This window comes from Streptomyces sp. NPDC097981 (assembly GCF_040302565.1).
In the GTDB taxonomy this organism is placed as follows: Bacteria; Actinomycetota; Actinomycetes; order Streptomycetales; family Streptomycetaceae; genus Streptomyces.
The window spans coordinates 56,465-167,318 of the sequence record NZ_JBEORW010000012.1; the positions used below are offsets into that span (position 1 = coordinate 56,465).

The 110,854-nt window shown below is 70.7% G+C and carries 115 protein-coding genes, 1 tRNA gene and 1 pseudogene; 47 read left to right on the plus strand and 70 right to left on the minus strand.

Annotated elements, in window-relative coordinates; all coding sequences use genetic code 11:
• The first annotated feature begins 150 nt into the window (after window positions 1-150).
• The 6 genes from ABTY04_RS14260 to ABTY04_RS14285 all read left to right on the plus strand — a co-directional run bounded on the left by ABTY04_RS14260 (window position 151) and on the right by ABTY04_RS14285 (window position 10,151).
• Window positions 151-348, plus strand: coding sequence for a hypothetical protein (locus tag ABTY04_RS14260; protein ID WP_352213656.1), 198 nt, complete (start codon window positions 151-153; stop codon window positions 346-348).
• 269 nt (window positions 349-617) lie between these two features.
• On the plus strand, window positions 618-3,449 hold the full coding sequence (topA, locus tag ABTY04_RS14265; protein WP_352213657.1) for a type I DNA topoisomerase: 2,832 nt from the start codon (window positions 618-620) through the stop codon (window positions 3,447-3,449).
• A gap of 247 nt (window positions 3,450-3,696) precedes the next feature.
• Window positions 3,697-6,921, plus strand: a complete 3,225-nt coding sequence (gene tmk, locus ABTY04_RS14270; RefSeq protein ID WP_352213658.1) for a dTMP kinase — start codon at window positions 3,697-3,699, stop codon at window positions 6,919-6,921.
• Between the two features lie 115 nt (window positions 6,922-7,036).
• Window positions 7,037-8,248, plus strand: coding sequence for a DNA polymerase III subunit delta' (locus ABTY04_RS14275; protein ID WP_352213659.1), 1,212 nt, complete (start codon window positions 7,037-7,039; stop codon window positions 8,246-8,248).
• A gap of 143 nt (window positions 8,249-8,391) precedes the next feature.
• On the plus strand, window positions 8,392-9,960 hold the full coding sequence (locus tag ABTY04_RS14280) for an alpha/beta hydrolase (RefSeq protein ID WP_352213660.1): 1,569 nt from the start codon (window positions 8,392-8,394) through the stop codon (window positions 9,958-9,960).
• A 117-nt stretch (window positions 9,961-10,077) separates the two neighbouring features.
• Window positions 10,078-10,151: transfer RNA gene (locus ABTY04_RS14285), tRNA-Thr, on the plus strand.
• 44 nt (window positions 10,152-10,195) lie between these two features.
• Here ABTY04_RS14285 and ABTY04_RS14290 read toward each other — a convergent pair.
• The 9 genes from ABTY04_RS14290 to ABTY04_RS14330 form a co-directional block, all read right to left on the minus strand.
• Window positions 10,196-11,818, minus strand: coding sequence for a tyrosine-type recombinase/integrase (locus tag ABTY04_RS14290; protein ID WP_352213661.1), 1,623 nt, complete (start codon window positions 11,816-11,818; stop codon window positions 10,196-10,198).
• Window positions 11,815-12,549, minus strand: a complete 735-nt coding sequence (locus ABTY04_RS14295) for a helix-turn-helix domain-containing protein (protein ID WP_352213662.1) — start codon at window positions 12,547-12,549, stop codon at window positions 11,815-11,817. Before ABTY04_RS14295 ends, ABTY04_RS14290 begins: the two co-directional genes overlap by 4 nt.
• Window positions 12,550-12,978: 429 nt before the next feature.
• Window positions 12,979-13,779, minus strand: a complete 801-nt coding sequence (locus ABTY04_RS14300) for a phosphotransferase family protein (protein ID WP_352213792.1) — start codon at window positions 13,777-13,779, stop codon at window positions 12,979-12,981.
• Between the two features lie 82 nt (window positions 13,780-13,861).
• The gene (locus ABTY04_RS14305) at window positions 13,862-13,993 is read right to left on the minus strand and encodes a hypothetical protein (RefSeq protein WP_352213663.1); all 132 of its coding nucleotides are present in this window, start codon (window positions 13,991-13,993) and stop codon (window positions 13,862-13,864) included.
• A 14-nt stretch (window positions 13,994-14,007) separates the two neighbouring features.
• Window positions 14,008-15,123, minus strand: a complete 1,116-nt coding sequence (locus ABTY04_RS14310; protein WP_352213664.1) for a radical SAM protein — start codon at window positions 15,121-15,123, stop codon at window positions 14,008-14,010.
• Window positions 15,104-15,919, minus strand: a complete 816-nt coding sequence (locus tag ABTY04_RS14315) for a DNA glycosylase family protein (RefSeq protein ID WP_352213665.1) — start codon at window positions 15,917-15,919, stop codon at window positions 15,104-15,106. Before ABTY04_RS14315 ends, ABTY04_RS14310 begins: the two co-directional genes overlap by 20 nt.
• Window positions 15,916-16,332 (minus strand): hypothetical protein, encoded by a 417-nt coding sequence (locus ABTY04_RS14320; RefSeq protein ID WP_352213666.1) that lies wholly within the window; start codon window positions 16,330-16,332, stop codon window positions 15,916-15,918. The genes ABTY04_RS14315 and ABTY04_RS14320 overlap by 4 nt, the downstream gene beginning before the upstream one ends.
• Window positions 16,333-16,591: 259 nt before the next feature.
• Complete coding sequence (locus ABTY04_RS14325) at window positions 16,592-16,792, minus strand: DUF397 domain-containing protein (protein WP_352213667.1); 201 nt, start codon at window positions 16,790-16,792, stop codon at window positions 16,592-16,594.
• A 10-nt stretch (window positions 16,793-16,802) separates the two neighbouring features.
• Window positions 16,803-17,612, minus strand: coding sequence for a helix-turn-helix domain-containing protein (locus tag ABTY04_RS14330; RefSeq protein WP_352213668.1), 810 nt, complete (start codon window positions 17,610-17,612; stop codon window positions 16,803-16,805).
• 287 nt (window positions 17,613-17,899) lie between these two features.
• On the opposite strand from ABTY04_RS14330, the gene ABTY04_RS14335 reads away from it, so the two are divergent.
• Together ABTY04_RS14335 and ABTY04_RS14340 are read left to right on the plus strand one after the other, a co-directional pair.
• Window positions 17,900-18,337, plus strand: coding sequence for an ATP-binding protein (locus ABTY04_RS14335; protein ID WP_352213669.1), 438 nt, complete (start codon window positions 17,900-17,902; stop codon window positions 18,335-18,337).
• The gene (locus ABTY04_RS14340) at window positions 18,334-18,534 is read left to right on the plus strand and encodes a hypothetical protein (RefSeq protein ID WP_352213670.1); all 201 of its coding nucleotides are present in this window, start codon (window positions 18,334-18,336) and stop codon (window positions 18,532-18,534) included. The genes ABTY04_RS14335 and ABTY04_RS14340 overlap by 4 nt, the downstream gene beginning before the upstream one ends.
• A 557-nt stretch (window positions 18,535-19,091) precedes the next feature.
• On the opposite strand, the gene ABTY04_RS14345 is transcribed toward ABTY04_RS14340, so the two are convergent.
• From ABTY04_RS14345 to ABTY04_RS14430, 18 genes are all read right to left on the minus strand, one after another.
• Window positions 19,092-19,346 carry a hypothetical protein gene (locus ABTY04_RS14345; RefSeq protein ID WP_352213671.1) on the minus strand — a complete coding sequence of 85 codons (255 nt, stop codon included), beginning with the start codon at window positions 19,344-19,346 and terminating at the stop codon, window positions 19,092-19,094.
• The gene (locus ABTY04_RS14350) at window positions 19,343-19,606 is read right to left on the minus strand and encodes a hypothetical protein (RefSeq protein ID WP_352213672.1); all 264 of its coding nucleotides are present in this window, start codon (window positions 19,604-19,606) and stop codon (window positions 19,343-19,345) included. The genes ABTY04_RS14345 and ABTY04_RS14350 overlap by 4 nt, the downstream gene beginning before the upstream one ends.
• 75 nt (window positions 19,607-19,681) lie before the next feature.
• Window positions 19,682-20,473: a peptidoglycan-binding protein gene (locus ABTY04_RS14355; protein WP_352213673.1), complete on the minus strand. Its 792-nt coding sequence runs from the start codon at window positions 20,471-20,473 to the stop codon at window positions 19,682-19,684.
• A 70-nt stretch (window positions 20,474-20,543) separates the two neighbouring features.
• Window positions 20,544-20,789, minus strand: a complete 246-nt coding sequence (locus ABTY04_RS14360) for a hypothetical protein (protein ID WP_352213674.1) — start codon at window positions 20,787-20,789, stop codon at window positions 20,544-20,546.
• A gap of 21 nt (window positions 20,790-20,810) precedes the next feature.
• Window positions 20,811-22,355: a collagen-like domain-containing protein gene (locus tag ABTY04_RS14365; protein WP_352213675.1), complete on the minus strand. Its 1,545-nt coding sequence runs from the start codon at window positions 22,353-22,355 to the stop codon at window positions 20,811-20,813.
• Between the two features lie 35 nt (window positions 22,356-22,390).
• Window positions 22,391-23,377, minus strand: a complete 987-nt coding sequence (locus ABTY04_RS14370) for a hypothetical protein (protein ID WP_352213676.1) — start codon at window positions 23,375-23,377, stop codon at window positions 22,391-22,393.
• The gene (locus ABTY04_RS14375; protein WP_352213677.1) at window positions 23,377-24,414 is read right to left on the minus strand and encodes a hypothetical protein; all 1,038 of its coding nucleotides are present in this window, start codon (window positions 24,412-24,414) and stop codon (window positions 23,377-23,379) included. Before ABTY04_RS14375 ends, ABTY04_RS14370 begins: the two co-directional genes overlap by 1 nt.
• A gap of 103 nt (window positions 24,415-24,517) precedes the next feature.
• A complete protein-coding gene (locus ABTY04_RS14380) occupies window positions 24,518-25,351 on the minus strand; it encodes a phage distal tail protein (protein ID WP_352213678.1) in 834 nt (277 codons plus the stop codon).
• A gap of 3 nt (window positions 25,352-25,354) precedes the next feature.
• Window positions 25,355-27,766, minus strand: a complete 2,412-nt coding sequence (locus ABTY04_RS14385) for a phage tail tape measure protein (protein ID WP_352213793.1) — start codon at window positions 27,764-27,766, stop codon at window positions 25,355-25,357.
• Window positions 27,767-27,999: 233 nt separating this feature from the next.
• The gene (locus ABTY04_RS14390) at window positions 28,000-28,488 is read right to left on the minus strand and encodes a DUF7426 family protein (protein WP_352213679.1); all 489 of its coding nucleotides are present in this window, start codon (window positions 28,486-28,488) and stop codon (window positions 28,000-28,002) included.
• Window positions 28,488-29,009 carry a phage tail tube protein gene (locus ABTY04_RS14395; protein WP_352213680.1) on the minus strand — a complete coding sequence of 174 codons (522 nt, stop codon included), beginning with the start codon at window positions 29,007-29,009 and terminating at the stop codon, window positions 28,488-28,490. Before ABTY04_RS14395 ends, ABTY04_RS14390 begins: the two co-directional genes overlap by 1 nt.
• 12 nt (window positions 29,010-29,021) lie before the next feature.
• Window positions 29,022-29,453, minus strand: a complete 432-nt coding sequence (locus tag ABTY04_RS14400) for a minor capsid protein (protein WP_352213681.1) — start codon at window positions 29,451-29,453, stop codon at window positions 29,022-29,024.
• Window positions 29,450-29,797, minus strand: a complete 348-nt coding sequence (locus tag ABTY04_RS14405) for a hypothetical protein (RefSeq protein WP_352213682.1) — start codon at window positions 29,795-29,797, stop codon at window positions 29,450-29,452. The genes ABTY04_RS14400 and ABTY04_RS14405 overlap by 4 nt, the downstream gene beginning before the upstream one ends.
• The gene (locus ABTY04_RS14410; RefSeq protein ID WP_352213683.1) at window positions 29,794-30,117 is read right to left on the minus strand and encodes a hypothetical protein; all 324 of its coding nucleotides are present in this window, start codon (window positions 30,115-30,117) and stop codon (window positions 29,794-29,796) included. Before ABTY04_RS14410 ends, ABTY04_RS14405 begins: the two co-directional genes overlap by 4 nt.
• Window positions 30,111-30,506 carry a hypothetical protein gene (locus ABTY04_RS14415; RefSeq protein WP_352213684.1) on the minus strand — a complete coding sequence of 132 codons (396 nt, stop codon included), beginning with the start codon at window positions 30,504-30,506 and terminating at the stop codon, window positions 30,111-30,113. The genes ABTY04_RS14410 and ABTY04_RS14415 overlap by 7 nt, the downstream gene beginning before the upstream one ends.
• A gap of 2 nt (window positions 30,507-30,508) precedes the next feature.
• Window positions 30,509-30,760, minus strand: a complete 252-nt coding sequence (locus tag ABTY04_RS14420; protein ID WP_352213685.1) for a hypothetical protein — start codon at window positions 30,758-30,760, stop codon at window positions 30,509-30,511.
• On the minus strand, window positions 30,760-31,770 hold the full coding sequence (locus ABTY04_RS14425; protein WP_352213686.1) for a major capsid protein: 1,011 nt from the start codon (window positions 31,768-31,770) through the stop codon (window positions 30,760-30,762). Before ABTY04_RS14425 ends, ABTY04_RS14420 begins: the two co-directional genes overlap by 1 nt.
• A 17-nt stretch (window positions 31,771-31,787) precedes the next feature.
• Window positions 31,788-32,477 carry a hypothetical protein gene (locus tag ABTY04_RS14430; RefSeq protein ID WP_352213687.1) on the minus strand — a complete coding sequence of 230 codons (690 nt, stop codon included), beginning with the start codon at window positions 32,475-32,477 and terminating at the stop codon, window positions 31,788-31,790.
• A gap of 256 nt (window positions 32,478-32,733) precedes the next feature.
• Between ABTY04_RS14430 and ABTY04_RS14435 the strand changes: the two genes are divergently transcribed.
• The gene (locus ABTY04_RS14435; protein WP_352213688.1) at window positions 32,734-33,225 is read left to right on the plus strand and encodes a hypothetical protein; all 492 of its coding nucleotides are present in this window, start codon (window positions 32,734-32,736) and stop codon (window positions 33,223-33,225) included.
• A 451-nt stretch (window positions 33,226-33,676) separates the two neighbouring features.
• On the opposite strand, the gene ABTY04_RS14440 is transcribed toward ABTY04_RS14435, so the two are convergent.
• Window positions 33,677-35,932 carry a phage minor capsid protein gene (locus ABTY04_RS14440; protein WP_352213689.1) on the minus strand — a complete coding sequence of 752 codons (2,256 nt, stop codon included), beginning with the start codon at window positions 35,930-35,932 and terminating at the stop codon, window positions 33,677-33,679.
• 616 nt (window positions 35,933-36,548) lie between these two features.
• Between ABTY04_RS14440 and ABTY04_RS14445 the strand changes: the two genes are divergently transcribed.
• Window positions 36,549-37,001 carry a hypothetical protein gene (locus ABTY04_RS14445; RefSeq protein ID WP_352213690.1) on the plus strand — a complete coding sequence of 151 codons (453 nt, stop codon included), beginning with the start codon at window positions 36,549-36,551 and terminating at the stop codon, window positions 36,999-37,001.
• A gap of 4 nt (window positions 37,002-37,005) precedes the next feature.
• Here the strand turns inward: ABTY04_RS14445 and ABTY04_RS14450 are convergent, their stop codons facing one another.
• The 4 genes from ABTY04_RS14450 to ABTY04_RS14465 all read right to left on the minus strand — a co-directional run bounded on the left by ABTY04_RS14450 (window position 37,006) and on the right by ABTY04_RS14465 (window position 40,658).
• Window positions 37,006-38,481: a phage portal protein gene (locus ABTY04_RS14450; RefSeq protein ID WP_352213691.1), complete on the minus strand. Its 1,476-nt coding sequence runs from the start codon at window positions 38,479-38,481 to the stop codon at window positions 37,006-37,008.
• On the minus strand, window positions 38,468-38,911 hold the full coding sequence (locus ABTY04_RS14455; protein ID WP_352213692.1) for an HNH endonuclease signature motif containing protein: 444 nt from the start codon (window positions 38,909-38,911) through the stop codon (window positions 38,468-38,470). The genes ABTY04_RS14450 and ABTY04_RS14455 overlap by 14 nt, the downstream gene beginning before the upstream one ends.
• A gap of 68 nt (window positions 38,912-38,979) precedes the next feature.
• On the minus strand, window positions 38,980-40,212 hold the full coding sequence (locus tag ABTY04_RS14460; RefSeq protein ID WP_352213693.1) for a PBSX family phage terminase large subunit: 1,233 nt from the start codon (window positions 40,210-40,212) through the stop codon (window positions 38,980-38,982).
• Entirely contained in the window at window positions 40,212-40,658 is a 447-nt protein-coding gene (locus ABTY04_RS14465; RefSeq protein WP_352213694.1) for a helix-turn-helix domain-containing protein, read from the minus strand. Before ABTY04_RS14465 ends, ABTY04_RS14460 begins: the two co-directional genes overlap by 1 nt.
• A gap of 61 nt (window positions 40,659-40,719) precedes the next feature.
• Between ABTY04_RS14465 and ABTY04_RS14470 the strand changes: the two genes are divergently transcribed.
• The gene (locus ABTY04_RS14470; RefSeq protein WP_352213695.1) at window positions 40,720-41,319 is read left to right on the plus strand and encodes a hypothetical protein; all 600 of its coding nucleotides are present in this window, start codon (window positions 40,720-40,722) and stop codon (window positions 41,317-41,319) included.
• An 82-nt stretch (window positions 41,320-41,401) separates the two neighbouring features.
• Here ABTY04_RS14470 and ABTY04_RS14475 read toward each other — a convergent pair whose 3' ends face one another.
• The 9 genes from ABTY04_RS14475 to ABTY04_RS14515 form a co-directional block, all read right to left on the minus strand.
• On the minus strand, window positions 41,402-42,574 hold the full coding sequence (locus ABTY04_RS14475) for an HNH endonuclease (protein ID WP_352213696.1): 1,173 nt from the start codon (window positions 42,572-42,574) through the stop codon (window positions 41,402-41,404).
• A 210-nt stretch (window positions 42,575-42,784) separates the two neighbouring features.
• Complete coding sequence (locus ABTY04_RS14480; RefSeq protein WP_352213697.1) at window positions 42,785-42,940, minus strand: hypothetical protein; 156 nt, start codon at window positions 42,938-42,940, stop codon at window positions 42,785-42,787.
• A 226-nt stretch (window positions 42,941-43,166) separates the two neighbouring features.
• Window positions 43,167-43,949: a hypothetical protein gene (locus ABTY04_RS14485; RefSeq protein ID WP_352213698.1), complete on the minus strand. Its 783-nt coding sequence runs from the start codon at window positions 43,947-43,949 to the stop codon at window positions 43,167-43,169.
• Complete coding sequence (locus ABTY04_RS14490) at window positions 43,946-44,293, minus strand: hypothetical protein (protein WP_352213699.1); 348 nt, start codon at window positions 44,291-44,293, stop codon at window positions 43,946-43,948. Before ABTY04_RS14490 ends, ABTY04_RS14485 begins: the two co-directional genes overlap by 4 nt.
• Window positions 44,290-44,478 (minus strand): hypothetical protein, encoded by a 189-nt coding sequence (locus ABTY04_RS14495; RefSeq protein WP_030383592.1) that lies wholly within the window; start codon window positions 44,476-44,478, stop codon window positions 44,290-44,292. Before ABTY04_RS14495 ends, ABTY04_RS14490 begins: the two co-directional genes overlap by 4 nt.
• The gene (locus ABTY04_RS14500) at window positions 44,475-44,768 is read right to left on the minus strand and encodes a hypothetical protein (protein WP_352213700.1); all 294 of its coding nucleotides are present in this window, start codon (window positions 44,766-44,768) and stop codon (window positions 44,475-44,477) included. The genes ABTY04_RS14495 and ABTY04_RS14500 overlap by 4 nt, the downstream gene beginning before the upstream one ends.
• Entirely contained in the window at window positions 44,765-45,586 is an 822-nt protein-coding gene (locus ABTY04_RS14505; RefSeq protein WP_352213701.1) for a zinc finger domain-containing protein, read from the minus strand. Before ABTY04_RS14505 ends, ABTY04_RS14500 begins: the two co-directional genes overlap by 4 nt.
• Window positions 45,583-46,359 carry a hypothetical protein gene (locus ABTY04_RS14510; RefSeq protein ID WP_352213702.1) on the minus strand — a complete coding sequence of 259 codons (777 nt, stop codon included), beginning with the start codon at window positions 46,357-46,359 and terminating at the stop codon, window positions 45,583-45,585. The genes ABTY04_RS14505 and ABTY04_RS14510 overlap by 4 nt, the downstream gene beginning before the upstream one ends.
• A gap of 152 nt (window positions 46,360-46,511) precedes the next feature.
• Window positions 46,512-46,796, minus strand: coding sequence for a hypothetical protein (locus ABTY04_RS14515; RefSeq protein WP_352213703.1), 285 nt, complete (start codon window positions 46,794-46,796; stop codon window positions 46,512-46,514).
• Between the two features lie 218 nt (window positions 46,797-47,014).
• On the opposite strand from ABTY04_RS14515, the gene ABTY04_RS14520 reads away from it, so the two are divergent.
• Window positions 47,015-47,422: a hypothetical protein gene (locus ABTY04_RS14520; protein ID WP_352213704.1), complete on the plus strand. Its 408-nt coding sequence runs from the start codon at window positions 47,015-47,017 to the stop codon at window positions 47,420-47,422.
• A 7-nt stretch (window positions 47,423-47,429) separates the two neighbouring features.
• Here the strand turns inward: ABTY04_RS14520 and ABTY04_RS14525 are convergent, their stop codons facing one another.
• Window positions 47,430-48,365 (minus strand): LuxR C-terminal-related transcriptional regulator, encoded by a 936-nt coding sequence (locus tag ABTY04_RS14525; RefSeq protein WP_352213705.1) that lies wholly within the window; start codon window positions 48,363-48,365, stop codon window positions 47,430-47,432.
• A 1,242-nt stretch (window positions 48,366-49,607) separates the two neighbouring features.
• Here ABTY04_RS14525 and ABTY04_RS14530 point away from each other — a divergent pair.
• Both ABTY04_RS14530 and ABTY04_RS14535 read left to right on the plus strand, forming a co-directional pair.
• Complete coding sequence (locus ABTY04_RS14530) at window positions 49,608-50,231, plus strand: TetR/AcrR family transcriptional regulator (protein WP_352213706.1); 624 nt, start codon at window positions 49,608-49,610, stop codon at window positions 50,229-50,231.
• Between the two features lie 51 nt (window positions 50,232-50,282).
• Window positions 50,283-51,788, plus strand: a complete 1,506-nt coding sequence (locus ABTY04_RS14535) for an MFS transporter (RefSeq protein WP_352213707.1) — start codon at window positions 50,283-50,285, stop codon at window positions 51,786-51,788.
• Between the two features lie 121 nt (window positions 51,789-51,909).
• Here ABTY04_RS14535 and ABTY04_RS14540 read toward each other — a convergent pair whose 3' ends face one another.
• The gene (locus ABTY04_RS14540) at window positions 51,910-52,320 is read right to left on the minus strand and encodes a zinc-binding dehydrogenase (RefSeq protein ID WP_352213708.1); all 411 of its coding nucleotides are present in this window, start codon (window positions 52,318-52,320) and stop codon (window positions 51,910-51,912) included.
• Between ABTY04_RS14540 and ABTY04_RS14545 the strand changes: the two genes are divergently transcribed.
• The gene (locus ABTY04_RS14545) at window positions 52,313-52,468 is read left to right on the plus strand and encodes a hypothetical protein (protein ID WP_352213709.1); all 156 of its coding nucleotides are present in this window, start codon (window positions 52,313-52,315) and stop codon (window positions 52,466-52,468) included. The two genes, ABTY04_RS14540 and ABTY04_RS14545, sit on opposite strands and share 8 nt — an antisense overlap.
• Window positions 52,469-52,935: 467 nt before the next feature.
• Window positions 52,936-54,159 carry a serine hydrolase domain-containing protein gene (locus tag ABTY04_RS14555; protein WP_352213710.1) on the plus strand — a complete coding sequence of 408 codons (1,224 nt, stop codon included), beginning with the start codon at window positions 52,936-52,938 and terminating at the stop codon, window positions 54,157-54,159.
• Between the two features lie 136 nt (window positions 54,160-54,295).
• Here the strand turns inward: ABTY04_RS14555 and ABTY04_RS14560 are convergent, their stop codons facing one another.
• On the minus strand, window positions 54,296-55,984 hold the full coding sequence (locus ABTY04_RS14560) for a bifunctional 3'-5' exonuclease/DNA polymerase (protein ID WP_352213711.1): 1,689 nt from the start codon (window positions 55,982-55,984) through the stop codon (window positions 54,296-54,298).
• A 241-nt stretch (window positions 55,985-56,225) separates the two neighbouring features.
• On the opposite strand from ABTY04_RS14560, the gene ABTY04_RS14565 reads away from it, so the two are divergent.
• Window positions 56,226-57,395: a DUF2786 domain-containing protein gene (locus ABTY04_RS14565; RefSeq protein ID WP_352213712.1), complete on the plus strand. Its 1,170-nt coding sequence runs from the start codon at window positions 56,226-56,228 to the stop codon at window positions 57,393-57,395.
• Window positions 57,396-57,426: 31 nt separating this feature from the next.
• On the opposite strand, the gene tatA is transcribed toward ABTY04_RS14565, so the two are convergent.
• Window positions 57,427-57,594, minus strand: coding sequence for a Sec-independent protein translocase subunit TatA (gene tatA / locus ABTY04_RS14570; protein ID WP_352213713.1), 168 nt, complete (start codon window positions 57,592-57,594; stop codon window positions 57,427-57,429).
• 358 nt (window positions 57,595-57,952) lie between these two features.
• Here tatA and ABTY04_RS14575 point away from each other — a divergent pair, with 358 nt between their 5' ends.
• Window positions 57,953-58,189, plus strand: coding sequence for a DUF397 domain-containing protein (locus tag ABTY04_RS14575; RefSeq protein WP_352213714.1), 237 nt, complete (start codon window positions 57,953-57,955; stop codon window positions 58,187-58,189).
• Window positions 58,190-58,320: 131 nt separating this feature from the next.
• On the opposite strand, the gene ABTY04_RS14580 is transcribed toward ABTY04_RS14575, so the two are convergent.
• Window positions 58,321-58,839, minus strand: coding sequence for an ATP-binding protein (locus ABTY04_RS14580; protein WP_352213715.1), 519 nt, complete (start codon window positions 58,837-58,839; stop codon window positions 58,321-58,323).
• A gap of 340 nt (window positions 58,840-59,179) precedes the next feature.
• Between ABTY04_RS14580 and ABTY04_RS14585 the strand changes: the two genes are divergently transcribed.
• The 6 genes and pseudogenes from ABTY04_RS14585 (at window position 59,180) to ABTY04_RS14610 (ending at window position 66,103) form a co-directional block, all read left to right on the plus strand.
• Complete coding sequence (locus tag ABTY04_RS14585; RefSeq protein ID WP_352213794.1) at window positions 59,180-60,058, plus strand: Sco1979 family transcriptional regulator; 879 nt, start codon at window positions 59,180-59,182, stop codon at window positions 60,056-60,058.
• 89 nt (window positions 60,059-60,147) lie between these two features.
• Window positions 60,148-61,605, plus strand: a complete 1,458-nt coding sequence (locus ABTY04_RS14590; protein ID WP_352213716.1) for an aldehyde dehydrogenase family protein — start codon at window positions 60,148-60,150, stop codon at window positions 61,603-61,605.
• A gap of 141 nt (window positions 61,606-61,746) precedes the next feature.
• Window positions 61,747-63,819 (plus strand): annotated as a pseudogene (mrdA, locus tag ABTY04_RS14595) (penicillin-binding protein 2); the annotation flags it as partial.
• A 104-nt stretch (window positions 63,820-63,923) separates the two neighbouring features.
• Complete coding sequence (locus ABTY04_RS14600; protein ID WP_352213718.1) at window positions 63,924-64,436, plus strand: DinB family protein; 513 nt, start codon at window positions 63,924-63,926, stop codon at window positions 64,434-64,436.
• Between the two features lie 84 nt (window positions 64,437-64,520).
• Window positions 64,521-65,279 (plus strand): MerR family transcriptional regulator, encoded by a 759-nt coding sequence (locus ABTY04_RS14605; protein WP_352213719.1) that lies wholly within the window; start codon window positions 64,521-64,523, stop codon window positions 65,277-65,279.
• 146 nt (window positions 65,280-65,425) lie between these two features.
• Window positions 65,426-66,103: a DedA family protein gene (locus tag ABTY04_RS14610; RefSeq protein WP_352213720.1), complete on the plus strand. Its 678-nt coding sequence runs from the start codon at window positions 65,426-65,428 to the stop codon at window positions 66,101-66,103.
• Between the two features lie 90 nt (window positions 66,104-66,193).
• On the opposite strand, the gene ABTY04_RS14615 is transcribed toward ABTY04_RS14610, so the two are convergent.
• On the minus strand, window positions 66,194-67,843 hold the full coding sequence (locus tag ABTY04_RS14615) for a threonine/serine exporter family protein (RefSeq protein WP_352213721.1): 1,650 nt from the start codon (window positions 67,841-67,843) through the stop codon (window positions 66,194-66,196).
• Window positions 67,844-68,037: 194 nt separating this feature from the next.
• Complete coding sequence (locus ABTY04_RS14620) at window positions 68,038-68,532, minus strand: inorganic diphosphatase (RefSeq protein WP_030031597.1); 495 nt, start codon at window positions 68,530-68,532, stop codon at window positions 68,038-68,040.
• A 158-nt stretch (window positions 68,533-68,690) separates the two neighbouring features.
• Here ABTY04_RS14620 and dacB point away from each other — a divergent pair, with 158 nt between their 5' ends.
• The 6 genes from dacB to folE all read left to right on the plus strand — a co-directional run bounded on the left by dacB (window position 68,691) and on the right by folE (window position 76,281).
• A complete protein-coding gene (gene dacB / locus ABTY04_RS14625) occupies window positions 68,691-70,139 on the plus strand; it encodes a D-alanyl-D-alanine carboxypeptidase/D-alanyl-D-alanine endopeptidase (protein WP_352213722.1) in 1,449 nt (482 codons plus the stop codon).
• A gap of 48 nt (window positions 70,140-70,187) precedes the next feature.
• Window positions 70,188-71,315: an Rv3626c family coenzyme F420 biosynthesis-associated protein gene (locus ABTY04_RS14630; RefSeq protein WP_352213723.1), complete on the plus strand. Its 1,128-nt coding sequence runs from the start codon at window positions 70,188-70,190 to the stop codon at window positions 71,313-71,315.
• A gap of 322 nt (window positions 71,316-71,637) precedes the next feature.
• Window positions 71,638-72,717, plus strand: coding sequence for a tRNA lysidine(34) synthetase TilS (gene tilS, locus ABTY04_RS14635; protein ID WP_352213724.1), 1,080 nt, complete (start codon window positions 71,638-71,640; stop codon window positions 72,715-72,717).
• Between the two features lie 65 nt (window positions 72,718-72,782).
• A complete protein-coding gene (hpt, locus tag ABTY04_RS14640) occupies window positions 72,783-73,343 on the plus strand; it encodes a hypoxanthine phosphoribosyltransferase (protein WP_030158549.1) in 561 nt (186 codons plus the stop codon).
• A 197-nt stretch (window positions 73,344-73,540) separates the two neighbouring features.
• Window positions 73,541-75,562: an ATP-dependent zinc metalloprotease FtsH gene (ftsH, locus tag ABTY04_RS14645; protein WP_352213725.1), complete on the plus strand. Its 2,022-nt coding sequence runs from the start codon at window positions 73,541-73,543 to the stop codon at window positions 75,560-75,562.
• 110 nt (window positions 75,563-75,672) lie between these two features.
• Window positions 75,673-76,281 (plus strand): GTP cyclohydrolase I FolE, encoded by a 609-nt coding sequence (gene folE / locus ABTY04_RS14650; protein WP_352213726.1) that lies wholly within the window; start codon window positions 75,673-75,675, stop codon window positions 76,279-76,281.
• 388 nt (window positions 76,282-76,669) lie between these two features.
• Here folE and ABTY04_RS14655 read toward each other — a convergent pair whose 3' ends face one another.
• The 6 genes from ABTY04_RS14655 to ABTY04_RS14680 form a co-directional block, all read right to left on the minus strand.
• Window positions 76,670-77,158 (minus strand): DUF3180 domain-containing protein, encoded by a 489-nt coding sequence (locus ABTY04_RS14655; RefSeq protein ID WP_352213727.1) that lies wholly within the window; start codon window positions 77,156-77,158, stop codon window positions 76,670-76,672.
• Between the two features lie 76 nt (window positions 77,159-77,234).
• Entirely contained in the window at window positions 77,235-77,843 is a 609-nt protein-coding gene (gene folK, locus ABTY04_RS14660; protein WP_352213728.1) for a 2-amino-4-hydroxy-6-hydroxymethyldihydropteridine diphosphokinase, read from the minus strand.
• Window positions 77,840-78,199 (minus strand): dihydroneopterin aldolase, encoded by a 360-nt coding sequence (gene folB / locus ABTY04_RS14665; RefSeq protein WP_030158540.1) that lies wholly within the window; start codon window positions 78,197-78,199, stop codon window positions 77,840-77,842. Before folB ends, folK begins: the two co-directional genes overlap by 4 nt.
• A gap of 130 nt (window positions 78,200-78,329) precedes the next feature.
• The gene (locus tag ABTY04_RS14670; protein ID WP_352213729.1) at window positions 78,330-78,773 is read right to left on the minus strand and encodes a nuclear transport factor 2 family protein; all 444 of its coding nucleotides are present in this window, start codon (window positions 78,771-78,773) and stop codon (window positions 78,330-78,332) included.
• 46 nt (window positions 78,774-78,819) lie between these two features.
• Window positions 78,820-79,692 carry a dihydropteroate synthase gene (gene folP, locus ABTY04_RS14675; RefSeq protein WP_352213730.1) on the minus strand — a complete coding sequence of 291 codons (873 nt, stop codon included), beginning with the start codon at window positions 79,690-79,692 and terminating at the stop codon, window positions 78,820-78,822.
• Window positions 79,693-79,871: 179 nt separating this feature from the next.
• Entirely contained in the window at window positions 79,872-81,731 is a 1,860-nt protein-coding gene (locus ABTY04_RS14680) for a phosphatidylglycerol lysyltransferase domain-containing protein (RefSeq protein WP_352213731.1), read from the minus strand.
• A gap of 152 nt (window positions 81,732-81,883) precedes the next feature.
• On the opposite strand from ABTY04_RS14680, the gene ABTY04_RS14685 reads away from it, so the two are divergent.
• Window positions 81,884-82,993, plus strand: a complete 1,110-nt coding sequence (locus ABTY04_RS14685; protein ID WP_352213732.1) for an alpha/beta hydrolase — start codon at window positions 81,884-81,886, stop codon at window positions 82,991-82,993.
• A gap of 96 nt (window positions 82,994-83,089) precedes the next feature.
• Here ABTY04_RS14685 and ABTY04_RS14690 read toward each other — a convergent pair whose 3' ends face one another.
• A complete protein-coding gene (locus ABTY04_RS14690; protein ID WP_352213733.1) occupies window positions 83,090-84,052 on the minus strand; it encodes an ABC transporter ATP-binding protein in 963 nt (320 codons plus the stop codon).
• Between the two features lie 152 nt (window positions 84,053-84,204).
• On the opposite strand from ABTY04_RS14690, the gene ABTY04_RS14695 reads away from it, so the two are divergent.
• From ABTY04_RS14695 to ABTY04_RS14710, 4 genes are all read left to right on the plus strand, one after another.
• Window positions 84,205-84,909, plus strand: a complete 705-nt coding sequence (locus ABTY04_RS14695) for an ABC transporter permease (RefSeq protein WP_352213734.1) — start codon at window positions 84,205-84,207, stop codon at window positions 84,907-84,909.
• A gap of 4 nt (window positions 84,910-84,913) precedes the next feature.
• Window positions 84,914-85,579 (plus strand): ABC transporter permease, encoded by a 666-nt coding sequence (locus tag ABTY04_RS14700; protein ID WP_352213795.1) that lies wholly within the window; start codon window positions 84,914-84,916, stop codon window positions 85,577-85,579.
• 68 nt (window positions 85,580-85,647) lie between these two features.
• A complete protein-coding gene (locus tag ABTY04_RS14705; protein WP_352213735.1) occupies window positions 85,648-86,628 on the plus strand; it encodes an ABC transporter substrate-binding protein in 981 nt (326 codons plus the stop codon).
• Window positions 86,629-86,727: 99 nt separating this feature from the next.
• Window positions 86,728-87,786 (plus strand): hypothetical protein, encoded by a 1,059-nt coding sequence (locus ABTY04_RS14710; RefSeq protein ID WP_352213736.1) that lies wholly within the window; start codon window positions 86,728-86,730, stop codon window positions 87,784-87,786.
• A 169-nt stretch (window positions 87,787-87,955) separates the two neighbouring features.
• Here the strand turns inward: ABTY04_RS14710 and ABTY04_RS14715 are convergent, their stop codons facing one another.
• A complete protein-coding gene (locus ABTY04_RS14715) occupies window positions 87,956-88,171 on the minus strand; it encodes a hypothetical protein (protein ID WP_352213737.1) in 216 nt (71 codons plus the stop codon).
• Window positions 88,172-88,283: 112 nt separating this feature from the next.
• On the opposite strand from ABTY04_RS14715, the gene ABTY04_RS14720 reads away from it, so the two are divergent.
• Complete coding sequence (locus ABTY04_RS14720) at window positions 88,284-88,610, plus strand: hypothetical protein (protein ID WP_352213738.1); 327 nt, start codon at window positions 88,284-88,286, stop codon at window positions 88,608-88,610.
• Here the strand turns inward: ABTY04_RS14720 and ABTY04_RS14725 are convergent.
• The 3 genes from ABTY04_RS14725 to ABTY04_RS14735 all read right to left on the minus strand — a co-directional run bounded on the left by ABTY04_RS14725 (window position 88,607) and on the right by ABTY04_RS14735 (window position 91,426).
• Window positions 88,607-89,212 carry a hypothetical protein gene (locus ABTY04_RS14725; RefSeq protein ID WP_352213739.1) on the minus strand — a complete coding sequence of 202 codons (606 nt, stop codon included), beginning with the start codon at window positions 89,210-89,212 and terminating at the stop codon, window positions 88,607-88,609. The two genes, ABTY04_RS14720 and ABTY04_RS14725, sit on opposite strands and share 4 nt — an antisense overlap.
• Before the next feature lie 166 nt (window positions 89,213-89,378).
• Complete coding sequence (locus tag ABTY04_RS14730) at window positions 89,379-90,236, minus strand: arylamine N-acetyltransferase family protein (RefSeq protein WP_352213740.1); 858 nt, start codon at window positions 90,234-90,236, stop codon at window positions 89,379-89,381.
• 47 nt (window positions 90,237-90,283) lie between these two features.
• Complete coding sequence (locus ABTY04_RS14735; protein WP_352213741.1) at window positions 90,284-91,426, minus strand: NADH-quinone oxidoreductase subunit D; 1,143 nt, start codon at window positions 91,424-91,426, stop codon at window positions 90,284-90,286.
• A 37-nt stretch (window positions 91,427-91,463) separates the two neighbouring features.
• On the opposite strand from ABTY04_RS14735, the gene ABTY04_RS14740 reads away from it, so the two are divergent.
• Window positions 91,464-91,949, plus strand: a complete 486-nt coding sequence (locus ABTY04_RS14740; protein WP_502996639.1) for a PH domain-containing protein — start codon at window positions 91,464-91,466, stop codon at window positions 91,947-91,949.
• Entirely contained in the window at window positions 91,946-93,313 is a 1,368-nt protein-coding gene (locus ABTY04_RS14745; RefSeq protein WP_502996637.1) for a PH domain-containing protein, read from the plus strand. The genes ABTY04_RS14740 and ABTY04_RS14745 overlap by 4 nt, the downstream gene beginning before the upstream one ends.
• Before the next feature lie 45 nt (window positions 93,314-93,358).
• On the opposite strand, the gene ABTY04_RS14750 is transcribed toward ABTY04_RS14745, so the two are convergent.
• Together ABTY04_RS14750 and ABTY04_RS14755 are read right to left on the minus strand one after the other, a co-directional pair.
• Window positions 93,359-94,027, minus strand: coding sequence for a response regulator (locus ABTY04_RS14750; protein ID WP_352213743.1), 669 nt, complete (start codon window positions 94,025-94,027; stop codon window positions 93,359-93,361).
• 17 nt (window positions 94,028-94,044) lie between these two features.
• Window positions 94,045-95,247 carry a sensor histidine kinase gene (locus ABTY04_RS14755; RefSeq protein WP_352213744.1) on the minus strand — a complete coding sequence of 401 codons (1,203 nt, stop codon included), beginning with the start codon at window positions 95,245-95,247 and terminating at the stop codon, window positions 94,045-94,047.
• A 107-nt stretch (window positions 95,248-95,354) separates the two neighbouring features.
• On the opposite strand from ABTY04_RS14755, the gene ABTY04_RS14760 reads away from it, so the two are divergent.
• Entirely contained in the window at window positions 95,355-96,332 is a 978-nt protein-coding gene (locus tag ABTY04_RS14760) for an SAM-dependent methyltransferase (protein WP_352213745.1), read from the plus strand.
• 68 nt (window positions 96,333-96,400) lie between these two features.
• Here the strand turns inward: ABTY04_RS14760 and ABTY04_RS14765 are convergent, their stop codons facing one another.
• Together ABTY04_RS14765 and ABTY04_RS14770 are read right to left on the minus strand one after the other, a co-directional pair.
• Entirely contained in the window at window positions 96,401-97,954 is a 1,554-nt protein-coding gene (locus tag ABTY04_RS14765) for a M28 family metallopeptidase (RefSeq protein WP_352213746.1), read from the minus strand.
• Window positions 97,955-98,141: 187 nt separating this feature from the next.
• On the minus strand, window positions 98,142-99,263 hold the full coding sequence (locus ABTY04_RS14770) for a DUF5937 family protein (RefSeq protein WP_352213747.1): 1,122 nt from the start codon (window positions 99,261-99,263) through the stop codon (window positions 98,142-98,144).
• Between the two features lie 108 nt (window positions 99,264-99,371).
• Here ABTY04_RS14770 and ABTY04_RS14775 point away from each other — a divergent pair, with 108 nt between their 5' ends.
• Window positions 99,372-99,596: a hypothetical protein gene (locus tag ABTY04_RS14775; protein ID WP_352213748.1), complete on the plus strand. Its 225-nt coding sequence runs from the start codon at window positions 99,372-99,374 to the stop codon at window positions 99,594-99,596.
• A 16-nt stretch (window positions 99,597-99,612) separates the two neighbouring features.
• Here ABTY04_RS14775 and ABTY04_RS14780 read toward each other — a convergent pair whose 3' ends face one another.
• The 6 genes from ABTY04_RS14780 to ABTY04_RS14805 all read right to left on the minus strand — a co-directional run bounded on the left by ABTY04_RS14780 (window position 99,613) and on the right by ABTY04_RS14805 (window position 106,012).
• On the minus strand, window positions 99,613-100,350 hold the full coding sequence (locus ABTY04_RS14780) for a GntR family transcriptional regulator (protein ID WP_352213749.1): 738 nt from the start codon (window positions 100,348-100,350) through the stop codon (window positions 99,613-99,615).
• Between the two features lie 176 nt (window positions 100,351-100,526).
• Entirely contained in the window at window positions 100,527-101,336 is an 810-nt protein-coding gene (locus ABTY04_RS14785) for a type III pantothenate kinase (RefSeq protein WP_352213750.1), read from the minus strand.
• Window positions 101,336-102,334, minus strand: coding sequence for a carboxylating nicotinate-nucleotide diphosphorylase (gene nadC / locus ABTY04_RS14790; protein ID WP_352213751.1), 999 nt, complete (start codon window positions 102,332-102,334; stop codon window positions 101,336-101,338). The genes ABTY04_RS14785 and nadC overlap by 1 nt, the downstream gene beginning before the upstream one ends.
• A complete protein-coding gene (locus tag ABTY04_RS14795; protein WP_352213752.1) occupies window positions 102,331-104,064 on the minus strand; it encodes an L-aspartate oxidase in 1,734 nt (577 codons plus the stop codon). The genes nadC and ABTY04_RS14795 overlap by 4 nt, the downstream gene beginning before the upstream one ends.
• Window positions 104,061-105,065 carry a pantoate--beta-alanine ligase gene (gene panC, locus ABTY04_RS14800; RefSeq protein ID WP_352213753.1) on the minus strand — a complete coding sequence of 335 codons (1,005 nt, stop codon included), beginning with the start codon at window positions 105,063-105,065 and terminating at the stop codon, window positions 104,061-104,063. Before panC ends, ABTY04_RS14795 begins: the two co-directional genes overlap by 4 nt.
• A complete protein-coding gene (locus ABTY04_RS14805; RefSeq protein WP_352213754.1) occupies window positions 105,062-106,012 on the minus strand; it encodes a Rossmann-like and DUF2520 domain-containing protein in 951 nt (316 codons plus the stop codon). The genes panC and ABTY04_RS14805 overlap by 4 nt, the downstream gene beginning before the upstream one ends.
• A gap of 98 nt (window positions 106,013-106,110) precedes the next feature.
• On the opposite strand from ABTY04_RS14805, the gene ABTY04_RS14810 reads away from it, so the two are divergent.
• From ABTY04_RS14810 to ABTY04_RS14840, 7 genes are all read left to right on the plus strand, one after another.
• Window positions 106,111-107,226, plus strand: coding sequence for a threonine aldolase family protein (locus ABTY04_RS14810; RefSeq protein WP_352213755.1), 1,116 nt, complete (start codon window positions 106,111-106,113; stop codon window positions 107,224-107,226).
• A gap of 156 nt (window positions 107,227-107,382) precedes the next feature.
• Window positions 107,383-107,568, plus strand: a complete 186-nt coding sequence (locus ABTY04_RS14815; RefSeq protein WP_327284698.1) for a DUF397 domain-containing protein — start codon at window positions 107,383-107,385, stop codon at window positions 107,566-107,568.
• A gap of 100 nt (window positions 107,569-107,668) precedes the next feature.
• The gene (locus ABTY04_RS14820; protein WP_352213756.1) at window positions 107,669-108,322 is read left to right on the plus strand and encodes a hypothetical protein; all 654 of its coding nucleotides are present in this window, start codon (window positions 107,669-107,671) and stop codon (window positions 108,320-108,322) included.
• A gap of 13 nt (window positions 108,323-108,335) precedes the next feature.
• On the plus strand, window positions 108,336-108,509 hold the full coding sequence (locus tag ABTY04_RS14825; protein WP_352213757.1) for a hypothetical protein: 174 nt from the start codon (window positions 108,336-108,338) through the stop codon (window positions 108,507-108,509).
• A gap of 113 nt (window positions 108,510-108,622) precedes the next feature.
• Window positions 108,623-109,102, plus strand: a complete 480-nt coding sequence (locus ABTY04_RS14830; RefSeq protein WP_352213758.1) for a BlaI/MecI/CopY family transcriptional regulator — start codon at window positions 108,623-108,625, stop codon at window positions 109,100-109,102.
• A gap of 9 nt (window positions 109,103-109,111) precedes the next feature.
• Window positions 109,112-109,642 carry an amino-acid N-acetyltransferase gene (locus ABTY04_RS14835; protein ID WP_352213759.1) on the plus strand — a complete coding sequence of 177 codons (531 nt, stop codon included), beginning with the start codon at window positions 109,112-109,114 and terminating at the stop codon, window positions 109,640-109,642.
• Between the two features lie 165 nt (window positions 109,643-109,807).
• The gene (locus ABTY04_RS14840) at window positions 109,808-110,143 is read left to right on the plus strand and encodes a histone-like nucleoid-structuring protein Lsr2 (protein ID WP_352213760.1); all 336 of its coding nucleotides are present in this window, start codon (window positions 109,808-109,810) and stop codon (window positions 110,141-110,143) included.
• Here ABTY04_RS14840 and ABTY04_RS14845 read toward each other — a convergent pair.
• The gene (locus tag ABTY04_RS14845; protein ID WP_352213761.1) at window positions 110,125-110,772 is read right to left on the minus strand and encodes an SCO3374 family protein; all 648 of its coding nucleotides are present in this window, start codon (window positions 110,770-110,772) and stop codon (window positions 110,125-110,127) included. The genes ABTY04_RS14840 and ABTY04_RS14845 overlap by 19 nt on opposite strands.
• Window positions 110,773-110,854 lie beyond the last annotated feature (82 nt).

The window sequence follows — 110,854 nt, forward strand, 5'->3', positions numbered from 1 at the left end:
TGGCCGAATCCGTTGTGTAACCCGGGGTTCGCGCGCCGTTTCCCTTCGGCTGGCAGGCTCCCGTGCGGGGGGACGGCCAGGGGCCGCCACGAGGATCCGGGGGGATCCGCGCGGGCCCCGGGAGCGGCCCGAGGGTAAAGGGGGAACGGCATGGAGAACGGTCCGGCGATCTTCGCAGCGACCGTGTTCCTGCTGTTCGGAGCCGCTCTGCTGGGCTGGACGGGGGCGCGCGCCCTGCACCGCGCGCCGGTGGCCGAGGATGTGCGCCCCGTCGTGGCCGTTCCGCTGGCGCTGCTCGCCTCCGTGGTGTCCCTGGCGCTCGGGGTGTGGTGCCTCGCCCGGCTCTGATCCACCTGCCCGCCCGCTGGTGTCGATCTTCGCCGGAAACAGGACGTCAGGCGGGGTGCGAGGGCGCGGCCAGACGGCCCCCTGGCCACTCGGCCTGGTGATCGCGACGGGTCCGGCGCGGCATCCGGGCGGCAGAAACGGCACTTGTCGGGTTACCGTTCGAGTGGCCGTTGCGGGCTTCCGCCGTTTGACACGGGGGCGGGTTGTACCGTCACACTCCGCAGCGTCGCCGTACTGCGACCGAGTGCCGACCGGAGAGAAGAGCCAAGTTGTCCCCGACTAGCGAGACCGCAAAGGGCGGCCGCCGACTCGTCATCGTCGAGTCCCCTGCCAAGGCGAAGACCATCAAGGGCTACCTCGGCCCGGGATACGTCGTCGAGGCGAGCGTCGGGCACATTCGCGACCTCCCGAACGGCGCCGCCGAGGTCCCCGACAAGTACACGGGCGAGGTCCGCCGCCTCGGCGTGGACGTCGAACACGACTTCCAGCCGATCTACGTCGTCAACGCCGACAAGAAGGCGCAGGTCAGGAAGCTCAAGGAGCTGCTGGCCGACTCCGACGAACTCTTCCTCGCCACCGATGAGGACCGCGAGGGCGAAGCCATCGCGTGGCACCTGCAGGAAGTCCTCAAGCCCAAGGTCCCCGTCCACCGGATGGTCTTCCACGAGATCACCAAGGACGCGATCCGCGACGCCGTCGCCAACCCGCGCGAGCTGAACCAGCGCATGGTCGACGCCCAGGAGACCCGCCGCATCCTCGACCGCCTCTACGGCTACGAGGTCTCGCCGGTCCTGTGGAAGAAGGTCATGCCGCGGCTGTCGGCCGGCCGCGTCCAGTCCGTGGCCACCCGGCTCGTCGTCGAGCGGGAGCGCGAGCGCATCGCCTTCCGCTCCGCCGAGTACTGGGACCTGACCGGAACCTTCTCCACCGGCCGCGCCGGTGACGCCTCCGACCCGTCGACCCTGGTCGCCCGCCTGAACACGGTGGACGGCAAGCGGATCGCGCAGGGCCGCGACTTCGGCTCGAACGGGCAGCTCAAGAGCGAGGTCCTGCACCTCGACGAGGCGAACGCGCGGGCGCTCGCCGCCGCGCTGGCGGACACCTCGTTCGCCGTCCGCTCGGTCGAGTCCAAGCCGTACCGCCGCTCCCCGTACGCCCCGTTCCGCACGACCACGCTCCAGCAGGAGGCCTCGCGCAAGCTCGGCTTCGGCGCGAAGGCGACGATGCAGGTGGCGCAGAAGCTGTACGAGAACGGCTTCATCACCTACATGCGTACGGACTCCACCACGCTCTCCGACACCGCGGTGTCGGCGGCGCGGGCGCAGGTCACGCAGCTCTACGGGGCCGACTACCTGCCGGAGAAGCCGCGCGTCTACGCCGGCAAGGTCAAGAACGCGCAGGAGGCGCACGAGGCGATTCGCCCTTCGGGTGATCGTTTCCGCACCCCGGCCGAGACGGGCCTGACCGGCGACCAGTTCCGCCTGTACGAGCTGATCTGGAAGCGGACCGTCGCCTCTCAGATGAAGGACGCGGTAGGGAACTCGGTCACGGTCAAGATCGGCGGCCGGGCGTCGGACGGCCGGGACGCCGAGTTCTCGGCCTCCGGCAAGACGATCACCTTCCATGGGTTCATGAAGGCGTACGTCGAGGGCGCGGACGACCCGAACGCCGAGCTCGACGACCGCGAGCGGCGTCTTCCGCAGGTCGCCGAGGGCGACGCGCTGTCGGCCGAGGAGATCACGGCGGACGGCCACGCGACCAAGCCGCCGGCCCGCTACACCGAGGCCTCGCTGGTCAAGGAGCTGGAAGAGCGGGAGATCGGCCGCCCGTCGACGTACGCGTCGATCATCGGAACGATCCTGGACCGCGGGTACGTCTTCAAGAAGGGCACGGCGCTCGTGCCGTCCTTCCTGTCGTTCGCCGTGGTCAACCTGCTGGAGACGCACTTCGGACGCCTCGTCGACTACGACTTCACGGCCAAGATGGAGGACGACCTCGACCGCATCGCGCGGGGCGAGGCCCAGTCCGTGCCGTGGCTGAAGCGGTTCTACTTCGGCTCCGAGGACGCGTCGGAGGTCGTACCGGCCGGCGGCGACCACCTCGGTGGCCTGAAGGAGCTGGTCACGGACCTGGGCGCGATCGACGCCCGGGAGATCTCCTCCTTCCCCGTCGGCGAGGGCATCGTGCTGCGGGTCGGCCGCTACGGGCCGTACGTGGAGCGTGGTGAGAAGGACGCCGAGGGCCACCAGCGGGCCGACGTACCGGACGACCTTGCTCCGGACGAGCTGACGATCGCGTACGCGGAGGAGCTGTTCGCGAAGCCGAGCGGCGAGTTCGCGCTGGGCGCGGACCCGGTCAGCGGCAACCAGATCGTCGCCAAGGACGGCCGCTACGGGCCGTACGTGACGGAGATCCTGCCCGAGGGCACGCCGAAGACCGGCAAGAACGCGGTGAAGCCGCGGACGGCGTCGCTGTTCAAGTCGATGTCGCTCGACACGGTGACCCTGGACGACGCGCTGAAGCTGATGTCCCTCCCCCGGGTCGTGGGCGCGGACGCGGAGGGCGTGGAGATCACGGCCCAGAACGGCCGCTACGGCCCGTACCTGAAGAAGGGCACGGACTCGCGGTCGCTGGAGACCGAGGACCAGCTGTTCACGATCACGCTGGACGAGGCCCTCGCGATCTACGCGCAGCCGAAGCAGCGCGGCCGGGCGGCGGCCAAGCCGCCGCTGAAGGAACTGGGCACGGACCCGGTCAGCGAGAAGCCGGTCGTCGTCAAGGACGGGCGCTTCGGGCCGTACGTGACGGACGGCGAGACGAACGCGACGCTGCGGCGGGACGACGACGTCGAGACCATCACGCCGGAGCGGGGCTACGAGCTGCTCGCGGAGAAGCGCGCGAAGGGCCCCGCCAAGAAGACGGCGAAGAAGGCCCCGGCCAAGAAGGCGCCCGCGAAGAAGGCTCCGGCCAAGAAGGCGACGACGGCCGCCAAGACGGCGGCGAAGAAGACGACGGCCGCGAAGACGACGGCCGCGAAGAAGACGGTCGCGAAGAAGGCGGCGGCCAAGAAGGCGACGGCCGCCCCGGCGTCGGACGAGTAGGCATCGCCAGGGCCCCGTGCGCACCGCGCACGGGGCCCTGCCGTTTCCCCGTGGGGCCGGTGCGCCCGCCGCCGGGGGCCGGATCTCCAGGAACGGGCGGCGCTCGCCTGTGCACAGCGGCCTCCGCGCCCCGAAGGGCCCCGGAAAGTCCTCTCCCGGCCGCAGGCCGCGGAGGTGCGGGCGGGGTCACACCCGGCGTTGTCCACAGGGCTCCGCAGCTGCCAAGCGCAGCGGATAGGCTGGGCGGATGACGCGAGCCGAGCAGCCAACGGTCGTGACCGCCCCCGCGAACCCCACCTACGACGAAGCCCTCGCCGCGGATTCCCGCGAGCGAGCGGTGCGCGCCCTGCTGCGCACACCCAGGCTGCGCCGGCTGTGGAGCGCGCAGCTGGTCAGTGGCATCGGAGATGCCCTCGCCCTGCTGGTGCTGGTGCTGCTGGCCTTCCAGACAGCCGTCTCCGAGGAGACCTTCGGCAGCGGGTACCAGGGCTGGGCCCTCACCGTCGCCGCCGTCTTCGGGGTCCGGATCCTCGCCACCCTGCTCTTCGGTGCCGTGCTGCTCGGGCCGCTGGCCAAGCTGCTCGCGCCGAAGGAGGCCGGCGGCAGGCTGGACCGCCGCTGGACGATGATCGGCGCCGACGGGGTCCGGCTCGGCCTGTTCGTCGTCGCCCCGCTCTGGCTCGACTGGATCCCGGCCCACGCGCTGACCGCGCTGCTGGCCACCGTCTTCGTCTCCGGCGTCGCCGAGCGTCTGTGGACCCTGGCCAAGGAGAGCGCGGCTCCCGCCCTGCTGCCCGCGCCGCCGCCGGAGGGGGCGACCGTACGCCCGCTGCCGGACCACCTCGACGCGCTGCGCCGGCTGACCCTGCGCACGTCGTTCGCCGCCATGCCCGTCGCCGCCGCGGTGCTGCTCGCCGCGACCCTCGTCGGCAAGGCCCTCGGCCTCGGCGTGGCCTGGTTCGCCGAGAACCAGGCCGCCCTGGGCTCGTACGTGGCCTCCGGCCTCTTCGCGGCGTCCGTCTCGCTGCTGCTCCCGCTGGTGCTGCCGACGGCGAAGACCCCGCGCCCGCGTTCCCCGCTGGAGGGCCTGCCGGCCCCCAAGGCGGGGGACCGCCCGGAGAAGGGCCGTACGGGGGCCATCCCGCTGCTCGTCCTGGCCTGCGCAGCCGTAGCCGGAGCCGTGTCCAGTGCGGCCGCCGTGGCCGTCCTGCACGCCTACGACCTGGGCGGCGGCCCCGCCACCTTCGCCCTGCTCGTGCTGGCCCTGCTCGGCGGCGCCGCCGCGGGCATCCGCGCCACCCAGGCCGGCAAGGTGCTGCCCGCGCTCTCGCGGCGCCGCCTGCTGGCCCTGGCCATCGCGGTGGCCGGGCTCGCGCTGCTGCTGACCGGGCTGGTCCCGGACACGGCGACCGTGCTGTTCCTCTCGCTGCTCGCCGGCACCGCCGCGGGCGTGGCCGCCAACAATGGGCACACCCTGCTGGACCAGGAGACCGAGGAGTTCCGCCGGGCCCGGGTCACCGAGCACCTGCAGGCCGTTGTACGGGTGGCCGTCGGCATCGGCGCCGTCCTCGCCCCGGTCCTGGCCGCGGCGATCGGCCCGCACCGGCTGGCCGGCGGGGACGTCGTCTTCGAGCACGGCGGGGCCGCCTTCACCCTGACGCTGGTCGGCGCCCTGCTGCTGCCCGTCGCCGTCGTGGTGCTCGCCAAGGCCGACGACCGCAGCGGCGTACCGCTGCGCCGGGACCTGCGCGAGGCGCTGCGCGGCGGGGAGCCGGTACAGGCGGCGTCCGACGCAGGGTTCTTCATCGCCCTGGAGGGCGGCGACGGAGCCGGCAAGTCCACCCAGGTCGAGGCGCTGGCCGCCTGGATACGGGGCAAGGGCCACGAGGTCGTCGTAACGCGCGAGCCGGGGGCCACCCCGGTCGGCAAGCGCCTCCGCTCGATCCTGCTCGACGTCTCCTCGGCCGGGCTGTCCAACCGGGCCGAGGCCCTCCTGTACGCCGCCGACCGCGCGGAGCACGTGGACACCGTCGTCCGGCCCGCCCTGGAGCGCGGCGCGGTCGTCATCTCCGACCGCTACATCGACTCCTCGGTGGCGTACCAGGGCGCCGGCCGGGACCTGTCGCCGACCGAGATCGCCCGGATCTCCCGCTGGGCCACCGACGGGCTCGTCCCGAACCTGACCGTGCTGCTCGACGTGTCGCCGGAGGCGGCCCGCGAGCGCTTCACGGAGGCCCCGGACCGGCTGGAGTCCGAGCCGGCCGAGTTCCACCAGCGGGTGCGGGCCGGCTTCCTGACGCTGGCCGCGGCCGACCCGGGGCGCTACTTGGTGGTCGACGCCGGCCAGGACCCGGAGTCCGTGACCACCGTCGTACGCCACCGCCTGGACCGGATGCTCCCGCTCTCGGAGGCCGAGGTGGCCGCCCAGGCCGAGGCGCGGCGCAAGGCCGAGGAGGAGGCCCGGCGCCGGGCCGAGGAAGAGGCCGCCCGCAAGGCGGAGGAGGAGCGGCTGCGCGCCGAGGAGGAGGCCCGCGCCCGGGCCGAGGCCGAAGCCGCCCGGATCAAGGCCGAGGCCGAGGCCGCCCGCAAGGCGGAAGAGGAGCGGCTGCGCGCCGAGGAGGAGGCCCGCGCCCGGGCCGAGGCGGAGCGGCTGCGTGCGGAGGCCGAGGCGAAGGCCCTCGCTGCGGAGCAGGAGCGGCTGCGCAAGCAGGCGGAGGAGGAGGCCCGGCTGCGCGCCGAGGCCGAGGAACGGCGGCTGGAGAAGCAGCGGCGGGCCGAGGAGGCCCTGCTGAGGGCCGAGGAGGCGCGCCGGCTGGCGGAGGCCTCGGCGGCTGCGGCGGCTGCCCAGGCCGCAGCGGCGGCTGCGGCGGCTGCGGCCCCCGCGCCTGCCCCGGCTCCCGAACCGGCTGCTCCGGCTCCCGCGGCACCCGCCCCCAAGGTCGCGATGACCAAGGAGCCGCTCCCGGACGATGCCGTGACGGTGGAAACCCCGCTGGTCAAGCGGGTCGTCCAGCCGGACGACGTGACGCAGACGGTCCCGGTGCCGAAGATCGACCCGGCGGCGGAGACCTCGGTGCTGCCGGCCGTTCCGGCGGCCGGCCCGGCCGACGAGACGGCGGTCCTGCCGCCCGTACGCCCGTCCCGTACGAGCCCCCCTGCCGGCCAGGCCCGCTCCGCCGTCCGCCCGACGGCCCGGCGTCCGCAGGAGAGCCCGGCCGACCGGGTGCCGCCGGGCATCTTCCGGGACTCCGGCAACGACGAGACCCGCGAGCTCCCGGTCTTCGGCGGCGACGACCGCCCCGGCGGGCAGGACCAGGAGAACCGGCAGAACCGGCCCGCGCGGCCGAGCAGGCCGCGGCCCGCCTGGGCCGAGGAGACCCCGCTGGACGATCTGCCGACCCTGGCGGACGAGCTGCTCGGCCCCCGCCGGGACGACGAGGACGAAGAGGGCGGTCCGCGCCGCGGCCGCTGACGGGCTGCGGGCTGACGGGGATTGTCAGTGGCGCACGCCACACTGGGGCGGGCACGAGCAGGACGAGCGGCACGGACGGCCAAGGGAAGACGGCCGGTGAAAGGCGGTGGGCGGGATGCCCGTATGGGACGAGCTGGTGGGCCAGGAGCGGGTGCAGGCGCAGCTGGCCGCCGCCGCCCGTGACGCCGACGCCCTGGTCACCGCCGTCGACGCCGGGTCGCCGCCGCCCGCCGCGTCCAAGATGACCCACGCCTGGCTGTTCACCGGGCCGCCCGGCTCCGGACGGTCCACCGTCGCCCGGGCCTTCGCGGCCGCCCTCCAGTGCACCAGCCCCGACCGCGCCCTCGGGGGCGAGCCGGGCTGCGGGTTCTGCGACGGCTGCCACACCACCCTGGTCGGCACCCACGCCGATGTGGAGATCGTCCGCACCGATCTGCTGTCCATCGGCGTGAAGGAGACCCGCGACCTGGTCCGCCGGGCGCAGCTCTCCCCGGCCGTGGGCCGCTGGCAGGTCATCGTCCTGGAGGACGCCGACCGGCTGACCGAAGGCGCGGGCAATGTGCTCCTCAAGGCCGTGGAGGAGCCCGCTCCGCGGACCGTGTGGCTGCTGTGCGCCCCCTCGCTGGAGGACGTGCTGCCCACCATCCGCTCCCGCTGCCGCCACCTGACCCTGCGCACCCCGCCCGTCGCCGCGGTCGCCGACGTCCTGGTCCGGCGCGACGGCATCGATCCCGCCGTCGCCGCGGCCGCCGCGCGCGCCACCCAGGGGCACATCGGCCGAGCCCGCCGGCTCGCGCAGGACGAGGCCGCCCGGGCCCGCCGTGCCGCGGTGCTGAGGCTCCCGCTCCGGATCGACGACGTGGGTGCCTGCCTCAAGGCCGCCCAGGAGCTCGTCGACGCCGCCGCGGAGGACGCCAAGCAGGTCGCGGAGGAGGTCGACACCAAGGAGACCGAGGATCTGCGGGCCGCGCTCGGCGCCGGGGCCGGCACCGGCGGCCGGATGCCGCGCGGCACGGCGGGAGTGATGAAGGAGCTCGAAGACCGGCAGAAGCGCCGCCGCACCCGTACCCAGCGGGACACCCTCGACCTGGCGCTGACCGACCTCACCGGCTTCTACCGGGACGTGCTGGCCCTCCAGCTCGGCTCTTCGGTGGCCATCGCGAACGAGGAGATACGGGCCGACCTCGACCGGATCGCCCGCGCGTCCGGACCGGAGCGCACGCTGCGCCGGATCGAGGCGATCATCGCCTGCCGCGAAGCCCTGGACCGCAACGTGGCCCCGCTCCTCGCGGTCGAGGCGATGACGATGTCGCTGCGCGCGGGCTGAGCGCTTCACCCGTACGAGCGGTCGGGCGGCGTCGGGCCGGGTACGGCGGGTCCGTGGGGGGCACGGCGCACCCCCGGGCGGCGGGCAGCCGGTCGGCGTGCGCACGCCCGGCCGGGGCGCCCGCCAGGACGTAGGCTCCGAGAATGGACACCACTCGCCTGCTGCGCACCACCGGAACCGTGATCGCAGCTGCCGGGCTGCTGCTTTCCGGGTGCACCTCGGCCGGGTCGGGGGGACTGCGGGCCGCCGCGTCCTCCTCCGGGCGCGCCCCGCAGCAGGCCGCACCGGCCGCGGTCTCGGCCGCGCTGCGCCCGTACTACGAGCAGAAACTGAGCTGGCGCGACTGCGGCGTCCCCGGGTTCCAGTGCGCCACGATGAAGGCCCCGCTGGACTACGCGCACCCGGAGTCGGGCCAGGACGTCGACATCGCCGTGGCCCGTCGCCAGGCCACCGGCCCGGGCAAGCGGCTGGGCTCGCTCGTGGTCAACCCGGGGGGACCGGGCGGCTCCGGCATCGGGTACCTCCAGGCGTACGCGGGCATCGGCTACCCGGCACCCGTCCGCGCCCGGTACGACATGGTCTCCTTCGACCCGCGAGGGGTGGACCGCAGCAGCCCGGTGCAGTGCCTGACCGGGCCGGAGATGGACAAGTTCACGCAGGTGGACCAGACGCCGGACAACGCGGAGGAGCGGGCCGAGCTGGTGACCGCCTTCAAGGAGTTCGCCGCCGGCTGCCAGACGCGCTCGCAGCGGATCCTGCCGCACGTCTCCACCGTCGAGGCCGCCCGGGACATGGACTTGCTCCGCGCGGTGCTGGGCGACGAGAAGCTGACGTACGTCGGGGCCTCGTACGGCACCCTCCTCGGGGCGACGTACGCGGAGCTCTTCCCCGGCCGGGTCGGCCGGCTCGTGCTGGACGGCGCGATGGACCCCTCCCGTCCGGCGCTCGAACTGAACCGGGACCAGACCGGGGGCTTCGAGACGGCCCTGCGCTCCTTCGCCAAGGACTGCGCGAAGCAGCCCGACTGCCCGCTCGGCAAGGGCAGCCCGGAGTCGACGGCCGACCGGCTCACGGAGTTCTTCCGCAAGGTCGACGCGCAGCCCGTGCCCAGCGGCGATCCCGACCGCCCGCTCGGCGAGTCCCTCGCCACGACCGGGGTGATCGCCGCGCTGTACGACGAGAGCGCATGGCCGCAGCTGCGCGAGGGGCTGGCGTCTGCGATGAACGGCGACGGGTCCGGCCTGCTCGGCCTCGCCGACAGCTATTACGAGCGCGAGCCGGACGGCAAGTACGCGAACCTGATGTTCGCGAACGCCGCCGTCAACTGCCTGGACCAGCCGCCGGCCTTCGCCGGGCCGGAGGCGGTCGAGGCGGCCCTGCCGTCCTTCGAGAAGGCCTCACCCGTCTTCGGCGCCGGCCTTGCCTGGGCCTCGCTGAACTGCGCGTACTGGCCGGTCAAGGCCACTGGCGCGGCCGGCGCCCTGGCGGCGAAGGGCGCTGCGCCGATCGTGGTGGTCGGCACCGTCCGGGACCCGGCGACCCCGTACAAGTGGGCCCAGGCGCTGGCGCAGCAGCTCGACTCGGGTGTCCTGCTCACGTACGACGGCGACGGGCACACGGCGTACGGGCGCGGCAGCTCCTGCATCGACACGGCGATCAACACGTACCTGCTCGACGGAACCCCGCCGAAGGCCGGCAAGAAGTGCAGCTAGCGCCCCCGGCGCCCACCCCCGCACAGCGTGGTTCGGGGCACCCCGTTCGAGCCTGTAGACTTGGCGCCGCTGCTGATGAGAGCTCCCCTCCGAGGGAATACTTGTCTGACCAGCGGTGCCGCCTTAGCTCAGTTGGCCAGAGCAACGCACTCGTAATGCGTAGGTCTCGGGTTCGAATCCCGAAGGCGGCTCTAGAAGAACCCTAGGACTCACTCGCCGTGACCTGGGGTTTTTCTTATGCCCCGACCAATCGGGGGCGGAACGCGATGATCTTCGCTCCCTCATGTGATGCCGACGTGATGCCGTCCTGCTCGTTGACTGCCTCGACGGCCTTCTGCTTGGGCAATCGGGCTGCTCCGCGCGGGACCATGGCGGCGGTCGCCTCGGCGGCCTCGGCGGCGGCCTTCGGCATGACCGACTGATAGATGTCCCGAGTGATCCGGGAGTCGGAGTGCCCGAGGGTCTCGGACACGATCTTGACGTCGACTCCGGCGGCGAGCATGAGCGAGGCGGCGACGTGCCGCAGATCGTGCAGGCGGATCGGCGGCAGACCCGAGAGCTCGACGAGCCGCTCGAACTGGTCGGTCAGCCACCCGGGGTGAATCCGCTCGCCGTCCTCCTGGGTGAACATCCGGCCCGACTCGATCCACGCCGGCCCCCACTGGCAGCGCTCGGCCGCCTGCTTGGTCTGGTGGGCGTCGAGCACCTCGGCGGTGTACTCGTCGATCGAGAACACCCGCTCGCCGCTGTCAGTCTTCGGCAGGCTCTCGATGACCTCCCAACCGTCCTGCACGAGCTGCGTCGCAATGGTCATCGAGCGCGCCGCTATGGAGTAGTCGGCCCACCGGACGCCGCACGCCTCGCCCCGCCGCAGACCTCGGAACGTGATCAGATGGAACAGGGGCAGCAGCCGGTGCTCTGTGTCGGCGAGGTAGTCGAGGAATTCGCCGGCCTGCTCGGGTGTCCACACCATGACCGCCGAGGGCCGCTCGCCGGTCCGCAGCCACGCCTCGACCCGCTCATCAGTCCACACCATCGCCTTCGGCCGCTTCGCCGCCGTCAACTCGACGTACGACGCGGGGTTGAAGGTGATCGCCCCGCGAGCGATGGCGGTGTTCAGCGCGGCCCGCAGCGTGTCGCGGATGTGCTTCTGTGTCGACGGGCCGGTGATACGGCGGAAGGGCCCCATCTCCTCAATGGCTGCTTTCAGGAACTTCCGGCGGCCTCGGTTCTCTATCCCCTTCCACGGGATCGTTTTCAGCTCGTCGAGGGCGGCGCGGCGCTGCAAGTTGGCGTCGTGAATCTCGGCATTGGTCTCGGCGATGCCCGCGAACATCTCGTCGAGGTGCTGCACGGTGAGCCTGTCGAGGCGGACGTGCCCGATCCGCGGTTTCAGGTGGCACCTGATGTCGACCTCATACCGGGTTTCACCACTCTTGCGGAGCGCCTTCTTACCGGCGAGCCACGTGTCGAGCCACTCGGCGACGGTCATGTGCTGAGTGAGTGACTGCCCGGTCGCGAACCGGCGCTTCGTCTCGTCGTAGTCCGGGATGCTCTCTCCGCTCGTCGAGACCATTTCGAGCAGGTCAGCGATGCGGCGGCGCCCGTCGGGGTCCGACCTCCTGTCGGCGATGTCGAGCAGGGCGGCGAGGGCGTTCGCGTCGGTCTGCGCCTTTGCCTTGGTCTCGTAGCCGCTGCGGAAGAACCGGCGACGGCTCTCGTCCTCGCGGGGCGGCAACGGGTGAACCAGCTTCCACACGCCGTGGGTGCGCTGAGTGAGCTTCTTGCAGGAAGCGCCGAGCTGCTTGTCGGTCTGCGGGTCGCGGCACCCGCAGCGCTTTGTGATTGTGGCGGTCATTCATCACCTCTCGTTTGGATGTGGTCGGGGTCGTCGAGCATGTCGAGCCCCTTCATGTCCTCGATCAGGTCCGGCCGCAGCTGGGGGATCTGTAGGCCGGCGAGGGTCATGTCGTTGATGTGCCGGGCGAGTTCTTCGAGGCGGTGCAGGTAGTCGGTCTGTGCGGATACGTGTCCCTCCTTGTCGGTCTTGCGCTTGTCGTGCGCGGTCTCGGCGCGTAGGTAGGCCCGGTGGACCGCGTCGCGCCGGCGCTCGAACTCGGGGTACATGGACGCCGGATAGGCCGCTGACGCCCAAGCCGCGGCCCATTTCGGCCCGTTCTCGCCGATGGGTTGCGACTCGGCGATGTAGCGGCCGTCGATCGGGCCGCCGAGCGTCGGTGTCTCCTCACCGGTCCACCAGCGCCACACGGTGTACGGGTCGCGAGGATCGCGGTTCGGCACGGTGGGCACTGCCTGCTCGCTCCCGAGCGGAAGCATCAGCAGCAGCGGGGGCACGGCGAGGGCGAGACCGAGCACGAGTAGCTCGTCGACGGCCACGGGGCGACGGACCTTCTTTCCGTCCTTACCCGTGCGGCCGGTCTCGATGGTGGTGAGCACCGCAAAGGTGAGATCGGGGCGCCCAAGCCTCGCGCACTCGGCGGCGAGGTCGTGGCGGTTCATGCCGAGTCGTTCTCGGTGCCGGCGGATCTGCTCGGCGATCAGGTCGCCCGTCGTCTGGTGGCTGTGCATATTGCAAACCTAGCGTTGTCGATTGCAATACGCCAGTGTTGATCGGTACGTTGCTGATCTCGCACTACTCGGCATCAAGCGGCCGGCGTGCACACCGATGTCACAGGGGGCAGATGATGAGCAGCACTGAGCAGGGGATGACACACGACGAGTTGATGACGCTTCCCGTCGCTGTTCCGCTGGAGACCGCTAATAGGGCGCTGCACCTCGGCCGGACGACCGGGTATCACCTCGCGCGGACCGACCGGTATCCGGTGCGGGTCCTGCGCCATGGGCGCGCATACAAGGTGTCACGCTACGACTTGCACCGGCACCTCGGCGTAGTGGCGGAACCACGGCCCGATACCGCCGAGTGAGCAGCAGCCGGCCGCCGCCTCCGCGAGGCGGCTGCCGGCGGCTGCGTCCAGGTGCCGTTTCTGGCTTCCCCTGTCACTGTCGGCGGTAGCTGGACCACTGCTCCGCGGCTGCGGCGAGGGCTTGTTTCCATGCGACCTCGGGCGCGTCGGCCGCGATGCTGGCCCATAGGCGCTTCTGCGCCGAGGCGAAGACGTCGAGCGCGCGGGCGGGCGCTGTGGCCCATGCGGGGGTCTTGGCTGCCCACAGCTCGGCGTCTGCGGGCGTGTGGCCGGCGGACACGAGCCAGACGACCCAACAGGCTGCGTCGATCCATGCGGCGCCGCGGGTGGGCCAAGCCCAGTCAATGACGCGGGCGGTGTCGTTGACGATCAGGACATTGTCGGGTGTCCAGTCGGTATGCAGCAGTGTGTCGCCCCGCAGCAGCGCGGCGTCGTCGGGGTCGTCGACGTAGCCCGCGAGCCGCTGCTCGATCTGCTTGAGCTCGACGTCGGCGGGGGCGCGCACGGTGGAGAGGGTGATGATCGCCTCGGCGACGAGTGGGAGGTCGTTCGTTCCGGGGCGGTAGTCGGCGGGGCGGCCGTCGAGGTGCTCGAACCCGAGCAGGTTCCACTCGTCGACTTCGATGGTCCAGAGCAGGCGGGGCGCGAGTGGGGCGACGTACGGATTAATGGTGGCTTCGCGCTTCTGTGTCCACACGCGAGGGTGATCGCGGCGCAGCCCCTTGACGAAGATGCGGCCGGCGCGGGTGTCGAGGGTGGCGGCGATCTCGCTGTTCAGTCCGCTGTCGGCGGTCGAGGCCGCATAGATCGGCCCGGTGCGGGCGGCGACAGCGTCGCGGGTGGCGGTCGGTAGGTCTTCCCAATGCATTCTCATGGTCACCACGGCGGGAGTGTAGGACTGAAACGGTGCCGGGGCCGCCCGCGCAGTGCGGGCGGCCCCGGTGTGGTGTGGCGGCCTAGTACGGGTTGTCTTCCCCGCAGCCGCGCATCACCTCGTTACCGGCGACGGCGTCGAGGTCGGCGACGAATTCGATCTCCTCGTCGATGGCCGGCCGCGTGGTGATCTGTACGGCGACAGCAATGCTCATGGGTTCACCTCCTTTCAGGCGTGTTGGCAGTAGCGGTCCAGAGACGAGCCGGCCTTGCGGTACAGCTTCACGAGCGGCATACAGGTGGTGCAGCTCTTTTGGAGGCTGCACCCGGTGCAGCCGCCCTGACGCTGTAGTGCTTGGTCGGCGATGCCTCCGAGCCGGGACAGACCCGCGACCCCGTCCCGCAGGAGCGGAATCGTCTGGTCGCGGGAGATTTTGCAGACGCTCGCCATGCCGAACGGGGACACGTTCAAGGACGTGTGGCCGGCGTCGCATCCGGTGAAGGGGGTACGGGCGTGCAGGTATTCGGGGGCCTGCTGCGCGAGGGGCTCGACGTCGCCGGCGAAGCTCGGCGACATGTGGCTGTACTCGCGGACGCGGGGCGCGTACTGAGCGGCGAGTCGGCGCATGGCGGGGGCCTCGTGCGCGTTCTCCTGCGTGATGACCACGCTGAGGGACAGCGGCAGACCAGCCTCGCGCGCTGCGAACAGTCCCCGCATGAACTTCTTGAACGCGCCGCGGCGCCGGGTGAATCCGTCGAACGTTGCTTCGGTGGCCCCGTAGACGCTCATGGTGATGCGGTACGGGCGACGAGTGGTGAGCAGGTCGAGCATGTGCGGCCGGAACAGGGTCGAGCCGTTGGTGAGGATCTCCACCATCATGCCGAGGTCGTAGGCGAGCTCGTATGTCTCGGGAAAGTGGCGGTCGATGGTGCACTCGCCGCCGCCGAGCTCGATCCACAGCACGCCCGCGTCGCGCAGGATGTGCAGCAGCTTCTGCCGCGGCTCCCAGGGCAGACCCTCGTGCCTCTTGTCGCCGTAGATGCAGTGAGGACACGCCCAGTTGCATCCGTTGTTGACCTCGTACGAGGCGCGGCCGTGCCCGTGGGGGGAGTAGTCGCGCACGAGTAGGGCGCTGCTCGACAGCTTTCCGTCGAGGTCGAGGCCCCACTGCCTACGCGCGGCGGTGTGCAGCCATGTGGGGATCGGGCTGTTGTCCTCGGCGCTCTGGCGCAGTTCGAGGTAGTGGTGCCCCTTGATCTTGACGCCTCTCGCGTCCCCTGGGCGTAAGACGAGGAACTGATCGAGGAACGTGGCGACGATCAGTTCATGAGTAGGTAACGGCATGGGCCCCCCACGTGAGAGTGAACAGGGTCAGGGTGTGCAGCTCGACGCGGTCCGGCGCCCATGAGCGCCAGAGGGCGACGAATGCGGCGTCGTCCTTGGGCAGGTCGAGATCAGGCTGTGCACGGAGGGCTCGGGTACGTAGCGCGCGGTCGGCGTGGGGGTACAGGGAGAAATCGCCGGTGTAGTCGGCGACAGCCGCGGCGGCCGTCCACTCGCCGAGCCGGCGCACCTCGCATAGCGCCTTGAACAGGCGGTCGGGTTCGAGGGCCTGCCACTCCTCGGCATTGTCGACGTACGCCCGAGCTGCTGCTCGCAATAGCGGCTTGTAGAACCGGAGACGGATCGCGTCGAACCCCTCGTCGCTGAGATGTAGGACCGTGGCGGCTGTGGGGGGCATGGCCAGGGGGCCGGCGAACGTGTCGTGCGAGCGGCCGAACGTCGCGCACCACCTGCGGTAGAGGGCAGCGCCCTGCCTGGCTCGTCCGAAGTGATGGAAGATCGCCGAGGTGATCGAGTCCCACAGGTCCGGCGTGGTGAGTCGGGCGACTGTGCCGAGCTGCGCGAGGGCGTGCGCGAGGCGGTCCTGCTCGCGTTGGCGGGGAAGCATGATCGCGGATGTGTACGTGATCGTGGGGGCCTCGGCGTCATCAGTCCCGAGGGGGCGCAGTACGAGGCCGACGCCCTGCCAGTGGGCGAGCCAGGGAACACCCTTGTACTCGACGACTCGCAGCGCTTCCCCGTTGAGGCCCTGGGGCATCACCCACGCCGGGTGATCAGTTACGAGGGTGGTGCTCAACGGCGTAATTCCCTACGTGCGGTGGGGTGCTGTTGGGGGGACTCGGTCGGCGTGGCGACGTACACGTTCACGGGGCGTATGACCCATTCGAGGTACTCGCCCTGCGGGAGTTTCACCCTGAAACCGCACGGCTCATTCCGCGCAAGGGCGCCGATGGCGTGCACCCATCCGTCTTCCAACCACGCCGCGGCTCGGGCGAGTTCGTTGATGTCGAGGCCGAACGGTGCGTTCTGCCGTAGCTGTAGGCGCAGCAGGCGTATCGCGGACATCGGATCGGGCAGCAGGCTCAACGACCGCGGGTCGGGAGGCAGATCCGCGTCGGAGTGGTGCAGCAGGGCCTCGCACCAATAGCCGCGTTCGGCGGCGAGCACGAGAGCGGTCTGCCGTTCCGGTCTTGCGAGTTGAGCGAACACGGCTTGCCTCCTCCGCAGCGATGGGACCCCCCTAGCGCCGCGGAGCAGCGGGGCGATAGAGGGCCCGTCCAACGCTCCCTAACCGGCGCACGGCAAGGGAGAGTTGTCACCGATGGCGCACATGCAGTCACCGGTGCAACATCGGGACCGTAGCGCCATTGGGACGCGCGTCGCAATGGTGCGCCGTCCCAAAGTTGCACCGGCATATGCCAAGCGCCCCTCACCTGTGTCGGTGAGGGGCGCTGGCCGTCGAAACTCGTCAGATCAGGTGGTCGAACTCCCCTGCCTTCACGCCGAGGATGAACGCGCGGAGCTTCTCGACGGACGTCGTGACGATCACGTTCGGATCGTCGCTCTCCCGCATCGCGATCCCGCCGGCGACAGGGGCCAGCTCGACGCAGCTCTGATTGTCATCGGCTCCCGAGAACGAGCTCTTCTGCCAGTTGATTGGGTCGGTCATGCGCCTTGACTCACATTTCCTGAGCGATGCGGTGAATGAATTTACTCGACTCCTCAGGCCCGAGTGAGATTGACTCGATTGATTCGAGCAACTCTCGGTACCTGGTGAGCTGAGGTTCTGCGTCCAGAAATCCGCTATCGAAAGCGCTGTCAATCTGGACTGTGTCGAGCGCCGGGATATCGGCTCCTGCGTAGAGTACAGAATGTACTGATCCGGTAATCTGGCGATCGAAAGGAATGACGCGGATAGTCACAGATTTCCACTCTGCGGCTTCGCAGAGAAATTCGAGCTGTTCGCGCATGGTCGCGGCGTCGCAGTACCGCATACGTAGGGCCGCCTCGTGAATGAACGCTTCGAACGGGGTGGGGTTGGGCCGGTCGAAGACGATGCGGCGTCGCATCCGGTGCTCTACGCGAGTGCTCACTTCGCTTGCCGCAAGGTCAGAAACGCCGCTGCGAATGAGACCTCGCGCGTACGCTTCCGTCTGGAATTGGCCAGGGACGTGAAGCATCTGAATGACACGGATGTATGTCGCGTAGAATTCGAGTTCGGAGACGTCCAAGAACCCTGGAGAGAGTATTCCGCGGTAGTCGTCCCACCAGCCTTTGGAGCGCTCCTCTGCCATTCTCGCGAGCGCATCGATAAGGTGACGGTCCGTGGCTGCGTAGTGCGCTGCGAGTCGGCGAACGCGTTCGTCGCTCACGCCGTATCGGCCGGATTCGATATGGCTGATCTGGGCGCGCTCTCCGCCCAGGAAGGCGGCGGCAGTGGCTCCGTTCATGCCGGCTCGCTCGCGCAGTTTGCGCAGCTCGGCGCCCAACCTCTTCTGTCGGGCGGTTGGGTAACTCCTTGGCGGCATGGCCCCTCCCTCTCTTCCGCGTATGAGTGTGCCGTCCCGACGGCATCCCGGTCCACCCGTCTTGATGCGACGGCCGTCCCACTGTTGCGCCGTCCCTATGTTGTGCCCTAGCTTCGAGGTGGCGCCTCACTGCGTGTGGCGGTCCGAAGTGCAGCCACCTGTACGCCCGTTGAGGGTGCCCCGGGGATGGTGGCCAGGGACACGGACCGTTGCCCTTACGCGCCCCGACCGCGTTGGGAGACGACGAAATGACGACTAGCGCTTTACCCTCCGTGCCCCCGCCCGAGCTGGGCGTTAGCTACAGACTGGCCGCCCCCCGAGCCGCGACGACACCGAAGATCGTCCGTGAGCTCGTGGCCGTACTGCTCACTGCGTTTGGGCACGAGGACATCGTCGAACAGGCGAAGTTGTGCGTGTCCGAGGTGGTCACAAACGCCTACCTCCACACACGCACCAACCTGATCACGGTCGACGTGTCGCTTTCCTCGGACTGCTTCACCGTGTGGGTGAACGATGACCGCCCCGAGTGGCTGCCCAGGGTGCCGCGGACCGCCCCGCCCTGGCGAGAAGAGAACGGCCGAGGGCTGTTTCTCGTATCGAGGGTGGCTGATCGGTGGGACGTTGCCACCAACAGCGCTGGCGCGAAGCGTTTCGGGTTCAGCATCGGCTACCAGGGGGCGGCGTGAAGAGCGAACCGAACATCGGGGCCGTATACCGTCCCTCCGTCGCTGGCGCGCCGCGTGCCGTATGGCTGCTCGACCGCAATCGCACCCCGATCTGCGAGGTGCCCGAGGGCGATGCCCGCGGACTTGCCTTCGAACTAGCCGAGCTGCTCGGTCTGTTCGTCTGCGACCGCGGCGCAGTGAGCGAGGCGGCCGAATGAACCTCGGTCCCGTGCTCGTCGGCGCGATCTCGATCGGCGTAAGCCTCGCTCTGCTTGCCCTCATGGCGGTGTGGGCCTCATTGCCGAGCGCGAAGCGGGCAGTCACGCCGGCGCCGGACCGCCCCGGAATGCGGTATCGCTGCTACTGCTGGAAAGAGCCTGTCGTCGTATTCGTCGAGGCGCCGCCCGCTCCGACGGTCGAGGCGCCACCGGCCCCGATGGTCGCGGCGCCGCCCGCTCCGATGGTCGCGGCGCCACCCGCCCCGGGGTACGGGGCGCCGCCCGCCCCGAGGATTCCGGCACCAGCGCCGCGCGGGTGCCATGCCAAACCGCGCGGCACAGTCCACGCTGCCCGCCCGGATAGCGCCTCCCTCGCGGGGGCGGGCGGCCGTGGAAGGGGAGCACCTCCCGTGTCGGCGGTCGTGTAGATCGCGCACACGGTGACGCCGCGGCAGGGGCCCTCGACGAGTGCACCGTCGAGGGCCCCCTCGCCTGTCTCCAAAACGAAAAGGGCGCCCCCGCCACCGGCACGAGGCTGGGGCGGGGGCGCACTGCGTTCAGTGGGCGGCGGTCTGCCAGAGGGTGAGGGCGAGGCCGATCACGGCGACCAGGGCGAGGACGCTTGGGAGCGGCCACCGGGTCTTTTCGAGCGCGTCGAGGCGGGCCTCGTGGTCGGCGAGCTGCCTGTCGACTTGGTCGGATCGCTGCACGAGCAGCGCGAGCGAGCCGTCGATGCGGGCGAAACCCGCCTCGACGACGCCGCGCAGCCGTTCCAGTTCGAGGGCGACGTCGGACGGGGAAGGGTCGGTCACGGGCGCCCGCCGGTCTTCCGGTCGAGGGCGAGCAGCTCGGCGTCGGCGCTCGGGGCGGCGCGCAGCCACTGCGGTAGCAGGGCCTCGACCACCGGCAGCGCCATGACGCGAGTTACGCCACCTGCGACGGCGAGGGCGAGGCCGACGCCGGCGGCAGTCTGCGGGATGCCCGCGGCATCGATGATCAGGGGCAGGCCGGCGGCGAGGGCGAGCACGGTCTGCACGACGGTGCGCACGGTGCGGCGGGTCGCGTCGGTCATGGGCGGTTCCTCTTTCTTCGGGGTGGGAGACAGGGGCGTCCCGCCCGCGGTCGCGGGCGGGGCGTAGGGGGAGGGTCAGACCTTGGGGACCCGGAGAGCTGCCCATGACGTCGGGCCGGGCCATCCGTCGGCGTCGGCGCCGGAGTAGCCGAGGTGTCGCTGCCACCGGGCGTAGCTCTGCCGGTCGGCCTCGGTCCACTGAGGACCGGGGCCCTCCCGGTAGGCGGAGCAGCCTTCGGCGACGAGGCGGCGCCCCATGGCCGTTACGACGGCCGATCGCGGCTCGCTGCGGAACCACTGGGCACCGGGGAACGGCTCGAACTGCTGCGACGGGGTACCACCCCCGCCACCAGGACGCGGGGCGCCGCGCTGCACCCATGCGTACAGCGGGCCGCCGGGGCACTCGGTCGCGTAGCCGTCGCGGTGGCCGCGGATCTCGTCGCCGGCGTCTCCGTCCTCGCAGAGCCACTCGATCGCGTCGCGAAGTCCGTTGAGCTGCACGTCGGTCGGCTCGGTGAGTCCCTCGTCGCCGACCATGGCGCAAACCGCGTAGTGGGCACTGTTCAGCGCCGAGGTGCCGTTCGCACCGGTCTTGCGGTGGGCGCCGCGGCCCTCGAACACCGCACCGTGCGGGCAGACGAGAGCGTTGTACGCGATGTCGGAGTAGTTCTCTTCCCGGTTGGCGAGGTGGCTCGCCTGAATCGCACGGGCGCGGCCGGAGCACTGCCCGTGGTTCTCGGGGCGAGCCAGGGAAGCGGGGACCGGCGATCCCTCGTAGTGGATCTTCACGCCTCGGGTGCTGCCGATGTACGCGAGGTCGTAGCGGGAGGGGCGGGCGCCCCACTGGGCGCGGGTGACGAACTGCAAGAGCGGGTCTCCTTGGGCATGAAAAAACCCCGGGCCGGATGGCTCGGGGTGGAGGCAGGGCGGGCGGGGTTCAGCGGCGGGCGACCTCGGTCACGGTCTCGGTGATCAAGTCGCCGGATGCCTGCACGAAGCGGGCAGGGAGCGCGGCGACGGCGGCGGAGAGTGCCGCGGTGAGCAAGGACTCGCGCTCGGCGTCGGTCAGCCCGTCGTACGGGTCGAGCCCGACGCGGTCGGTCACGCGCAGCTCGACGTACGCGGCGATCTTGGTCGGGTCGCTGTTGCGGGAGCAGTTGAGGGCGGCGGAAGTGATGGTCATCTGCGGTGTCTCCTTTGATGGCTAGCTGACTGCGGCCCATAGGGCGTTTGCGTCGTAGGTCAGGGCGGATGCGGGGGCGAACGAGGCGGGCAGGCTGGTCTGCCCGGTCGCGGTGAGGCGGGCCGCCCGGCGGAATCCGCCGGGCATGGCGGCGGCGCCTGCTGGGGAACTGCCGAGGTTGGCGCCCCGGGCCAGGACGGGGCCGTTGTAGGGGCTCGCTGTCTGTCCGTTGGTGACGATGGCGACCCAGTAGTTCCCGGCGGGCGCCGAGTAGGCCGCCGTCAGCGGGCAGACAACGGTCGCGCCTTCGTTCGGGGTGAAGATGCCGGAGAGCGCGGCGGTGACACCGACGCGGATCCCGGCGGCGGTGTAGAGGCCGGCGAAGCTGTTCGCGTTGAGGGCGCCACCCCCGTACCCGCACGAGTAGAAGACGACGCCGTTGACCGTGGTCGCCGTCCGCAGGTTGATCCCGCACAGGTAGACGTATCCGGCGAGCAGGTTCTGCCCGCTTCCGGTCAGGGCAGGGTCGAACGTCCAGCCTGCGAACCCGAGGTCGGAGGGGAGCCACGATCCTCCGCCGAGCCCGTCGACGTAGCTCTTGCGGGTGAGGTGGGTATCGGCGGTCGGGGCAGCCGAGGCCGAGGGCGCGGTGCTGAACGTCTTGGCGCCGGCGACGGTCTGCGTCCCGGTGAGCAGAATGGCGGTTCCGGTCGGCTGTGCGCCGACGTCGGCCGCCGCAAGGGTGATCGCGGTTCCGGACTTGCCGTTGACGCTGATCGTCACGTCGGGGCCCGGGGAGCCGTTGACGGTGTTGACCGAGCCTGCTCCGGGGTCGCCCTTGGGGCCCTGTAAACCCTGTGATCCTTGCGGGCCGGCCGGGCCCCGCAGGTTCCCCCTGGCTGTTCCCCACCCGGTCCCGGAGTGCTGGAAGAAGTCGCCGGTATCGCTGCGCAGCAAAAGGTCGCCAGCGCGCAGTCCTGCGCTCGGGGTGCTGCCCGTGTTGACGTACCAGGCCGCGCCCCGCAGATCGCCGCCGAGCTGCGCCCATGCGCCGCCGGTCCGCTGCCACGTCGAGACAGTGGTCGAGGTGACGCCGAGGACGGTCGTTGTCTCGTACCGCATGTACACGTCGCCGTCGAGGCCGAGGGCAGCGCCCGGGGCCGCCGAGCCGGAGTAGATCCGGGAGCCGGGGGCGCCGGCCGCCCCTTGCGGGCCGGTCGGTCCGACGACCCCGACGTAATTGGGCTTGCTCGGGTCCGTGGGGGCGATGTCGGCGAGGTCGACCTCGGCCTGCGCCCGCGGCAACAGGACGTTGTACGAGCGGCCCACGGGGATTCCCGAGAGCTGCTCGGTCACGATGTATGCCCAACCACTCGGGTCCATGTCGGGGGCGTCGGTGGCGGGCAGGGTGACCTCGATCGCGCCCTGCGCGTCGAGGGGGACGGTCACGGGGCCGCCGAGGATGACGTCGGCCGCCGAAAAGGTGAGCTGGCCGGGGGCTCGGAAGACGAGCGCCCCCGACAGCGGAATGCCATCGGGGGCGAGGAATCGGGCGCGCACGGTCACGGTAGGTATGGACGGGGGCAGCAGGGCGAGCCTCCTTAGTCGTCGATGGTGCGCAGCCCCGGGCGTGCCTCGGGCGGGGGGTCTGCTGCGGCCGGCGGAGACTGCGTGAACGGGGAAGTCGTGGCGCCGGTGGATGGTGCGGGGGTGGGGTCTGCGATGCCGTGGAGTGGGCCGGGGTCGGTGGGCGCGCTCGAACGGCGGGCGGCGACGGTCTGTGACGGACGCGGATCGGGGACCTCGTCCCGGGAGACGGTTCGGCGGGTATGGCCGCCCAGAAAGTTGACCGTCACCCCGTTGCTGCCGGACCGCTGTCGGATCTGAACGCGAACGAAACAGGTCAGCAGCCACTGCGCGCGGTCGAGAGGGAACGTCACCCAACGGGTGTCCCACTTGGCCACGGTCGGCGGTGCCGTGACCGAGTAGGTTCCGATGTCGGTGAACCCCGTCTCATCGGTGGTGCGGTACTGCACAGTGACGTCCGCCGTCGAGCCGCCACCGGCCCCGACCTCCAGGAGGATCGATGCGACGGGCTGTTGCGCGGGGAAGGTGCCGAACCATCGGTTCGTGTATTCGCTGCTCGACACGATCGGGTCGAGGCCGACAGGATGCAGCGCGAGCGGCAGGTATGGAGTGCCCACGCCCCATCCGGTCGTGGTCTCATCGCTCAACACGATGTTTCCCGCTCGGTCCCACAGGCTGATTGCCTGAGATCCGGCGCCGCCAAGGTCGCCCGATCGGTCCGCCCAAATCGAGAAGGCAACCGATCCGTCCTCACGGGACATGACGACGCCCTGCTGTGGCGAGCCATCGGGGTGAGTGAACTCTGGGCCGAAGTCACCCACCCCGAACAGGTTGACGCCGTTGGGTGCGTACACGTCGAGCGTGCCGCCCTCGGCGATCCGTACGTGCCCGTGCGTGATCTCGTCGAGCGCCGGCCGGATGTTGGCTCGACCAGTGAGCTCGCGCACCTTCCGCTCAAGTTCACGGATGCGGTCGAGCAGGTCGAGGGGGATTGCTGCCACTAGGCGGCCTCCAGGTAGAGCTTTGCTGTCTCGGGTCGCCCGCGCAGGGGCGGACTGATCGCGACGCCCACCAGCCGGTACCGCATGTCGAGCCCCTCGGCCCACCACAGATCACGGATGCGCACACGCACGGTCGCGCCGAGAAGCGCGGGTGAGAGCGGGACTTGAGCGAGTGCGAGGGTCAGCTCGGGAATCGTGCGCGGGGCGGTGGCGGCCGCGAGGTCTGCGCGAGCGTGGGTGGCGAGGGTGCCCCGGTCGGTAACGGTGGTGTAGTCGGATGTCCCGTCCAGTCGTGGCCACCCGCTCGCGAGCTGTGCCTCGTCGACGAGCAGCTCGGTCATGATCGGCAGGGACTCGGCCGTCTGGTTCTTGTTGTCGGACGCACCGCGGGACTGCCAGGAGTTGGCGCGCACGGTCGCGTCGAGGGGCCAGTCGTAGGAGAGGATCGGGCCGGGATGGTCGAGGACGATGTCAGACTGACCGGTGTGGATCACGGGGGACCCGAGTTGTAGCTGCTTGATCCGCCGGCCGGTTGCAGGGTCTCGGACACTGGCGATGCGCCATTCGAACCCGTTCTCGACGCTGCCGAGCTGGTCGATCAGCTCGCGAATCCGGGGTTGGTCGTAACGTCGATAAGTGCGGTCGCGGCGGATACCGGACATCTGCGCTGCGTCGTACTCGATGCCGATGTCGCCGCCGGCGAGGTTCGCCGAGTAGGCGATCAGGCCCCGCACGATGTCGAACTGATCAACAGCGGTGGCCTGCTGCGTGTGGAACACGGCCCGGTGATCCAGATAGGACGCCCAACCGCCAGCCTGAACTTTCAGACCGAGATTCCCCCTGCTGTCGCTGGTGATGTTGGCTGTCCAAGGGATACCGCCCCACCAGATGTCAGGGCCCCGCTCGATCCACATCGCGGTACGGCCGAGATCGAGGGCCGCGCGGGCACGGGCGGCGAGCTGCCGATTCGGCAGGGGGATCGTTACGGTGGCCGTGCCGATCTTGCCAAGGTAGTCATCGAGCGACACGTCGCTCACGGGCAGAGCGTCGCGTACCTGGTCGGTGCGCAGGTCGCAGAGAACGATGCGATACGACGGGGCGGGCAGGTGATCACCTCCTCGTGGGACGGCGCGGATTGGCCTACCAGTACGCTGCGCGCCACCGAACCGATACCGATGCTCTGGGGTCGGCGGCGCCCGGTGCTGTGCGGAAGAGGAGAGAGGACGGGCCCGGGGGCAGGGTGTAGAGCTGCTCCAGCGCCGAGCGGGCCGTCGCCGTGTTTAGGGCACTCGCGTTGCCGTTGAGTGTGACCGTGCCCGCGGCGGTGTCGACGAGCAGTGTGTCGGCGGCGCCGAGGTCGATGTCGTACTCGATCACCTGACCCGTTCCCGTGTTGGTCAGCGATGGCAGGGAAAGAGGGCCGCGGACGGTGATGACGGGGTGCGATGGCGCGTCACCCGCGTTGACCGCGTGCAGCGGTGAGGGCAGGCCAGACGACGGCAGGCGCGTCTCGGCCTGCTGCTCGATCAGGCTGTACCGGCGGGGGTCGGTCGCCTCGAACTGGAGCGCCGCCCCCTGCACGACGCCGATCGCGTACCCGCCTACTCCGACGGGGATCGAGCGGCGCAGGCAGCGCGCGAAGCACAGCAGCGGCGGCTCGTCGTCGAGCATCACGACGAGCGGCTGCTCGTCCTCGCGCAGCGCGGTCGCCGCGCGCAGGGAGCGCACGGCGGTGCCCATCCGGCGAGGCTCGGTACGGATCACGATGTCGTCGAGGGTGATCGTCCGTGGCTGTGCGAGCAGCCGTCCGGGGTAGGCGCCGTGAGCGTCAGACCGGGGGACGGTGCCCGAGTCGACGCCGGGGGAGTCCTCCCACCCGGTGAGGTTCTTCCACCGGTAGGCGGTGTAGGGGCCGAGCAGCAGCTCGCCGAACTGGACGTGCCCGGGGGCGGTGACGCGATCACCCGCGGCCATCGGTCACCCCCTGCCCTTGGCGTGCCAGGCGAGCGCCGTCGCGGTCTGATCCGCGGTCGCCGTACCGGCGTTCCAGTTCTCGATATGGACTGCCGGGCCGCCCCAACCCCCGCCCGCACTGCCGCTGTTGGTGGGGGCGCCGGCGGTGGCGAACTGCGGTCCGGAGGGTACCGAGACGAGGCTGCGCATGGTGCGGTCGATCGCGGGGGCGCCCGCTTTGATGCCCTCGACGATGCCCGCCGGAATGAACTTGCCGATCTTGTCTCGCATGAGACGCGACGGAGAATGGATTCCGAGTGCCTTTGCGATCGGCCCCGGAATCAAATTCTTGGCCCAAGACATGAGGGTTGAACGCAGCCAACTACCCATGCCCCTGATGCCGTTCCACAGCCCGTAGATCAGATCACGGCCGCTGTCGTAGAGCATCGAGCCGAAATTGCCGAAGTAGCCCGCGATCATTCCCGGCAGGCCCCGGACCCAATCCAGCATTTCCCCGGCCTTGCGCACGGTGCCTGACTTGATCGAATCCCAATGCTTGATGATCAGCCCGACGAGCGTCCAGTTCAGGAAGAAGTCGACGATCCGGCCCGGGATACCGCGCACCCATTCGACGGTTGCATTCCATGCGGATACGGTCCCGCTCTTGATGGAATCCCAGTGCTTGATAATCAGGCCGACGAGCGTCCAGTTCAGGAAGAAATCGAGGATCGCCTGACCGGCCCACTTGATCTTGTCCCACACCCAATCCCAAGCGGCCGATGTCGCCGAAACGATTGTGTCCCAGTTGGCGACGACTAGCGCGACGATGCCGACTACGGCGGCGATGATGAGCCCTACCGGGCCCATGGCGAGAAGCCAGGCAGCAGCCATCCGGGCGCCCTGAATCAGGGACTGTGTGCCCATGAGAACCCATGCCCCGACCACCCGCAGGGCGGCGGCGCCGGCGCTCACGCCCTGCGCCACCCAACCCGCCAACATCATGGAGTTGACCAGCACAAACCTGGCTGCAGCGGCTACGCCGGCCGCGGTCTGAGTGGCCCAACCGGTGACAACGGCCGTGGTCGTCGTCCATGCAGTGATGCCGAGCGCGACGAGCGTCGGCAGCATCAGGAGCGTGATCACGCCGGCGGCAATCGAGAGTGCCGTCGAATGCTCGGAGATCCACCCGACGGACGCGCGCAGCGCGCCGCCGAGGCCACCCTCGCCGATCCAGTCGGCAGCCTTTTCGAGGGCGGGTACAACGTTGTTTCCAAGGACGGTGACGACTTTGTCTATCGCCGCCCGCTTGAATGCCTCGAACTTGGTCGCGGCATTGTTGCGCATTGCGTCGCCCGCTGCGTCTGTCGCGCCCTTGACGTTGCCGAGAGCGGCCACAGCGGTTTTCGGGTCGAGCTTGAAAAGGGCCTGCTGTAGATCCTCGGCCTTGGTTCCGAAAAGGGCGACCGCGGTCGCATTCCGCTCGGCAGGGTCCTTGATTGCCTTGATTCGGGTAAGCACTTCCCCGAGGGCTTTCGATGCTTCCGGTCCACCCTTGGTGAACGTCGCCGCCATCTTGTCGGCGTTGAGTCCGATCGACGTGAAAGCGTCAATGGACGTCTTACTCATGTCCTTTGAGCGAATCGCGAATTCCTTCAGGGTATCCGCGACGGTATCGGCGTCTCGGGCACCCCCTTGCAGACCCTGCTGCATAAGGCCCATCGCGGTCTGTGCGTCGAGCCCCAAGTCGCGGAACTGCGTGGGGTATTCACTGAAGGTGTCGAGGAGATCCTCGGCCGCGTTCGTTCCGTTCTGGCTGCCCTTTACAAGGACGTCCATCGCCTCTTCGGCGTTCTTCGCGATGCCGGATTTCAGCATCACGCCGACCGCGCGCGAGACCTTCCCGACGTCCTCGCCCAGGACCGAGGCCGTATCGGCGACCTGCGTCGCCATGGTCTTGATCTGGCCCTGCGTCGCCTCGGGCGGCAACAGACCCTGCTGCGCGATCCCCTTCAGGATTTCGGCGCCGTCGGCGACCGACTCGACGATCGCGCCCGAGTAGAGCTGTCCGGCAACCGCGCCGTACTCCTTGGCCACCGGGCCCGAAGCGCCCAACTGTGCCTGGAGTTTGCCGGCGACCTTGCCCCGGTCCATGGCTTCGGCGATGCCGCCCATGAGCGCGGTACCGATCGCGCCGCCCACTGCCGCGGCGGCGAAACCTTTCAGCGCCGTTCCCATGCCGCCGGCCGCGCGCTCGCCACCGTCGGCGGCGCCCTCGGCGAGACCGTCGCCGAGGGCATCGCCCGCTTCCTGCCCGGCCTGATCCGCGGCGGCGGCGATCTGATCGCCGCCCGCCTGTACCGCGGCGCGGGCACGGGCCATTCCGGCATCTGCGCCGGAGTCGTCGATCGTGATCGTTGCGGCGAGCTCGCCCACCATGAGGGCCACGGGTGGTCACCTCCTGGCGGGTGCACCTCCCGCGGGGGAGGAGTCGGGCGGAGGTGTGAGCACCCGGGCGAGGCGAGACTCGGCCGAGAGAAGGGCGAGGATGCGCACGCGCAGCCATCGCCAGGAACGGGCTTGCAGCAGCCCGGGGTCGCCTACGTCGATGCCGTAGACCTCGTGCAGATCAGCCTCGACGAGCGGCCACTCGGCGAGGATCGCCGCCCACGTCAGTGACGCTTGCGGCCCTTCTTGCCCGCGCCGCAGGCGGGCGCCGGGCGGGTACTCGTACCACTCGTAGAGCCCCGAGACGGGGTCGAGCTCGCCGCACCCGACTGGCTGCGGCGGGCCGCCCGGTTCGGGGCCAGTCGAGAAGGGTCGCCGGCCGCGGTCCAATAGCGCTCGGCCGCGGCCTTGTCCTGCGCGATCCACACCATGGCGGTGATCGCCGAATGTTTGAGGGTTGGCCACTTCACGCCGTCGGCGATCATCTCGTCGTGGGCGGGCCCGAGTACGTCGCGGTAGAGGTCGCGCTCGGCGGCGTCGCCGAGCACCTGCTCGTCGGCGCGTCCACCATCGGCGGCGACCGCGGCGGCGTGGATGAGCGCCTGTGTCCGCAGGCCGATCTCGGCCGACGGCGCGGGCACGGTGTAGAGGCGGCCAGCGACGGGCAGCTCGATCGACTCGTCGAGCAGTTCGCCGAGTTCCTCGAACGCCACTAGCTGTCACCCCCGCTCTTGGCGAACGTTCCGCCACCGGCCGCGGGGTTGGTGATCTCGACGAGCGGACCGGACCCGGTAAGCGTGACCTTGATCGTGTCGACCTCGTCGGGGCCCCCGCCGTCCGGCTCCCACGTGACGAGGGCGGAACCTTCCTGCGCGTCCGGGGCGCCGTTGCGGTCGTAGTACCGCACGCGGACATAGGACTTGGCGCCGAACGAGCGCGACGCGCGGCGCAGCGCTTCCTGCGCGGCGTTGAAAATGCCGGTCGTGGGGTGGGCGCGGTGCGCGATCGTCGTCTCGATCGACCACGCGAGCATGGTCACAGCCTGCTCACTCCACCCCTCGGCGTCGTAGGTCGTCACCTCCTGCTGCGTCGGTTCGATCTTCGGCGTGAACTCTGTGACCCCGGGGACGAGCGTCCATATCGGGGTTCCGGGCGTCGTGCCCATGTCCAGCTCAAGGCGGTACCGGCGGGCGAGCGCGGTTACGGTCTCGGCCGGGGGCGTCGGGGTACTCAAGTGGGCGCCTCCTTATTCGAGGTGGGGGTGCGCCCGATGGGCGCGGGCGTAGTAGTTCGCGGACCGCTCCCAGCGGCCGGCCGAGTCCGCTCCGATCGGGGCGGCCGAGACGCGAAAGACGAGCTGCACCGGCACGGCGCCGAAGCGGTGCGGGCCGCTGCCGTGCAGCACCTCGTGCACCTGGTCGTCGAGGGCGTCGACCTCGCGGGGGTCGGCCCCCGCGCGGGTGCGCGCCTGAATCCCGGTGGTCGTGTCGGTGAGCACGGGGGAGTCGGTGACCGGGTAGGCGGCGAGGCAGATCACGCGGTCGGGGACGGGGGGAAGAGCAGCGATCGTGATCGCGGTCTCGCCCGCGGCGTACACACCGTCAGGGCGGTAGATGCCGACGCCCTGCTCGTGCAGCAGGCGGGCGAGACCGTCGAGCAGGTCGACGGTGTAGGTCATCGCAGCGCGCGCCGGATCTGCGCTGCGATGAGCGCCTGCACCTCGCCCGCGGTCTCGGGCAGAACTGCCTCGACATACTTCGCAGTTCGGCCGGGGGAGTGCCGGGCGGTCATGTCCTCGTGAACGCGCGCCGCGTACGGGGTGTCGTAGCTGACGGCGGCCGTCATGGTGGTCTCGTCGACCGAGGTCGCGCCGGACCGTTCGAGGGTGCCCTCGGCGATCGGTACGCGCTGCCTGCTGGCGGTGAGGACATGTTCGGCGCTGAGCAGCAGTCCGCGGGTGGCGGCCTGCTTGATCGCGGCGGTGGCAGCGTCGCCGGTCCAGCGCAGGCGGGCGCGGCTCATTCGCACATCACCTCCGAGCAGGCCGGGACCGGTAGGCCGGGGGCGGTGTGGCGGGTGATCGAGAGCGCGGTCGTCACGCGGCCGTCGTGCAGGGTGACGCGCGATCCGGGCGGACAGTCGATGTCGGGGGCGGCGATGATCTGCGCGCTGCTGGTGACCTCGCGTCCGTCGGGGGTACGGACCATGCGGACGGACGGGGAGACGAGCGCGGGCACCTCGGGGGCGAGGGCGCCGTAGCGCGGGCCGTATGCGGACTCGCCGATGTAGGGCTCGATCCGGATGCGGTGGCGCAGCAGCACCTCGGGGACGCGGGTCACCATCCGATCACCCGCCCCGGGGTCAGACCCGCGCGGCGCAGCGCCCGGTCGGCGCGCGGAGCGAGTTCGACGCCGGCCGCCGCGGTGCGTGAGCTGCGCCCCGACAAGCTCACGGGGCCGATGCTGACCGAGTCCCACTGTCCGCCCGCGCCGGTTCCGTCGTCGCCGCTGGCGAGTTGGTGCTCGACCTGCGCACAGGTGGCGTTGGCGAGGGCGGCGCGCACCTCGGGGTCGAGGGGGTCGCCGTCCTCGTCGACGGGGTAGATCGCGGTGAGTAGGGCCGAGTCGATGTCCTCGCCGGCCCGTGCGAGGAGTCGCTCGGCGTCGGCGGGGGCGGGTTGTCCGGTCCATGCGGCGAGCTGCTCGGGAGTCGCGTAGGGCTGGCGGGCCACGATCACCCCCTCTTGCTGTGGGGAGCAGAACGGCCCGTCGACGTGGTGTCGGCCGGGCCGTCCTGCTCGCTGCTCTGCTCGGTATCCGGCGGTTCGTCGCCGAGGGGCTCGACTGCGTAGCCGGCGCCTTGGCAGTAGCCGATGACGGCCGGATCACTGGTGGTGGCGGTGCCCTCGGTGAACTGGACGCCGCCGGGCCCCTCGCCGGTGAAGTCGGTGACCGGGGCCGTGATGCGCACGGGAGACATGGGCATCACGCGCTCTTGATGTTGCGGAACACGGCGGCGGCCTTGGTCGCCTTGAGGACGGGGGCAACCGGGCCCATTTCGACTTCACCGGTCTTGACGGCGCCGGACCGGTCGAACTCAGGGAGCCAGGTGTTCACCAGCGGGGAGCCGCCCCCGACCGATGCGCCGTGGAAGCCATCGAGGCCGTACCGGACGGCGTACAGGTCGCCGAGGCCGGTCACGTTGCCGCCCCCGCCGGCGCCGTCCGGGTCGCGGGTCACGAGACTGATCACGTCGGTGTTGCTGCCGGCCTTCGACTTGAGGTCGACGAGCGGGATTCCGTTGTATGCGGTGACCGGGCGGCCGAACGCGTCGGTGCTCTTGTCGATCTGGTCTGTCCATGCTGCGATCCGCTTGAAGAGACTGAGGGTCTTGCGGTTGCCGTAGATGACATCCGGGGCGTCATCCATGGATGAGAGCCAGTTGTCGATGTGAGTCTGCGCTGCGAGCGCCGCGGCCTTGTCGTTGACCGCAGTCCAGTCGACGAAACCGGCCGTGACGCCGTTGTTCAGGGGCAGGTACTCGGTCGAGCTGCCGGTGAGGATCTTCGAGAGACCATCGAACCCGGTCGTCTCGACGGCCTTGTCTCCGTTGATCACGGCATCGGCGAACCGTGCGCGGCTCGCCTTGATGAGCTGCTGCATGTTGAGGGTGACGGCGCCCGAGGCGGCCGGACCGATGCGGGCGATCACCCGGTCGATCTGGAAGCTTCCGCCGAGCGGCACGAGGTCGACCGTGTACCGCTGCGTCTGCACCTCGGCCGGGGTGTACTCGGTGTTCAGCGCGCGGAAGTCGGCCGACCGCTGCGTGATCAGTCGCCGGTATCCGTAGGTGAGGGTGTCGCCGCCGGTCGGCGAGACGGTGTTGTCGAACGTGAGGCGGTCGAGGATGTCGCTCGACTTCCGGAACTCGTCGATCACCTGCACGTCGACGTCGTCCTGCGCGTTGTTGCGCGCCTCGGCAAGGGAGGTAGGCAAAACGGTTCTCCTGTGGGTTAGGCACCGCTCATGCGGGCGGCGACGGCGTCGTGCAGGGACGCGGGGCGGCGCTCGTCGGCCGGGGCGCCGTGGAACTCGGCGCCGCCGCGGGGCGGCCCTGCGGGTCCGGTGCGGTAGAGGTCGGGGTCGGCGTCGACCGCGACTTTGATCGCGGTGGTGAGCGCATCGTCGAAACCGGCGTCGGCGGGGTCGAGATCGGCGACCGAGGTAAGGAAGCTGCGGGAGTTGAGCAGGCGGTCGCCGCGTGCGCCCTGGTCGGCAGCGGCGCGGGCGACGGCGAGCTCAACCCGGGCGCCACGAAGAGCGGTTGCGTTCTCGGTGAGCAGCCGGTCGCGTTCGGCGACGGCGGCGGTGAGGGCGGCGGGGTCCTGCTCGACCTCGCCACCGTTGGGGTTGAGCGCGCGGGTCACGGCGTCCAGTGCGGCGCGCAGCTCGTCGCGCTCAGCGGCGGCCTGCTCGGCGCGGGCGATGGCGTCGGCGAGCTGCTGCTCGGCGGCGGGGTCGGCGGCCGGCGGTGCGGGCGGCGCGGGGTTCGGGTCACCAGACGGCGGACGGGGCGGGCCGGCGGGGTCGCCGCCCTCCCCCGAGCCGCCCTTGACGGGCCAGAACAGACGACCAGTCTTGGGGGAGCGATAAACGGCGCGCTGTCCGGTGCTCGGGTGCACCGGCAGACTTGTTTCGAGCATGCGTGATCAATTCTCCGAAGAAAAGGGTAAGTGGCCTTTGTGGCGACTCAGGGCCTCGTGCAGAGCGCCGGGGACGCTCTGCACGACTGGCCCGAGTGGTGACGCGCCGAGCCAAGAGGCATGCTTGAAATGTCACGTGGCGTCGTGCGTCAGCATAAATAGTCGTGTGCGACCTAGTCGCTCAAACAGGTGATGGAGTTGCTAGTAATTTCCCGTCCCGTTGGGCGCAGTCGTAATCCCCTGAAGATGGTGCCTGATGACCGCTCCGGTTGATCCCTCGCGCGAGTATATTGAGCTGGCCTGGAAAACGGCAATGAAGTATCTCGCTGAACAGAATGCAACAATCGGAAACCTGCGGAATAGGGCCAGCGGACTATCTGTCATTTCAGCGTTCATCGTGACATTCGCATCGACTGTCGGGCTGCTGGGGAGAGATGCCGCTTCGGCGTTTCCCTGGCCGGTGTCTATCGCGCTCTGGGCTGTAGTTACAGTTCAGTTGACTTTGGTCATGGCCATAATGTGGCCCGTGACTGTTTTCTATGGGCCGGACTTGAGGGACATGCTTAACGCTGACCGCTGGAATGCGGGAAGGCGTGCCATAGATGAACCCTCAGTGCGAGCGCTCTTTGAACGCATCCAGGGGAATGGGCGCAAGGTGTACAAGTTTAAGGTCTTGTACGTAGCTGCCGTCACTTGCCTATTTGTCGAGGTCTCCATCATTCTGGGGACGGTTGTCGCGAAGGGGTAATTATGTGCACTGGAGGTGACCCGCTCGGGGGTGTCTGGAGTGCTGAAATCTACGTCGCTGCACCGGAGCTTCATGAACTGACTCAGGGCGAGATATATCTAAATAATGCGCTTAAGGAACTTGGAACGAGGGGTGCCAGGGTGAAAGGGATCAGCGGTGATCAAGGGCGCCAGTGGAGAGTGCAAACGATAGGAAGGGGGAAAGACATTGTCGACATCATTCAGGCTCTGCGGGGGAGCCTGCAAAGTGGCTCGATTTCAGTCCATGTCACTTGGAAATTCGAGCCCGACGGCAAATAGTTCGGCAGCGACATAGCCGCGGAGCCACGCGGCCTTGAGCCTTGGGTCGGGGTAGCGCGGGGCGTCGGTTGGTGGCCGGCCAGCGCGTGCGGCGGTGGCGCCCTCCCGGCGGGCGCGCAGCGCCTGCTCGCGGAATCCCAACGGATCACCCCCTAGAACTTGCGGCGATGGTCCTCGCGCGCGTTGCGGGCGATTTCGCCGGCGCCGGTCCTCACGCCGGTTACCTGCTCGGTGAACTCGGCGAGCGTGATCCGGGGCGAAACGTCTTCCCAAAACCTGATCAGGTCTTCGCTCGCGCGGGCGTATGCGACGTGTGCCGGGCCCTTGAACAGCATCCCCGGGGCGACGCCGGCGGCCCGTGCCTTGCGGTTGAGCAGGTTTCCGCGGGTGTAGTCCTCGGCGGCGAGCCACTGCACATAAATGTGCTCCTGGTACATCTCGCGTATCTCGGCGCGGCTGTACGCCCCGCGCGCCGAACGGGCTTCGAGCTCGCGCTCGTACACCCATCGTTCGGTGGCGGACATGTGCTCGGTACCGTCCGGGCCGCGCTCGACGTTGGCGCCGTACGCCCCCCACTCGTCGGGGTTCACGGGCGGCGGATCTTCGAGGCTGATCGGGTGCATGGCGTCGTCGAGGGCGTCTCGGGCGGCGAGGGTGTCGGCGACCCGTGCGCCCGCGGGGGCGGGCGGGGGCGGGGCGGGGTACCGGCGGTCGATTTCGGCGGCGATCCGTTCGGCGTCCTCGGGGTAGGCGTAGCGCACGCCCCACACGAGCAGGTCGTCGCCGAGGTCGGCGAGGTCGCCGGAGAGGCGGCCGGCCGAGGACAGCTCGGCGAGTGAGCGGCGGCGATGGATCTCGGCGCCGACCGCCGCCCGGTCGCCCTCGACGTTGCGGGCGCGGGTGGCGAGGTCGCGCTCGGACATGCCGACGAGGTCGCCGCGGATGCCGGGCATGGCGGCGTCGATGTCGCGCCGGTCCACCTCGCCCATGACCCGCAGCATGTCGTCGTCGCCCAGGTGGACGGCGACGGCGGCGAGCTCGTCATCGGAGAACTCGGCGAGATTGTCGGCGAGCTTGCCGTTCGGGCGGATGCGGTCGAGCAGCACCTGCTCGTCGCGTCGCTCGGCCTCGCCGCGGATGCGGTCGATGTCCCGCTGATCGAGCACCCCCGGGCGGATCGCGGCGCCGAACTGCTCGTCGGTCATCTCGGGCAGGGTGCGCTCGTCACCGGAGCGCACGCGCGCGGCCTCGAACGCGTCCTGCGGCGGGCGCGGCGCCGTGCTCGGGAGGTTGCCCGCCCCGGGCTGCTCGCGCTCGCGGCGCCGGATGAGTTCGGGGTGATCGGCGAGGTGGGCGCGCTGCTTGGCCTGCCACTTCCGCACCTGCGCCTCGGCCGCCCGACGTGCCTCGGGGGTCGTCGCTGCGGCGGCGCGGTTCTTCCAACGGCGAATGCCGCGCTCGATCGCGCGCTGCCGCTGTGTGGCCTCGTACCCGTCGGGGTCTTCGGAGTGCTCGACCGGGGCCCGGGTCACGCCGGGGAGGAACGCGGAAAGGGAGTGTCGGCAATTGGGGTGTTGGAAACCGCGCTGCCGCGCCTCCTCGACGCTGCCCGCGATCTCTACGCGGACGGTGCGCCCGTCCTCAACGGCGTGCTCGACCTCGACCGTGCGGGCGCCGCCCGGTCCGTCGAGCGACAGCACCTTGCCCTCGAACGGCTTGCAGAGCGGGCACTCGTGCGGGGCGTTGCTGACGATCACGAGGTCGAGGCCGGCGGCGCGCAGCTTGTCGCCGTGCGCCTCGACCGCGGCCCGCCCGGTCGCGGTCCGTACGGCCATCTCGGCATAGCTCGTCATCTGCCACGCGCGCCCGCCGCGGTCGACGAACGTCCGCAGACCCCGATCGGCAAACCGCGACATCGCGGCTTGGGTGGCTTGGCGGCGGGTGTCGACGCCGAGTAGGGGAGTCGCAGACACCTCGGCGATCACCTGCCGGTACCCGTCCTCGACGCCGCGGAGAATCCCACGGTGCGTGGCTGTGACGAGATCAACGGTCTCGGCGGCGAGGCGATCGACGGCGCGCGTGTTCGGTGTGGTCTCGGCGATCCGGCACAGGTCGTCGTCGTGCAGAGCCCCGAGCTCGGCGAGACCGGATCGGGCGCCGACGTTGTACGCCTCGCCGACGGCGTCGAACACATCCAGCCGCACCGCGTCGGCGAGGGCGTCGACGACACCCTGCGCACCGCGGCGCAGAGCCTGCACGTCCCTGAGTTTGTTGGTTGCCCACCCTGGGGCCTCGAACCCGTCGGCCAACTGGCGGGCGACGATGCCAAGCAGTCGCTGCTCGGCGTCCGCGTAGAGGTCTCGAACGCCAGCGGACAGGTCCTCGACGAGACCCGGGTGAATAGGCATCCCCACCCCCCGATGTCGGCCGCGGCGTTTAGACGTTCACAAGATCGCATCCGAAAGAGATCATGAAAAGAGAGACCTTCGCCTTCGGCGAGAGGAAATCGGTAGGGCGGTGTAGGCTCGAAATGGCAGAGTTAGGAGGTCATGCGATGAGCCGTGCGGACACGCTCGCCAAAGAAATCGACCTACTGCGCTTGAGTATGGGAAATGGAAAGATTAATAATCAACCCGCTCGTGAATTGTGGAAGCAAAGCGCCCCTTCCATCTCGGGTGAAGCGGTCGCTGCGATCTTCGGGCCTTACCTACTTCACTACACGCTCACGTTGTTCTTGCATGATATTATTAGAGATGAAAGGATCGGGCTTCTAGGTCGGGGAGTGTGGCTAACTCCATCGCCGTACGGAGCGTGTGTTGCCCCTTACAATTTGGGCCTCAGTACAGGTCGAGATCTCTGCATAACGGTTTTGGCCAAAGAGATCACAGAGCTATGGGGTCCAGGTAAATCAGGGGCGGGTATCGAGCCCTGGCCTGGTGGAGCGATTGAATTCTATTCCCCGGTCCCCTTGCCTCTGTCGAGAGGAAGCACATACCACACGCTTGAATCCTGTGGAGATCTGTGATGCCTGAAAATGAATTGATAGAGGCAGCGGAACGTGCGCTGAATGAAGCAACGGTGGGGATCGTCGAGAGGCACCCTGAATTGCAAAAGCCGATTGCCGGGTGGGATGGTGAGCGCCGTACGTGGGTCCTCAGCTATCACGAATCAGGAGGCCATCTCTATGGCGAGGTTGTCGCCTCCATAGTTACTGCGCCTTACATCAGCTACGACGCGGGACTTTTCAGATTGGATGTATCTGCGCGAGGATGGTCTGACCGACATCGAAGGACTCCGATGGAGGTTCCAGTTTTTAGCGTAGTGATATCCGACGCGGATGACGTTCCATCCGTCGAGGTCCTAGACGCTCGCCTTGATCGCGGTTTGGGTATTGCGAGCGAGCTAGCGAGCAAGGTAGAGGTAGAATGCAAAGAACGGCAAAATCTCGTTTCAAATCTGCCTATTAAACGCGCCTAGCTAATTACGGGAGTTCGCCGGTCTGCATGGGGTCGGGCACTGCCTGCCCGGTCTCGGTGAGGATGCGGCCGACCTCGGCCTGCACTGCGTCCTCGTCCCACTCGGGGTGGATCATCCGCACCTTTGTGTCGACGCTGACGGCCTGCGCCTGCTGGTACAGGGAAAGGGTCTGCCCGAGGGCGGTCGGGTCCTCGCTCACGGTGCCCCCGAACGCGATCCGGGGACGCTCGGGCACGATGCCGCGGCCGAACATGATCCGGTCGAGCAGCAGCATGACGTGCAGCATCTCGCCGAGGGGCGGTGACCAATACCTGATCTTCTTGCCTCGGGTGGTGAGGCTGCGACGCTCCTTCGCCTTGACCTCGGTCGCGGTGATCGCGGCGCCCTGGTCGTCGATGCCGAAGGTCTGCGCGGCGTAGCCGGCGGACCGGGCGGCTTGCCGGGTCGCGGCCTCGGCGCTCCTCTCGTGCTCCTCGACCCGGATCGCGAACTGACTCAAGGTGATGCCGCCCTGCTCGGTGGGCGGGATGTTCAGGAGCTGCCAGATTTCCCGGTCGTCGTCGAACGAGGCGCCGCGGCCGGGGCCGTGGTCACGCAGGTAGGCGTCGGGGATGATCAGGCGGGCGCGGGCGAGGCGGATGTCGCGAATCCACGAAGTCCATGTCGTGTCGAGCGCGTCGAGCAAGTCGTACAACGGGGCGGCGTAGTCGGAGCGGCCGAGGTCCGAGCCGCGGTGCTTGCGGTTGGGCCCGATGTTGCGGACGTAGGCGGCGGTCAACCGGTCGATGCCGGTCTCGATCGACTCGCCGTCGGGGCCGAGCGCTTCGGCGAGCGGTGCGACCGCGGGGTGCTCGGTCAGCGGTATGCGCCGGCCGAGGTTGTCGGCGGTTCCTTGGTACAGCGCGTGCAGGATGCGACCGCGCTCGTGCCGCTCCAGGTGGCGGAGCACGCTCGCGCCGTCCGAGGCGAGCTCGTGCCAGAAGGTCACGGCCCGCAGCAGGCCGAACGAGAACTCGGGCACGGCACAGTCGGCGTGCACCGTGGTGAGCAGCGGCCGGTCGACGAGCGAGTGATCCCACGTGATGCGCAGGTACACGCCCCCGAGGGCGGCGGAGACCTCGGCGCCTTCGAGCAGTGTGTTCGCGATGCCGTCGGCGTCGGTCAGCTCGTCGAGCCGATCCTGCGTCGCGCGGTCCGTCACGGTGAAGACGGGCGGCTCACTGAACAGCAGATCAGCGGAAGCGGTGGCGATGTCGCCAGCGAGGGGGATGTGCAGGCGGGCGTCGCGCTTGCCGGGCTGCGGCGCGCGGCGGCGCCCCCACAGGCGGGAAGTACCGTTCTTCCGGGTCGGGTTGTTGGCGTATACGGCGGTCAGCTTCGCGGCGTCGCCGGAGTACCAAGCGTCGTCGACGCGCATCTCGGCGAGGGTCTTCGCGAGGTGCGGCGGGGGCCAAGGGGCGTTGTTGTCAGGCAGCGGCACAACTCACCCCCGGTTTCTTCCGGGCGCGGGCGCGGGTGCGCGCGGCCGTGCGGCAGGTGCGGCACTTGCGGGTGCCGTTGCTTGCTCGGTAGGTGTTGGCCTCGTCGAACGGGTGGCCGTGGATGCACTCGGTCTGTCGGGCGCGGGCGGCGACGTGCGACTCGCCCCTCAGGACGTTGACCCGCTGCGTGACCGGTTCCAGGTGGGCGGGGTTGACGCACCCCCGGTTGCGGCACAGGTGGTCGATCACGAGCCCGTCGGGTATCGGCTCGACGAGGGCCTCGTACGCGGCGCGGTGTGCGTACTGCTGCTCGCCGCCGATGCGGAAGCGGGCGTATCCGTTGGGCGTGAGGTAGCCGGTCCACTGCCAGCAGCCGGCCGGGGTGTCGGTGACCTGTGCGAGAAATCGGTCGGTCCAGTAGCTAGGCAAAGTGGCCCCCCTCGGGCATGGCAAAGCCCCCGTGCCAACTCGGGCAGCGGGCGCCGTGGTTGGTCGGGTTATGCGGCTTGGGCCAGCAGGGGACGCCACTCGTGCGCCGTCGAATGGATCACGTAGCGCAGCGCGTCGGCCGAGTGATCGTCCTTCTTCACTGGCTTGTCTTCACCGTGGGCTGCGGCCTCTTCCGACCACACGTAGTTGGGCAGCTCGCCGAGCAGCCCCGCGCATGAGCGATGGATGCGCAGCACGTCGGACGCGAGGGCGACCGATACGGACCGGATGCCGTCGATCACGTCGTTCACTGCGCGGGTCACGCCGGGGTGTCCGTCAGCCCATAGCTGTGTGGAGTAGCTCGCGGCGCTCGGGTCGATGAACGTCCACTCGGGGACGACGTCCATCTCGGCGAGCCACTTGCGGACGGAACGGCTGTACTGCGCGTCGGTCATCTGGCGGTGTGCGATGCGGGAGTCGTGGCGCCACTCGCTCACCACGTACAGCCGGTCGTCGTCGCCGAGGCCGAGCAGGACGGCCGAGAAAGGATTCGCGGTGCCGTAGTCGATGCCGACCCAATGGCGGCGCATCGTGGGCAGCTCGTCGACGACGTGCTGCGCCTCGTCGTAAGCGTCGTAGATCGCGCCCTCGGCGACGACCCACTCGCCCAGGATCATGCGGCGGCGCCAAAGGCCGGTGAACTCGGCGGCGAGCGCGGCGACGTACGCCTCGGAAAGGCTCGGGTTGTCGGCGAGGCGGAAGTGAAAGGCGGCGAGGTCGAGCTCGCCGGCGCGGTCGAGGTAGTCGGTACGCAGCCAATGCCGGGGGCTGTCGGGGTTCGTGGTCCCGATCAGCTTCGCCCCGGGCGCCGACAGGCGGGCAAGGAGCTGCCGGAAGAACGGGGCCGGCAGCAGCGTGACCTCGTCGCAGTAGGCGAGCGAGGCGGTCATACCGCGCAGGCGTCCCTCGGCGCGCGCGTCCGAGGCGCCGACGAGGTGTACGACGCGCCCCAGAATCACGGCGGTGGTGGCGCCGCGGGTGTGGTGGACCTCGGCGGCGACCTCGCCGAACAGCGTCGGGTCGGCGAGGACGTCGAGACAGTTCCGCTCGATGGTCTGGAGCGACCTGCCGCAGATGACGATCAGGCCCGACGCGGGGGCGCGGCGGACCATGAGGAGGAAGCAGACGAGCGAGGCAATCGTCTTCCCGGACCTGACACTGCCGTGCCAGAGGTTGATACGCCGGGTGGCGCCTCGGATCGAGTCGACTTGCTTCGCGGAGAGGGGGAGAGGGGCGGTCACTACACCCCCTCGCGGTCACCTCCGGCCGGCCCGATCAGGACATCGGCGAGGCGGTCGAGCATCGCGCCGCCGCTGCTCCCGTTGCTGCTGTGGCGGGCGAGCTCGGCGACGCGGGCGTGTACTTCGGTGAGGGCGCGGGCGGCGGTGGCGTGATCGCGGGCATCGCGCGCCGACTCGGCCGCGGCCGTGCGGGCGACTTGCCCGAGGGCGCCGTCGAGGGCCTCGTCGGCGAGCTGCTCGCGGCGTGCGGCGGCGTCTGCTCGTCGGGCCTCGGTCGCGGCGGCGACGCGGGCGCCTCCTGCGAAGGTGAGCCCCTCGGCCTTTGCGATCTTGCTTACGGTCGCGGCGCTGCGCCCGATGGCCCGGGCGATGGCGTTGCGGGACTTGCCCTCGGCGTGCAGCCGGCAAACCGCCTCGCGGTCGCGGTCATGGATGGGTTGAGCCACCGCTGCTCACCTCCTTGACCGGGATGCGTTTGCGCATGGTGGTGCTGCGCATACTGCTCGCGTGAACACATTTTCGGATCTCGCGATGAGAGCTGCGACCGGCGCTCTGGGCGGTGCCGTCGTCGTCTACTTCCTGGCGTCACGTGTGGCTCAGCAGCAGGAGATCGGTAAGGCACGCGCTGCGGCGCAATTGGCGCTGCGCGCCGAAGTGGTAAAACTGCGCGCCCACTTGTCGTACCACTGGCGTCACCACCAGGTGCACAAGAAGTATCCGGGTAGCTTCCTCGCCGCCGCGGCGCAGGCGCGTTTCGTGTGCGACATGGTGGCGAACGCCTCGGAGCTCCAACCGAAACTCTGGAACAAGGTTCGTCGGCATCTTGTGCAGATCTTCGGTGAGCTGAACGTTCGCGCAGCCGAAGAGCTATCGAGGGTTCCAATGAAGGATGGTTTTCATCCCGCGAACGACAGCGACATATGGCAGGCGGCGCTACTGGCTGACTTCGGCGAGGTGGAGGAACTGGGGCTAAATGCGGAAGGCAGCCTGCGAGACTTCGCCGACAATCAACTTAGTGAGGACAAGTACAACCAAGTTCAGTCGGACTTGGAGGACTTGCTGCGCGTGGCCAACGGAAGGAAACGACTCGCTCCTGTGGGGTGGTGACATTTCCGGGCACGCCGGAGGCACCCCCGACAATAGGTCACGGAAGGGTAACGGTGCAAGTTGGATCCGCGACTCGTCAGGATCACGCGGAACGGCTGGTGCGGTTCAGCCACTCCTTGTACCGCCAGGCGAGTGCGTCCCGGTGTGGGGGGCGGGGGAGGTCGAGCCGCGGGTGGATGACGCCGAGCTCGTCGAGGCTCGGGCCTTCCGGGCGGACCTCAACGGCCAGCGTCTCGGGGTGAATCGCGAAGAGGTGAGCATCGAACGCTCGGTGGAGGGCGGCGTTCATCGGTAGGCCGTTGCGAGCATCGGAGCTTCCGCCGTCTGCGTCGCCACGTAGATGGGCAGCTTCTATCATCTGCGGCACTGCGATGCCGGAGAGGGGGCAGCGAGGCCCATAGCGGCGGAACACTTCAAGCTTGAATCGAGCCTGATCGGGTCGGACGGTCATGGAGGAAGTGCGCTTCCGGCTACGGTTGCCCTCTAGCGAGAACGGCTCGTCGTCTGAGCAATCCCTGTCGATGATTCGCTCGGGGGCCTTGTCGCCGAACTCGACGAGGAACAGACTGCTCTCGTCCTCCCAACCTTCAACCCAGGCAAGTTGAACGGTGCGGTGATCGCCCACTTCGGCGATCACGAACACAGGAAGCTTGAGTTCGGCCGCGGCCTTTGTGGCGTTGACCTCGGAGAGGTCGCGCCCTCGGGCCTTGGTTACCGGGTAGTGGTAGAGCACCCCGGTCTCGCTGAGGTCATCGGGATAGTGCTGGCCCGTGTGTTTGAGCCCCATGGTCACGCCGTCGGGATGCACCTTCTTCGTACGCGACAGGTCCGCCCAGATGCCTCGGAAGTTGCCATATGCGCCGACATCCCGAACAGCATCAGCGGTAAGTAGTCCGTTGTCGTCTCGGCGGTCGACAAGGTTGGCCCACACCGCGAGTCGCCAAGCACGTTCCAGTTCCACCGTCTGAGAGTGGCTATCCAGCACCGTGAACCCCAGCCTGCGCAGTACCTTGTTGGTCGCTGCCTCTCCGCCGTCGAACTGATCGTTCGCGAGCGCGCCGGCGTCCGGGTGTTGATGTCCGTGGGCCACACCTGCGATGGCTTTTGCGTCGTAGAGCCGGCCGGCGTGGCTGACGTAGTAGCGGGTCGAGGCGCCGAAGTCGTACCGCTTCCGGAACGCGATCCCGCCGAGGTCGTCAAACTCGGCAAGGGTCGCCTTCACGGCCTCGGCATCGGTCAAGTCTTGGATCTTCACTGGCACCCCTCAGTCATCTGTGTCGAGTTGAGCGTAGACAACAGGACTGACAGAGCTTGTCGAGCTCTTGCCGGAGCGGTGGCCGTCCGATACCGGGCTCCCCGCACCGCGGGGAGCCCGGTGTCTACGATCGCCTGGATCTGTGGTCGACCACCCGTGTCGAGGCGGTTAATAAAACTGCATCACCGGGGTGATGCATCATTCCGGGCCCTACAGCAGGTTGACGTACCGCGCGGCGACGAGGGCGCCGACCGCGAGGGCGAGGCAGGTCATTGCGGTCCGGGTGAGGGCTTGCAGACGCAGTGTGCCGTCGCCGCTTTGGAGTGCCTCGCGAATGATTTGAAGAAAGTTCTTACGCGCCGACATTTTCTTTGTCTCCTCCGATGCTAGTTGTTGCACTACACCTAGTTATTTAGGTGTAGCAACCATCTAAATTTCGCTCAAAGAAAAATAGATGCGCTGCTTCGGGGAGACTCTCACCCCAAGGGAAGGGCCAGAAAGTCACTTTGACGAATCGTTATCTAGCTGAGTGCTGGAGGAGACAGCAAAGGGCGCCAAGCAAGCTGAAGTTGCTTGGCCCCCTTGCCTCCGCCTACGCCGCAGCGGCGATGTCCACCCCGAGCGCGGCGATCAGCTCGGGGAGGTCGTCCCACTCCCACACCCGCGCCCGTTCCATGCGGTCGAGGGGGACAGGCGCCGAGCAGGCCCGCCCGCCCGAGCAGGTCACGGCTGGCGGCCCGTCGGGGGCACTGTGCAGGGTGAGTTCGCCCTCGCACCACGGGCACGGCTCGGGCAGCGGGGTCTCGCGCTGGTCGAGGCCGAGGGCGCGCAGCACCCGGGCCTCGGCGATACGCGCGGTACGGCGTGCCTCGTGCAGCAGGTGCAGCGGCAGAACTTCGTACGGGGGCGGGGTGAGGGCGCCGTCGAGTTCGCGCTCGGGCTCGGTGTCCTCATCATGCACGCGCCCCTCGATCCACACGCACGCCCAATGCAGACCGTGCGCCCGCGATCCGGCTGCGCGCCGACTGTCAGGTGCGCTCGGGTTGGGGGACAGCCAGGCTCGGGGGTCGCCCTGCTCGGTGCGCTGCACTGCGGCGGCGAGGGTGTCGGCGAGGTCGAACACGAGCTGCTCGACCGCGCGCGCCGTGTCGAGCGCGCCGAGGTTGAGCGGGGCGGGGTGCTCGCGAAGCACGAGCGGCGCCCGGTCCTCGACGGCGAGCTGCTCGTCGTCGCCCTCGCGCATGGTGTGCGCGAGCTGCCTCGGTGGCCAGTGATCCGCCGGCGGCGTCTCGATCGCGAGCAGCACGTCGGCCCACCGGCCCCGGATCGTTCGCAGTGCGCGCACGGTCTCGTGCACAGCCTGTGCGTAACTCATGCGCGCACCGCCTTGGCGCCCGTGCGCAGCGCCTCGACCTCGGCGGCGTACTGGTCGCGCTCGGCCTCGGCCTCGACGATGGCCTGCTCGGCGGCGGCGACTCGGTGCGTCAGTCGCAGCGCCGCGGCCTGCTGCCCGCTGGCCGAGCGGCGGAACGCGTCGCCGTCGGCGATCTCGGCCTCGACGAGCTGCCGCAGCTTCACCGTGTCTTCGGGGCTGAGCACGCCTCGGTCGGCGCGGGCGAGTAGGACTCGGATCGCTGCGCGTCGGGCGTCGCGGACGGCCTCGCGGGCGTCGCTCCGGCCGTGCCGAGACCGGGTGCGGGTGGTGGTGTGCAGGTTCATGGTGTGGTCTCTCCGTTCTCGGCTCGGCGAGTCGTCGAGCAGGTGGTGCAGGTGGTCGGGCACGGCCGGCGGCCGAGGCGGCGTAGCTCGCGGTCGAGGCGGTCGTCGATCCGGACCGCGTAGGCGAGGGTGGCGCCGAGGGCGAGCGCGAGCGTCACGGCGAGGGCGAGCAGAGCGGCGCTCATGGGGTCGTCTCTCCGTTCGTTCGGGTATGGCGTAGCAGCCGGTCGAGGGCGCGCCGAGCGCCGCGGGTTTCCCGCGCGCGAGGCGCGACCGGTCGCGCGGGTTCGTCTGCGGAACCGTGGTGAACACCGACACCATGAACACCACCCGGGTAGCTGTCGGTCATGTGCCATCCCTCGATGGCGAGGCGGTCGGCGAGGGCAGCAACGACGACAGTCGCGCGGTTCGGCGGCACGTCGAGCTCGTCGGTCAGGTGCGCGGCGATAACGGCGCGCGCGGCGGCGGGGATCATCGGGCCTCGCCCCCGCCGCTGGTGTGCCGAGCGCGAGCATCTCGTCGAGGCGCCGGCGGTTGGCACATGATCCGAGCGAGGCGCACCTGCTCGTCGTCGGCCTGCTCGCCGTTGCCGAGGTGGGCGAGCAGCGCCTCGACACGCGAGGGGTGCACGCCAGTGAGCGGGCGCCGGCCCTTCCCACGGTTGCGGAAGCTGCTCCGGCACTGCTCGTCGACGGCGGCGAGGCAGTACGGGCACCGGACGCCGAGCGGGTCGGGGAGACCCTCGGCGACGAGCTGCTCGCGGTGGGCGCGGGCCGGCCGGAACTGCCGGAGTTCGGCGGCGACGTGCGCGGGCATGTACCGGCGCGGGCCGGCGCCGACTCCGGACATGAGCGCGGCGAGACGTTTCTGCCCTGCTGCGTTGATCTCGGCCCGGTACTGCGCGGGCGCGGCGTGCCCGCGGGCGACCGCGGCGCGGGTGCCGAGCAGTTCCTCGCACCATGCCTGCGGGTTGTCCGGGTCGGCGGCCGGCACCGGGTCGGTGTGACGGTTCATGAGCTCGGCCCGGTGAGGCCCCCACGCGGCGAGCAGGTCGTGCGGCTCGATCGGCCGGTACTGCGAGCTCTTGTTCCCTCCCTGCTGCTCGTAGTAGCGGCGGGTAGCGCGGGCGGCGTCCCATCCTGTTTCGGGCATGGTCGCCGGCACGTCGGCGACGGCGGCGGTCCACTCCGAGATGGTGCGGGCGGACTGCTGCGGGTCGGCGAGGGCTCGGCGCACGCGGCTGTCGAGGGTTCCGGCGAACGCGAGCAGGGCGGCGATCTGTTCGGGCTTCATGGGGTGCCCTCCTTTTGGGCGAGCAGGGCGAGGCCGGCGGCGAGGTTGTCGGCGTAGCTCGCGGTCGAGGCGGGCGCCCGCGGCGGCGCGCTCGGCGCCGGCCGGTCGAGGTCGCTCCAGACCTTGAGCCAGTAGCGGGCCGCTTTCGGGGCCTCGCCCGGATTGGTGCGGCGCGCGGTGAGGTCGACCAGGGCCTCGACGCCGTGCGCCTGTACGAGCCGATAGACGTCGCGCTGGTCGCCGAGGCCGAGCGACCACCGGACGGCGATCGAGGCGGCGACGAGAGCGGCGTCGAGCGGACGCAGTTCGGGAATCAGCGCTGCCGCGGTATTCGTCGCGCGCGGCTGCTGCTGTTCTTGAGGTGAGTAGCTTCTTTTGTTCTGGGGGCCGGTAGCCGGCCCCCCGGGGGCCGATCTCCGGCCCTCCCCCGGGCCGGTAGTCGGTCTCCCCGGGGCCGATGTTCGGCCCGGGTCGGATATCGGCCCGGGCCGCTCACCGGTCCCCCTCGCACCGAGCAGGGGGAAGCGGTAAACCGTTTCTCCGCCCGGGCCGAGTTCGCCCTCGACGACGGCGAGCTCGCCCGAGGCGAGCAGGGCGTCGACGGCGTCGCGGACCGTCGACCGGGCGGCGCGGGTGCGGCGGATGAGCGAGGCGGTACCGGCGTAGGCGACGCCGTAGGCGTCGGCCCGATCAGCGATCGCGAGCAGCACCAGACGAGCGGCGCCTCGGCTGTCGGACTGGGACCAGACCCAATCCGTCGCGGCGAGGCTCAACGGAGCGTCTCCTTAGGGGAATCGGCGAGCCCGGAGGTTCGGGGCGGCCAGCGAGCGCGGCGGGCGTGTGGGCGGGGCACCGGGTGCCGACGATGTAGCGGCGGGTACCGATGGCGTGGAGGTGCCGGCGGCGTCATCCCAGAAATCGCAGATCAAGCCGCAGACTCGGCGCCCCCGACGTACCGGGCGTAGACGCGGTATTCGGTCACGGCGCCCTCGCTCACGCTGCGGGCGACCGCTTCGAAGCTGCCCGCCGGCGCGTATGCAGGCAGACGGGCGTCCCGGATGGCTCGGGCGGCGGACGATGCGCTGTCGAGGCTGCTCGGCCTGCGCACAACTCCCCACACCTGCGGGTGTGCTCGCAGCTCTCGGGCAATCCGTGCGTGCTTGGTGTTGCGCTGCTTGGGCGGCGGACCCATGTACTCAACGGTGCTCATGACCTAGCCCCCTCTGTAAACAGACGTGAACGACCCTGGTCACGGCACGGCAAAACCGGCAGGTAGGGTGTTCACGTTCATGAACATTGACGACCCTAGGTCGGCCAAAAGTGCACGTCAACGGGATTGAGGGTTGTGCATTCCGGGATGCTGGCTGATTAGATGGCCACGACTGTTCACGTTTGATTACAGGAACGGGAGGTGTGGGGGAAGTGGGCGTGATAGACGAACCCGAGCTCGACCGCGAGCTCGGTACACCCTTCGCGGACCTGGTCCGAAAGACTCTGGCGCGGCGAAAGCTGTCGTACCGGGGGTTCGAGGCTCTGGCCGTCGACCCCAAGACGGGGTACGCACCCCCTCACACGCTGGTGTGGAAGATCGACAAGGGCCAACCCGTCAAGATCTCGCCCGCCCTATGCCGGGCGGTGGCCGTCGTGGCCGAGCGCCCGGTGCGCGAGGTGCAGATCGCAGCCGCGGCCGAATACATCGGGCTCGTCGCTGACGATCCGTTCGGTGAGTCGGTCGGGGACGCGAAGCGCAGCGTTGCGCACGTCCCCGGACTCACGGCGGACGACATGCCTCTCGTGCGTGACCTGCTCCGCAAGCTGGAGGGTGGGGCGGCGTAGCGGCGAGCTAGTCCTGCTCGGCAGCTCGTTCGGCGATCGCGTCCGGGCTCATCCACCATGCGACGAGCTGATACACCGTGGTCAAGCCGAGCTTGGCCCGAAGATCACCCAGAGCGATATTGATCGTCTTCGAGCTGTAGCCCACCTTCTTGGCGATCTGCTGCTGATCCTGCCCTGCGCACAACGCGCGCAGGATCGCCCGCTGTAGCGGCGTGGTGATCGTCGGCTGCTGCGGGGGCTCACTGCCGTGCCAGTCGAGGGCGTTCTGCCAGTCAAGGTCAAAGGCCGCGGCAAAGTATCCGCACGTTGCGCGGTCGCGCACGAGGTACGCGCCGTCAAAACTCGGGCGGCCGTCGGCGTGATCCTCGATGATCGCGAACTCTCTGTCGACCAGGACCAGGCGCATGAACGGGCGCGTGAGCGTGCGGAAGTGCGCGCCAAGCGCCGTCAACAGGTTCACTCGGTCGACCGCCCCGGGGTTCGAGCGGCTGCTCGTGCTGTAGAGCGTCCGCATGGCGACGCCGCGCTCAACCGCCGAGCGGTCGCGGTCCGTTGACAGGTCAATGACCTTCCGCGGGCGTGGCCCCGGCTGCGCCGTCAGCAACTCGTGCCGTGCGCCGTCGACAGCGACCGCGAGCGCGGCGTTCACAGCCTCCTTCCCCTCGATCCAGGTAGACGCCGTGCCCGCACTGCGGGGTTGCTCCGATCGGCACGAGCGAAGCTGTGCGACGAAGGATGGAATCTCGGCAAGCTGCCGCGACGTGGCTTCGAGCTGCTGCTGCACCGAGTCGCGCAGCCGGCCCTCGATCTCGTCGAGGTCGACGGCGGCGTACCTGCTCGGCTGGAATCCATCGGGGATGATCAGGCCAGCGCCGAGCAGCCGCTGAACGGTCCGGCGGTCGCTGGCCTGGATGGGCTTGCCTTCGGCGATCAGGCCGTACACGCGCAGCTCAGTCTCGGACAGCCTTGGAGATCCCGGCACGCGCCCCCCTGCACTTCGGATCTTGGAACTTCCTATGTCTGACCTGGGGAAAGCCTGTTCGATCCCCCCAGAGTCGGTCAGGGTATCGGGTAGTGGAATCTATGTCGCCGGTGTATCTAGGCGGCATATTCAACATTTCGGAGGGGACTCGCAAATGATCATGAAGGGGATTCGCTGTGGGCTCGCCACGGCCCTAGCCGTCGGTGCGCTCGCGGGCGCCATCGTCGCCGTCCACGCGGACACCCCAAGCCCCGTGCGGGCTGACAGCTCGTGGAACGTCGCGCCGCTGCCGACGGAACCGCCCGCCGAGCCGGCGCCTGCCGAGCCGACGGCGGCACCCCTCGATAGCTCGTGGAACTAGCGGACGGACAGCGCAACAAGATCGACGAAATGGGGAGCGCCCCCACGAAGGGCGCGACCGCGGGGGGCGGTAATGATCTCTGTAATCCGGACGCCGCTCGATAACGGTGTGTGGGCTGTCGCCACCGCGACAAAGGGCACCACGTACATCGCTGTCGACGCTCAACACATCACGCCGACGGGAGCGCGCGCCCTCGAACGCGTGCTGAACGAGATGATCGAGGATGACCCCGGGGGCGCGGGCGCCGCCCCCCGGGCCGCATGACGAAAGGGCCGCACGGCACGAGCCGTGCGGCCCCTTGGGTGAGTCTTCGGCATCACGAGGGGTGCGCGCCCCCCTTTGGTTCGATCCTTCCTGGCAGGCGGCGATCGTGCTGGGTGGGCTGCTGATGTGGTGCCAACGTGATGCCGGACTGCTCTGGAGTAGTCGGCACCGGTCGACACTCGAACAAGCAGTAAGGCGCTCTGACCTGCATGTTCTGACACTCGCCGGTACCGACTAGAACCCCCTAGTATGAACGATCTTGAGCTCGTAATGCGTAGGTCTCGGGTTCGAATCCCGAAGGCGGCTCCAGCGAAGCCCCAGGACTCACTCGCCGTGACCTGGGGCTTTTGCTTTTCCCGGCGGAGGGCTCGGCCCCGTCGTTGCGCCGCACGTGTCGTGCGGGATCGCCAGGCGCCCCGGTTCGAGGGGTGGTGCCGCGCGCCTTCGGTTGGCAGGTCCCTGTCAGGCGTGGTGTGTGCGCCGCTGTTCCGTGCGGCGAAACGAACACCCGCCGGAGAGGGCCGGCATGTGCACGGTTCAATACACCGTGTATTAAATACGTGTTGTATCGTTCCCGCGTGGCCCCATCGAAGACTGCTTCCACTGATTCCGGACGGCCGCCCCGCCGTCGTGTGCACACCCGCGAGCGGCTGCTCGACGCCGCAGGGCGGGTGCTCGTCGATCGGGGGTACGCGAAGACCACCATCGAGGACGTGTGTGCGGCGGCCGGATACACCCGGGGAGCCTTCTACTCCAGCTTCGAGAGCAAGCAGGAGCTCGTCCTGGCGCTGTTCGACCGTCACTCCGCATACCGGCTCGACCAGTTGGAGGCTCTGCTGCGCGCTCCGGAGCCCGGGGCGGCCCGGCGGATCGGGGAACTGCTCCTGGCGGTCGATCCGGACGAGCGGGGCTGGATCTTGCTCTTCCTGGAGTTCCGGCTCGACGCGGCCCGCAATCCGGAACTCAGCGCGCGGCTCCACGAGCACGACAAGGCGGTCACCGGTGCCCTCGCGCACCTGCTGGAGCGCAACGGCGCAAGCGTCGCCGCCCAGAGCCTCGCCACGTTCCTGCTCGCGTCCCGCGAAGGCATTCTCGCCCGGACCGCCACCGACGGACCCGGCAGCCATGAAGCGCTGGGCGCCGCCGTCGACGTACTCGCCGAACTGCTGCCCACCCTGCTGCCCTCGCTGAAACAGCCCTGAACAGCCCTGGAACAGCCTGCCACCCGGCTGCCCGGTCAACCGAGAGACGTCATGCACGCAACCACTCAGTCAGACCCACGGCGCTGGAAAGCGCTGATATTCATCGGCATCGCCCAGTTAATGGTCGTGCTCGACACGACCATCGTGAACATCGCCCTGCCCTCGGCCCAGCAGGACCTCGGCATCTCCGACGGCAACCGGCAGTGGGTGATCACCGCATACTCGCTGGCATTCGGCAGCCTGCTGCTCTTCGGCGGCCGCATCGCCGACCTCACCGGCCGCAGGCGCGCGTTCATCATCGGGCTGCTCGGCTTCGCGGGCGCGTCCGCGCTCGGCGGCCTCGCCGTCGATCCCGGGATGCTGCTCGGAGCCCGGGCCCTGCAGGGTGTGTTCGGCGCGCTGCTCGCCCCGGCCGCGCTCTCGCTGCTCGCGGTCACCTTCACCGAACCCGCCGAGCGGGCGAAGGCGTTCGGAATCTACGGCGCGATCTCCGGTGCCGGAGGCGCCGTCGGTCTGATCATGGGCGGTGCGCTGACCGAGTACCTGAACTGGCGCTGGGCGCTGTTCGTCAACATTCCGTTCGCCGTCGCGGCCGTGATCGGCGCCGTCACCGTGGTCCGCGAGCCGGCGGGCGCCCGCAACGGCGCCCGCCTGGACCTCCCCGGTGTCGTCCTGGCCACCGCCGGACTGCTGTCACTGGTGTACGGGTTCACCCGCGCCGAGTCCGACGGATGGACCGCCCCTGTCACCGTCGGCCTCTTCATCGCCTCGGCGGCCCTGCTCGGCACTTTCGTCTTCGTCGAGGACAAGGTTTCCGCCCCCCTGCTGCCGCTGCGGGTGGTGACCGAGCGCAACCGCGGCGGCATCTACCTCTCCCTGGGCCTGGCCGTCATCGGCATGTTCGGCCTCTTCCTGTTCCTCACCTGCTACCTGCAGGTCGTGAAGGGGTACACGCCGGTCGTCACCGGTTTCGCATTCCTGCCCATGATCGTCGGGATGGTGGCCGGATCGACCCAGATCGGCACCCGCCTGATGACCCGGCTGCCGCCGAGGCTCCTCATGGGGCCCGGCTTCCTCACCTCGGCCCTCGGGATCGCGCTGCTCACCCAGATCAGGGTCGACAGCTCTTACGCCGGTCTGATCCTGCCCGCGCAGATCCTCCTCGGCCTGGGGATGGGTACGGCGTTCATGCCCGCGATGAGTCTGGCCACCCGCAGCGTGCAGCAGCAGGACGCCGGTGTGGCCTCCGCCATGGTCAGCACCTCGCAGCAGGTCGGCGGCTCCATCGGCACCGCCCTGCTGAACACCATCGCGGCCGGAGCCACCACCAACTGGCTCGCCGCACACACCCGTCCCGGCGCCGACCCGGCCGGCCTGGCCGGCCAGGCCGCCGTGCACGGCTACGCCACCGCGATCTGGTGGGCGGTCGGTATCCTCGTCGTGGCCGCGGGCGTCGCCTTCCTCCTCATCAACGCCCCTCGGCAGAACGGTGGTTCCGGTGTGGTCGGGGCCGGACCGGAGAAGGCCGACGCCGTCCCGGCGGCAGCCGCCCACTGAACGCCGGCACACGTGAGGAGCCGCCGGACGGAATCCGGCGGCTCCTCACGCGCAACACCTCACGCGCAACACCTCACGCGCAACACCTCACGCGCAACACCTCAGGCGTTGCCCCCCACGCCTACGGGTTCGTGAGGACCGCCTTCATCACCGAGCCTTCCGCCACGGCCGCGAGCGCGACCTTGTGATCGTCCAGCGGGTAGGACGACACCAGGCGCCCCAGGTCGAAACGGGCCGCCAGCGCGGGCAGCAGGCGTACGTACTCGACGAGGTGCGCCCCGGTGAACGCCCGGGATCCGACGACGTCGAGCTGCCGGTACACGATCTGGTGCGGGTTGAGCAGGGTGTCGGCGGCGTCCGTGTACTGGCCGATGACCAGGTAGGAACCGCCACGGTGGGCCAGAGTGAGGCCCTGGGCGACGGCCGTGGGCACACCCGCGCACTCGATGACGAGGTCGGCCCCGGCGCCCCCGGTCTCGGCCCGGACCCGGTCCAGGACGGCCGCGGTGCCGCCGGGCGCGGTGGTGCACACCGGTCAGCTGCTCGGTGAGGTCGGCAACTCCGGCAACAGCAGCGAACCGCATCTGCACATCCACGCCGAACGCGAAGGCGTCGGACTCGACCTCCGGTTCACCGGCATCACCGGGACGCTGCACCGCGGGCGCGCCCTGCGCACCTGACCACACTCCGGCTCCGCCCCGGCTCCGGCTCCGCTCCGGTTCCGTCGCCATCGGGCTCCTCCACGTCATGCACTCCAGGACACCTTCGCCATGGCCGCTTCCCAGAAGGGCATTCCGTGTCCCCGTCGTCTCCGCCGTACGCGGACTCGGCGCGCCTACGCGCGCTGGACGCACGGGCCGGCGGCGTTCAAGGTCGACCTGGCGGTCGCGGGCGGGGTGCCGTGGCGCGACGAGGCCTGCCGGCGCGCCGGGACCGTGCACCTGGGCGGAACGCCGGAGGAGGTCGCCCACGCCGAGCGGACCGTCGCGCGCGGCCGCATGCCGGAGCGTCCCTCCAGGACCAGTACTCCCTGTGGCCCCGAGCCGTCCGCGACGGAGGGCGACCGGCCGGGGCGCGGTCGCTGGGGCGTCGGGGTGGGGCTACGTTGGGAAGGCTGGACCCGGGCGACTCGTGGCAGGAGGCCGGCATGTCGACACGGTTGCGCAAGGTGGCGGTGGGGGTGGCCGCGGTGGGGCTGGTGGTGGTGCCTCTGGGTCTGGGGGCGGGGTACGCCCTGGATACGCCGGCCGCTCCCAGGGCCTCGGCCTCGGCTTCGGCCCCGGTCGCCGCCGACCAAGGGTTTCCGCAGCTCACCCCCGCCGTGGCGAGTCAGCTGGACGAGGCCGTCCAGAAGGTGATGGCCGAGGCCGAAATACCCGGGGTGATGGTGTCGCTCTCCGCGCCCGGCAAGGGCGCGTACGTGCGGGCCTTCGGGGTCGCCGACAAGGCCACCGGCCGGCCGATGAGCACGGACCTGAACATGCGCATAGGCAGCGTGACCAAGACGTTCACCGTGACCGCCCTGCTGCAGTTGGTCGACCAGGGCAAGGCCAGGCTGGACGACCCCATCGGGAAGTACGTGTCCGGGGTGCCCAACGGGAACCGGATCACGTTGCGCGAACTCGCCGGGATGCGGAGCGGGCTGTACAACTACTCCGAGGACGAAGGGTTCTTCAAGGCCCTGACGAGCCACCCCCGACGGCCCTTCACCCCCCAGGAGTTGCTCGCGTACTCCTTCAAGCACCCGGTGCTGTTCGAGCCCAACGCGAAGTTCTACTACTGCAACACCAACCTGATCCTGCTGGGGCTGGTGGTGGAGAAGCTGAGCGGGCAGAAGCTCAACGACTACATCAATCAGAAGGTCGTCGTCCCCGCCGGGCTGCACCACACGCTCTTCCCCGTCGGCGCGGAGTTCCCGACCCCGCACTCCCAGGGGTACACCGACCAGACCGCCACCGGGAAGGTCGAGGACGCGGCCGGCTGGAACCCCTCCTGGGGCTGGGCGGCCGGAGCCATGATCTCCGATCTCGGTGACATGAAGACCTGGGCGAGGGTCCTGGCCACGGGCACGCTGCTGAAGCCCGCCACCCAGGCCCAGCGCCTGAACGTCGTCGAGGCGCTGCCCGGCACCGGCTACGGCCTGGGCATCTTCAACGTCCAGGGCTGGATAGGCCACAACGGCTCACTGCCCGGCTACCAGGCGCTGGCCGTGTACCTGCCGAAGCCGAAGGCCACGCTCGTGGTGATGCTGAACACGGACATCTCCTACAAGGGTTCCGAGCCCAGCACCCTGTTCGGCGAGGCGATCACCAAGGTCGTCACCCCGGACCACGTCTTCAGCCTGCCGGCGCAGTCCGTCACCGGACACTGACTGCATGTACGAGACCGGCCCGGCCGGGCGCCCGTCGAAGCCGGCGACCCGGGCCGGGCCGCCGCTGACCTTCGTGCAGCTCCGGCAGATCGCCCTCGAACCCAAGTGGCGCGGCTGACAAGGCCGTTTCCGCGGCTCACTTCGCGTCGGCGTAACACTCCACGATCGCCGTGGTGAACGGGAAGCGGACCGGGGTGTCGCCGAAGGCGATCCGGCCGGCCCGGTCACCGGCCGCGCGGATCGCCTCGGCGACGGCCGCCGCCTCCTCGGCCGGGCAGTGCACGATCACCTCGTCGTGCTGGAAGAACACCAGCTCGGCCCGCATCCCGGCGCCGGCGATGGCCTGCCGCAGGGCCGCGAGCAGCAGCAGCGCCCAGTCGGCGGCACTGCCCTGGACGACGAAGTTGCGGGTGAACCGGCCGCGGGCCCGGGTGTTCGCGGAGGCGTGGCTCGGCGTCCAGCCGTCCTCCCGGTCCTGCGGGATCCCGGCTTCGCCGTCCTCGTCGGCGCCGACCGGAGGTGGCGAGGTCCGGCCCAGCCAGGTCCGTACGAGGCGCCCCTCCTCGCCGGCCTTCGCGGCGTCGTCCACGTACGCCACGGCCTGCGGGAAGCGGCGGCGCAGCGCGGCCAGGTTCTTCAGGCCGTCGCCGGACGTCTGCCCGTACACGGCGCCGAGGACGGCGAGTTTGGCCATGTCCCGGTCGCCGGAGAAGCCCTGGCGGGAGATGGCCGTGTAGAGGTCCTCGGGGCGCCCGGCCACCTCCATGAAGGCGGGGTCGCGGGAGATCGCGGCCAGGACGCGGGGCTCCATCTGGTCGGCGTCGGCGACGACGAGCCGCCAGCCGGGGTCGGCGACGACGGCCCTGCGGATCACCTTCGGGATCTGCAGGGCCCCGCCGCCGTTGGTGACCCAGCGGCCGGTCAGGGTGCCGCCGGGGACGAACTCGGGGCGGAAGCGGCCGTCGCGCACCCAGTCCTGGAGCCAGCCCCAGCCGTGGGCGGTGTAGATCCGGTACAGCTTCTTGTACGCGAGGAGGGGCTCGACGGCGGGGTGGTCGAGCTCCTGGATCTCCCAGCGGCGGGTGGACCCCAGCCGGATCCCCGCCTCGGCGAAGGCCTTGACGACATCGGCCGGCAGTTCGGGGCGCACGCGCCGGCCGAACGCGGCGGAGATCTCGTCGGCCAGCTCGGCGAGGCGGCGGGGCTCGCCGCCGCCGGCGTAGCGCTCGCCGAGGAGCTCGGTGAGCAGCGCGCGGTGGACGTCGGCCCGCCAGGGGAGGCCGGCACGGTGCATTTCGGCGGCGATCAGGAAGGCGGCGGACTCGGAGGCGGTGAGCAGGCGCATGCGGTCCGGGTGGGCGGTGGCGGCGTGGCGCCTGGCCTGGTCCTCGTAGACGGCGACGAGCGCGTCGAGGGGGAGCGGGGTGGGCTGGGGGTCGAAGAGGGAGTCCTGCGCGGCGGGCGTGGCGGAGCGCTGCGGGGGATCGGGGGGTACCGGTGCCCCGGTGAGCCGTGCCCAGGCGGCTGCCGCCGAGCGGGGTTCGCCGAAGCGGCCCTCGTGGGCGAGGAGGAGGAGCTCGGCGTCCTCGATGTCGTGGCAGCGCTCGACGCGGATGCCGGAGGCGAGGAGGCGGGGGTAGACGGCGGCGGTGCTCCGCCAGACCCAGCGGGTGGCGGCGGGGGCGGAGCGGATCGCGTCCGCGGGGTCCCGGAAGGTGAGGGGCCCTCCGGGGGCGGGGGTGGAGGACGCGGGGGTGAGCGGCCTGGCGTGCCAGAGGCCGTCGGCGGCTTCGGCCAGGGCCCAGTGGGGGGTGCGGTCGCTCATGGGTGCGAGTGTCCCACCGGGGGCTGACAGGGCGGGGAACCCGCACGGGTGCGTCGCCGTTGCGGGGGCTCCGCCCGGACCCCCGCGCCTCGAACGCCGACGGGGCCGGGTTCGGCTCCGCCCCGGGCCCCGGGCCTCCGGGCCCCGGGTCTCCGGGCCCCGGGCCTCAAGCGCCGTCGGCGGGGCCGGATGTGCCGGGCGGGCCGGTGGGGGTGGGAGGGGGGCGTGCCAAGCTGAGAGGGTGAGAGAGATTGTCGATCGTGCCTGTGAAGCCGCCCTCTACAACCAGGACGACGCCGGACTGGATGCCGGGGCCTCGGTGCTCGTCGGCGACGGCGGGCAGTGGGACGCGGTCGGGCGGGAGCTGCTGGCGCGTGGGGAGGCGTACGTACGGCAGGCCTGGGAGCGGGGGTGGCAGCCCGCCGACGTGCTCCGGCTGGTGGGGCGGGACCTCGGCGAGCGGCATCTGCGGATCACCCGCGACCTGATCGCCGGCGAGGCGCGCCGGTACGCCCGCCTGCCCGAGCGGTGGACCGACGCCGAGGTGTGGTGGGCGGACGACGCGGAGTACGGCGAAGGGCTCGCGCGGCGGGAGCGGACGGACCGGTTCTCCCTGGCGACCGCCGTGCTGGAGGTGTTCCGGCTGCTGATCCGGCTGCCCTCGATCGAACCGGTGGGTCCGGTCCCGGGGGACCCCGCCGCCGATGCCCTGGAGCACGCTCACATCGAGCCCCGCATGCTCGGGCGGATCCGCGCCCTGCTCGCCAAGGCGGAGGCGACCACGTTCCCCGAGGAGGCGGAGGCCCTCAGCGCCAAGGCCCAGGAGCTGATGGCGCGGCACACCGTCGACGAGGCCCTGCTCGCCGCGAGCGGCAAGGGCCCGGCCCAGGTGCCCGGCGCCTGCCGGATCGGGGTCGAGGCGCCGTACGAGGAGGCCAAGGCGGTGCTGCTCGACGCGGTGGCGACGGCCAACCGCTGCCGGGCGGTGTGGAACAGCGGCTTCGAGTTCTCCACGGTGGTGGGGTTCGAGAGCGACCTGGAGGCCGTGGAGCTGCTCTACACCTCGCTGCTCGTACAGGGCACGGCGGCCATGACCCGCGCCGAGGCCGCGCAGCGCTCCGGCGGACGCAAGCGGACCAAGACGTTCCGGCAGTCCTTCCTGCTCGCGTACGCCAGCCGGCTCGGCCAGCGTCTCGCCGAGACCGCCGAGCACACCGCGGCCGAGGCCCCCGACAACCTGCCCGCCCTGGTGGCCCGCGACGTCGCCGTCACCTCCCGGGCGGACGAGATGTTCCCCCGGACCACGACGACCCGGCTGCGCGGGGCCACCGACCACGCGGGCTGGGAGGACGGCACGGCAGCCGCCGACCGCGCGCACATGGGCGGCAGGCGCCGCCCGCTGCCCCGCTGAGGGCCGACGGGCGAGGGCCGAGGGCCGAGGCCTAAGGCCGGTCGCCCTCGCTCCGCAGTGCCTGCGTCTCCGATTTCAGGATGCGCATCGACTTGCCCATGGAGCGGGCCATGTCGGGCAGCTTCTTCGAGCCGAAGACCAGCACGCATACGACGAGCAGCAGGATCAGGTGCCAAGGCTCAAGGGCATTGCGGAGCATGCGCGTTCCCCCAAAGGACGACGGGAATTCCGGGTGTGATCCTGACCATCGAACAGGGCCCCGCGCATCCGTACAAATCTGAAGAAATCCTGAAGGACTCCATGACTGCACGACCGGACCACGCCCGCTCATCGCGCCGCACGGCACCGTCCGGGGCGCCCGGCGACTCCTCATCGGCCCCCGATCGGGCCTTGATCCGGGCCTTATAAGGGCCTGATTCGTCCCTGATCCACCCGAGTTCGCCCCTGACAGTGATCGGGGGAGCACCCTCCGCGTGCACGTGCATCTGCCCATGCATGCGCTTAGGAACACAGCTATGATCCGGTGCAGTTGACATCTGCACTATCGGGGGCTTCCTGTGGACCACGCGTACAACGGGATGGCAGCTGCAGAACTCGACGGAGTGACCTGGCAGAAGAGCAGACACAGCAACTCACAAGGTTCCTGCGTCGAGTTCGCGAAACTGCCGGGTGGCGCGGTCGCCATGCGCAACTCGCGCTTTCCGGAAGGGCCGGCGCTCGTCTACACGCCGGCCGAGATCGAGGCGCTGCTGCTGGGCGTCAAGGACGGCGAGTTCGACCACCTGATCGCCTGACCGCTGAACGAACGGCCGGAGGGGCGGCCGGAGGAACGGCGCACTGATCAAGCCATGCACGTGCACTGGCCGGGACTGATCGAAATGATCAACCCCGGCCAGTTGGCGTATTCGTGCAGCCGACGCGTCCCCTACTCGGGAAGCATGAACAGCGCCCAGACCACCTTGCCGGTCAGCCGTCCCGCGAGCGGGTGCCAGCCCCAGCTGTCGCTGTAGGCGTCCACGAGGAACAGCCCGCGCCCCGACTCCAGGTCGCAGTTCTCCTGCGTCCGCTCCGGTGCGAACGACCCGCCCGGCCGGTCCTCGCTGGGGTCCCGTACCGCGCACACCAGCCGGGTGCTCCACCGCATCAGGTGCAGCCGTACCGAGGCCTCCGGCTCGCCCGAGCCGCCGGCCGCGGGCCGGGTGTCGTCCGGCAGGGCATGGCGCAGGGCGTTGGTGACCAGCTCGGAGACCACCAGGGCCACATCGTCGAAGCGGTCGTCCAGGCCCCACTGGGACAGGGTCGACCGGGTGAACGAACGGGCGCCCCGCACCGCCTCGAAGCGGGCGGGCAGAGCGCAGGAGGCGGACCCGGAGACAGCCGTGGGGTCGACCGGGGGCAGCCCCTGCCGTAACGGCTCGAGCATGGTCGATCCATTCGTCCCCATGCGAGGCACTCCCGGGATTCGCGGGCGGAGCGGGCTCCGACCAGAAAGAACTGCGGGGTGGGTCCGGCGCCGGCGCGAAGCACGCAGGTGCGCGGCACCATCGTTCCGAATGCAGAAGCTGGATGCAAGGGCAGATGCACGTGCACGCGCCGGACCTGTCCACTCCCGTGATGGTTCTTGCTCATTTCTTCCTACGCATACTTACGGACTTCTTTTGCGGCGGGGCGGATTCCGTTACAGAACGAGTACGGGCAGGTGCGTTTTGGTGGCAGACTGCGGGACCTGGGGTACGGGGGCCCCGGCGACGCACACCACGCGCAGACCACGCGTACACATGGCGATGGGGAGGGCAGGACTAGTGACCGCAGAAGCAAGCGGTTCTGTGGTGCGCCGCATACTCCTGGGCTCTCAGCTCAGGCGACTCCGAGAATCCCGCGGCATCACCCGTGAGGCGGCCGGCTACTCGATCCGCGCATCCGAATCGAAGATCAGCCGCTTGGAGTTGGGAAGGGTGAGCTTCAAGGCAAGGGACGTCGAGGACCTCCTCACGCTCTACGGAGTCACGGACGGCGCGGAGCGGGAGTCCCTCCTGGGGCTGGTCCGCGAGGCCAACGCGGCTGGCTGGTGGCACAGTTACGGTGACGTGCTGCCCGGGTGGTTCCAGACGTACGTCGGCCTGGAGGGCGCGGCCTCGCTCATCCGGATCTACGAAGTCCAGTTCGTCCACGGCCTGTTGCAGACGGAGGCCTATGCCCAGGCCGTCGTCAGCCGCGGCATGCCGGGCGCCACCAAGGCCGAGATCGACCGCCGCGTCGCGCTGCGCCTGGAGCGCCAGAAGGTGCTCGTCTCCGAGAGCGCCCCGGTCTTCCACGCCGTCCTCGACGAGGCCGCGCTGCGCCGCCCGTACGGCGACCGCGACGTCATGCGCGGACAGCTCGAACACCTCATCGAGGTCTCCCAGCGGCCCAACGTGCAGCTCCAGGTGATGCCCTTCTTCTTCGGCGGCCACGCCGGCGAAAGCGGAGCCTTCACCCTGCTGCGCTTCCCGGAGTCCGACCTCCAGGACATCGTCTATCTGGAGCAGCTCACCAGTGCCCTCTACCTGGACAAAGACGAGGAGGTGGCGCAGTACGAACGGGCGATGGAGCGGCTTCAGGCCGACTGCCCCGACCCCGACCGGACCAGGGATCTTCTCCGCGGCCTGCTCCAACTGTCTTGATTCGCACGTAGTATGACGTCTGATCAGTGCATGATGACCGATCGGTCTCCGGTGCAGCGCACGGGTGCGCGCTCGCAGTAAGGGATGGCATGTCCATATTCGACGACCTGGCTCACCAGTACATCGACGGCGAATGGCTGGCCGGCACCGGTTCGTGGGACATCATCGACGTCAACCCGTTCAACGGGGAGAAGCTCGCGGCCATCACGGTGGCCACCGTCGAGCAGGTGGACCAGGCCTACCGCGGCGCCGAGCGCGCCCAGAGAGAGTGGGCGGCCACCAGCCCGTACACCAGACGCGCCGTCCTGGAACGCGCCCTGCGGATCACCGAGGAGCGCGAGAAGGAGATCATCGAGGCGATGATCGACGAGCTCGGCGGGACCCGTCCCAAGGCCGAGTACGAGGTCTGGCTCGCGAAGGAGTTCATCCGCGAGTCGATCCAGCTGGCCGTCCGCCCCGAGGGACGGATCCTCGCCTCGCCGGTCGAGGGCAAGGAGAACCGGGTCCAGCGCCTCCCGGTCGGCGTCGTTACCGTGATCAGCCCCTTCAACTTCCCGTTCCTGGTCACCCTGAAGTCGGTCGCCCCGGCCCTGGCGCTGGGCAACGCGGTGGTGATCAAGCCGAACCAGAACGCACCCGTGGTGGGCGGCGGGGTCATCGCCAAGATCTTCGAGGACGCGGGCCTGCCGGCCGGACTCCTCAACGTGCTGGTCACCGACATCGCCGAGATAGGCGACGCGCTCCTGACGCACCCCGTCCCGAAGGTCATCTCCTTCGCCGGATCCGACCGGGTCGGCCGGCACGTCGGCTCCGTCGCCGCGCGGCACTTCAAGCGGACGGTCCTGGAGCTCAGCGGCAACAGCGCCCTCGTCGTCCTCGACGACGCCGACATCGACTACGCGGTGGACGCGGCCGTCTTCAGCCGCTTCGTCTACCAGGGCCAGGTCTGCATGGCCGCCAACCGGATCCTCGTGGACGCCTCGATCGCGGAGGAGTTCACCGAGAAGTTCACGGCCCGCGTGCGGAACCTGAAGACCGGCGACCCCCACGAGGCCGACACCCACATCGGCCCGCTGATCAACTCCTTCCAGGCCGACGCCCTCACCGCGCTCGTGGACGAGGCAGTGGAATCCGGGGCTCAGGCCCTCGTCCGCGGATCTACGCGCGGCAACCTGGTGGAGCCGACCGTGCTGGCCGGAATCCCCGAGGACTCCCCGCTGCTCGGCCAGGAGATCTTCGGCCCCGTGGCGCTGCTGGTGGTCTTCGACGGCGAGGACGAGGCCGTACGGCTGACCAATGCGACCCCCTACGGGCTGAGCGGCGCCGTGCACACCCGGGACGTGGAGCGCGGCGTGCGGTTCGCGCAGCGGATCGAGACCGGGATGATCCACGTCAACGACTCGACCATCGGGGACGAGCCGCTCGCCGCGTTCGGCGGGGAGAAGTCCTCGGGGCTGGGCCGGCTCAACGGCGAGGCCACGGTCGAGGCCTTCACCACCCAGAAGTGGATCTCGGTCCAGCACCGCAGGACGAGCTTCCCCTTCTGAGTTCCCCTTCCGAGGGCGCCCCGGCCCGCTCACGACCGCCCCCCGGGCCGGTTTTCCGCCTTCCCTCCTGCGCATCCGGCACGCCGCCATGCCTAGACTCGTGCGAGTCAGCGGCGGGCAGCGTTCCGGGGGAGACCTGAGTTGAGCAACATTCCGGAGACGGGGCGTACGCCCCGGGTCCAGAACCGCCTGGTCATCATCCAGGTGGTCGTCTTCTCACTGCTGCTCACCCTCGGCGGGCGCCTCTGGTACCTCCAGATACGCAATGGCCAGGAGTACACGGACGAGGCGAAGAACAATCACACCCAGCAGGTCGTCCAGCCCGCCGTGCGCGGCTCGATCCTGGACGCCCGAGGGGTGCCGCTCGCCGACAACGAGACGCGCATGGTCGTCTCCGCCAGCCGTACCGACCTGACCAAGATGAAGGACAAGGGCAAGGGCGTCCTGACCCGGCTCGCCGGCGTCCTGGGCCTCAAGCCCGAGGACGTGGTCAACAGCGTCCGGCTGTGCGACGCCAAGACCCCCAAGCCGTGCTGGAACGGTTCCCCGTACCAGCCGATCCCCGTCACCGACGAGGCGACCACGGACCAGGTGCTGGAGATAAGGGAGCACACCGAGCAGTTCCCCGGCATCACCGCCGAGCCGACCGCCCTGCGCCGCTACGCGGGACCCGACGGGGCCAACACCTCGCAGGTGCTGGGTTACCTCTCGCCCGTCACCGACGCGGAGATCACCAAGGCGAAGAAGACCGACTCCCCGTACCTGCGCTCCGACCAGGTGGGACGCTCCGGCCTGGAGCGCACGTACGACAAGGAGCTGCGTGGCAAGGCGGGCGTCACGCGCTACGAGGTGGACAACCTCGGGCGGGTCATCGGGCAGGCGCAGGGCGACAAGCCGACGCCCGGCTCGAACGTCGTCACCTCGATCGACTCGCGCGTACAGGCGGTGGCCGAGCGCGAGCTGAACAACGCGATGATCGAGGCCCGCAAGACGTACGACAAGAACACGCACAAGAACTACGCGGCCGACTCGGGCGCGGTCGTCGTCATGGAGGCCAAGACGGGCCGCATCGTCGCGATGGCGTCCAACCCGACCTACGACCCGAACGCCTGGGTCGGCGGCATCTCCGCCAAGGACTACGCGGCCCTCACCGACAAGGACTCCAACTACCCGCTGCTCAACCGCGCGATCCAGGGCCAGGCGGCCCCGGGCTCGATCTTCAAGGTCGTCTCCTCGACCGCCGCGGTGAACGCCGGGTACCCCTTCAACGGGCGGTACGGCTGCCCCAGCTCGTACTCGGTGGGCAGCCAGACCTTCACCAACTTCGAGTCGCAGGGCTACGGCGACATCACCATCGGCCGGGCCCTCGAAGTCTCCTGCGACACCGTCTACTACGCCATCGCCGACAAGGAGTGGAAGAAGGACGGCGGGATCAACCCCAGGAAGGACCCGGGCGACTGGTTCTTCAAGACGGCCCACCAGTTCGGGCTGGGCAAGGCGACCGGCGTCGACCTGCCGAACGAGGTGAACGGCCGGGTCCCCGACCGCCAGTGGAAGAAGGACTTCTTCGAGGCGAGCAAGGCCGCGTGGTGCCGCGACGGCAAGAAGGACGGCTCGTACGCCGAGAGGATCGCGTACGAGAACTGCCGCCAGGGCAACCAGCTGCGCGAGGGCGACGCGATCAACTACTCGATCGGCCAGGGCGACACCCTCGTCACCCCGATCCAGATGGCGTCGATCTACGCGGCCATCGCCAACGGCGGCATGATGCACCAGCCGGGCATCGGCAAGGCGATCGTCAGCGCCGACGGCACGTCGGTCAAGGAGATCGCGCCGAAGGAGCAGGGCCGGCTGCCCATGGACGCGGAGCTGCGCGACGACATAGACGGCGCGCTCGCCTCGGTGGCCACCACGGGCAGCGCGGCCTGGCGGTTCGGCGGCTGGCCGCAGAAGCAGATCCCGATGCACGCGAAGACGGGCACGGCGGAGGTCCAGGGCAAGCAGACCACCTCGTGGTTCGCCTCGTACACCGAGGACTACTCGATCGTCATGACGATCTCCCAGGGCGGTACGGGCTCCGGGGCCTCCGGGCCGGCGGTGCGCAAGATCTACGAGGCGATGTACGGGCTCGACGAGAAGGGGAACCAGGACCTCTCCAAGGCCCTGCTCCCGAAGCCGCAGACGGCGCTCCCGGCCATCCGCCCCGACGGCGCCGGGAACTAGCCCAAAAACAGGCGGGATTGAGGACAGAAACTGACCTCAATCCTCCGTACCGTGGTTCTTGTCAGCAGGAAGACCCACGGAAAAGGCGGTAGGTCATGGCTCACCTCTCCGAAGAGCTCCCGGGCGACGAGCGCGGCACGCTCCTGCTCTTCGTCGAATCCCAGCGCAAGGCGATCCGCGGATCGCTGGCCGGACTGGCCGAGGAGCAGGCGGCGAGCCGTCCCAGCGCCAGCGATCTGTCGCTGTCCGGGCTGGTCAAGCACGTCGCCGAGGTCGAGCTGGCCTGGCTGCGCATGGCGCAGCAGCGGCCCAACGAGATCCAGCGCAGCCCCGAGACCTGGAACGAGTCCTTCCGTCTCGTCGGGGCCGAGACCGTGCCGGCCGTCCAGGCCTTCTGGGACGGGGTCACGGCCGAGCTGACGGCCTTCGTCCGGGACCTGCCCAGCCTCGACGAGACCTTCCCGCTGCCGCCGGCGCCCTGGTTCCCCGAGAACGGCAAGGTCTCGATGCGCTGGATGCTGCTGCACCTGGTGGAGGAGTTCGCGCGGCACGCGGGCCACGCGGACGTCATCCGGGAGTCCCTGGACGGCACCAAGGCCATGGGATAGCCGGCAGCCCCGGCGGCGGACTTGCACCTCACGTGGCGTGAGGACCCAGAGTGAAGGGCGTACCCGACCAGAGGAGCGGAAACGATGGGCTACTCCGTGGGACAGGTCGCCGGATTCGCCGGAGTCACGGTGCGCACCCTGCACCACTACGACGAGATCGGCCTGCTCTCCCCGAGCACCCGCAGCAGCGCGGGTCACCGGCGTTACGACGACGCCGACCTCGACCGGCTGCAGCGGATCCTGTTCTACCGGGAGCTCGGCTTCCCGCTCGACGAGGTCGCGGTCCTGCTGGACGATCCGGAGTCGAACCCGAGGGAGCACCTGCGCCGGCAGCATGCCCTCCTGTCCGACCGGATCGCCCGGCTCCAGCAGATGGCCGCGGCCGTGGAGCACGCCATGGAGGCACAGAAGATGGGCATCAATCTCACGCCCGAGGAGAAGTTCGAGGTCTTCGGGGACTTCGATCCCGACCAGTACGCGGACGAGGCGTACCAGCGCTGGGGCCACACGGACGCGTACAAGGAGTCCGCCCGCCGGGCGGCCACCTACACGAAGGACGACTGGAAGCGCTTCCAGGCCGAGGCGGACGACATCAACCGGCGGTTCGCCGCGCTGCTGGACTCCGGTGCGGCCGCGGAGTCCGAGGAGGCCATGGACTTGGCCGAGGAGCACCGGGGCTGGATCGACCGGAACTCCTACACCTGCTCGCACGAGATGCACACGTGCCTGGGTGAGATGTACGTGGCGGACGAGCGCTTCACGGCCTACTACGACGCGGTCCGTCCCGGCCTGGCGGTATTCGTTCGGGACGCGATCCTCGCGAACGCGGTCCGCAAGGTCTAGACGGCCGGATGTTCCCCACACGGCCCCCTCCCGGTACCTGGAACCGGGAGGGGATCCTGTGCGTTGATAATTGAAACCGCCGTCCTGTCCGACGCGCCCGCGGACGCCCGCCGCGATACCCCCCGATCCAGGAGAGCCCGGAACTCGTGTACACGCTTGCGCTCGCCCCTGAGTGGCTGTCCCCGGACTATCTGATCTCGCACTACGGCCTGATAGGCATCCTGGTCATCGTGTTCGCGGAGTCGGGGCTGTTCGCCTTCCTGCCCGGCGACTCGCTCCTGTTCACCGCGGGTCTGCTGGTCGCCAACGGCGAGTACCTCAAGCAGCCGCTGTGGCTGGTCTGCACCCTGATCGCGGCTGCAGCCATCATCGGTGACCAGGTCGGATACATGATCGGCAAGTTCTTCGGGCCCAAGATCTTCAACCGGCCGAAGTCGAAGCTGTTCAAGCGGGAGAACCTGGAGAAGGCGCACGAGTTCATGGACCACCACGGTCCGAAGGCGATCGTGCTCGCCCGTTTCGTGCCGATCGTCCGTACGTTCGCCCCGATGGTGGCCGGCGCCGGCTCGATGAAGTACCGGACCTTCCTGACGTACAACATCATCGGTGGCGCCGCCTGGGGCGCGGGCCTCACGGTCGCGGGCTACTGGCTCGGCCAGATCACCGTCATCAAGGACAACGTCGAGGCGATCCTCGTCCTGATCGTCCTCCTCTCGCTCATCCCGGTGATCTTCGAGGTGCTGAAGGCCCGCAAGGAGTCCAAGGGGAATGCCGCCGAGGCGGTGCCGGCCGCCGGCGAGCGCCGCCGCCACGCCAAGCGCTAGCCCGCCCGGCCCGTCCGTACGCAGACGCCCCGGAGAGCCGTTCCCGGCTCCCCGGGGCGTCCGTGCGTCCGCGGGTCCGCCGGGGCGCGGCTAGAAGCCGCGGGTCCGCTTCGCCGCGCGGCGCTTGGCGGCGCTCGCGGCCCCCGGAATCCGCATGAACAGCCGCGAGGTCTCCGACCCCAGGTTGACCCCGATCGCGATGGCCAGGGCGATGGCGGCGGCGTTGACCAGCGAGCCGAGGCCCTCGTTCAGCCGGTTCTCGGCGATCAGCAGCAGCCCGTAGTACGTCGCCGAGCCCGGCAGCAGCGGGCCGATGGCCGCCGTCGTGTACGGCAGGGCCGAGGCGAAGCGGTAGCGCGAGAAGAGCTGGCCGAACAGGCCGACCAGCCCGGCGGCGATGGCCGTGGAGGGCACGGGCGGGATGCCGCCCGCGTAGTGGAGGGCGCCGAAGGTCACCCAGGCGACCCCGCCGTTCAGCGTCACGATCCACACGGTGGAACGTTCCTGTTGGAGCAGGATCGCGAACGTGAACACCAGTACCATCGAGGCCGCGATCTGGATCAGCGGCCGCTGGGTGATCTGGAGGACCTCCTCCGGCTTGGGCGAGGTGCCGAGCTGGAGCCCGAGGTACAGCACGACCAGCACGCCCATGATGATGCCGATGAAGAGGTACATGACCTCCAGCAGCCGGGCGGAGGCCGTGATGTAGAAGCCGGTCAGCCCGTCCTGTACGGCCGCGACCAGGGCCCGCCCGGGCAGCAGCGCGAACAGCCCACCGGTGATCACCGCGGAGGCGCGTACGTCGATCTCGGCCAGCGCCAGGGCCACGCCTATGGCGGCGGGCGGCATCGCGGCGACCACGAACTGGTAGAACTCCGGGAGCCCGCGCCCGGCACACAGCCAGGCCAGCCGGTCGCCGAGCATCGCCCCGATCGCGGCTGCGAAGAAGACGAGCACGCCACCGCCGACCAGGGTGGAGGCGGCCCCGGCGAGCAGCCCGGCGGCGGCCGTCAGCACCCAGGAGGGGTACGGGTGCCGGTTGCGGCGGATCTCGGCGAGGCGCCGGTAGGCCTCCTCCAGCGAGAGCTCGATCTCGTGCGCGCTGATGTCCGCCACCAGCCGGAAGACGGCGGCCAGGCGGGTGTAGTCGGTGCCGCGGCGGCGCACGGTGCGGCTCGCCGAGACCGGATCGTCGACGAGGGAGGGCTGGTGGGTGATCGACAGCAGCGTGAAGGTGACCGTGGGCTCGCAGCGGTCCAGCCCGTACGAGCGGGCCACCGCGAACATCGCGGCCTCCACGTCCTCGGCGCCCTCGCCGCCCGCGAGGAGCAGCTCCCCGATGCGCAGGGTCAGGTCGAGTACGCGGCCCACGGCCGGCCCGGTCTCGCTGTGCTTGTGCACGGCCTCGGGGACGGGCCTGACGTCGACCGGCATGCGCAGCATGGTGCGCATGCGGTCCTGCCAGGGGGATTCCTTCATCAGGGAGACGGGGAAGCCCTGGCCGGGGGTGTAGGCGGGCGGGGAGTGCTGGGCGCTGTACGTGGCCGGGGGCGCGAAGGCGGAGCCCTCGGGCCCGACGGGCAGCGCGGCGAGCCCGCCCGGCACGGAGAACTCCGAGGTCGGCTGGTCCGCGTCGACCGGTTCCGGCTCCATCCCGGCGGGCGGAGCGAAGGCGCTGTGCGCCTCGTCGGATTTCGGCTTCCGGTCCTCGGTGCCCCCGGATCCCTCGCCCTCCGCCACACGTCCTCCTGTCCCCGGCCGGCCCGGGTATCAGTATGCGGAACGCATTGATCCACGGCTTCCCCGGCCCGCGGGCGGGTGAGGCGCCGGGTACCCGCGGCGGGAACGACAGTGGGCGGCACCCCCGTCGAGGGGTGCCGCCCACGGTGTCACAGGGGCTGCGGGAGGTCCCGTCCGCCCGAGGAGGGCCGAGCTCAGTGGTGGCCGCCCTGCGCCTCAAGGCGCTTGTACGAGGCCTCGATCTCGGCCTCGGCCTCGGCGCGGCCGACCCAGTTGGCGCCCTCGACCGACTTGCCCGGCTCCAGGTCCTTGTAGACCTCGAAGAAGTGCTGGATCTCCAGGCGGTCGAACTCCGACACGTGGTGGATGTCGCGCAGGTGCTCCACGCGCGGGTCCGAGGCCGGCACGCACAGCAGCTTGTCGTCGCCGCCCGCCTCGTCCGTCATGCGGAACATGCCGATCGCGCGGCACTTGATCAGGCAGCCCGGGAAGGTCGGCTCGTCCAGGATGACCAGCGCGTCCAGCGGGTCGCCGTCCTCGCCGAGGGTGTTCTCGACGAAGCCGTAGTCGGCCGGGTAGCTGGTGGAGGTGAACAGGCGACGGTCCAGACGGATCCGGCCGGTCTCGTGGTCCACCTCGTACTTGTTCCGCGAACCCTTGGGGATCTCGATGGTGACGTCGAACTCCACGTCCTGCTCCTCCATGATCAGCTTCATTGCTTCGAGACTGCATTCAATGCGTGCGCGTCCGGCCCAACCCACCCGGGTGGGGTGCCATGCTCGCGGCAAGACGCAGTGGTTAAGTGTCCCTCACGCATATCTGTGATCGCGAAAGGGGCTGGTCCGAGGTGCCATTGGTCAAGACGTGGCAGCTCATCGCGGTGTCGGCCGTCGCCGGCCTCGCCCTGTCGGTGGCTGCGGTGGCCGCCGCCGGTCCTTGGGACTCCGGCCAGCGTAAGGCCGAGCGGGACAGGGCCGCCTCCTGGGGCCTTGCGGGTGGCGCAGATCACGGTGCGGGCCGCGGCGGCGCACAGCTGCCCCAGGCCGCTCCCAGCGCCCCCGGGGTGCTCGCCGGGATCGGCCCGGGTACCGCCACCAAGGCGGGCAGCGGGGTCGCGGCCGCCGCTTCCGGGCGGCTCGCCGAGGCCCTGCGGCCGCTCCTCGCCGACCCCGCGCTCGGGAGCACCCGAACCGCCTCGGTCATCGACACCGCCACCGGGCAGGTGCTCTTCGAGTCGGGGCCGCACGAGGCCATGACCCCCGCCTCCACGATCAAGATCGCCACCGCGGCGGCGGCGCTCGCCGCCCTCGGACCCGAGCACCGGATCCGCACCACCGTGGTCCCCGGCGCCGGCCCCGGGGAGATCGTCCTGGTCGGCGGCGGAGACCCCTCCCTCACGGCCAAGAAGAAGAGTCCCGCCGGATCGGGCGGCAGCCTCGTCGCCCTCGCAGCCGACACCGCCCAGGCCCTCAAGGCCGCCGGCACCGACTCCGTGCGCCTCGGCTACGACGACACGCTCTTCACCGGCGCCGCCCGCCACCCGATCGGCACCAACCCCAACATCGCGCCGGTCACCGCCCTGGCGGCCGACGAGGGCCGCCCCGACGACTCCGCCTCCGGTCCCGTCGACCGGGTCGAGGACCCCGCCGGGGAGACCGCCCGCTCCTTCGCCGCCCTGCTCAAGGAACGCGGCATCAAGGTCACCGCGGACCCCGCCGAGGCGAAGGCGCCCGCCGGGGCCCAGCCGCTGGCCACCACCCTCTCCACCCCGCTGGCCGGCCTCGTCGAGCGGATGCTGACCAACAGCGACAACGACATCGCCGAGGCCCTCGCCCGCCAGACGGCCCTCGCCTCCGGGCAGCCCGCCAGCTTCGAGGGCGCCGAGAAGGCCGTCACCGACCGGCTCACCGCCCTCGGCGTCGACACGTCCGGCGCGCGCTTCGCCGACGGCAGCGGCCTGGGCCGCACCGACAAGGTCAACACCGGTCTGCTCACCGGGCTCCTGGCCAAGGCCGCCGACCCGCAGCGGCCGGAGCTGCGGCCCGTGCTCACCGGACTGCCCGTCGCCGGATTCACCGGAACCCTGCGCAGCCGCAACGCCGGCAGCTCCCCGGCCGCCGGCCTGGTCCGGGCCAAGACGGGCACCCTGAGCGGGGTGAACTCCCTCGCCGGGACCGTCGTCGACTCCTCCGGGCGACTGCTGGCCTTCGCGTTCCTGACCGCGAACGCCCCCGACCCGGGGGGCGCGGAGAAAGGCCTCGACAAGCTCGCCGCAGCCGTCGTAGGGGCTTCGTAGCAGTTCCGAGGGGCTCCGCAGCGGCGCTGGTCCACGTACCGTTGACGCATGACGAGCATCGGTGGTGCCGAGATGGTCGACTGGAACCTCGCGGTGGCGACCGCGACCCGGCTGGTGCGGCCGGGTCCGGATGTCAGCCGCGACGAGGCCCGAGCCGTGGTGGCGGAGCTGCGCAGGCATGCCAGGACTTCCGAACGCCACGTACGCGAGTTCACCCGCATGATCCCCGAGGGCGCCTCCGTCCCCGACACCCCCGTCCTCGTCGTCGACCGGGCCGGCTGGGTCCAGGCCAACGTGGCCGGTTTCCGCGAGCTCCTGGCCCCGCTGCTCGGCAAGATGCAGGACCGCCGCGCCGGAGCCCCCGGCGGCGCCGTACTCGGCGCGTTCGGCGGCAAGGTCACCGGCGTCGAGCTGGGCATGCTGCTCAGCTTCCTGGCCTCCCGCGTGCTCGGCCAGTACGAGACCTTCGCCCCGGCCGGCCGCGATCTGCCCGGCTCGGCCGCGGGCGGCGGCCGGCTGCTGCTCGTCGCCCCCAACATCGTGCACGTCGAGCGCGAGCTGGACGTGCGCCCGCACGACTTCCGGCTGTGGGTCTGCCTGCACGAGGAGACGCACCGTACGCAGTTCACCGCCGTGCCCTGGCTGCGCGACCACCTCGAAGGCGAGATCCAGACGTTCCTCGGCGCCACCGAGGTCGACCCGGCAACCGTCCTGCAGCGGCTGCGCGAGGCCGCCCAGTCCTTCGCGGGGGCCCGCCCCGACTCCGAGCAGGGCGACGAGGGCCGCTCGCTGGTCGAGCTCGTCCAGACGCCCGAGCAGCGCGAGGTGCTCGGGCGTCTGACCGCCGTCATGTCCCTGCTGGAAGGGCACGCCGACTTCGTCATGGACGGGGTCGGGCCCGAGGTGGTGCCCTCGGTCGCCGAGATCCGCGAGAAGTTCCAGCAGCGCCGGGCCAGCGGCGCGGGGCGCCTCGACATCGCACTGCGCAAGCTGCTGGGGCTCGACGCCAAGCTGCGCCAGTACCGCGACGGAGAGCGCTTCGTACGGGCGGTCGTCGGCCAGGTCGGCATGGACGGTTTCAACCGGGTCTGGACCTCGCCGAACACGCTGCCGACGAAGGCGGAGATCGCCAAGCCCGCGGACTGGGTGGCGCGCGTGCACCGCAAGGGCGAATAGGAGCGAACGGGAGTGACTCAGGGGGCGTAAACATGTCTCACTGGGGGAAGAAGCGTCACCCGTCCGAGGGACCGTGAGGCGTGGAAGGGCGTGCGATCCTCAGGGAACGGCTCGGTTCTGTCACCATCGACGCACTCTGAGTGACAACCCGCATCCTGCGGGGGCTCCCAGCAGCGGGGGCTCCTCGCGGGGCCGGGGCACCGGGCAGTGTCGAACAGCACCGAACAGCAGCCGTTCCAGCACCACACCCCATGGGGGCACCTCCCGGCGTTGGACCGGGGGAGCCTCCGAGGCATCCGAACTCCACCGAAGGGCACCGGACATGGGTCCCCATCCTGCGGTCGCGGCGATACGCCTGGCGGTCCGCCGCGTACTCCACGACGTCCTCACCGACCTCGCCGACCTCACCGACCGTCCCGCCGGCCTCACCCGGGCTCCGTCCGGGGGGACCCCCGGCACGGCGGACGGCTCCCCGCCACTCGTACTCGTCGCCTGCTCCGGCGGCGCCGACTCCATGGCCCTCGCCTCCGCCCTCGCCTTCGAGGCACCCAAGCTCGGCATCCGGGCCGGCGGCATCACCGTCGACCACGGGCTCCAGGCCGGCTCCGACCTGCGCGCCGCCGAGGTCGTCACCCGCATGACCGCACTCCGCCTCGACCCGGTGGAGTCCGTCGCCGTGCGCGTCGGCCGCGACGGCGGACCCGAAGCCGCGGCCCGCGACGCCCGCTACGCCGCCCTGGACGAGGCCGCGGACCGCCTGGGCGCCGCCGCAGTGCTGCTCGGCCACACCCGGGACGATCAAGCCGAAACCGTCCTGCTGGGGCTCGCCCGCGGCTCCGGCATCCGCTCGCTGTCCGGCATGCCGGAAGTCTCCGGCGGGCCCGGTGTCTCGGGCCGCTCCCACCGCTACCGCCGTCCCTTCCTCCAGGTCGACCGGCAAACCGCCCGCAAGGCCTGCATGGTCCAGTCCCTGGCGGTCTGGGACGACCCGCACAACATCGACCCCGCCTACACCCGCTCCCGGCTCCGCCACGAGGGACTGCCCGCCCTCGAAAAGGCGCTGGGCAAGGGAGTGGTCGAGGCGCTCGCCCGCACCGCCCAGCTGTCCCGCGACGACGCCGACGCCCTCGACGCCTGGGCCGCCGAGGCCGAGACCGGCGTACGGGACGAGGACGGCCGCCTGGAGTGCGCCAAGCTGTACGCCCTGCCCCCGGCCGTCCGCCGCCGTGTGCTGCGCAGGGCCGTCGTGGCGGCCGGTTCCCCCGCGGGCTCCCTCTTCGCCCGCCACATCGAGGAAGTGGACCGGCTCATCACCGGATGGCGGGGTCAGGGAGCCATCAACCTGCCGGGCCGGGTCGAGGCCCAGCGGCAGGGTGGCAGACTTGTCATCCGGCAGGGCTGATTGGTGCTGAAACACGGCTGAGTCCTCCGGGGGAACCCCCGGAGCCCCGGCCGACAACGAAAGTGATGCGGGTGGACGAGAAGGACATGGGCAGCGACCTCCAGTCGGTGCTCATCACCAAGGAAGAGATCGACGCGAAGCTGGCCGAGCTGGCCGCGAAGATCGACGCGGAGTACGCGGGCAAGGACCTGCTCATCGTCGGCGTCCTCAAGGGCGCGGTGATGGTGATGGCGGACCTGGCGCGCGCCTTGTCCACCCCGCTCACCATGGACTGGATGGCGGTGTCCTCGTACGGCGCCGGGACCCAGTCCTCCGGTGTGGTCCGGATCCTCAAGGACCTGGACACCGACATCAAGGACAAGCACGTCCTGATCGTCGAGGACATCATCGACTCGGGGCTGACCCTGTCCTGGCTGCTGTCGAACCTGGGCTCCCGCCAGCCGGCCTCCCTGGAGGTCGTCACGCTGCTGCGCAAGCCCGACGCCGCCAAGGTCGCGATCGACGTGAAGTGGGTCGGCTTCGACATCCCGAACGAGTTCGTCGTGGGCTACGGCCTCGACTACGCGGAGAAGTACCGCAACCTGCCCTTCGTCGGCACCCTCGCCCCGCACGTCTACGGCGGCTGACGTCCGGGGCCCCGGACGGGGCCCCCACAGGGGAACCCTGGAACGATTCCTGCCGTTGGAGCAGGGGAAAGCAGTTCTGTCAGCCGTCCCATGAGGCCGCGGGTGACAATACAGGGGTACATTCCGAAGAACAGTCTTTACTCACAGCAGCATTTACCTACGGGCAGGAGGGACGGGGCGCCTGGCGCCCCGTATGGATGGACGTGAAGCGATACTTCCGTGGGCCGGTCATGTGGATCGTGCTGGCCGTCCTCGCCGTGGTCGTGTTGATGAACGTCGTCGGCTCCGGCGGCGGCTACAAGTCGGTGGAGACCAGCGAGGTCATCAAGGCGATCAACAGTGGCCAGGTGGAGAGCGCCAAGCTCACCACCGGCGACAGCCAGATGATCAAGATCGAGCTGAAGAAGAACCAGAAGCTCGGCGACAACGACGGCACCAAGTTCCAGGCCAACTACATCGGAGACCAGGGCGTCCAGCTCGCCCAGAACCTCCAGACCAAGTACGAAGCCGGTCAGATCCCGGACGGGTACACCGTCTCGCCGGACAAGACCAGCCCGTTCCTCAGCGTGCTGCTCTCCCTGCTGCCCTTCGTCCTCATCGTCGTCGTCTTCCTGTTCCTGATGAATCAGATGCAGGGCGGCGGCTCCCGGGTGATGAACTTCGGGAAGTCCAAGGCCAAGCTCATCACCAAGGACACCCCGAAGACGACGTTCGCCGACGTCGCGGGCTCGGACGAGGCGGTCGAGGAACTCCACGAGATCAAGGAGTTCCTGCAGGAGCCGGCCAAGTTCCAGGCCGTCGGGGCGAAGATCCCCAAGGGCGTGCTGCTCTACGGCCCGCCCGGCACCGGCAAGACCCTGCTGGCGCGCGCCGTCGCCGGCGAGGCCGGCGTCCCGTTCTACTCGATCTCCGGTTCCGACTTCGTCGAGATGTTCGTCGGTGTCGGCGCCTCGCGTGTCCGCGACCTGTTCGAGCAGGCCAAGGCCAACGCCCCGGCGATCGTCTTCGTCGACGAGATCGACGCCGTCGGCCGGCACCGCGGTGCAGGTCTCGGCGGCGGCCACGACGAGCGCGAGCAGACCCTGAACCAGCTGCTCGTCGAGATGGACGGCTTCGACGTGAAGGGCGGCGTCATCCTGATCGCCGCCACGAACCGCCCGGACATCCTCGACCCGGCGCTGCTGCGCCCGGGCCGCTTCGACCGGCAGATCGCGGTCGACCGTCCGGACATGCAGGGCCGTCTGGAGATCCTCAAGGTCCACCAGAAGGGCAAGCCGGTCGCTCCGGACGTCGACCTCTCGGCCGTCGCCCGCCGCACCCCCGGCTTCACCGGTGCCGATCTGTCCAACGTCCTGAACGAGGCGGCCCTGCTGACCGCCCGCTCGGACCTCAAGCTGATCGACAACCACATGCTGGACGAGGCCATCGACCGCGTCGTGGCGGGCCCGCAGAAGCGGACCCGGATCATGTCGGACCGGGAAAAGAAGATCACCGCGTACCACGAGGGCGGTCACGCCCTGGTCGCGGCGGCCTCCCCGAACTCCGACCCGGTCCACAAGATCACGATCCTGTCCCGCGGCCGGGCCCTGGGCTACACGATGGTCCTGCCCGACGAGGACAAGTACTCGACCACGCGCAACGAGATGCTCGACCAGCTGGCGTACATGCTGGGCGGGCGCGCGGCCGAGGAGCTGGTCTTCCACGATCCGACCACCGGCGCGGCGAACGACATCGAGAAGGCCACGGCGACGGCCCGCGCGATGGTGACCCAGTACGGCATGACCGAGCGCCTCGGCGCGATCAAGTTCGGCGGGGACAACACCGAGCCGTTCCTGGGCCGCGAGATGTCGCACCCGCGGGACTACTCGGAAGAGGTCGCGGCGCTGGTCGACGAAGAGGTCAAGAAGCTCATCGAGACGGCGCACAACGAGGCCTGGGAGATCCTGGTCGAGAACCGCGACGTCCTCGACAACCTGGTCCTCGCGCTCCTCGAGAAGGAGACGCTGGGCAAGGAGCAGATCGCCGAGATCTTCTCGACGATCGTGAAGCGCCCGGCCCGCCCGGCGTGGACCGGCTCCTCGCACCGCACCCCGTCGACGCGTCCGCCGGTGCTCTCTCCCAAGGAGCTCCAGCTGACGAACTCGGCGAACGGCACGTCGGCGAGCTCGCCGGCCGTGTCCGTGGAGAAGGACCCGTCGCCGGAGGACCGCGCCGAGTAGCCCTCGGCCGGACCGTCCCGGAATGGATGCCGCGCCCCCCAGGTTCTAGCCTGGGGGGCGCGGCACTTTTGCGTGTCCGCGAGCGCGAGGCACACAGGAACGAGGAATAGATGACCGACCCAGTGACCCTGACCGCTGACGAGGGCACGATCGGCGAGTTCGACGAGAAGCGCGCCGAGGCGGCGGTCCGCGAACTTCTGATCGCGGTCGGCGAGGACCCGGACCGCGAGGGCCTCCTGGAGACCCCGGCGCGCGTGGCGCGGGCGTACAAGGAGATTTTGGCCGGGTTGCGGCAGCAGCCCGAGGATGTCCTGACGACGGTGTTCGACCTGGGGCACGATGAGCTGGTCCTGGTGAAGGACATCGAAATCGTCAGTCTGTGCGAGCATCACCTCCTGCCGTTCCACGGCGTTGCCCACGTCGGCTACGTCCCGGCGGAAAGCGGGAAGATCACCGGTCTGTCGAAGCTGGCCCGCCTCGTGGACGTCTTCGCCCGCCGCCCGCAGGTGCAAGAACGTCTCACCACGCAGATAGCGGACTCGCTCATGGAGATCCTGGAGGCCCGCGGGGCCATCGTCGTGATCGAGGCCGAACATATGTGCATGTCGGTCCGCGGGATCCGTAAGCCGGGCGCCAAGACCACCACGTCCGCGGTGCGCGGCCAGCTGCGTGACCCTGCGACGCGCAGTGAGGCCATGAGCCTCATCCTCGCGCGCTAGGCGCGCCGGGCCCCTGCAGGCCATTGTCAGTGGGGTCCGCTGCGGTCCCCCTCTGTGACTTCTCGGCACAGAGGGGGACCGATGTCGTGGGGGCTACCGAGCAGGCAGACGGTCAATGCCGTCGGCGCGAGGTTCACGCCACGGACGAAGGGGCAGACCGCGCAGCTCGTGGTCGCCGACAGCTGGCCCGGGCGGGCACGTTCCGTCCGGATCGGCATTCCACGGAACTCGACGAGTCGGCATGGATCGAGGTCGGCGCGGTCACGCCGAGGGCGCCGAGCGCCAAGCCGTCCACGGTGTACGGCTTTCGGCTCGCCCCACACCCGGGCTTCCTGGTGAACGGACACCTTGTCCGCACGCCGTGGGAAGGCTGACCGTCCGGGTCGGGTCAGGCGCGGGACGGGGCCTGCGGGGGCGTGTCGTCGCCCTCGGGGAGCTTCAGCACGTGCTCCAGGAAGAGGGCGGCGGCGATGACCGCCGCGCCCGCCAGGACCGCGAAGCCGGCGTACCAGGCCTGGTCTCGGCGGGCGGGCACCTCCAGGCCGTTAGCCCAGAGAAAGACGCCCACACCGCCGTACATGCCCGCCACGAGGGCCGCTACGAGGGCGCTGGCCTGTCCGAAGACGACCGCGCGGGCCGCCATCAGCGGCTCCACGCCCTTGGCGCCCGGCCGGCGCTCGCGCTGGGCCTTGAGGCGGGAGCGGAGCGAGAGGGCCGTGGCCAGCAGGACCACCGCGATGACGCCCAGGACGATGGGTGCGGCCAGCGGGACGCCGGGCAGGGTCCCGTACGCGTTCCACAGCCGGGCCCCCGCCCAGGACAGCACTCCGGCGACGGCGAAGATGCCCGCCAGGACTGCCGGCCTCAGTTGCTTCACGTGCCCGTCCCCGCTTTCCGCGCCAAGTCGTCAGCCGCCGCGGTCCGGTCTGCAGGCCGCAGCCACAGGTTAACGACTACTCGGGTAGCCGGAGTTCCAGGTCCGGGCGCGGCGTGACGCCCGTCAGGCCGATTTCGGCCAGGAGGGACGCGACCGGGCCGTGCCCCGGGATCAGGGCCGCGGGGTCGATGTCGTGCCACGGGGCCAGGACGAAGGCGCGCTGGTGGGCCCGGGGGTGGGGGAGGGTGAGGACCGGGTCGTCCGAGACCACGTCGGCGTACGACACGATGTCGACGTCGATGGTGCGCGGGCCCCAGCGCTCCTCTCGGACGCGGTCGAAGGCCTCTTCGATGGCGTGGCCGCGCTCCAGCAGGGAGGACGGGGGCAGGGTGGTCCGCACGCGGACGACCGCGTTGAAGTACGCGGGCTGGGAGCCGGGCTCGACGCCCCACGGCTCGGTCTCGTAGACGGGGGAGACGGCCTTGACCCGCAGCCCGGGGGTGTCGCCGAGGGCGTCGATGGCGCCCTGGAGGGTCTCCAGGCGGTTGCCGAGGTTCGCGCCGAGCGCGATCACGGCCCATTTCGGGTTGGAGAGGGTCACGTCGGCCGCGTCCACCGTCTCGACGACGGATGCGGGCACCGGCTGGACGGTGGGGTCGCTCTGGGCGTTCAGTCCGTTGTTCACACGCGGCTCCGGGTGATCGTGATGGTCACGTCGTCGAAGGGGACGGTGATGGGGGCATCCGGTTTGTGGACGACGACCTCCACCTGTGCCACCGCTTCGTGCTTCAGGCACTGCTGGGCGATTCGCTCGGCAAGGGTTTCGATCAGGTCGACGGGCTCTCCCTGGACCACATCGACGACCTCTTCGGCGACGACCCCGTAGTGCACGGTCTTCGCCAGGTCGTCGTCGGCCGCCGCGGGGCGGGTGTCGATGTGCAGCACCAGGTCGACGATGAAGGTCTGGCCTTCCTCGCGCTCCCGGGGGAAGACGCCGTGGTGCCCGCGAGCCTTGAGGCCGCGCAGCGCGACACGATCCACGCGAATCACTCCTGCTTTCGTAGGTGCTTCCGGTCCGGGACTCCCCGGATCCATGGGCCTACGCCGAGTGCGGTCGGCGTCGTCCGTCTTCGAATTTACCTGCGAAAGACCTCGGACCCCGCCGGAGGGGTCAGGCGGAGTCCTCTTCCTCGTCCTCGTCGGAGTCCGTCAGGACGGGAGAACCGTGGTGGGACCAGAGCTGCCAGCCCTGTGATGTGCGTCGGAACACATTCGTCGCGACGACCAGCTGGCCGACGAGCGGGCCGAGCTCGCCGCCGTCCTCGGCGGGGCCGCCGCTGAGGATGTTCTCCGTACAGGTGACCAGTGCGGTGTCACCTATGACGGCGACTTTCGTGTCGGTGAGGAAGAACTGGATGTAGTCGGTGTGGGACATGATCAGCGCGTACGAGCGCAACACCTCGCCGCGGCCGGAGAGCACCGGCCAGCCCGGGTGCACGCAGGAGATCTCGTCCTCCAGCCAGAGCGCCGACAGTGCGTCGAAGTCCCCCCGCTCCATGGCCTCGTAGAAGGCCGTGTTGGCCTCTTCGACGGCTTCGATGTCGGTGCGGCTCACCGTTCCCCTCTCCTGGCTGTACGGGTCCTGCCACCGGCCGGGCGGATCACAAGGCCCCTTCCACGGCGCGGGCCACCCGAACCGCGTCGGCCGTGGCCCGTACCTCGTGGACCCGTACGGCCCAGGCGCCCTGGTGCGCGGCGATGGCGGAGACGGCGGCGGTGGCGGCGTCGCGCTCGCGGGCGGGCGGAGGGGCGGCGTCGGCGGCGCCGGCCAGGACCCGGCCGAGGAATCGTTTGCGTGACGCGGCGACCAGCAGCGGGAAGCCGAGGGCGCGCAGCTCGGGGAGGTGGGCGACCAGGGCCAGGTCGTGCTCGGCGTTCTTCGCGAAGCCGAGGCCGGGGTCGACGAGGAGCCGTTCGGGGGCGATGCCGCTCGCCACGACGGCGTCGATACGGGTACGGAGCTCGGCGGTGACCTCGGCGAGGACGTCCGAGTAGACGGCGAGGCTGTTCATGCCGGAGCTGAAGCCGCGCCAGTGCATCACCACGAAGGGCACTTCGGCGGCGGCGACGGCCGGGATCATGCCGGGGTCGGCGAGTCCGCCGCTGACGTCGTTGACCAGCATCGCGCCGGCGGCGACGGCCTGGGCGGCGACGGATGCGCGCATGGTGTCGACGGAGACGATGACCCCTTCGGAGGCCAGGCCGCGTACGACGGGGACGACGCGGCGCAGCTCTTCCTCCTCGTCGACGCGGGTGGCGCCGGGGCGGGTGGACTCGCCGCCGACGTCGACGAGGTCGGCGCCCTGGGCGACGAGGTCGAGCCCGCGCTTGACGGCGGCGGTGGTGTCGAACCAGCGCCCGCCGTCGGAGAAGGAGTCGGGGGTGACGTTGACGACGCCCATGACCCCGCAGCGGTCCCATTCCGGCAGGCCTGCGACCCGGCCCCTGTCGGCGGCCCCGCGCTTGTTGTTCATGGCTCCAGGGTAGGGCCGTGGCCCTGGCCGGGCGGTACGCGGGGATCCACCCTTGCCCTGGCCGGGCCTGAGAGACATCCGACTCCCGGGCCTCCGGCCCCGGCCCCGGGCCTGCGGCCTGCGGGGTGGGGGGAGACGGCGAAGCCCGGCACGTTTGTGCCGGGCTTCGGTGGTCGGGGTCAGGCGACCTGGATCTCGCGGTCGGGCTGGGTCTGAGCCGGGACCGTGCTGCTCACGTGGGTGTGGGCGCAGGTGCGGACCGGCTTCGGGCGGCGCCGGCCGGCGAACAGCCGGGGCAGGGCCACCGTCACGAAGCCCTCGGCCTGCATCACGGCGAAGCCGATGCGCGGCAGGTCGCTGCTGGTGCGGTAGACCATGAAGCGCGGCTCCCAGCGGGGGCGGAACTTCTCGTTGAACTTGTACAGCGATTCGATCTGGAACCAGCGGGAGAGGAAGACGAGCAGGCTGCGCCACATCCGGAGCACCGGGCCGGCGCCGATCTTCTCGCCGCGGGCGAGGGCCGCGCGGAACATCGCGAAGTTCAGGGAGACCTTCTCGATGCCCAGGTCGGGCGCCTGCTGCAGGGAGGCGACGATCAGCAGCTCGTTCATGCCGGGGTCTGCGGCGCGGTCGCGGCGCATCATCTCCAGCGACATGCCGTCCTTGCCCCACGGCACGAAGTGCTGGATGGCCTTGAGGTCGCCGAACGGGCTGGTGTCGCCCTCCTCGACCCGGTGCGCGGTGGCGATGAAGCAGTCCCCGTCGCCCGGGTCGCCGACGCGGCCCAGGGCCATGGAGAAGCCGCGCTCCGTGTCGGTGCCGCGCCAGGCTTCGGCCGCGCCGCGGACCTGCTCCAGCTCCTCCTCGGTCAGCTCGCTGACCCGGCGGACCTTAGTGGTGTAGCCGTTGCGCTCGATGCGCTTCACCATCTGGCGGACGTTGCGCATGGGACGGCCGGAGAGGGAGAAGTCTTTGACGTCGACGATCGCCTCGTCGCCGAGCTCCAGGGCGTCCAGGCCGGTCTCGCGGGTCCAGACCTCGCCGCCGGTCTCGCTGCAGCCCACGACGGCCGGGGTCCAGGAGTGTGCCTTGGCCTCCTCCATGAACCTCTCGATGGCGCCGGGCCAGGCCTCGACGTCGCCGATGGGGTCGCCGGAGGCGAGCATCACGCCGGAGACGACGCGGTAGGTGACGGCGGCCTTGCCGCTGGGGGAGAAGACGACGGCCTTGTCGCGGCGGAGCGCGAAGTGGCCGAGGGAGTCGCGGCCGCCGTGCTTGGCGAGCAGCTCGCGCAGCTTGAGCTCGTCGTCGGCGGTGAGCCGGGCGGCCGGGTGCTCGGGGCGGAAGGCCAGGTAGATCGTGGTGAGCGCGGTCAGCATGCCGAGGGCGCCCAGGGAGTAGCCCACGGTCCAGGAGACCCGGCCCGAGTAGTCGACGGGCCCCTCGAAGCCGAAGAGGCCGTACACGACGTGGCTGATCTGCTCGTAAATACCCGGATGGCCGACGACACGGCTCGGGTGGGAGTTGACGATGACCAGACCCAGGCCGATGGAGCCGGCGCTCATCAGCACGAAGTTGGCGAGCGCCTTCCAGCGGCTGCGCGGGTCCGGCAGCGCCTTGAATTCACCCTGGTGGCGCACGATCAGCCCCAGGAGTACCGCCGCGATGACGACCCCGATGATGGAGTGCCGGTACGTGAACTGCGCCACGGCCCCGGCCGGGAGCAGGCCGACGGCGGCCCGCCAGGCACGGCGCTTGCGGCGCTTGAGGCCGTGGGCGAGGAGGAGGAGGAGAACGCCCGCGCTGATGGCGAGGGCGGCTGCGAACGGGCCCAGCGAGCCGGGCAGCACCTCGGTGACCGCGTGGATCCGGCTGTGCCGGAACCGCGGGAACACTCCCGCCGAGATGTCCAGAAGGCCGACGATCATGACGGCCGTACCTACCAGCCCGGGCACCGACTCCGGTCGTGGGCCGCGGAAGATTCGACGGACCGCCTTCGGAACCTGTCCCGACTTATCGCCATCTATCCTGCTAGACATCGCTTCCCGTTGCTCCGCGAGAGATCATGTGGCCGAAGGCCGCGACAGCCTCCGGAGTGTGGTGCGTCCACTAGGACGACATCGGGGTCGAGCGGGTTCACTCTTCCGCCGAGAAAAACTAGTCCTGCCATCAGAAAGTCGACTGACTGCTCATGGGTCTCACCAGTAATACGGTTCTGGCGCTGGCCATCGTCGCCGGTGTGCTGCTGTTCGCAGCCACGGTGTGGTTCTGGCCCCGGCTCGCGGGCCGCACATGGCGTGCGCTGCTCGGCCGGATCGGCCTCCTGCTCGCGACCCAGCTGGCGCTGTTCTCGGCCGTGGGCCTGGCGGCGAACAAGTCCTTCTCCTTCTACGGCTCGTGGGCGGACCTGTTCGGCCAGCAGACTTCTGTCGGCAAGGTCGTGGACCACTCGATGAGCAGCAAGGACATCAAGGTCGTCGACAAGCAGAAGCTCGACGTGCCGGGCGGCGCCCAGCCCCAGGTGGGCGGACAGATCCTGAAGGTTGCCATAACCGGGCAGAAGTCGAAAATAACGAGCCCGGGGTACGTGTGGCTGCCCCCGGAGTACTTCCAGCCGCAGCACAAGGACCGGAACTTTCCGGCCTCCATCGTGCTGACGGGCTACCCGGGCACCGCCGAGAACCTGATCAAAGGGCTGAACTACCCGATGACGGCCTTCAAGCAGGCCAAGGCGGGCAAGATGAAGCCGATGATCCTGGTGATGCTGCGCCCGACCGTCGCGCCGCCGCGTGACACCGAGTGCGTGGACATACCTGGTGGACCGCAGACGGAGACGTTCTTCGGCCAGGACCTGCCGCAGGCCATCCAGGACACCTTCCGGGTCGGCAAGAAGCCGCAGAACATGGGCTTCATCGGCAACTCGACGGGCGGCTACTGCGCCCTGAAGATCGCCGCGCACTACCCGCAGACCTTCGGCGCCGCCGCGGGTCTGTCCGCGTACTACGACGCGGCGAACGACGCGACGACGGGCAACCTGTTCCAGGGCGACGACAAGCTGAAGAAGCACGCCGACGTCCTGCAGAGCATCGAGGCCAAGAAGCCGTCCGGTACGTCCTTCCTGGTCACCAGCAGCGAGCAGGGCGAGCCCAACCTCGGTGACACCAAGAAGTTCATCAAGCTGGTCAAGGGCCCGGACCGGGTCTCCTCGATCATCCTCGACAGCGGCGGCCACAACTTCAACACGTGGCGCCGCGAGATCCCGCCGATGCTGGTGTGGATGAGCAACCGCATTCAGGCCTGACCCCCGGCGGGACGGCCCGCCAGCTGACCGTGACCGGCCCGAGGAGGCCGGTCACACGTCGTTCCGGGCCCGGTACCGCCGGGCGGGCCCCGCCCGCTACGCGTCCTGCAACTGCGCCCGGCGCAGGGCCCGGTGGATGCCGTCCGGGGTCAGTACGCCGGCCAGTGCGCCGGTGTCCGGCTCCGTGACCCCGATCCGGCCCGCGTCCTCCTGGAGCAGTGCGGAGAGCGCCTCGCGCAGGGACGCCCCCAGGGGTACGGACCCGGTCGGGGGCTCCCCGTCCGCCGCCGCCAGGTCGGCCCGCTCCACGGGGGTGACCGCCAGCCGCTTGAGGCCCCGGTCCGCGCCGACGAAGGAGGCGACGTACTCGGTGGCCGGCGCGCCCAGCACCGTGGCCGGGCGGGCGAACTGCTCGATGGTGCCCGCGCCGTAGACGGCGATGCGGTCACCGAGCCGGATCGCCTCCTCCAGGTCGTGCGTGACCAGCAGGATCGTCTTGCGCACCGTTTTCTGCAGCGCCAGGAACTCGTTCTGGAGGCGTTCGCGGACCACCGGGTCCACCGCCCCGAACGGCTCGTCCATCAGCAGCACCGGCGGATCGGCCGCGAGCGCGCGGGCGACGCCGACGCGCTGGCGCTGCCCGCCGGACAGCTGCTCCGGGTACCGGCCCCCGTACACGGCCGGGTCCAGGCCCATCAGTTCGAGGAGCTCGGCCGCCCGGGCGCGTGCCTTGGGCCTGGGGGTGCCGATCAGCTGCGGCACGGTCGCGGTGTTCTCCAGCACGGTCTTGTGGGGGAACAGCCCGACCTGCTGGATGACGTACCCGATGCGCCGGCGCAGCTCGACCGGATCGGCGCTCGCGATGTCCTCGCCGCCGAGCAGGATCCGGCCGGAGGTCGGCTCGATGAGCCGGTTCACCATCTTCATCGTAGTGGTCTTGCCGCACCCGGAGGGGCCCACGAGGGTGACCAACTCGCCTTCCGCCACCTCGAAGGACAGGTCCTCGACGGCCGTCGTCCCGTCGGGGTAGCGCTTGGTCACATGCTCGAATCGGATCACCCCGCCATCCTTCCCTACCCGCAGCGCGGTTTTGTGAAGGGCGTGTTGCCCGAGTGCGAAGGAATCCGGCCACTGTCGGGGCCGCGGGTTATGGTCGCTCCTGACCGTGCCTTTTCGATCGGGTGTACGCGGCGGCGGCAGGGGGTGAGGACATGGCCGGGCAGAACTGCCTGGTGGCGAACGACTGGATCTGCTGGGACTACGTGACGTCCCGCTCCGGGGAACTCGCCGACGCCACGCTCCAACACGTCTGGATCACGGGCGTGTCGGTGCTTATCGGCCTCGTCGTGGCCCTCCCGCTGGCCCTGCTGGCCCGCCGCGGCCGACGGTGGGCGGCGCCCGTGCTGGGTCTGACCACCCTGCTCTACACGGTCCCCTCGCTCGCCATGTTCTCCCTGCTGCTGCCGCTGTTCGGGTTGTCGGCGTCGCTGGTGGTGACCGGCCTGGTGCTGTATTCGCTGACCATCCTGGTCCGCAACGCGCTGGCCGGCCTGGAAGCCGTCCCCGACGAGGTGCGGGAGGCCGCGCGCGGCATGGGCTACGGGCCCGCGCGGCTGCTGTGGCAGGTCGAACTCCCCCTGGCGCTGCCCGCGCTGCTCGCCGGGGTGCGGATCGCCACCGTGTCGACGGTGGCGCTGACCACCGTCGGCTCCATCGTCGGCAAGGGCGGCCTCGGCAACCTCATCGCCCCGGCGGTCAACAGCTCCTTCAAGGCCCAGGTACTGACCGCATCCGCGCTGTGCGTCCTGCTCGCGCTGGTGGCCGACTTGCTGCTGCTGGGCCTGCAGCGGCTGCTCACGCCGTGGACGCGGGCGAAGCGCGCACCCCGGGCGGCGCGGACGGCGAAGGGGGCCTGAGATGGTGGGCGTGATGGGAAAGGCCTGGGACTGGCTGGCGAACGGGTCCAACTGGGCCGGGGAGAACGGGGTGTGGAACCGGCTCGGCGAGCACGTCTACGTCAGCGGGACCGCTCTCGCCCTCGCCTGCGCGATCGCCCTCCCGATCGGCCTGTGGCTCGGCCACATCGGCAAGGGCGGGGCCCTCGCGGTCAACGTGTCCAACGTCGGGCGGGCCGTGCCCGTCTTCGCGGTGCTGGCCCTGTTCATGGTCTCGCCGCTGCGCAGCGCGGGCTACGTGCCCACCGTCACCGCGCTCGTGCTCTTCGCCGTGCCGCCGCTGCTGACCAACGCGTACGTGGGAATGCGCGAGGTGGACCGCTCGGTGGTGGAGGCCGCCCGGGGCATGGGCATGTCCGGCGGCCAGCTCTTCTGGCGGGTGGAACTGCCGCTCGCGCGGGAGCTGGTGATGACCGGGCTGCGCTCGGGCGCGGTCCAGGTGATCGCCACGGCCACGATCGCGGCCATGGTCGGCCAGGGCGGCCTCGGCAGGATCATCACCGCCGGCTTCAACACGTACAACACGCCGCAGGTCGTCGCGGGGGCGCTGCTGGTGGCGGCGCTCGCCCTGCTGGTCGAGGGCGTCCTGGTGGCGGCGGACCGGCTGTTTTCGCGGCCGGCGGCGCGCTGACCCGTCCGGCCGGCCCCGCGGGCCCTTCCCTGTCGTTTGTCGTTCCCACTCCCTTGGAGGAGCAAAAGATGAACAAGTCCACGCGCGTCCTCGGCGCGGTATTGGGGGCGGTGGCTCTGACCGCCTCGCTCGCGGCGTGCAACGGCGACAGCCTGGAGAAGAGCAAGGACGCCGGTGCAGCCGCGCCCGCGGACTCGGGGTCCGGCAAGGGCAAGGTGGTCATCGGCTCGGCCGGGTTCACCGAGTCCACCGTGCTGGCGGAGATGTACGCGCAGGTGCTCCGGGACGCGGGCTACAGCACGTCGATCACCACGGTGAACAACCGCGAGCTGTACGAGCCCTCGCTGGAGAAGGGTGAGATCGACGTCGTCCCGGAGTACGCGGCCACCCTCTCGGAGTTCCTCAACGCCAAGGTGAACGGGCCGAAGGCGCCGGAGGAGAAGCCGGTCGCGTCGAGTGACGTGGCGGCGACGGTGGCGGGGCTGGAGAAGCTGGCGGGCCCCCTCGGGCTGAAGGTGCTGCCGGCGGGCTCGGCGGTCGACCAGAACGCGTTCGCCGTATCGAAGGAATTCGCCCAGAAGAACAACCTCAGGACGCTTTCCGATCTCGGCAGGTCGGGGCTGAAGGTGAAGATCGCGGCGGGCGACGAATGCGCCGTACGGCCCTTCTGCGCGCCGGGGTTGAAGAAGACGTACGGAATCGACGTGTCCGGCATCGACCCGAAGGGTGTCGGCACCCCGCAGGCCAAGCAGGCGGTCAAGGACGGGGTGGATCAGCTGGTCCTCACCACGACCACGGACGCCACGCTCGAAAGCTTCGGCCTGGTCCTGCTGGAGGACGACAAGAAGCTCCAGAACGCCGACAACGTCCTGCCCGTGGTCAACGCCAAGGACGCGGGATCCCCGGAGATCGCGGCCGCCCTCGACAAGGTGACCAAGGCGTTCACGACCGTCGAGCTGACCGACATGAACCACCGGGTGGACGCCCTGCGCGAGAAGCCGGCGGACGTCGCGAAGGCCTGTCTGAAGGCGAAGGGACTGACGAAGTAGCAGTAGTTACGGGTTTGGTGGAGAAATGACGGGTAACTGCCCGGACACAGTTCCGGGCGGTTACCCCACGGGACCCCCACGCCCTGTAAATTTCAGGCCATGCCCCGTGGACGCCACCGCAATCCAGAACCCCTGCACCGGCTGCTCACGCCGACGACCGTGGCCGGTGTATCCGTCGCCGGTGCGGCCGCGGCCTGGCTGCTCGCGGATCCCGTGGCGCTGCGCCTGCTCGTGGCCGTCACGGCGGCCGCGGGCGTGGCGGGCGCCGTCGTCATGCGCGCCTGGGACCGCTCGGCCGGGCGCCGCGTTGCGGAACTCGCGCGCGAGCGGGTCAAGGACGAGTGGAAGACCGAGGAGCGGATAGCCGAGCTGGAGTCCGACCTCGAAGAGGCCCGGGCGCTGCGCATCAAGCTGGACGCGAAGCTGCGGGCCAAGCGGGTCGAACTCGCGGGGCTGCGCGGCGAGCACGCGGCACTGCTGCGGCGGTACGCGACCGCCGAGACCGAGCGGGCCAGTGCCCTGGAGGGCCGCCGACTGCTCGCCATCGAGGCCTCCGCGGCCCCGGCGGCGGCGAAGGAGCTCCCGCCGGTGTCCGAGGAGCGCACGTCGAGCGGCGCGCCCACCTCGGTCGGCTACGCGCGGGCGCATGCGGCCCTGCTGGCCCTCGCCCGCAAGGCGGAGGCCCGGTCGGCGCCGTCGGACCGGCCGACGGCGGCGGACAAGGACACCGAGCCCAGGGCGCTGGAGGCCGGGTCGCCGGCCGGCGAGCCGCACGGCCGTACGGGCGCCGCGGGCGCTCCGGCGGCGGCGGTCCCGGCGCGCCGGCCGGCCGCTGCGGTGGCCCCGTACTCGGCCGCGCGCCGCTCGGCGTCGCGCGTCGAGGGCGGTTTCGACTTCTTCGGCACCAAGACCGCCGCCCAGGCTCGTGCGGTCATCGAATCGGTCCAGAACGAGGACCTGGCCGACGTGGTCGGCGCGGAGGTCCTCGCGGCGCACAAGGCGGAGTCGGCCCGGGCCGCCGCCGAGCCGCCGGCCAAGGAGCAGGGCTTCAAGCCGGCCACTCCCGAACAGCGCGCGGTGGGCCAGGTCATCGACCTGACGGAGCACGACGAGACCGAGCCGATCGACGTCGTCCGGCTGCGGACCGCCATCTCCTAGGGCACCCGCCGGCGCCGGGGGCCGGGGCTCAGGGGTGGGCCAAGATCACGATCACGGCCGCGGCCTCCAGCGCGGACTGCGGGCTCCAGGACGTGCCGCCATCCTGTCCGCGCCGCCGCCGCGGCTGATCCGCGCGGGTACTCAGACCCGCGGGCCGCTCTGCTCGGGCTCAGAACAGCGGCAGCTGCCCCGGCAGTTCCGGCAGGACGAAACCGTCCAGTGTCGGCGCCGACGCCCCGAGCACCACCCGCGCCCGGGATCCGGGGCAGGACACCAGCTCGCCGCGGCCCCGCCCGGCGGGAGGGTCGTGGCGGGCGATCCGGCCGGCGGTCACGGCGCAGTCGCGCCCGCAGACGGGGCAGGCGCGTCGGGGGGAGTGGGACATGCCCCCAGTGTGCCCGCCCGTACCGACAACACCGTTCCGGGGCCCGACGCCTCCGGCAACGGGCCGCACCCCGTGTGCCATGATCGGCGCACCTCGAAGGGAGGGGCCGGACATGGGAATCCAGCTCTACGCCGCCATACCGATCGCAGCCGTGGTACTGCTGCTCGCGTGCTCCGGGACCGCCGTACTCACCCGCGGCTGGATGCTGCCCGTCCAGCGCCGGCACATCGTCCGCCCGGCCCTGTTCGGCTGGGCGCAGTTGCTGCTCGCCGGTACGTTGGCGGTCCAACTGACCGCGCTGCTGGTGGTGGACGCGGCGTACCGCCCGGTCGCGTTCATGCCCGCCTCCGCCGGAATGCTGTTCGCCCTGGTGCTCGTCCAGCGCGCCCGGCACCCGCACCTGGCGGGCCGGGACGCGGCCCCCGCCGACGCCGGCTAGGTCGTGGGGGAGGGCTCCGGCCGGGGCGGCTTCCGCGCCCGGGACCGGTCGCGGGACCATGCGGTCACGGCCACCACCACGGCCACCCCGAGTCCGTACACCGGCAGCCACAGTGTCGTCGTGGCCGCCAGGCAGTCGGCGACGGCCTTGCCGCTCTGGGCGTTCTGCGCGTAGGCCAGGGCGGTGCCGTCGCTGCCGGCCAGGTCCGCCAGAGCCGCCCTCGCCTGGATGGCCTCGTACCGGCCCAGCACGTCGCACCCGCTGCGCGTGCCCGGCATCGGGAAGAGCCAGCGCCACCGCTGCAGCATCGGAGCCACCGCGATCGCCACGCACAGGCCGACGACCAGCGCGTACGCGACCAGGCCGCGCATGTAGGGCGACCCGATGCCGGGCGTCCATGCCGGTCGCCGCTGAAAGGCGAGGATCATGGCGAGGAGCGTCACCCCGATGAACGTGGCGAACCACTGCCAGGAGCCCTGCGCGAGGGCGAACGTCAGCACGCCGGCGAGTCCGATGCCGATGACCCCGACCCCGCCGGAAGCGTCCGCGGCCACGATGGCGGACTGCGGTTTTCCGGTTCCTCGATGGCTGGGGTCGCTCACGGGCCTCTCCTGCACGGGTGGAGGCGATCAGCATCCGCCGCCCGGCGCCGCGGGCCCAGGTGCCATGCCGCAGGGCTCCGGCACCCCGCTCGGATGGGGTACCGCCCGCGGGGCCGTCGGTGTGCCGGTGTCCGCGCAGGTCAGGGCCCCGATCCGGGGCGGCCGGCTATCGGGTGGCGTTCTCCCGTTCGGCCAGCCAGGCCTCGTGGGCCCGGCAGACCCGGATCCACAGGGCCTCCCGGTCCGCCGGCGTCAGGTCGTCGAGCTCCCGCTCGAAGAGCCCGCCCACCACCGACCAGAACTCCCCGGGCGTGTCCAGGACCCGCTCTCTCGTGCCCTTCACCGGATCGATCCGGGACAGCACCCGCCCCCGCAGCGTGTCGATGCCGTGCGCGTCGCGCCGCAGCAGCGCGAGGGTCCGTACGAAGCCCGAGTCCGGCGCGGTCGACAGCCGTATGTGCGTGGCCTCGAAGTCGGCCGTCACCGCGGGCGCCGAGAGGATGTTGACCACCGGGCAGGGTCCCGACTCGTTGACGTACCTCCAGCCGGGCTCGTCCCCCTCCAGCGGGCCCAGCTCGTACGTGAACTGCCCCTGCCGGTGCGTTCCGGCGCGCAGCGGCAGCGGCTCGTACGGGCCGTCGCCGAGCCCGGCGTCGACGAAGTACGCCTCCCCGCCGACCCGGACGGTCAGGGCGAGGTGGTCGCCGCTGACGTCGCGCCGCTCGCGGTCCGCGGCGCCGAGGACGCCCGCGAGATGCCGGGTCACCTCGAAGCCGAGGCCCTCCAGGAGCAGCGCGAAGGCGCCGTTGAGGTGGAAGCAGTACCCGCCGCGTCCGGCGGCGAAGCGGCGCACGGACAGCCCGGGGTCGATGCCGGGCGGCCGGCCGAGCTGGATGTCGAGGTTCTCGTACGGGATGCGCTCAAGGTGGGCGCGCTGGAGCGCGAAGAGCGCCTCCACGGTGGGCCGGGGCGGCTCCTGGAACCCGAGCCGCCGCAGGTAGCCGTCGTATGTGCCTGTGGTCATTTCCGCACCCTAAGCACAAACCCCGTGCACCATTGCGGGAGTTGTAGCTATTTGTCGATGTCGCCCACGACGAAGAACAGCGAGCCCAGGATCGCCACCATGTCCGCGACCAGCTGGCCCGGCAGCAGCACCGACAGCGCCTGGATGTTGTTGTACGAGGCGGAGCGCAGCTTCAGCCGGTACGGGGTCTTCTCGCCCTTGGACACGAGGTAGTAGCCGTTGATGCCGAGGGGGTTCTCGGTCCAGGCGTACGTGGCCCCCTCGGGCGCCTTCAGGACCTTCGGGAGGCGCTGGTTGATCGGCCCCGGGGGAAGCCCGGCCATCCGGTCCAGGCAGGCGACCGCGAGGTCGAGCGCGTTGTGGGTCTGGTCCAGCAGGCATTCGAAGCGGGCCAGGCAGTCGCCCTCGGTGCGGGTGACCACCTTGAGGACGTCCTGGAGCTCCCCGTAGGCCAGGTACGGCTCGTCGCGGCGCAGGTCGAAGTCGACGCCGGAGGCGCGGGCGATCGGGCCGGAGACCCCGTACGCGTGCACCGCCTCGGCGGACAGCACGCCCACGCCGCGGGTGCGCCCGCGGAAGATCTCGTTCCCGCGGACCAGCTTGTCGTACACGTCCATGCGGGTGCGGACGTCGGCGATCGCGGCGCGGGCCCGGCCGGGCCAGCCGGCCGGGAGGTCCTCCTTGAGGCCGCCGACGCGGTTGAACATGTAGTGCATGCGGCCGCCGGAGATCTCCTCCATGACGGCCTGGAGTTCCTCGCGCTCACGGAACGCGTGGAAGATCGGGGTGATTCCGCCCAGTTCGAGGGGGTAGGAGCCGAGGAACATCAGGTGGTTCAGCACCCGGTTCAGCTCGGCGAGCAGGGTCCGCATCCACACGGCCCGCTCGGGGACCTCCATGCCGAGCATCCGCTCGACCGCCATGACCACGCCGAGCTCGTTGGAGAAGGCGGACAGCCAGTCGTGGCGGTTCGCGAGCATCACGATCTGCCGGTAGTCGCGCGCCTCGAAGAGCTTCTCGGCGCCGCGGTGCATATAGCCGACGACCGGCTCGGCGGCGGCGATCCGCTCGCCGTCCAGGACGAGGCGCAGGCGCAGCACGCCGTGCGTGGAAGGGTGCTGGGGTCCGATGTTGAGCACCATGTCGGTGCTTTCCGCCGCTCCGCCGATGCCGACCGTGGTCTCCGTCATGCCCGCATTCTCGCAGCCCTAGGCTGACCGCATGGAAATGGGGACGACGGGTGAGACGAGCCGGCCCGAGTGGGTGGGGCTGCCGGGCGGGCTGCTCGGCCTGCGGCGACTGCTGCTGGTGATCTGGACGGTGCTGCCCGCCGCCGGGACCTCGTTGCTGCTGGGCCTGACCGCGGGCCCGGCCTGGGCGGCCGCGGGGGCGCTCTGGCTGGCCGGCCTGGCCTGGGGCTGGGTGCTGATCGGCCGCAACTGGCGCTCCTGGCGGTACGCCGAACGCGCCGACGACCTGCTGATCAGCCGCGGGGTGCTGTGGCGGGCGCAGACCGTGGTGCCGTACGGGCGGATGCAGCTGGTCGAGGTGAGCTCGGGGCCGCTGGAGCGTCGCTTCGGGCTGGCCTCCGTACAGCTGCACACGGCCGCCGCGGCCACGGACGCCAAGATTCCGGGGCTGGTCCCGGCCGAGGCGGAACGGCTGCGGGACCGCCTGACGGAGCTCGGCGAGGCAAGGTCGGCGGGCCTGTGACCGCCGACTCCGATCCGGGCGTCGCGCCTGCCGCGGCCGCCGTGCCTGCCGCGGCCGCCGTGCCCGCCGTGCCCGCCGCGGAGCGCCGGCTGCACGTGCTCACGCCGCTGCGCCGGGCGTGGGTGCCGATCGCCGCGACCGTCGGCGTCGTCGTCCAGCAGGGCGACAAGGCCGTGGAGTGGGCGGGCGAGCTGTCCGTCACCCTGCGCGCGCTGATCCTGGCCGCCCTGGTCGTGGTGTTCGGCCTGTACGGGTTCCTGAGCTGGTGGTTCACCCACTACGAGGTGACCGACACCGAGCTGCGCATCCGCAGCGGGCTGTTCTTCCGGCGCACCGCGCACATCCGGCTCGACCGGATCCAGGCGGTGGACGTGACCCGGCCGCTGCTGGCCCGGGTGGCCGGCGTCGCCAAGCTGCGGCTCGACGTGATCGGCACGGAGGAGAAGGACGAGCTGGCCTTCCTCGACGAACGGGAAGCCGTGGCGCTGCGCGCCGAGCTGCTGGCCCGGGCGGCCGGCTTCGCCCCGGCGGAGGCCGTCGCGCTCGGCGAGGCGCCGCAGCGCGAGCTGCTGCGCGTCGGCCCCCGGGAGCTGGCGGTGTCGCTGCTGCTCACCCTCTCGGCGTGGGCGGCGCTGGCCGCCGGGCTGGGCGTGCCGGTCGCCGTGTGGTGGTTCAGCAAGAACCCCTGGGCCACGATCGCCACCCTGCTGCCGTTGCTGGGCGGGACCTGGTCGGGGACGGTCGGCCGCTTCCTGACCGAGTTCGACTGGCGGGTGGCCGAGTCCCCGGACGGGCTGCGCCTCGACCACGGGCTGCTGGACCGGGCACACGAGACCGTGCCGCCGGGGCGGGTGCAGAGCGTACGGATCGTGGAGCCGCTGCTGTGGCGGCCCCGGGACCTGGTGCGGGTGGAGCTGGCGGTGGCCGGCTCGAAGAACGAGGTCCTGGTCCCGGTGGCCTCGCGGGCCGCCGCCCAGAAGGTCGTCGCCCGGGTGCTGCCGGGCGTGGACCTCGCCGCCCTCGTGTTCGGCCGGTCGCCGAAGGCCGGGTCGCGGTGGGTGGTCCCGGTCTGGTGGAGGGGCTACGCCCTGGCCGTCTCCTTGGACGTGTTCGCCGCCCGCAAGGGGCTGCTGTGCCGCCGCACGGAGATCGTCCCGCACGCCAAGGTGCAGAGCGTCCGCCTGACCCAGGGCCCGTGGGAGCGCGTCCAGGGCCTCGCCGACGTCCACGTGGACACCGGCGCGGGCGGCACGGTCACGGCCCGACTGCGCCCGGCGGCCGAGGCGGCCGACCTGCTGGACGCCCAGGCGGTCCGCTCCCGCACCTCCCGCGCGGACGCCCGCCCGGACCGCTGGATGACCTGACCGGCGGCCCGGCGGGAGAGGCCCGGGGCCCGTCGGCGGCAGGAGCTACGCGCCGCCGGCGCGGACCAGGCCCGTTTCGTACGCGAGGACGACCACCTGCACGCGGTCGCGCAGGTTCAGCTTGGTGAGGATGCGGCCCACATGTGTCTTCACCGTGGCCTCGGACAGGACCAGGCGGGCGGCGATCTCGCCGTTCGACAGGCCCTGGGCCACCAGCAGCATGACCTCGCGTTCGCGTTCCGTCAGCCGCTCGACCTCCTTGTTCTGCGGCTCCTGCGTGTTCGTCGGCAGCATCGGCGCGAAACGGTCCAGCAGGCGCCGGGTCGTGGACGGGGCCACCACCGCGTCACCGCTGTGCACCGAGCGGATCGCGGCCAGCAGCTCCGCCGGCGGAACGTCCTTCAGCATGAACCCGCTCGCGCCCGCCTTCAGGCCCGAGAAGGCGTACTCGTCCAGGTCGAAGGTGGTCAGGATGATCACGTCGGGGTGCTCGTCCTGCTCGCAGATCCGGCGCGTGGCCTCGACCCCGTCGAGCTTCGGCATCCGGACGTCCATCAGCACCACGTCCACCTTCGTGGCCCGCAGCACCTCCAGCGCCTCCAGGCCGTTGCCTGCCTCGGCGACGACCTCCATGTCCGGCTGGGCGGCGAGCACCATCCGGAAGCCCGTGCGCAGCAGCACTTGGTCGTCGACCAGCATCACTCGGATGGACATTTGTTACCTCGACCTCGTCATTTCTTCTTGAGCGGGAGCAGTGCGCTGATCCGGAAGCCGCCGCCGGGACGCGGGCCCGCGTCCAGGGTGCCGCCGACCATGCCGATCCGCTCGCGCATGCCGATCAGCCCGTGCCCGGCGCCGTCGGCGCCGCCGTCCTCGTACAGCTCGTGGGCCGCCCCGCGGCCGTCGTCCTCGACCAGCAGGCCGAGCCCGTCGTCGAAGTAGACCAGCCGGACGCTCGCCTTGGCGTCCGGGCCGCCGTGCTTGCGGGTGTTCGTCAGGGCCTCCTGCACGATCCGGTACGCGGTGAGCTCGACGCCGCTGGGCAGCCGGCGCGGTGCGCCCTCGACCTGGAAGTCCACCGTGAGGCCCGCCGCCCGGACCTGCTCGACGAGCACCTCGATCTGCTCGACGTCCGGCTGCGGCACGTAGTCCTCGGACTCCTGCGGCTCCCCGGTGCGCAGGACGCCGAGCAGGCGGCGCATCTCGGCCAGGGCCTGGCGGCCGGTGCCGGAGATGGTCTGCAGGGCCTCCTTGGCCTGATCCGGGGCCACGTCCATGACGTACGCGGCGCCGTCCGCCTGGACCACCATCACCGAGACGTTGTGCGCGACGACGTCGTGCAGCTCGCGGGCGATCCGGGCGCGCTCGGCGGCGACGGCCACCTTGGCCTGCGCCTCGCGCTCTTTCTCCAGGCGCTGGTTCCGCTCGACGAGCTGGGCGTAGTAGGCCCGGCGGGTGCGCAGGGAGTCGCCGAGCACCCAGGCGAGGACGAACGGGACGATGGCGAACAGGGTGAAGAAGACGTTGTCGGAGGCGCTGCCCTTGTCCACGTGGAAGCGCAGGGCGTAGAGCGGGGCGGCGCCGAACCCGATGGCGAGCGCGGTACGGGACATCCGGCGCGAGACCTCGGCCGAGGCCGCGACCGTGTACAGGATGATCAGCATCCCGAAGTCGGCCGTGTTCACGTCGGTGTGGGTGAGCAGTTTGTAGACGCCGGTGCCGACGGCCAGCCAGAACATCGGCAGGGTCCATCTGCGGCGCAGTGCCACGACGAGACCCATCGCGATCACGGAGGGGACGGCGATCAGCTTGGTGGTGGCGCTGTTGACGCCGTTGTCGGCGACCTCCAGCATCGCGATCCCGAACAGGAGGACAGCCCAGAAGCTGTCGACGCCCGTCGGGTGTCTGCGGAGGAAGTCGTAGAGGCGCTGCACGTAACCCAGAGTAGGCAAAGCGGATAGGTGCTGGAGTCAACCACAGGTGCGATCCGTGCACCGGAGGAGTACTCCCCAAGGTGGAGGCCGAGCTTAACCTTTCGGGGATGACCACTCAGGGAGAAGTCGCAGATTCGGTTCCGGTTCGGTGGCGGACGGCGATGGAGGCCGCGCTCTACGGGCCGGACGGGTTCTACGTGCGCCCGGGCGGGCCGGGGCCGGCCGGGCACTTCCGCACCTCCGTGCACGCCTCGCCGCTGTTCGCCGGGGCGGTGGCCCGGCTGCTGCGGTGGGTGGACGCCGAGCTCGGACATCCGCGGGAGCTGGACCTGGTCGACGTCGGGGCCGGGCGGGCGGAGCTGCTGGCCGGGGTGCTGGCCGCGCTGCCGGCGGAGGTCGCGGCGCGGGTGCGCCCGTACGCGGTGGAGCGGGCGGAGCGGCCGGACGGCCTCGACCCGCGGATCCGGTGGGTCCCCGTACCGCCCGAGGGGACGGCGGGACTCCTGCTCGCCAACGAGTGGCTGGACAACGTGCCCCTGGAGATCGCGCAGGAAGGGCGCTACGTACTGGTCGCCCGGGACGGTACGGAGAGCCCCGGCCCGGCGGTGGACGGCGCGGACCGGGCCTGGCTGGAGCGGTGGTGGCCGGGCGGGGGCCGGGCCGAGATCGGCCGGCCGCGCGACGAGGCCTGGGCGGCGGCCGCGGCCACCCTGGAGCGGGGCCTGGCGGTGGCGGTGGACTACGCCCACACCGCCGGGGCCCGGCCCCCGTACGGCACCCTGACGGGTTTCCGCGCGGGCCGGGAGGTCCCGCCGGTGCCGGACGGCAGCTGCGACGTCACCGCCCATGTGGCGCTCGACGCCTGCGCGGGACCGGGCGCGGTGCTGCTCTCGCAGCGGGAGGCGCTGGACGCGCTCGGGGTGTCGGGCGCCCGCCCGCCGCTGGCCCTGGCCACCTCCGACCCGGCGGCGTACGTCCGGGCGCTGGCCTCGGCCGGCGAGGCGGCGGAGCTCACGGCCCGCGGCGGGCTCGGCGACTTCGGCTGGCTGGTCCAGCCGGTGGGCATCGGCCCCTGGCCGTGCTGACCGCCGTGCCGGCGGGGCCGGGAAGCCCCGCCGGCACGGACAAGGACCGGTCCGCGCAGCGGTGTGGCCTACTGCGTGGCGTCGTGGTCGTGGCCCGGGCGCAGGCCCCCGCCGGTGCTGCCGCCCGTGGTCGGCTTCGAGACCACCGGGCGCGACAGCGGGGCCAGGTCGAACGCGTAGTGGCCGACCGCGTTCGCGATGACGTCGACGTTGATGTCGAGCGCCTTCTGGTCGATGTTCGCGATCGTGTCGCCCTTGCCGTGGTAGTTCACGTCGTACGCGACACCGGCCTGGCCGCCGAACTTCGCCGCCTGCTCCGCCGTCTTGATGCCCTCGGCGCCCGTGTCCGTACCGCCGGACGGGATGCCCGCCTCGATGAACGGGCCGTAGTCCGAGCGGCCCGTGAAGTCCGAGCCCTCGTGCGGGATCTTCTGCGCGTCGAGGAAGTCGGTGATGCCCTTCTCCAGCTGGGCCGAGCCCTCCGGGCCGGGGCCCGAGCCGACGTGGTCCGAGTCGTCGCCGTCATAGACGAAGTACGCCGCGTTCGGCGAGGCGATCATGTCGAAGTTCAGGTAGAGCCTGATCTGCTTCTTCTGGGCGTCGGTCAGTCCGCCGACGTACGCCTCGGAGCCCAGCAGGCCGAACTCCTCCGCCGACCACCAGGCGAACCTGACCTTGTTCTTGATCTTGTCCTGGCTGCTCGCGAGGCGCTGCGCGACCTGGAGGATGCCGGCCGAGCCGGACCCGTTGTCGTTGATGCCGGGACCGGCCGAGACCGAGTCGAGGTGCGCGCCGAGGAAGACGGTGTTGTTCTCGTCGCCGCCCCGCGTCTCCGCGATGACGTTGTACGTCTTGCGGTTCTCCCGGAACTCGCGGATGTCGAGCGTGACCTCGACCGGCCCGGCCGCGGCCTCGGCGGCGAGCCGTTCGCCCTCGGCCTTGGAGACGCCGCCGGTAGGGACCTTGCCCGCGTCCGCCGCCCCCAGGGTGCCGTTGAGGGCGCCCTCGGTGTTGTTGTAGATGACCGCGCCGGCCGCGCCGGCCGCCGCCGCGTTGGCCTGCTTGACCGCGAAGGTGCAGCCGCCGCGCTTGATCAGCGCGATCCGGCCCGTGAAGGCGCCCGCGGCGAAGTCGCCCGGCTCGCAGCCGTTCGAGCCGTCCGCGTCCACGGGGGCGACGGCGATCTGCGCCTTCACGCCGTCCGCCGGGCCGCTCGCCGTGTACGTCATCAGCTTGATCGGGACGTCGCGCCCGGCCGCGCCGTTGACCTTCAGGGTCTCGGCGATCGTCTCGACGTACACGAAGTCGAACTCGTTCTTCGAGACCTTGTAGCCGGCCGCCCGCATCACGGCCTCGACGTACTGCGCTGACTGCACGTGGCCCTTGGAGCCGGCCACGCGGGTGCCGTTGTTGTAGTCGGCGATGGCCTGGAACACCTTCAGGTGGTTGTTGGCACCTTTGCCGGTCGAGTCCTTGACCAGCTTCCTGGCCAGTGCGTCGCCCCGTGCGGCGTCGCTCTGCGGACTGCCGGTGGCGCCGGCCGGCCCGGCGATCATCAGCGGGGAGACGAGGGCCGCGGCGGCCAGGGCGGCAGTTGCTGCGGCTATACGGCGTGAGGGCATGAAGGTCCTTCCACGGCAAGTGCGAGCAGACAGACGGATGCGGTGCGCGGTACGTGGGGGGAGTGGTGGACGCACGGTATAGACCATGCAACCGGTCTGGCCAGAGTTTTCGCTGATTCCGGTTGGCGACTTCCGCATATCGGTGAATCTGCGCCGTCCAAATCCGGCCACCGTCCGGGACGTTGCGCTAGCGCAGGATGCCCTCGATGAACTCCGAGCCGATCCGGGCGACCACGCCCAGATCCAACTGGTGCTGGACATAACGCCCTTGGCGCCAGGTGTGCAGCAGGCCCGCCTTCTTCAGCGCCGACAGGTGCCGCGACACCTCCGGCGCCGTGATCCCGTGCACGGTCGCGAGTTCGCTCGTCGTGTACGGGGCCCGGGCCAGGCTCCGGCACAGCATCATCCGCATCGGGTGGGCCAGCGCCCCCATCCGCCGCTGGAGCAGCTCCACCGAGCCCGGCACGGGCAGTTCGGGGGAGCGGATCGGATAGTGGACCACCGGCATCCAGCCGGGCGCGTGCAGCACCAGCAGATGGGGCCAGCCGAAGTTCGTCGGCACGAAGACCAGGCCGGGGCCTATCTCCGGGTCGGTCGCGGTCGCCGAGCCGTGGACCATCTTGTCGACGGTGATGGTGGTGGCGGCCTCGTCGACGCTCAGCGCCGTCGACACCTCCTTCAGCACCGGCGCCAGCCCCTTGCGGCGCAGGACCTCGGTCTTGTGCCGGGCGTCGGCGCTCTGCTGCGGTTCGATCCGCCGCCAGGTCTCCGCGAAGAACGCCTCGTCGCAGTCCTCCACGAGCCGGCGCAGCCACACCCGCACGGAGGCCGTGTCGTCCAGCAGCCGCAGCGAGAAGTCCAGCTGCCGGGGGCCGCGGGCGGCGGCCGTCTCCAGCGCCTTCGCCCGGGCCCGCGGGTCCTTCAGCGGGGAGGGTCCGCCGCCTTCGTTGTACAGCGCCAGCCAGCAGTGCTCCAGGGCGGCCATCACGAACCGCTCGTCGTCGATCCGGTCGAGTACGTCGAGCTCCTCGGCCAGGGTCGCGGCGGGCAGGCCGCTGCCGCCGGGAATGCCCGCGAAGGCCATGAAGATGTCGGAGAAGGAGCTGCGCCACATGAAGTCGCCCTCCAGCAGCCGGTCCGCGAGGCACGGGTCGAGCGCGGCCGAAGTGGCGGTGGTCCAGGAGGCGAGCCCGGGGTGGTGGGCGGGCTGCGAGAGCGCGTGCAGCGCCATACAGAGCTCGGAGAGCGGAGAGGGCGCGAAACGGATCCGCTCCACGGGGAGCCCGGCGATGTCGATGGTGACGCTCATCGAGCCATTCTGACCGGTCGGACGCCTGTGACCTGGACTGACACGGATCAATTGACGAGGAGCGTCAATCGTCGTGCGGGGTGGCGCGAGCGGGTCCAGGGTGGAGGGATGACAGCGACGGAGCAGTACCTCCTCGACACCTACCGGGCGTCCCAGCAGGGCGCCCCGATGCCCCCGCCGCCGGGCCGCGACGACGTCGCCGTCCTGCGCGCGGCCCGTACGTACGAGCAGTTCCGGGCCGTCATTGACGGCCGGGCGGCCCGGCACCCCTGGTGGGCCGCCCTGTGCCGGCTGGCGGCCCCGCACCGCCGTCACGCACCGGGTGGCATGTAGTGCCGGCCGGGCCGGCTCAGCGGTCCCCGGGGTGGAATTCGATCTCGTACGCGATCTCGGAGCGGCGGTCGGCGACCACGATGTCGGCGGTCTCCACCGCCCGGCCGTCCGTCGCGTAGTACGTCCGCTCGATCTCGGTGATCAGGTCGCCGACGCTGATGCCGAGCAGATTGGCCTGCCGCTGGTTCGCCCGGGCCGGGCGGGGGACCTCCAGCGCCGAGGCGACCAGCACGCCGATCGAGCGCATCCGCTCGATGACCCCGGCGCCCTTGAACGGGCCCGCCTCCGGCAGCACGACCGGAGTGCCGTCCGTGACCGCCATCGGCTCCCAGGACTCGCAGATCTCCACCGGCCGGCCCTCGGCCAGGAACTCGTACGTGGTGAGCACGCACGGATCGCCCGGCGGGACGGCGAGGCGCTCCGCGATCCGCTCGGGTGCCGGCGTGCGGGCCGTGGAATGCGACTCCCACGTCATGCCCGCACCGCCGGGCCCGGTCCGGCGGCGGCGCCGGGAGCGGACCATGCGCAGCCGCTCGTGCGGCTCGCACAGGTACGTGCCCGAGCCCGCGCGGCCCTCCAGGAGCCCCTCGATGATCAGAAGCTCCAGCGCGCGCTGCGTGACGCTCTGCCCGACCCCGTACTCCTCGGCGAACCGGGCCCGCGACGGCAGCTTGGCACCGACGGGCCACTCCTCGGCCCGGATCCGGGCGCGCAGTGCGTCGGCCACCTTCAAGTACGCCGTATCACGGGGCATATGAGCCGTCCTGTGCCTGTCGACCAGTTGGGCTCAAGCTAATTCATCAGGTCGGACCCGAGCCTTCAGAACGGCGAGGAGTGAGGCGAGGAGCGAGAGGGGCGCCGGGCCGGCCGCCGCCACCCACCGGGGCACGGGCGGCCGTGCCCCGTGCCCCGGGGCCGGCGCGGACGGCCTCAGTCGAAGTTCGGCGCGTTGCGCTCGTAGACCAGGCGCAGCCCTATCAGCGTCAGCCACGGCTCGTGGTCGTCGATGACCGAGGCTTCGCCGAGGACGATAGGGGCGAGCCCGCCCGTCGCGATGACCCGCACGTCGGACGGCTCGCCGGCCGGTCCGGCCAGCTCCCGGGCCATCCGGGTCACGATCCCGTCAACCTGGCCCGCGAAGCCGTAGACCACGCCCGACTGCATCGCCTCGACCGTGGACTTGCCGATCACGTTGCGCGGCCGCGCCAGCTCGATCTTGCGGAGCTGGGCGCCCCGTACACCGAGGGCCTCCATCGAGATCTCGATGCCCGGGGAGATCACCCCGCCCACGTACTCGCCCCTCGCGGACACCGCGTCGAACGTGGTCGCCGTACCGAAGTCGACCACGATCGCCGGGCCGCCGTAGAGCTCGACGGCGGCGACCGCATTGATGATGCGGTCCGCGCCGACCTCCTTGGGGTTGTCCATCAGGATCGGCACGCCCGTCTTGATGCCGGGCTCGACGAGCACCGCGGGGACGTCGCCGTAGTAGCGGCGGGTCACCTCGCGGAGCTCGTGCAGCACCGACGGGACGGTCGCGCAGATCGCGATGCCGTGGATGCCGTCGCCCAGCTCGCTGCCGAGCATCGGGTGCGTGCCCATCAGCCCCTGCATCAGGACGGCCATCTCGTCGGCCGTCCGGCGCGGGTCCGTCGAGACGCGCCAGTGCTCGACGATCTCGTCGCCGTCGAACAGGCCCAGCACGGTGTGGGTGTTGCCGACGTCGATGGTCAGCAGCATTACCGCTCCTCGCGCAGGTCCAGGCCGATGTCCAGGATCGGGGACGAGTGCGTGAGCCCGCCGACCGCGAGGTAGTCGACGCCCGTCTGCGCGTACGTCCGGGCGTTGGCCATGGTGAGGCGGCCCGAGGACTCCAGCACCGCGCGGCCGCGGACCAGCGCGACGGCCTCCTCGGTCTCGATCGGCGTGAAGTTGTCCAGCAGGATCAGGTCCGCGCCCGCGTCCAGGGCCTCGCGCACCTGTTGGAGGGTGTCCACCTCGACCTCGATCGGCAGGTCGGGGAACTGCTCGCGGACGGCCTTGAACGCCTCCGCGACACCGCCCGCCGCGATCACGTGGTTGTCCTTCACCAGCGCCGCGTCCGACAGCGACATCCGGTGGTTGACGCCGCCGCCGCAGCGCACCGCGTACTTCTCCAGGGAACGGAGGCCCGGAGTGGTCTTGCGGGTGTCGCGGACCTTCGCCTTGGTGCCCTCCAGCTCGTCGGCCCACGTGCGGGTCGCCGTCGCGATGCCCGACATCAGGCACAGCAGGTTCAGCGCGCTGCGCTCGCCGGTGAGCAGGTCCCGGGTGCGGGCCTTGACCGTCAGCAGCACCTGACCGGGCTGCACGCGGTCGCCGTCCTCGACGTGCCGCTCGACCTCGAACTCGTCCTCGCAGACCACCGAGAGGACGGCCTCGGCGACGCGCAGGCCGGCGACCGTGCCCGCCTCGCGCGCCGTGAAGTCGGCGTGCGCCACGGCGTCCTCGGGGACGGTGGCCACCGTGGTCACGTCGACCCCGCCGTCCAGGTCCTCGGAGATCGCCATGTGGGCGATGTCCTCGACCTCGATCGGGTCCAGGCCCGCGTCGGCCAGCAGCTGGGCCAGCGCCGGGTCCAGGCCGCTCTCCTCGCCGTCGCCGCAGCCGCAGCCGTCGCCGCAGCCGCCCGCGGACTCGTCGAGGAGCGGCAGCTCCGCGTGCTCGTGCTCGTGCTGGTGCTGTTCGGGGGTGCTCACGATGACTGCTCCTGGCTCAGGGGGTGCTGTACGGACGGGAAGCCCGCGGAGTCGGTGGGGGTGACGACCAGGGCCCGCTTCTCGGTGGCGGACAGCCGGACGACGAGGTGGCGGCGCCAGGCGGCGTCGTCCCGGTCGGGGTGGTCCTCGCGCCAGTGGCAGCCGCGGGTCTCCTCGCGGCGCTGGGCGGCGGCGACCAGCACCCGGGCCACGCACAGCAGGTTCGTGGCCTCCCAGGTCTCGGTGCCGGGCACGGCGGTCTTCCCGTCCGTCTCCAGCGCGGTGAGGGCCGTCGCGTAGAGGTTCTCCAGGGCGGCGGCCGCCGTGCGCAGGGACTCGGCGGAGCGGAGCACGCCCGCGCCCTCCGTCATGATGCGCTGGACCTCGTACCGCGCCTCGGCGGGCTGGAGCGGGCCGGTCGCGGGGACCGGGATCCCGGGGCCGTTGCCGGCGGGCGCGTTCGAGACGATGTCCTCGGCGATCCGCTCGGCGAAGACCAGGCCCTCCAGCAGGGAGTTGGAGGCGAGCCGGTTCGCGCCGTGCACGCCGGTGCAGGCGACCTCGCCGCACGCGTACAGGCCGGGGACCGTGGTACGGCCCTGCAGGTCGGTCCGCACGCCGCCCGACGCGTAGTGCGCGGCGGGCGCGACCGGGACCGGCTCGGTCACCGGGTCGATGCCGTGCGAGCGGCAGGCCGCCAGGATGGTCGGGAAGCGCTGCTCCCACATCTGTGCGCCGAAGTGCCGGGCGTCCAGGTACATGTGCTGCGCGCCCTGCTCCTGCATGCGGCGCATGATGCCCTTGGCGACGATGTCGCGCGGGGCCAGCTCGGCCAGCTCGTGCTGCCCGACCATGAAGCGGACGCCGTTGCCGTCGACCAGGTACGCGCCCTCGCCGCGGACCGCCTCCGACACCAGCGGCTGCTGGCCCTCGGCCTCCGGGCCGAGGAAGAGCACGGTCGGGTGGAACTGGACGAACTCCAGGTCGGAGACCTCGGCCCCGGCGCGCAGGGCGAGCGCCACCCCGTCGCCGGTGGACACCGCCGGGTTGGTGGTGGCCGAGAAGACCTGGCCCATGCCGCCGGTCGCCAGGATCACGGCGGGAGCGTGGACGGCGCCGACGCCGTCGTGCTGGCCCTCGCCCATGACGTGCAGGGTGACACCGGCGGTCCGGCCCTCGGCGTCCTGGAGCAGGTCCAGGACCAGGGCGTTCTCCACGGTCTCGATGCCCGCCGCGTGGACGGCCTCGACCAGCGCCCGGGAGATCTCGGCGCCGGTGGCGTCGCCGCCCGCGTGCGCGATCCGGCGGCGGTGGTGGCCGCCCTCGCGGGTCAGCTCTATCTCGCCGGTCTCGGCGGAGGTGTCGAAGACGGCCCCGGTGGCGATGAGGCGGCGCACCGCGTCCGGTCCCTCGGTGACGAGGAGCCGTACGGCGGCCTCGTCGCACAGCCCGGCGCCCGCGACCAGCGTGTCGTCCAGGTGCTGCTCGGGGGTGTCGCCCTCGCCGAGGGCCGCGGCGATCCCGCCCTGTGCCCAGCGGGTGGAGCCGTCGTCGAGCCGGGCCTTGGTGACCACGACCGTACGGCGGCCGGCGGCGGCGCAGCGCAGCGCGGCGGTCAGGCCTGCGACGCCGGAGCCGACGACCACGACGTCGGCGTCGACGGCCCAGCCGGGGGCGGGGGCGTGCAGCCGTATGCCGGTACCGGCGGTGCCTGTGCCTGGGGTGCTCACGTGTGTGCTCCGAACTCCAATGGGATGTTGTCGATCAGCCGCGTCGTCCCCACCTTCGCGGCGACGGCCAGCACGGCCTGCCCGGTGAAGTGGGGGCCGACATCGGTGAAGTCCTGCGGATCCACCAGTGCCAGATAGTCCAGCACCAGCGGCGGGTCGTGCCGGCCGGCGTCCTCCAGGACGTGCCGGGCGGCCGCCCGTACGGCCTCCGGCAGCCCGGCGTTCGCGGCGGACACGGCGTGCGCGTCGGCCGAGGCCCGGACCTCGCCGAGCCGGGCCAGGGCGGTGGCCCGCTCGCCGCTGGCGGGGGAGGCCTCGGCGCGGGCCCGCAGCGCGGCCTGCGCGGCGAGCCGGTCCTGCCCGGCGAACAGCGCGCGGGACAGGGCCAGGGCGCTGCGGCGCTCCTGGTCGGAGAGGTACCGGTTGCGGGACGACAGCGCGAGCCCGTCCTCCTCGCGGACGGTCGGTACGCCGACCACCTCGACGGGGAAGTTCAGGTCGGTGACCATCCGCCGGATCAGGGCCAGTTGCTGCGCGTCCTTCTGCCCGAAGAGGGCCAGGTCGGGCCGGGTGAGGTGGAGCAGCTTGGCGACGACGGTCAGCATCCCGTCGAAGTGGCCCGGCCGGGTGGCCCCTTCGAGGCGTTCGCCCATCGGGCCGGCGCTGACCCGCACCTGGGGGTCGCCGCCCGGGTAGACCTCGTCGACGGCCGGGGCGAACACCGCGTCGGCGCCGGCCTCCCGGGCGATCTCCAGGTCGGCGTCGAGGGTGCGGGGGTAGCGGTCGAGGTCCTCGTTCGCCCCGAACTGGAGCGGGTTCACGAAGACGGTGACCACGACCTGGCCCTTGGGCCCTGCCTGTTCGCGGGCCGTGCGGATCAGCGTGGCGTGGCCCTCGTGGAGGGCGCCCATGGTCATCACGACGGCGCGGGGGCCTCCTGCGGTCCGCGGGAGCTTGTGCAGCTCCTCCGCGGTGTCGATCAGCAGCAGGTCGTGGTTCACCGGCCGTCGCCCCCTTCGGTGCCGTTGACGTGGTCCGTGCTGTCGGCGAGCACCCCGAGCAGGTCCTCGGCGAGTTCGGGCTTGAGGAGACCGTGCGCGAGGGCCCGGTCGGCGGTGGTCCGGGCCATCGCCAGGTACCCGGCGACCGCGCCGGGGGAGTGCTTGCGCAGCTCCGACACGTGCGCGGCGACCGTGCCGGCGTCGCCGCGGGCGACCGGGCCGGTCAGTGCGGCGTCACCGGAGCGCAGCGCGTTGTCGAGGGCCGCGCCGAGGAGCGGGCCGAGCATCCGGTCGGGGTGTTCGACCCCGGCCTTGTGCAGCAGCTCCATGGCCTGGGCGACCAGGGTGACCAGGTGGTTCGCGCCGAGGGCGAGGGCCGCGTGGTAGAGCGGACGGTTCTGCTCCGCGATCCACTCGGGCTCCCCGCCCATCTCGATCACCAGGGCCTCGGCGGCGAGCCGCAGCTCCTCGGGGGCCGTGACGCCGAACGAGCAGCCGGCGAGCCGCTGGACGTCGACCTCGGTCCCGGTGAAGGTCATCGCGGGGTGCAGGGCCAGCGGGAGCGCGCCCGCGCGGCGGGCCGGGTCCAGCACGGCGGCCCCGTACCGCCCGGAGGTGTGCACGAGGAGCTGACCGGGCCGGATCGCACCGGTTTCGGCGAGCCCCTCGACGAGGGACGGCAGCGCGTCGTCGGGCACGGTCAGCAGGACCAGGTCGGCCAGCTCCAGCACCTGAGCGGGCGGTACGAGCGGCACGTCGGGCAGCATCCGCGCGGCGCGGCGGCGCGAGGCGTCGGAGACACCGGACACGGCGACCGGCCGGTGCCCGGCCTGCTGGAGCGCGCGGGCCAGCGCGGGGCCGACCCGGCCGGCGCCGACGACGCCGACGGTGAGCCGGGCAGGGCGGGCGGACGGATCCCGGGGCTCCGTCTGATGGGGTGCGTTCACGCGGGGAAGGCCTTCCGTTCCAGTCCGCGGGGGGTACCGGACGATACGCCGCCATGCTAGCCCCTGGGCGTATTGCCCGGTCGGCGATGATCGTGGGCATGACTGGTGACGACGAGCTGACGAAGCGGCTGGTGGCGGCGGGGCGCAACGCCGAGCGCATGCTCTCCCGCAGCCTGCGCGAGGCGACGGTCGGGGAGCTGCTTTCGGGTCTGGCCGCGCCGGATCCCGACGAGCCGGCCGACCTGTACGGGGACGGTGTGGTGACCCGGCTGGAGCGGCGGGTGGCGGAGCTGCTGGGGACGCAGGACGCGGCGTTCTTCCCGTCGGGGACGATGGCCCAGCAGATCGCGCTGCGCTGCTGGGCGGGGCGGACCGGGAACCCGGTGGTCGCGCTGCACCCGATGAGCCATCCGGAGCTGTGGGAGGGCGGTGCGCTGTCGCTGGTCTCCGGCCTGCGGACGGTGCACCCGGTGACGGAGCCGCGGCAGCCGACGGCGGCGGAGGTCGCGGACCTCGCGGAGCCCTTCGGCACGCTGATGCTGGAGCTCCCGCTGCGCGACGCCGGGTTCCTGCTGCCGTCCTGGGAGGAGCTGGAGGCGCTGGTCGGCGCGGCCCGCGAACGGGACGCGGTGGTCCACTTCGACGGGGCCCGGCTGTGGGAGTCGACGGTGCACTTCGGGCGGCCGCTGCCGGAGATCGCGGGGCTCGCGGACTCGGTGTACGTCTCCTTCTACAAGTCCCTCGGCGGGCTCAGCGGCGCGGCGCTGGCCGGCCCCGCCGACCTGGTCTCGGAGGCGAAGGTCTGGCGCCACCGGTACGGGGGCCAGATCTTCCGCCAGTTCCCGCAGGCGCTGTCGGCGCTGGCGGGCCTGGACCGGGAGCTGCCGCGCCTGCCGTCGTACGTGGCCCAGGCCCGCGTGGTCGCGGCGGCGCTGGGCGAGGCCCTCGGCGCCGCGGGCATCCCGTGGTTCCGCGTCAACCCGGAGGTCCCGCACACGCACCAGTTCCAGGTGTGGCTGCCGTACGAGGCGGACCGGCTGACGGAGGCCGGGGCCCGCCTTGCCGAGGAGACGGGCACGGTCCTCTTCCGCCGCTGGTCCGCGACGGCGGTCCCGGGTGTGTCGATGACGGAACTGGAGGTCACGGATCCGGGCCTCGCCTGGACCGCGGAAGACGTCCGCAAGGCGGTCGAGGCCTTCACGGCACGCCTCTGATCCACCCCGCCCGCCGCCGCCGCGCAGATGCCTCCGCAGGCGCCTCCGTGATGTGACGGCGCACCGAATTCCGCCGAAGTCGTCGGCGCGGAGCCCGCTCGGAGTTACCTTCCCTTCCACGGGAAGCAACGGAGCCGTCCCCCGAGGAGAGACACCATGACCGCTCACCCCGCCTGGCAGAAGTCCACGTACTGCGGCGAAGGAGACGCCTGCGTCTACGTCTCCGCGGCCCCCGGGCACCTGGTCCGCGTGGCCGACCGGGCCGACCCGGCGCACCTGGTTCTGGCCACGACCCAGGCCGCCTGGGCCGACTTCCTTGACGCCGTCAAGGCGCAGGGGTAGGGCGGGCGCCCGGGCCGTCGCTCGGGCGGGCGCCCGGGCTGACGCGCCCGGAATCGTGCCGATCAGGGGATTTTGTCCGATTAGCGCGTATCTTCGGCCCATGCCCACGCCCTACGGATCCCGCGGCGGCATGGCGTTCAGCGCAGCCGAGCTGCGCGTGCTCAGGCGAACGCTCGCCCACGCCCTCCAGTCCTCCACGGCCCCCTTGACGACCTCCGAGGTCCAGGACTGCCTGCGCCTCGCGCAGTCGGTGGATGATGCGGTCCAGGAGGCGGGGCGGCTCAGAGAGTTCCTCCTGGCCGACCTCGCCCGCTACCGCGGCTCCCTGCCCGGCGGCCTCTCCGGCTACCTGGAGCTGCTCCAGGACGCCCTGGCCGCGGGGTACGAGCCCGCGCCCGACGACCTCGCGGCCCTGCGCGCCCTGCGGGCCAACCCGGTCGCGGCGGCGCTGCTGGAACGCTCCCAGGTCATCGCCGAGCGCTCCGTCAGACGGCGGCTCTCCACCGCGCCGGCGCCCCGGACCCGGCTGCTGGCCCTGGCCGGGGGCAGGAACGCCTCAGATGCCAAGGCCGCAGGGGACGCCAAGGACGGCAAGGAGGGGCCCGCGCGCCCCGCACCGGCCCCCAAGGAGCCGCAGCGCCCCGAGCGGCCCGCCGAGCGCCCGTCCGAGCGGCCCATCCCGACGCCCGGCGAGGTGTTCCCGCCGCGCCGCAAGCCCACTCCGCCCCCGGCGGCCGGGCTCGCCGCCGGGTAGCTACGCTGGGGGCATGGACTACGTTTCCGCGCTCGTGCCCCCCGTAGTGATGGCCGGCTTCTTCATCATGCTCGTCGTGACGATCGTGAAGAGCCAGGGCGGCGCCAACAAGGCCAAGGAAGACGCGGCGGTCGACGCCGTGATCGCCCGCGCCGAGGCGGCCCGGCAGGCGCAGCCCGGGAAGTAGCGGCACACGCGGGGCCGGGGGTCCGCCGACTTCGTCGGAGGCCCCCGGATTCCATGGCGCGTTGTGTTCCGAATAGCTGGGCAATTCCGCACATTCCGCACTATCGTGCTGTTGTGCCTCGCCCCTTGGGAGAACTCGAAGACGCGGTCATGACGCGGGTGTGGCAGTGGAACCGCCCGGTCACTGTTCGTGAAGTTCTGGAAGACCTCCAGCAGGAACGGTCCATCGCGTACACCACGGTCATGACGGTTATGGACAATCTCCATCAGAAGGGCTGGGTCCGCCGGGAAGCCGAAGGCCGCGCCTATCGATATACCGCGGTCTCCACCCGTGCCGCCTACTCGGCCGCACTGATGAACGAAGCCTGGTCGACGAGCGACAACCCCGCGGCCGCCCTCGTGGCCTTCTTCGACATGATGTCCGCGGAACAGCGCGAGGCCCTCCGGGACGCCATCCGGATCGTGGGGCACGACGGCGAGTCGGTCGCCGGGACCGCCGCGGAACCAGCGGCCGCGGCGCCCGCCGAAGCGCCCCCCGAACCCGCTGCCGCCGAAGGGGACTCCGCCGAGCGCGGTACCGAGCCGGGGCGATAGCGTCCGGGCATGGCTGAGTTTTCCGCTGCACACGCAAAAACAGTGACGATCCGCCGGGCCCGCACCGGAGATGTTCCCGCGCTGCGCCGCCTGCTCGACCAGTACGTGCAGCAGCGGATCCTCCTCGACAAAGCCCCGGTCGTCCTTTACGAGGACATCCAGGAGTTCTGGGTCGCGGAACGCGACTCCGACGGCCAGGTGGTGGGCTGCGGCGCTCTCCACGTCATGTGGGAAGACCTGGCCGAAGTGCGCACTCTCGCGGTCGACCGTGCGCTGAAGGGCGCCGGAGTCGGCCATCAGCTGCTCCGGCAGTTGTTGGACACCGCCCGGGCGGTGGGCGTCCGGAAGGTTTTCTGCCTGACCTTCGAAGTGGACTTCTTCGCGAAGCACGGCTTCGTCGAGATCGGCGAGACCCCGGTCGAGACGGATGTCTACATGGAGCTCCTGCGTTCCTATGACGAGGGCGTCGCCGAGTTCCTCGGTCTCGAACGAGTGAAGCCGAACACCTTGGGCAACAGCCGGATGCTTCTGCACCTCTGAACGATCACGGCGGCTTTTCCCGTGCTCCGCGCACCTGTGGCCTATGTCCGAATCGCGTATGTTTCCCGCCGCGTTGCGGTCTCGAACCTCTCCCAGGGGGTTTGTGTTTTCCTGAGAAAAGCGGTTTCCTTTCCGCGTACTGCTTTTCGATGAAAGGAAATCCCGGTGGCACAGAAGGTTCAGGTCCTTCTTGTCGACGACCTCGACGGTGGCGAGGCGGACGAGACCGTGACGTTCGCTCTGGATGGCAAGACCTACGAGATCGACCTCACCACCGCCAACGCGGAGAAGCTGCGCTCCGCGCTCGCCGACTACGTCAAGGGCGCCCGCCGCACCGGTGGCCGCGCCTCCGGCGGCCGCGCCAAGGCGCGGACGGCTCCGGCCTCCGGCAACCCGGACACCGCCGAGATCCGCGCGTGGGCCAAGGCCCAGGGGATGAACGTCAACGACCGCGGGCGCGTCCCGCAGGAGATCCGCGAGGCCTACGAGAACCGGGCCTGACCCGTCAGGGTCTGACCCGGCCGGCCCGTGCAGGGGCCGGCCGCGGGGCTCCGCGCAGGCGCACCCCGCCACAGGCGCGCCCGGTGGCATTCCGTCGCCGCCGCGGCGACGAGGCGAACGAGATCGGACCCGGCACCACCGTGCCGGGAACCGGCGCCGCCCTGCCCGGGACCGGGCAGGGACGGCAGCAGCGCCTCACACCCCTGCGCGGGGGGGCGCAGCCACACGGCGGCCCCCCGGGGACTGCCCCCGGGGTGGCCCGGCGGGGCCGGGGCCGTGATCCGGCCGCCGGCGCCGAAGGCGGTGAGATCCAGGGCGACCCCGCCCCACTCCAGCCAGTCGAGCAGCCCCTCCAGCTCGTCCGCGCCCCCCGCCGCCACCAGGAACCGCATCCGGCGACCCGCGAGGGCCACCGGACCCGTGGTGACCGGTCTGCGCAGCACCTCCGCCCCGGCATCGGCCGGCAGCTCCAGTACGTCGAACCGCGTCCCGGTGAGCAGCCGGGCGGGCGGCCCGCCCACGACGGGCCAGCCGAGCACCCCCTCGTACCAGGACGCATACGAATCCCGGGGGGAATCCCCGGGTGAATCCTCGGGCGCGACGCGGGGAGGCGGAACGGTGGCGGCCATGCCCGGAGCAACTCCGAAGGCGCCCGGGAGTTACGCAGCGCGCCGGACTCCATGCGGAACGTAAACCTCTGTCGGGTCGGAG

Excerpts from the sequence above, each read along its gene's own strand:
- ABTY04_RS14260 (WP_352213656.1), top strand. The coding sequence starts at position 151 with ATGGAGAACGGTCCGGCGATCTTCGCAGCGACCGTGTTCCTGCTGTTC.
- tmk (WP_352213658.1), top strand. The coding sequence starts at position 3,697 with ATGACGCGAGCCGAGCAGCCAACGGTCGTGACCGCCCCCGCGAACCCC.
- ABTY04_RS14275 (WP_352213659.1), top strand. The coding sequence starts at position 7,037 with ATGCCCGTATGGGACGAGCTGGTGGGCCAGGAGCGGGTGCAGGCGCAG.
- ABTY04_RS14280 (WP_352213660.1), top strand. The coding sequence starts at position 8,392 with ATGGACACCACTCGCCTGCTGCGCACCACCGGAACCGTGATCGCAGCT.
- ABTY04_RS14290 (WP_352213661.1), bottom strand. The coding sequence starts at position 11,818 with ATGACCGCCACAATCACAAAGCGCTGCGGGTGCCGCGACCCGCAGACC.
- ABTY04_RS14295 (WP_352213662.1), bottom strand. The coding sequence starts at position 12,549 with ATGCACAGCCACCAGACGACGGGCGACCTGATCGCCGAGCAGATCCGC.
- ABTY04_RS14300 (WP_352213792.1), bottom strand. The coding sequence starts at position 13,779 with ATGAGAATGCATTGGGAAGACCTACCGACCGCCACCCGCGACGCTGTC.
- ABTY04_RS14305 (WP_352213663.1), bottom strand. The coding sequence starts at position 13,993 with ATGAGCATTGCTGTCGCCGTACAGATCACCACGCGGCCGGCCATCGAC.
- ABTY04_RS14310 (WP_352213664.1), bottom strand. The coding sequence starts at position 15,123 with ATGCCGTTACCTACTCATGAACTGATCGTCGCCACGTTCCTCGATCAG.
- ABTY04_RS14325 (WP_352213667.1), bottom strand. The coding sequence starts at position 16,792 with ATGACCGACCCAATCAACTGGCAGAAGAGCTCGTTCTCGGGAGCCGAT.
- ABTY04_RS14335 (WP_352213669.1), top strand. The coding sequence starts at position 17,900 with ATGACGACTAGCGCTTTACCCTCCGTGCCCCCGCCCGAGCTGGGCGTT.
- ABTY04_RS14350 (WP_352213672.1), bottom strand. The coding sequence starts at position 19,606 with ATGACCGACGCGACCCGCCGCACCGTGCGCACCGTCGTGCAGACCGTG.
- ABTY04_RS14360 (WP_352213674.1), bottom strand. The coding sequence starts at position 20,789 with ATGACCATCACTTCCGCCGCCCTCAACTGCTCCCGCAACAGCGACCCG.
- ABTY04_RS14380 (WP_352213678.1), bottom strand. The coding sequence starts at position 25,351 with ATGGCCGCGGGTGATCGCGTCACCGCCCCCGGGCACGTCCAGTTCGGC.
- ABTY04_RS14385 (WP_352213793.1), bottom strand. The coding sequence starts at position 27,766 with ATGGTGGGCGAGCTCGCCGCAACGATCACGATCGACGACTCCGGCGCA.
- ABTY04_RS14400 (WP_352213681.1), bottom strand. The coding sequence starts at position 29,453 with ATGACCTACACCGTCGACCTGCTCGACGGTCTCGCCCGCCTGCTGCAC.
- ABTY04_RS14405 (WP_352213682.1), bottom strand. The coding sequence starts at position 29,797 with ATGAGCCGCGCCCGCCTGCGCTGGACCGGCGACGCTGCCACCGCCGCG.
- ABTY04_RS14410 (WP_352213683.1), bottom strand. The coding sequence starts at position 30,117 with ATGGTGACCCGCGTCCCCGAGGTGCTGCTGCGCCACCGCATCCGGATC.
- ABTY04_RS14420 (WP_352213685.1), bottom strand. The coding sequence starts at position 30,760 with ATGCCCATGTCTCCCGTGCGCATCACGGCCCCGGTCACCGACTTCACC.
- ABTY04_RS14430 (WP_352213687.1), bottom strand. The coding sequence starts at position 32,477 with ATGCTCGAAACAAGTCTGCCGGTGCACCCGAGCACCGGACAGCGCGCC.
- ABTY04_RS14435 (WP_352213688.1), top strand. The coding sequence starts at position 32,734 with ATGACCGCTCCGGTTGATCCCTCGCGCGAGTATATTGAGCTGGCCTGG.
- ABTY04_RS14440 (WP_352213689.1), bottom strand. The coding sequence starts at position 35,932 with ATGCCTATTCACCCGGGTCTCGTCGAGGACCTGTCCGCTGGCGTTCGA.
- ABTY04_RS14445 (WP_352213690.1), top strand. The coding sequence starts at position 36,549 with ATGCCTGAAAATGAATTGATAGAGGCAGCGGAACGTGCGCTGAATGAA.
- ABTY04_RS14480 (WP_352213697.1), bottom strand. The coding sequence starts at position 42,940 with ATGTCGGCGCGTAAGAACTTTCTTCAAATCATTCGCGAGGCACTCCAA.
- ABTY04_RS14485 (WP_352213698.1), bottom strand. The coding sequence starts at position 43,949 with ATGAGTTACGCACAGGCTGTGCACGAGACCGTGCGCGCACTGCGAACG.
- ABTY04_RS14490 (WP_352213699.1), bottom strand. The coding sequence starts at position 44,293 with ATGAACCTGCACACCACCACCCGCACCCGGTCTCGGCACGGCCGGAGC.
- ABTY04_RS14495 (WP_030383592.1), bottom strand. The coding sequence starts at position 44,478 with ATGAGCGCCGCTCTGCTCGCCCTCGCCGTGACGCTCGCGCTCGCCCTC.
- ABTY04_RS14500 (WP_352213700.1), bottom strand. The coding sequence starts at position 44,768 with ATGATCCCCGCCGCCGCGCGCGCCGTTATCGCCGCGCACCTGACCGAC.
- ABTY04_RS14505 (WP_352213701.1), bottom strand. The coding sequence starts at position 45,586 with ATGAAGCCCGAACAGATCGCCGCCCTGCTCGCGTTCGCCGGAACCCTC.
- ABTY04_RS14515 (WP_352213703.1), bottom strand. The coding sequence starts at position 46,796 with ATGAGCACCGTTGAGTACATGGGTCCGCCGCCCAAGCAGCGCAACACC.
- ABTY04_RS14535 (WP_352213707.1), top strand. The coding sequence starts at position 50,283 with ATGCACGCAACCACTCAGTCAGACCCACGGCGCTGGAAAGCGCTGATA.
- ABTY04_RS14555 (WP_352213710.1), top strand. The coding sequence starts at position 52,936 with ATGTCGACACGGTTGCGCAAGGTGGCGGTGGGGGTGGCCGCGGTGGGG.
- ABTY04_RS14560 (WP_352213711.1), bottom strand. The coding sequence starts at position 55,984 with ATGAGCGACCGCACCCCCCACTGGGCCCTGGCCGAAGCCGCCGACGGC.
- tatA (WP_352213713.1), bottom strand. The coding sequence starts at position 57,594 with ATGCTCCGCAATGCCCTTGAGCCTTGGCACCTGATCCTGCTGCTCGTC.
- ABTY04_RS14580 (WP_352213715.1), bottom strand. The coding sequence starts at position 58,839 with ATGGGGACGAATGGATCGACCATGCTCGAGCCGTTACGGCAGGGGCTG.
- ABTY04_RS14585 (WP_352213794.1), top strand. The coding sequence starts at position 59,180 with ATGGGGAGGGCAGGACTAGTGACCGCAGAAGCAAGCGGTTCTGTGGTG.
- ABTY04_RS14590 (WP_352213716.1), top strand. The coding sequence starts at position 60,148 with ATGTCCATATTCGACGACCTGGCTCACCAGTACATCGACGGCGAATGG.
- ABTY04_RS14600 (WP_352213718.1), top strand. The coding sequence starts at position 63,924 with ATGGCTCACCTCTCCGAAGAGCTCCCGGGCGACGAGCGCGGCACGCTC.
- ABTY04_RS14605 (WP_352213719.1), top strand. The coding sequence starts at position 64,521 with ATGGGCTACTCCGTGGGACAGGTCGCCGGATTCGCCGGAGTCACGGTG.
- ABTY04_RS14630 (WP_352213723.1), top strand. The coding sequence starts at position 70,188 with ATGACGAGCATCGGTGGTGCCGAGATGGTCGACTGGAACCTCGCGGTG.
- tilS (WP_352213724.1), top strand. The coding sequence starts at position 71,638 with ATGGGTCCCCATCCTGCGGTCGCGGCGATACGCCTGGCGGTCCGCCGC.
- hpt (WP_030158549.1), top strand. The coding sequence starts at position 72,783 with ATGCGGGTGGACGAGAAGGACATGGGCAGCGACCTCCAGTCGGTGCTC.
- ftsH (WP_352213725.1), top strand. The coding sequence starts at position 73,541 with ATGGACGTGAAGCGATACTTCCGTGGGCCGGTCATGTGGATCGTGCTG.
- folE (WP_352213726.1), top strand. The coding sequence starts at position 75,673 with ATGACCGACCCAGTGACCCTGACCGCTGACGAGGGCACGATCGGCGAG.
- folP (WP_352213730.1), bottom strand. The coding sequence starts at position 79,692 with ATGAACAACAAGCGCGGGGCCGCCGACAGGGGCCGGGTCGCAGGCCTG.
- ABTY04_RS14680 (WP_352213731.1), bottom strand. The coding sequence starts at position 81,731 with ATGTCTAGCAGGATAGATGGCGATAAGTCGGGACAGGTTCCGAAGGCG.
- ABTY04_RS14685 (WP_352213732.1), top strand. The coding sequence starts at position 81,884 with ATGGGTCTCACCAGTAATACGGTTCTGGCGCTGGCCATCGTCGCCGGT.
- ABTY04_RS14695 (WP_352213734.1), top strand. The coding sequence starts at position 84,205 with ATGGCCGGGCAGAACTGCCTGGTGGCGAACGACTGGATCTGCTGGGAC.
- ABTY04_RS14705 (WP_352213735.1), top strand. The coding sequence starts at position 85,648 with ATGAACAAGTCCACGCGCGTCCTCGGCGCGGTATTGGGGGCGGTGGCT.
- ABTY04_RS14710 (WP_352213736.1), top strand. The coding sequence starts at position 86,728 with ATGCCCCGTGGACGCCACCGCAATCCAGAACCCCTGCACCGGCTGCTC.
- ABTY04_RS14715 (WP_352213737.1), bottom strand. The coding sequence starts at position 88,171 with ATGTCCCACTCCCCCCGACGCGCCTGCCCCGTCTGCGGGCGCGACTGC.
- ABTY04_RS14720 (WP_352213738.1), top strand. The coding sequence starts at position 88,284 with ATGGGAATCCAGCTCTACGCCGCCATACCGATCGCAGCCGTGGTACTG.
- ABTY04_RS14730 (WP_352213740.1), bottom strand. The coding sequence starts at position 90,236 with ATGACCACAGGCACATACGACGGCTACCTGCGGCGGCTCGGGTTCCAG.
- ABTY04_RS14735 (WP_352213741.1), bottom strand. The coding sequence starts at position 91,426 with ATGACGGAGACCACGGTCGGCATCGGCGGAGCGGCGGAAAGCACCGAC.
- ABTY04_RS14740 (WP_502996639.1), top strand. The coding sequence starts at position 91,464 with ATGGGGACGACGGGTGAGACGAGCCGGCCCGAGTGGGTGGGGCTGCCG.
- ABTY04_RS14750 (WP_352213743.1), bottom strand. The coding sequence starts at position 94,027 with ATGTCCATCCGAGTGATGCTGGTCGACGACCAAGTGCTGCTGCGCACG.
- ABTY04_RS14760 (WP_352213745.1), top strand. The coding sequence starts at position 95,355 with ATGACCACTCAGGGAGAAGTCGCAGATTCGGTTCCGGTTCGGTGGCGG.
- ABTY04_RS14765 (WP_352213746.1), bottom strand. The coding sequence starts at position 97,954 with ATGCCCTCACGCCGTATAGCCGCAGCAACTGCCGCCCTGGCCGCCGCG.
- ABTY04_RS14770 (WP_352213747.1), bottom strand. The coding sequence starts at position 99,263 with ATGAGCGTCACCATCGACATCGCCGGGCTCCCCGTGGAGCGGATCCGT.
- ABTY04_RS14775 (WP_352213748.1), top strand. The coding sequence starts at position 99,372 with ATGACAGCGACGGAGCAGTACCTCCTCGACACCTACCGGGCGTCCCAG.
- ABTY04_RS14780 (WP_352213749.1), bottom strand. The coding sequence starts at position 100,350 with ATGCCCCGTGATACGGCGTACTTGAAGGTGGCCGACGCACTGCGCGCC.
- ABTY04_RS14785 (WP_352213750.1), bottom strand. The coding sequence starts at position 101,336 with ATGCTGCTGACCATCGACGTCGGCAACACCCACACCGTGCTGGGCCTG.
- ABTY04_RS14810 (WP_352213755.1), top strand. The coding sequence starts at position 106,111 with ATGACTGGTGACGACGAGCTGACGAAGCGGCTGGTGGCGGCGGGGCGC.
- ABTY04_RS14815 (WP_327284698.1), top strand. The coding sequence starts at position 107,383 with ATGACCGCTCACCCCGCCTGGCAGAAGTCCACGTACTGCGGCGAAGGA.
- ABTY04_RS14820 (WP_352213756.1), top strand. The coding sequence starts at position 107,669 with ATGCCCACGCCCTACGGATCCCGCGGCGGCATGGCGTTCAGCGCAGCC.
- ABTY04_RS14825 (WP_352213757.1), top strand. The coding sequence starts at position 108,336 with ATGGACTACGTTTCCGCGCTCGTGCCCCCCGTAGTGATGGCCGGCTTC.
- ABTY04_RS14835 (WP_352213759.1), top strand. The coding sequence starts at position 109,112 with ATGGCTGAGTTTTCCGCTGCACACGCAAAAACAGTGACGATCCGCCGG.
- ABTY04_RS14845 (WP_352213761.1), bottom strand. The coding sequence starts at position 110,772 with ATGGCCGCCACCGTTCCGCCTCCCCGCGTCGCGCCCGAGGATTCACCC.